Here is a 113,791-nt window from a genome sequence, read left to right as displayed (position 1 = left end):
CCCGAAGCTGCTCATCCTCGGCGCCGCGGCGGCGTTCGCCCTCGGGAGCGTCCTGACGCGCCGCGTCGGCTCCGACCTCCCGATCGCGACGATGGAAGCGTGGTCGATGATCGGCGGCGCGGCGATCATGCACGCCGTCTCGCTCGCGCTCGGCGAGTCGCTCGGGAGCGTGGTCCTCAATCGGGAGTCGATTGCCGCGCTCGCGTACCTCTCGCTGGCCGCCAGCGCCGTCGGCTTCCTCATCTACTTTGAGCTGCTTGACCGGCTCGGGCCAGTCGAGATCAACCTCGTGAGCTACGTCGCGCCGGTGTTCGCGGCGCTGGCGGGGTGGGCGCTCCTCGACGAGGTCCCGACGGCCCCAACGGGCGTCGGCTTCCTGCTCATCTTCCTCGGCTTCCTCCTGCTCAAGCGGCACGCGATCCGCGCCGAGGTCGCGGGCCTGGTCGAACGGGATGCCCCGACCACCGACTGAACAGTTCGGGCCGAGAGGGGCCGGAAGCGCGCCGCTCCCGTCGTCTCCGGCGGACTTATCGGGGGCGGCGGAAACCACTCGACACCATGGATCTGCGACTCGGCGACTACATAGACGACTTCGCACGCCGTGACTGGCAGACGCTCGACCCGGCCGCGGTCGACGACCCGATCCGCATCGCGCTGGTCGGCCTCGGCTGGTTCACGAGGGAGTGGGCGCTCCCCGGCATCGAGCGCTCGGCGTTCACCGAGGCGACCGTCGTCACCGACATCGACCCGGACGCGATCGAGTCGGTCGCGTCCGGAACCGACCTGACCGGCGTCGACCCCGAGGCGTTCTGCGCGGGCGAGGTCGCCGACGAGTACGACGCGGCGTACGTCGCGACGCCGAACGCGACGCACCTGCCGTACGTGGAGGCGGCGGCCGAGCAGGGGACGGCGGTGCTGTGCGAGAAGCCTGTGGAAGCGTCGACCGACCGTGCCGAGCGCCTAATCGAGGCGTGCGAGGACGCGGGTGTTCCCCTGATGGTCGGCTACCGGATGCAGACGGACCCCGTCGTCAGGCGGTTGCGGGACCTCCTCGACGCGGGCTTCGTCGGCGACCCGGCCCACGTGCACGCGACGATGTCCCAGACGATGCTCGGCGAACTCACCGGAGACCCGGATCAGTGGCGCCTCGACCCGGAGCTCTCGGGTGGCTGTGCCCTCATGGACATCGGCATCTACCCGCTCAACACGACGCGATTTGTCCTCGACGACGACCCGGTCGCGGTCTCAGGCACCACTCGCACCGAGCACGAAGCGTTCGCAGGCGTCGACGAGCACGCCGACTTCCGGCTGGAGTTCCCCGACGGCGTCGCGGCGATGTGCACCGTCAGCCAGAACGCGGCCCACGCGAGCCGCCTAGAGATCACGGGGACGGAGGGGCGGCTGGTCCTCGACCCGGCGTTCTACGAGCGCGAGGAGCGCGAACTGGCGGTCGAACGCGGCGGCGTCCGGATGGACGTGGAAGTCGACCCCGTCCACCAACTGGAGGAGGAGTTCGCGTACTTCGGCCACCACCTGCTGACGGACACGCCCGTGCACCCCGACGGGCGTCACGCGCTGACCGACTCGCGCGCGCTGGAGGCGATCTACGAGTCGGCCGAGACCGGAGAGGTCGTTCGACTCCCTGCGTAGCCGGCTCCGACCCGCGGGGAGGCCGGCCGTCGGGCCGACCTACGGTCGGTCCCTATCGGACTCCCACTCGCTGGCGGTGGCGTCCAGTCGGTGGGCCTCCTTGACGAAGTCGCTGTAGTGGGCGACGATGTCGCCGTGAGTCACGATCCCGACGAGTTCGGTGTCCTCGACGACGGGGAGCTTCTTGATCCCGCCGTCGTTCATCTGTTCGACCGCCGACCTGACCGTGGCGTCGGCGCCGATCGTCTTCAGCGGATGGCTCGCGGCCTTGTCGACCGGAACGTCGCCGAGCGGCCGGCCGGTGATGACGCCCGCACGGAGGACGTCCGTCTCGGTGAGGATCGCCAGCGGGGTGCCGTCCTTCGTGATCAGCACGCTCCCGATGTCGGCGTCGAGCATGCGCGCTGCGGCCGTGTGAACGGTCGCGCCGGCGTCGCAGGTGACGACCTCCCGCGTCATGAGGTCCCGAACGAGCATACGCGATCGTCGCGGCGGGGGGACTCAGTTGTGTCGCTCGATCGGTTCCCGGTGCCCGTCGGCGGTCGCGGTCAGGCCACGTACCCGCCGTCGACGACGAGCGGGTGGCCCGTGACGAACGACGACTCCTCCGAACAGAGCCACACGACGGCGGCGGCCACCTCGTCGGGGTCGCCCATCCGACGCAGCGGCTTCGCTCGGACGATCTGGTCGATCCCCTCCTCGCCCATCTCCTCGCTCGCCCGGTCGATCATCTCGGTGTCGATGACGCCCGGACAGACCGCGTTGACGCGAACGCCCGCGGGGCCGTACTCGGCGGCGGCGACGCGCGTGAGGCCGACGACCCCGTGTTTGCTCGCGACGTAGGGACCGCCGCCGGCCGCGCTGAGCCCAGCGATCGAGGACATGTTGACGATCGCGCCCCCGCCGTTGTCCGCCATCACGGCGAGTTCCTCGGTCAGGCAGTTCCACACGCCGGTCTGATTCACGTCGATCACCCGCTTGTAGTCGTCGAGCGACTGGTCGGAAAGCGGCGCGCTGCTGCCCTCGATCCCGGCGTTGTTGCACGCGAAGTCGGGTACGCCGTAGGTGTCGATCGTCGACTCGACGAGCGCCGCGACGTCGTCGTCGTCGCTCACGTCCGTCTCGACGGCGGTGGCCTCGCCCCCGTCCGCTTCGATCAGGTCCACGGTCTCCGCGAGGTCGTCCGCGTCGATGTCCGCGACGACCACGCTCGCGCCCTCCGACGCGAACCGACGCGCGCTCGCCCGCCCGATCCCCGCTGCCGCACCCGTGACAACCGCGACCCCGCCGTCGATCCCGTTCATTGTTCCGTCGGTCACATCGCCTCTGATTGACAAATAGGCTCCGCCGCGCTATCCCGCGGCGGACGGTCGGACGGTCAGGACGGCGACCGAGAGGACGTACGCGACCGTGGCGATCAGGTACGTTCCGCCCGCGGCGGCCGGCGCCGCCCCGAGGCCGACGCCGGCGCCGCCGACGGCGCTGGCGACCGCGGCGACGACCGGGAGCGCGCAACTGGCGCAGGACCCGAGCGCGATCACCCCCCCAACGCCCGCGGAGGCGCCGTACGCGGCGACGTCGCGGACGGCCAGCGAGACCAGGTACGCCAGCGCCGCGTAGCCGACCACCCGGTAGGGAAACAGGAACAGCGAGACGACGGCGCCGTCGAAGCGCACCATCGGCCCCCACCACGGCGGGAGCAACACGACATCGAGCCCCGCGGCCGCGCCCGAGGAGAGCCCGACCGTTCCGGTGAACCACCCGAGGACGATCGCGTAGCCGGCGCCGACGAGGCCGGCCAGCGCGAGAACGCTTCGGCTGGAGGCCGGTCGGTCGGCGTGGCGGACGCCCACGGCGGCGACGGTGATCCAGACGAACGGGATCGCGAGCGTCCGCGGCGCCGCGAGCCCCGCGTCCGTCGCGACGAGGTACGCGAGCGCGAGCGCCGACTGCGCGCCCAGGGCGAACACCGCGGTCCTGGCGTACGCCGCGGGCGGATCGACCGTGAACCGCGTCGGGAGCCGGTTCACGCTCGCGCCCCTCCCTCGCGGGCGTCGCCGTCGCCCGGGTCGCTCGGACCGCCGTCGGCGACGGACGCTCGCCGCCGGCCGGCGTCTCGCGCGTCGGGGTCCGAGTCGCCGATCCTCGGCGGGGTGTCCCCGTCGCCCGACGAACTGGTCTCGTCGGGTTCGCCCGCGTCAGGTCTGCGTTCGGGGTCCGGCCCGATCGAGCGCGCGGAGTTCCCGACGACAAGCAGGCTGGAGGCGGCCATCGCCACGGCCGCCAGAAGCGGGGTGACCACGCCAAGCACCGCCGCCGGGACGGCGATCGCGTTGTAGAGGAACGCCCACGCGAGGTTCTCTCGGACGCGCCGCCGGGTCGCCGCGAGCGTGTCGAGCGCGCGGTCGACCGCGGCGAGGTCCCGGCCCACGAGCACGGCGTCCGCGGCGTCGGCCGCCAGCTCGGTCCCCGACGCCACCGCGACCCCGAGGTCGGCGGCCGCGAGCGCGGGCGCGTCGTTGCTCCCGTCGCCGACCATGGCGACCGTGCCAGATTCGCGGAGCCGGCGGACCGTCTCGGTCTTCGCCTCGGGCGGGAGCCCGGCGTACACCTCGTCGACGCCGTCGGCGTCGCGGAGGCGGTCGGCCGCCGGCCCCTCGTCGCCGGTGAGGACGACGACGCGGCGGTCCTCGCCGAGCGCCGCGACCGCCGCGCGCCAGCCGGGGCGTGGGTCGTCGCGCGCGACGAGCACGCCGCGGACCGCGCCGCCCCAGCCGACGCACGCGGCGAGGTGGCCGGCCGCCTCGGCGGCGGCGTATCGCTCCCGCATAGCCGCCGGCACGTCGATGCCATCGTTCGTGAACAGCGACTCCCCGCCGACGGTGACGCGGGCGCCGCCGTCAACGCGGCCGGAGACGCCGCGGCCGGGGTGCGTCTCGAACCCCTCGACCGAGGAGTCCGGTCCGAACTCGGGGGGATCCGACCGACGGGTCGCAGCGTCGACGATCGCGGCGGCGACCGGGTGGTCCGAGCGCGCCTCGACGGCCGCGGCGCGCCCGAGCAGCTCGTCGCGGCTCGTCTCCTGGGCGGGGAGCGCCTCCCTGAGCGCCATCTCACCGGTCGTCAGGGTCCCCGTCTTGTCCAGCGCGACGACGTCCACGTCGTCGGCCGTCTCGACGGCGCTCCCGTCGGTCAACACGACGCCGTCGGCGAGCAGCGAGCGCGTCCCGGCGGCGATCGCGAGCGGCGTCGCCAGCCCGAGCGCGCACGGGCACGAGACGACAAGCACCGCCAGCCCGGTGAGCAGCGCCGCCGTGGGCGGCGTCCCGAGCGCGAGGTGGACGGCGAACGCGAGCGTCCCGAGCACGAGCACGACCGGAACGAAGACCGTCGCCAGCGCGTCGGCCAACCGCTGGGGGGCGCCCTCGCCGCGCACGTCCCACAGCAGCGAGACGACGCGGTCGAGGGTCCGCGCTCCGCCGTCGTCGGCCTCGACGGCGAGGCGGCCGTCAGAGACGACCGTCCCGCCGCGGACGGTCGCGCCCGGACCCCTGCGGACGGGCAGCGACTCACCGGTGACGAGCGACTCGTCGACGGCTGCGGTCCCCTCCCGGACCGTCCCGTCGACGGGGACGCGCTCGCCGGAGCGGACGACCACCCTGTCGCCCCCCTCGACCGCCTCGACGGGCACGATCTCGGTGCCGTCCGGGGTGACGAGGCGGGCCTCGGCGACGCGGTCGCGGGTGAGGTCCGTCAGTTCGCCGACGGCGCGGCGCTTGACGCGCTCCTCGTAGTAGGTGCCGACGGTGACGGCCACGACCACGACGATAGTCACGTCGAAGTACACCTCGACGCGCCCGAGCAGGATCCCCAGCGTGCTGTAGAGGTACGCGGTGGTCGCCGCGAGCGCGACGAGCAGGTCCATGTTCGGCTGGCGGGTCCGGACGGCGACGTACGCCCCCCGGAGCAGCGGCGCGCCGGTGTAGCCCAGCACGACCGTCGCCGACACCCAGACGTTCGCGAGGAGGAACGAGCCGGCGCCGCCCCGCAGGCCGAACAGCAGCGCCTCCGGCGGCAGCCCGAAGTACGTCGGGTACAGGAACAGGACGTACCACAGCATCGCCATCATCCCGAAGAAGCCGCCGACGAGCAGTCGTCCGATCGTCTCGTCGTCGTCGCCAACGCCCTCGCCGTCGGTCGTCGGCGCCGCCGCGTAGCCGACGCCCGCGACCGCGTCGGCGACGGCGCCGGGGTCGGTCCGTTCCGGGTCGTACCGGACGCGCATCGCGTCCGCGGGGAAGTTCGCGTCAGCCGCGGCGACGCCGTCGACGCCGCCGGCCCGACCCTCCAAGAACGCCTCGCAGCTCGCACAGTGCATGCCGTCGACGTGGAGGTACGCCGTCTCAGCGTCCTCTGGAACGGCCGCGTCGGCGCCGCCGAGAGCGTCACCGCCATCGCCGCCGGCTCCGTCCCGAACCGCCGCCCGCACGTCACCCGCGTCGACGGCGGCCGGGTCGTCGAGCGTGCGCGCGACCTCGAGACATCCCCGACAGCAGAACTCGCCCTTGACGCCGTCGTCGGTGACGGCCGGCTCCGGCGTCGACAGGCCGCACAGCGTGCAGCCGCCCCGTCCCCCCGGCTCGTCGCTCACGGTGACGGCACCTCGGCGTAGTGCGGCAGGTGGATCATCGGGACGGGAACCCCGAGGAGGCCGAGCCCGTGGAGGAGGGGGAACAGCCCGAGCAGCAGGAACGCGGCGCCGAGCGCCCGGTGGACGCGGTCGCGGGTCGACGCCGGCACGGCCCCGAGGACGGTCGCGTACCCGACCATCGCGGGGGCCGTGCCGACGCCGAGCGCGCCGAGCGCGAGCGCGCCGGCCGTCGGCGACCCGCGCGCGAACGCGTAGAGGTACGCCGGGTACAGCAGGGGACACGGCAACAGCGCGTGGACGGCGCCGAGCAGCGCCACCTTCGGACCGTCCGCCCACGCCTCGGCTCGCTCGCCGGCGACCCGCGCGACGCGGGCGAACGCCGACGAGACGCCGGGGATCGGGATCCGACCGGGGTCGAGCGGTCGGCCGCGGAGGTAGCCGGCGCCCACCACCAGGACGACGGCTCCCGCCGCGACGCCGGCGACGCCGCGGACCACGTCAGCGCCCGCGAATAGGCTTCCGCCGGCGATCGCGGCGCCGCCGAGCGCGCCGAGGACGGCACCGACGAGCGCATACGTCCCGACGCGCCCGAGCGTGAGCAGCCCCTGCTGGCGAACGTCGCGCAGCGTCACGCGGCCGGCGCCGTCGCTCGCGTGGCCGGCGTAGGCGGTCACGAGCGGCCCGCACATCCCGAGACAGTGCGCGCCGCCGAGCAGCCCGACGAGGAAGAACGCCCCGAGTTCGACCGCGCCCAGTGCTGCGGTCATCTCACGGCATCACCGAGCGCCGGCGTCCGCTCGCTCGGTGGCCGATTCGTCGTGCGGGCCGAACACGGTGTACAGTGTCCAGGCGACGAGGAGGACGCACACGGACGAGGCGAGCGCGACGTACGCTCCCCCGTGCACGAGCATCGCGTACGCCCACACCGGGGCGAGCGCGCCGATCGTTATCGCGACCAACGTTCGTGGGGTCATATCCGTATCCAGAATGTTCCTGTCGGGAGTATATTCGGGCCAGGCGGTTCCCAGATTCTGAGAAGCAGTTGTCTTTACTAACGCCTCGTGGGGCAACCGCCGAACATGGGACGGATACGAGACAGGTCTCCCGACGCGACCCGGCGGCGGGTACTGGCCGCCGGCGCTGCAGTTGCGAGCGGAGCGTTCCTGGGCGCCGCCGCCCCCGCTGCGGCCCAGTCCGGGACTGACTTCGGCGGGTGGTTTGACGGCGTCTCGAACTACGACGGCGTCGTCGACCGGACGGGACAGTCCGAAGTGACCGTCGAGGTCGGCGTCGAGAACGGCGGCGGCCCGTACGGCTTCGGTCCGCCGGCGGTCCGGGTCGACTCCGGAACCACGGTCGTTTGGCAGTGGACCGGCCAAGGCGGGTCACACAACGTGGTCGCACAGGACGGCTCGTACGAATCGGAGTTGGTCGCGGACGCCGGCCGCACCTTCAGTCACACCTTCGAGAGTGAGGGGGTGTCCAAGTATTTTTGTCAGCCGCACAAGGCGATCGGCATGAAGGGCGCGATCGTCGTCGGCGGGAGTGGCGGTTCGGGCGGCGGGTCCGTGTCCGAACCCGACTTCGGCGGCTGGTTCGAGGGCGTCTCCAACTACTCGGGGACGGTCGACAAGCGCGGACAGTCGGAGGTGACCGTCGAGGTCGGCGTCGAGAACGGCGGCGGCCCCTACGGGTTCGGCCCCGCGTCCGTTCGCGTCGACCCCGGCACCACGGTCGTCTGGCAGTGGACCGGCCAGGGCGGGTCACACAACGTGGTCGCCCAGGACGGCTCATACAGCTCGGAACTCGTCGCCGAAGCCGGTCACTCCTTCAGTCACACCTTCGAGAGCGAGGGAGTCTCGAAGTACTTCTGTCAGCCGCACAAGGCGCTCGGCATGAAGGGCGCGATCGTCGTCGGCAACGTCGGCGGCTCGAGCGGCGGCTCGGGGTCGGGCGGCGACGGCGGGGGAGCGGCCGCCGATTCCGGCGGTGGACTCTCGCTGCTGGTCCCGGACGACTTCACCGGATGGCTCGCGGTCGTGTTCGGGGGGACGGTCGGGCTGGCCGTCACGGCCGTTCTCGGAAGCGAGGCGTACACCGCCTACCGGGACCACGCGGCCGCCGAGGAGGCGTACGTCCGAGACAGTCCGGTCGAAGCGGTCGAGGACGACGCCGAGGTGGAGCTCGGCGAGGAGTACGACCCCGTCGGGACGGCTGCGCTCGTCTTCGGCTACTTCGTGTTGATCTCGGCGCTGTGGGTCTTCATGTACTTCGTCGAGTACATCGGCGGTCCGACTATCACTGGGTGATTCAATGCACGTTCACAGATTCGAGAAGCTCTGGTTCGGCGCATCGCTTGTCCTGATCGTTGCGTTCATGGGGACCATCGTCTACGGCGCGATCGGTCCCGGCGTCGCCATGGTCGGCGACGACGGCGGCACCATCGACTCGACCGTCGTCGCGAACGGGAACTTCGAACGGGCCGACAACTTCCGCGCGCCCGGCGTCTACGCGTCGAGCGACGGCGAGGGCGTCGAGGTGTACGTCGTCGCCCGGCAGTACCTGTTCAACCCCGGGACCGCACAGCCGATTGAAGTCCCGGTCGGCGAGGAGGTTACTTTCCACGTCACCTCGGCCGACGTGACGCACGGCTTCTACCTCGCCGGGACGAACGTCAACACGATGGTCATTCCCGGTCAGATCGCACGGTTCGACGTGACGTTCGAGGAGACCGGGGAGTACGGCATCGTCTGTCACGAGTACTGCGGGAGCGGCCACCACACGATGGCCGGGCAGCTCCACGTCGTGCCGCAGTCGCAGTTCAACGCGACCGCCGGTGGTGAGAACTGATGGCAACTGGACACCCAGACGACGCGATCACGCACAGCGAGGAGGAGTACGTCGAGACCGAGGACGGCACGCGGCACCGCCGTGCGTTCGTCGACCGGTATCCCGACGCCGCGCGGATCGTCCGGATCTGCCTGGGGATCTCGTTCGTCGCCTTCGCGGGCGGCGCTCTGTTCGGACTGATCCAGGCGCTCCACCGGACGAACGTCCTGCGGATCATCCCGTCGTCGGACTACTACACGCTCCTGACCGGTCACGGCGTGCTCATGGCGCTGGTGTTCACCACGTTCGGGATCGCGGGCTTGTTCCAGTGGGCGAACACGCGGAGCCTCGGGATATCGCCGCCCAGTTCCACGCTGACCGCCGCGTGGCTCGGGACGATGACGCTCGGTACGCTGCTCGCCGCCGGAACCATCGTCGCTGGGCTGTTCGATTCGATCCCGGCGAGCGCGGACGTGCTGTTCACCTTCTACGCGCCGCTGAAGGCGCACCCGCTGTTCTACGTCGGCGCGGCGCTGCTCATCGTGGGCTCGTGGCTCGCCGGCGCGAGTTACTTCCTCCAGTTCCGCGAGTGGCGCTCGGAGCACCCCGACGCGCGCATCCCGCTGCAGTCGTTCATGGTGCTGACGACGATGCTGATGTGGTACATCTCGACGCTTGGCGTCGCCGTCGAGGTCGTCGTCTTCCTCATCCCGTGGTCGCTCGGCCTGATCCAGCAGGTCGACCCGCTGCTCACGCGGACGCTGTTCTGGTACTTCGGCCACCCAGTCGTGTACTTTTGGCTGCTGCCGGCGTACGTGATCTGGTACACCGTGTTGCCGAAGCTGTCGGGCGGCCGCCTGTTCAGCGACCCGCTCGCGCGTGTGGTGTTCGTGCTGTTCCTCATCCTCTCGACGCCGGTCGGCTTCCATCACCAGTACACCGACCCCGGGATCGCCTCGGGGTACAAGTTCGTCGCGATGACGAACACGTTCTTCCTGTTGCTGCCGTCGCTGTTGACGCTGTTCACCGTCGTCGCCAGTATGGAGCACGGCGCCCGCCAGCGCGGCGGCACCGGCTACCTCGGCTGGCTGAAGGCGCTGCCGTGGGAGAAGCCGGCGTTCGCGGGCATCGCCCTCTCAGGCATCATGTTCGCGGCGGGCGGCTTCTCGGGCATGATCAACGCCGGGATGAACATCAACTACCTCATCCACAACACGCTGTGGGTGCCCGGGCACTTCCACCTCACCGTCGGGACGGCGTTCGCGCTCACGCTGATGGCGGTCTCCTACTGGCTCGTCCCGCAGGTGACCGGCAAGCGGCTCCAGCTGTACGGCGTCGCCTCGCTGCAGCCGTACGTGTGGTTCGTCGGGATGGTGCTCATGTCGAACGCGATGCACCGCGCCGGACTCGCCGGCATTCCCCGGCGGACGGCGGAACCGCAGTACGACCAGTTCAGCTTCCAGGCGGTCGTGGGCAGCGTCGCCGAGATGCGCGTCCAGATCGCGATCGGCGGCACGCTGCTGTTCATCGGGGCCGCGATGTTCCTCGCGGTCATGCTGGCCACCTGGACGCTCGGGAGACCGAACAGCCAGCTTCGCGTCAACGGCTTCCTCCCGGAGCCGATGTCGGGAGCCGAGGACTCCCCGCAGGTGCTCGACAACCTGAAGCTGTGGGCTGCCGTCGCGATCGTGCTCGTCGCGCTGGCGTACGGCCTCCCGCTGTTCGACATGGTCGCCGACGGGCTGTTCACTCCGGGGAGCCTTCCGGTGCCGGTGTAACGCCGCATCGCATGGCTCGTGCGGCTGCGGCTTTCACGCGGATCTCTCGATTCGATGACCCCCACCGACAACACTGACACGGACGACGTGACCGCGGCCGATGACTCGGCCGCGACGGACCCGCCCGCGACGGAGTCGGCCGCGACGGATCTGGCCGACTCGGACGACGGCCTCGACCGCAGGCGGCTGATCCGGTGGATAGCCGTGCTCGCTTTCACGGTCCCCGTGATCGTCGAGGCGCTCACCTTCGGGGGACTGATCGGTGACACGCTCCTCGGCGGCGACGACGGCTCTGACGATGCCGGCGGCGGAGACGGAGACGGAACGGTGACCGAGTCGGCCACGCCCCGAGCGAGTGGAGTCGGCGTCGGCGACGAACTCCTGCAGGACGCGCCGCCGACCGAGACGATCGCGGTCTCGGAAGTGCGGGGGCAGTCGGCCGACTCGCGGACCTACGTGCTCCGGGTGACCGTCAAGAACACGACCGACGAGTCGGTCGAACTCCGCCTCACCGGCGTCACGCTCCGCGACGGAACGACCTTAGCGAGCGTCTCGGCGACGGGGTCGATCCCGGCCGGCGAAACCGGCGAGGTGACGGGCGCGTGGGATCTCCCGGCGGGCTCGATGCCCGTCGCGGTCGATATCGTGCTACTGCGGGACGGTGAGGAGGCGATCACGCGATCTGTCCCGCTCGAACGACCGCCGATCCGCGGGTAACTCGGTCAGTTCTCGGCGCCGACGCGCTCTGGCTGCTCGTACTTGGTTTCGAACTCGCCGATGAGCTGCCCCATCTTCGCGTACCAGTCGTTGAGCATGCGCTGCATGTCGTCGGCGATCTGAGAGGGGTCCGTCGGGCTGTAGACGTGGTAGTATCCGCCCTGATCGTAGTTGATCTGCTCTTTTTGGATGAACCCCGCGCTCAGGAGCCGCTGGACCGCGCGGTAGGCCGTCGAGCGCTCGCGGTCGACGCGCGCTGCGATCTCGTCGATCGTGAGCGGGGAGTCGGCCGACACCAGCGCCTGAAAGCAGTCCTTGTCGAGCTGCTTCAGGCCGTGGAAGCACTCCAGCAGCCCCTCGCACTCCATGTCCCGCTGGAGTTGCTCGGACATCGAATCGGGCATTTGTACGATGAGACGTACGATCTCCGCCGTCATAAGGATTGTGTGTGCGGCATACAATCCCGTTTGGGCGGAGTCCCGCCCCCTCGACGGGAGTAACCTGGCGGACGGCCCGGCGACTCTCTGGTGATCGCCAGCGGACAGCCGCTCCGCGTGTACCGATGCGCGTCGCGACCGAGAACAGCGAGCAACGAGCGCGTGCGGGCCGCTTCGGCAGACACAACCTCTAAAAACGCCAGCGGAGTATTGGGCGGTGTGTCACAGACCAATGGTGAACAAGTGGACGGCGGCCCGGCCGCGGCGACTGGTCGCCGACGCTCGGCCACCGCGTCGCCATCGTCGACGCGGAGCGGGAGTCGATGACGGCTGACGGCCTCGGAGACGAGCCCGCTGGTGGCGAGTCAGGCGCGGACGGCGAGTCAGTCGAGGAGGCGCCGGTGCACGTCGGCGAAGGGCTACTGGACGAGGAGATGGGGCCAAGCTCGGCGATGGCACACCTGTACCGCGGGGAGATCCACCGCATGAAACTGTGGCGCGAGCGCCTCGACCGGACCACGAACTGGGCGGTCATCGTCATCGCGGCGTTGCTCACGTGGGCGTTCACCAGCCCGGACAACCCGCATTACATCATCCTCGTCGGCGTCGCGACGCTGTCGGTGTTCCTCGTCATCGAGTCGCGTCGCTACCGGGGATACGATATCTGGCGCACGCGCGTCCGCACGATGCAGGAGAACGTCTGGGCGTACGGGCTCGACCCCGAAGGCGGGCTCGTCGACGAGCACTGGCGCGAGCGTCTCGGCGAGGACTACCGAACGCCGACGCTGAAGATCACCACCGAGGAGGCGATCGCCCACCGGCTCCACCGGGTGTACCTCCCGCTGTTCGCCGTCCTGTTGGCCGCGTGGCTCATCCGGATCACGGCGTTCTCGACGGATCCGTGGCTGGCGACGGCGGCGATCGGCATGATCCCCGGGTCGGTCGTCGTCGCGGTCGTCGGCGTTTTCTACGCCGTCGCGATCGCGATCGCCTGCCGACCCCGCACCTGGCACGCGAAAGGGGAGCTCCGGTCGGAGGACCTCCGAAGGAAACGGTGACGCACGCCGACTCGATCAGCGCGGCCGCCGGCCGCCGGCCGAGCCGTTCGAGACGTGCTCGGCGCTGCCGTCGACCGCGTCCGTCTCCCACGACGGCTCCGTCGGGTCAGTCGTCGGCGGGCGCCCCTCCGGGGGCCCCGGGCGACGGCTCGGTCACCTGCGTCACGACCAGGGCCAGCCCGACGACTCCGCCGGCGGTGGCGACGACGAACGGGACAGCGAAGCCGAACCCGACGAGGAACCCCGACAGGAGCGTTCCGAACGCGACGCCCAGCCCGAACCCCATCGTCAAAAGCGACAGCGTCGACCCCGAGGTGCCCTCCTTCGCCAAATCGCCCGCGAGCGCGAGCGACGGGGCGAACACGGCCGCGACGGCGACCCCCTGCAGGAACCTGGCGGCGATCATCGGCGTCGAGGAGGTGAGGAACCCCTGTACCAGCGTCGTCGGGATCAGGAGGACGAAGCCGGCGACCAGGAACGGTCGCCGTCCGTATCGGTCGCTGAGGCGACCCAGCGGCAGCTGAAAGACGACGTTCGCGAGGACGGTCGCGCCGAACTGCACCGAGAACAGGAAGCTCCCCTGGCCCAGCCGCTCGTTGATCACGTTCCCCAGCGGCGCGTAGATGGCGATACTGAGCGCCATCACGACCGTCGCGACCCCGAGGGCGAACACCGGATCGAGGCCGCCGCGCTCGCCGCGCACCCGGATCGAGATGTCCTCGGCGGCGGTGCCCTCCGCCCGCTCCGGGTCCTCGATGAGGACGCCGATCAGCGCGAACGCGATCACGGCGCCCGCGACGGCGCTCAGAAACGCCGCCTCGAACCCGGAGACGAGTTCGCCTGCGAGCCGGTAGGGGCCGCCGGCGACGACGACGCCGGCGACGATCGGGCCGGTCCCGAACCCGAGCAGCCGGAAGGTGTTGAACAGCCCGAAGTTGCTCCCCCGCTCGTCGGACGGGGAGAGCTCGTTGACGAGCGCGACCGTCACCGGGACGGTGAACGCCGCGCCGACACCCTGGAGCGCCCGCATCGCCAGCACCGCGACGTAGTCGGTGAGGAACACGTACCCCGCGCTGCCGACGGCGACGAGCGCGAGGCCGAAGAGGAGAAACGCCCGCCGCCGGCCGGTCCGGTCCGAGAGCGCGCCGGTGAACGGCTGTCCCAGGCTGTTGAGGAACCCGAACAGCGAGAGGACGATCCCGATCAGCAGCTCGGTCGACACCGAGACCGGGACGCCGACGACCGACACGGTCGAGCCGACGAACGCGGGGAGCGCGACCGCCTGGCTCCCGATGTACAGCGGAAGCACCACCACGAGAAACGAGTTCGCGATCGCGTCGACCATCCGCGCCAGCGCGAGCGAGAGGATCCGCGGGTCGAGGTCGGGTAGATATCCCATCCACCGACCGAAGGGACGCGATCGGTATCAATCCGGCTCCGTCGACCGTTCCCGCCGGTAGTCGGCGATGCGGTCAGCCCTGCTGTGGCCGCTCCTCGAACGGCTGTACGACGACGAATCCGGCGTCGCCGGCGAACTCCATCTGGTACGTCTCGCCGGAGGACTGACCGATCGCGTCGCTCAGGCTCCGGTTCGTCTTGATGCTCGGCGAGAGGCCCGCCGACCACGCGACCGTGGCGTCGGGGTCGGTCTTCACCGGCGGTTCGAGCACGAGCGGGTCGCCGTGGGTGGTGATCGCGACCATCCCTGGACCGGTGAGGTACACGTTCGTCAAGCCAGCCGCGGAGGCCCCACCGAGGCTCCCGATCGTCGATATCTCGTAGTCGACGGACGCCTCGAACGCGAGGACGTCGTTTCCGTTCACCGAGATGGACTCGCCGTCGTCGAGCGAGAGGATCTGGATCCGCTTCTCCTGGTCGGCCACATACAGGTGGCCCGTCCCAGTCACCTCCATCACGGGCGTCCCCTCACTGGACACCTGCGATTTGATGAAGCCGCTCAGGCCGCCTTCGGCGGAGGACTTCCCCGTGAACGAGAGGTCGCCCTGATAGGCGATCATCGATCCGGCCTTGGTCAAGACCGTGCCGTCGACATCGATGTCGAGAAGCTTGTTGTTCTCCAGTTCGAAGCGATCGTCGCTTTCTCCGGGCGCGTGGTGGGAGACGAAGTTGTCGAGTTCCATCGTGTATCGTGGTCTCGGGGACCTGGGTTCCAGTCGGTCCCCATCGAACAAAAAGCTACGCCGGTTTCGCCGTTGATAGCCGGGAACGAACCGTTTTCCGTCGCCGCCGGCACCGGCGCGCATGGACCCGGTCGAGGACAGATCGCCGATCGTCGCACGCGAGCGGTCGCCGCTGTCGACCGCCCGAAAACGGGAGATCGCCCGGACGCTCGACCGGGCGTTCACGCACGGGGTCGACGGGCTCCGTACGGACGAGTGGGCCACGGTTCCGGGCTGTCGCGTCTCGTTCGTCGTCGGCGACGACCGGATCGAGATCCGCCTGCGGTACGACGCCGCCGAGCTTCCCGGCCCGGTCGTCGTCCCCGACGCCGGGGACGCGGACGCCTCGCGTGTCGACGGGGGCGGCCCGGCGAGCGCGTTCGTCGACCTGTCCGCGGCCCACGCAGCCGCATACGAAGATCTGACGGACGCCGCCGGCCGCGCGGTCGACCCCTTCGCGGTCACCGTACCGGACTCGCCGTTCGCACGGTCGGCCGTCGACGGCGAAGTGACGTTCACCGCGGCGCTGTCGGTCCTCACCGGGAACGGGGACTCCTCCCGGCAGACGTACGACTGGTGAGCGCCGAGCCGCGGGCGGCCGACCGCCGCCAGCCCCCGAGGGGAACCGGCGTGCCAATCACAGCCGGTACTGTTACCAAACGCATATATTTCGGTATCCGAATGGCAACGTACTATCATGGCTGATCGGATCCGCGTGCTCCTCGTCGCTGGCGACGAGGAGCACGCGGCGCTGGTCTCGACGCGGCTCGAACGCGTTGACGCCGGCCTGGCAGTCGAGACCGCAGTCGGCGCCGACGAGGCGCTCGATCGGCTCGAATCGGACAGTCTCAACTGCGTGGTGTCCGACTACGCGCTCCCCGACCGGACCGGGATCGACCTGCTCGAAGCCGTCCGCGAGGAGCGGCCGGATCTCCCGTTCATCCTGTACACGGCCGACGGCAGCGAGGCGATCGCGAGCGAGGCGATCTCGGCGGGTGTCACCGAGTACCTCCGGAAACGGTCGGGGACCGAACAGTTCGACCGGCTCGCGGATCGGATCCGTGACTCGGTCGATCGGTACCGCGCCGACCGCCGGGCGGCCGCGGCCGACCGAAACACGGCGATCGCGAGCGACGTTACCGAGGCGCTCGTCCGCGCGACGACCGCGGAGGACGCCGAACGGCAGGTCTGTGCGGTACTCGCCGAGTCCGGAGCGTACGGCTCCGTCGGGATCGGCGGCGTCGACGACGAGGGGGGCTTGAATTTCAGGGCGACGGCGACCAGCGACGACACCGGCCCGAACGGCGGCAACGACACCAGTCCGAACGGCGGCGGCGACTTCACCGCTGCCGGGAGCGCGATAGACGAACGCCAGTCCGCGGCCGCAGCCGTCGCGACCCGCGCCGTCGAGAGCGGACAGATCGTCGTGGAGCGCGTCGACGGTCCTACCGGTTCCGAAGCGGGCGGAGAGACGGCCGCGGTCCCGCTTGTCGCCGGCGACGGCGGTCGTGGCGTGCTCGTCGCCCGGGCCGCGGGCGGGGGGACGCTCGACCGCTGCGACCGCGAACTGCTCGAAACGGTCGGGGACAGCGTCGCACACTCCCTCCGGTCGTTCGACACCCGCCGGCGGCTCAACGCCGAGCGCGACCGCCGGCGGGCCCTGTTCGCGAACGCGCCGATGCCGGTCGTCGAAGCCGAGATGAGCGACGATGGGTCACACCGTGTCATCGACGCGAACGCGGCCTTCGAGCGGCGATTCGGCCGCGAGGCGGACGAGGTCGTCGGCCGCGACATCGCCGACGTGATCGACTTTCCCGACTGGACGGACGCGAACCGAGATGGCGAGCGTCGCCTCGCCTCCGGTGGCCTGGTCGTCGAAGAGGTGGTCCGCGAAACGGTCGACGGCCCGTGGGAGTTCCTGTTGACCGCGATCCCCCGCGGTGGCAACGTCGCGGAGATCGCCGGGGACGACCGCGACATCGACGCCGGCGCCGATCCCGGTGACCCCGACGACGATACCGATGACCCCGACGCCACCCCCGGTGACGACGGGGTCGCCGACGGGTGGTACGTGTGGTACCTCGACATCGCCGAGCAGAAGCGGCGCGAGCGAGCCATCGAGGGGCTTCACGCGACGGTCGGCGCGCTCGTCGAGGCGCGAACGCCCGAGTCAGTCGCCGAGATCACCGCCGACGCGCTGCACGACATCCTCGATCTCCCGTACAACGGGGTACACCTCTACGACGAACAGACGGGCGGGCTGGTCCCGGTCGCGTGGACCGACGAGACCGAGGCGATCGTCGGCGAACCGCCCACGTTCGCGCCGGGCGAGGGACTGGCCGGCCGGACGTACGAATCTGGCGAGCCGCAGGTGTACGAGGACCTCGAGTCGGCGTCAGAGCGCTACAACTCCGAGACACCGGTCGGGAGCGAGATCGTCCTCCCGCTGGGCGACCACGGCGTGCTCCTCGTCGGCGCACCCGAGCGAGCGGCGTTCGACGATATCGACGTCTCGATGGCGAAGACGCTCGCGGAACACGCCACGGCCGTGCTCCACCGGATCGAGCGCGAGCGCATCCTCGAAGCGTTGCAACACCGCACGCAGCGGTTGATGAAGGCAACGACACGGGACGCGATCTCCGAGGTCGCCGTCGAGACAGCCAACGGCGTGCTCGGCGCACAACTGAGCGGGGTCCACCTCCTTTGCGACGGCGGTCGGCGCTTGGCGTTGGCGGCAGGCGCCGACTCCGTCGAGACGCAGTTCGACCAGCCCCCGGAGTACGTTCGCAGCGACGATGACCCCGCAAACGAGGTCGTCTGGAACGCGTTCGACAGCGGGGAACCGCGGTACATCGACGACATCCGCACCCACGAACGCCTAGCCGAGCAGACGCCGAGTCGGAGCGTGATCGTGTATCCGCTGGCCGACCACGGCGTGTTCATCGTCTCGTCCACGGAGCCGAACGCGTTCGACGAGACCGACAAGACGTTCACCGAGATCCTGGCGACCGGCGTGGCCGCGGCGCTCGACCGGGTCGAGCGCGAGCGCGAACTCCGGCGGCGGAACGAACACCTCGACGAGTTCGCAGGGCTGATCTCTCACGACCTCCGTAACCCGCTCAACGTCGCCCAGGGACGCGTCGAGCTGGCGCGCGAAGAGACCGACAGCGACCACCTCGACCCGGCCGCGAGGTCGATCAATCGGGCGCTGTCGCTGCTCGAGGAGTCGCTCGCGTTCGCGCGGGAGGGCCGCGACGAGGCCGATTTTGAACCGGTCAACCTGGCGACCGCCGCGGTAGAGTCGTGGTCTCACCTCGACACCGGCGACGCGGAGCTGGCCGTCGAAACCACGCGCACGGTGACCGCGGACGCGAGCCGGCTGAAACAGGTGCTCGAGAACCTGATCGGAAACGCGGTGAAACACGGCGGGGACGGGGTGACGGTGACCGTCGGCGACCTCCCGACCGGGTTCTACGTGGCCGACGACGGGCCGGGGATCCCCCCGGACTCGCGAGGCGACGTGTTCGAGGTCGGGTACTCCAGCGACGACGGCAGTACCGGGTACGGTCTGTACATCGTCAGTCGGATCGTCGACGCCCACGGGTGGGAGATCGCGGTCGTCGACGCCGACGCTGCCGATGGCACCGACGGCGGCGTTCGATTCGAGATCACCGGCGTCGATCCGGTGGCGTGATCGGCGATCGCCCGCGGCGGTCCGCTATGGCCGAAGCCCCATGTCGCGCAGTTCGAACCGGGCCCCCGCCGGGTCGGCGTCGGTGACGGCGACCTCCCACCCGTGTCCGGAGGCGATCTGCTCGACGATCGAGAGCCCGAACCCGGTTCCCCGCTCGCGCGTCGAGTAGCCCCGATCGAAGATCGCTCCCCGGCGCTCTGTCGGAACGCCCGGACGGTCGTCGGCGACGAATATCCCGTCGCCGTCATCGAGTCGGCCGACGTGGACGGTGACGGACTCGCCGCCGTGCGTGTGCTCGCGGAGGCTGATCAGCGTCGACACCTCCGTGCCGTCCTTGTGGAGGGCCGGGAGTTCCATCCCGTCCCAGTCGATGTTCCGATCGCCGGACTCGACGTACGCCGCGAGCGCCTCGGCGTGGGCCGCCCGCAGCCGCTCGGGGATGATCACCATCTTCGACCTGCCGACGAGTTCGTCGGGCGAGTACCCGAGGATCTCCTCGACTGCGGGGTTCGCGTACCAAATCGTGCTCTCCTCGTCGATCGTCAACATCCCCTCCGCGGCGTTCTCGACGAGGGTCTGGTAGAAATCCTGGGGCGCGGTCGGAAGGTCGGGATCTGTGACGGTTTGATTGAATCGAGCCCCGACGATCAAAAAGCACGCAAAGTCGGGCCGTTCGATCCAACCGCCTCTCGACCGGCTATCGGCCCTCGAATGACGACCCCCGCCAGTGAGACACCAGACCGGTGGCGCGGATGAAACATCATCGATCCGATCGTTGCAGGATAACTATATTCGTATAATGGGGTAGATATATGTTCAGATTATGTATTTCAAACAGTATGAATCGTCGGTTGGGAAGGCGAACGTTTCTCGGCCTCGGGGCCGCAGCGTCCGTCGCCGTCGTCGGAACGACGGCCGGCAGCGCGGCGTTCTCGGGGATCGATCAGGACTTCGAGTCCGTCTCGGTCGGCGGATACCCGTCGGGGTGGGTGAAAGACGGCGCCACGGACCAGGCGGTCGTCGACGACCGAGCACACAGTGGGAGCCGCTCGCTGCGTCTCACGGGGAGCCACGGCGGCTGCTGGCAGGCAATCGCGAACGCGCCGATCGGCGGTCACCCCGGCGAGACCGAGGTGCGGTTCTCGGGGAGTGTCCTCCCCGGGGCGGCCGGTTCCTTCGGCTGTCACGACAAGTACTACGCGCGAGTCCAGTTGCGAACCGACGCCGGAGGAGGGTGGTCAGACGGGTCGAGCCGATCGATCCTCACAATGCGTCGCGACGGCACGCTGTCGGCCCCCGGCGGCGTCACCGTCGGGACGTTCTCGCCGGGCGACTGGGTCAGCTACGACATCACCTACCAGTACGACGCCGGCGCCGACGAGATAACCCTCGAGTACGAGATCGACGGCGGGTCAAGCGGGGGAACGACCACCGTCTCCGCGGCGAGTTGGGAGACGGATATCTCGTATCTCACGCTCCGAAGCGGCGACTTCACGACGTACTGGGACTCGGTCACGGCCAAGCCCGTCGGCGGCGGGAACCAAGTGCCGAACGCGGCGTTTCAGTACGCTCCCGAATCGCCGACGGTCCGCGACGAGGTCGTGTTCGACGCGAGCGACGCGAGCGATGCCGACGGCTCGATCGTCGGCTACGCGTGGGACCTCGACGGCGACGGCGACTACGACGCCACCGGCGAGACGGTCGTTCATTCGTACGACAACAGCGGCGAGTACCCGGTTTCGCTGCGCGTGACGGACGACGACGGGGCCACCGCCGTGGCGTCGACGACCGTCGCGGTCGGGAGCGGGAACACCGCGCCGTCGGCCTCGTTCCAGGTCGCGCCGCAGTCTCCCATCGTGGGCGACAGCCTCACGCTCGACGCGAGCGACGCGAGCGATGCCGACGGCTCGATCGTTGGCTACGCGTGGGACCTCGACGGCGACGGCGACTACGACGCGACGGGGCGCGTCGTCGAGCACACCTACGAGAGCTCCGGTACGTACGAGATCGGGCTCAGAGTGACCGACGACGACGGGGCGACCGATCGCGTGAGCCGGTCGGTGTCGATCGGAGAACCCGAGAATCGGGGTCCGACCGCGGGGTTCGAGGTCAGCCCGTCCCCGCCGGTGGCGGGGACAGCGACGACGTTCGACGCGTCGGCGGCGACCGATCCGGACGGCTCGATCGCGGCCTACGAGTGGGACTTCGGCGGCGACGGGAGCGTCGACGCCACGGGACAGACTGTCGAACACACCTTCGAGGAGGCGGGCGACGCGACGGTCGCCCTCCGGGTCTCCGACGACGACGGCGCCGTCGGCAGGGTCGAGCGGACGTTCTCCGTTGCCAAACCCGAAAACAAGCCGCCCTCGGCTGTGTTCGACAGTTCGACAGCAGAGCCTCAGGCGGGTGAAACCGTCCGGTTCGACGCCTCTGCCAGCACAGACCCCGACGGGGAGATCAAGGGGTACCGGTGGGACCTGACCGGGGACGGAACCCGCGACGCCACCGGACGGACCGTCGAGTACACCTACGAGTCGCCGGGAGAGTACACCGTGACGCTCACCGTCGTCGACGCCGCCGGCGCGACGGCCACGAGTAGGGGGACCGTGACGGTGACCGAGAGTCCGCTCTCCTCGGTCAAGGCGGCCCACCTGAAGACGGCAAAGCGGGTCGACGAGATCTCGGTCGCGAACCTCGGCGCGACCGCGAAGGCGCAGCGGGCGAACCGAGCGTTCACCGACGCCGTCGACCGCGGCGACCTCGACATCGGGACGGCGATCGACGCGATACGCCGGCTGGATTCGGGACTGAGCGTCACGGAGCACACGCTCGAACACATCGGCGGGGCCACAGAACTGAGCAGCAACCGAGTCGACCTCGCACAGGAGATGGCGATGCCGACGATCAACACGTCGATGGAACTGCTGTTGACGGTCGTCTCGATCGCGAAGAAGATCTCAAAGGGCGTCGGTCTCGGGACGAAGGCGGTACTCGCGACGGCGAAGTCGAAGGCGAAGGACGCGGTGAAGACGATCCTGACGAGCATGCTCGGCCGCGGGATCGACGCGATGTCGAAGATCGACTACGAGGCCAACACGATCGTCGGCGAGATCGTCTCGGGCAGCCTGGACACGGTCGCGGCCGTCAACGACGCCGTCGAAGCCGCCGCCCAACGCGTGGTCGATTCGGTATCGACATCGATCCAGTACTACGCCGAGGCGCGGATGGGGGCGGGAGTGGCCCCACTCGTGGGGTCGTTCATCGGGGCGACGACGGCGTCGCTCGCGGCCGGACTGGAGTTCTTCTACGGCTACCTCTCGCCCGAACGCGTGGTCGAGAACGGGCTCCGGGGGGACACGAACGCAGCCACGTCGGCGACGATCGACGCGTCCCACTCGATCGCGAACGAGGCGGAGGACACGCAGGCGCTCATCAGGGACGCCAAGGAGTTCGGTGAGTCGTTCTCGCTGACGGAGTCGGTGTATCGCCTCTGGAACGATCCCAGCCTCTGGGAGGTCGCAAAGACGATCGGGTCGGTCGTCCTGTTCGTCGCCGGCGGCATCGTCAACGCGTTCGCGACCGGCGGCGGGATCGGCGCGCTCGTGAAGATCAACGTGACGCATCACCTCGGCCTGTTCAACGCTATCAGGGGGTAATCCATGGAGGACACAGACACACCGATCCCGCGACTGTTCGAGCAGTACTGCAGCGCGCTGACAGAGGGAGACCTCCCGGCGGCCGTCGAGTACGCCGTGCAGATCGACGACACCGAGTCGCGCATCGACTCGCTGTTGTCCGACTTCACGACGGCCGTCGAGAACGACCGGCGGGTGCTCGCGCGAACTATCCTCGGACAGATCGCCGACGCCTACGAGCGCAACGCTGCGGACTTTCAGGCGCGCACGCAGCGGGCAATGGCCGCCGTCGAGGAGGGGTCACTCACCGAGTCCGAACGGGAAGAACTGCTCGCGTTCGCGAGGAACGCTGCCCAGACGGACCTGACCCGATCGGGCTTTCTCGTCGACGCGGTGAACTTCTTCGAGGGGACGCAAGGGGGGTCCAACCTGGTCGAGACCGCCAGCCAGGTCCGCCGCACGGAACGCGACATCGACGAGGCGTCCGAGACGGTCTCGTCGGTCACCTCGGAGGCGTCGCTGACCGCCACCCCGAGCATTCTGGGGAGCACGGCGCCCGAGGAACTGACGCGGGGGGCGACCGTCGAGGTGGTCGCGACCGTCGGCAACGTCGGCGACGCCGAGTCGGCGACCCTCGCGGTCACCGTCGAGGCCGAGGACGGCCTCGAGCCGAGCCGGTCCTCGGTCGAGGTCGGACGCCTCGCGGGCGGCGACCGGACGGAAGTGACGGTCGAACTCACCGCTCGCCGGGCCGGGTCCCACTCGGCCACGCTCGCGCTGGAGGCCGACGGGTCGGTTGTGGAGACGGTGAACAAGACATTCGAGGTCAGCGAGCGCGCCCAATCCGTTCGCGAGGCGATCGCCGGCGACGACTCGGGGGAGCTCGACGCGACCGACATCCGGACTGCGATCACCCACTGGTCGAACGACGCGCAGGTGCCAGGAACGGGCGGCAAGACCGTGGACACCGAGACGCTCCAGAGACTCGTCACGGAGTGGGTCGCGGCAAACGGGGGCGATACCGATGCGTGAGCGACGATCGGGCCGCGACGACGCCACCCGGTGGCTCGGTGCCGCGATCGTCGCGTTGGCCGTCGTCGTCGCGGCGACCACCGGAGCGGCGGCGACGCAGTCGGATGAGGCTCTCGGGCTCTCACTGAATCCGGTCCGCGACACCGTCGCGCCCGGTGAGACCGTCCAGATCGGCGTGACCGTCGAGAACGCCGGCGAGACGGTCGCGCCGGGTACCGTGTTGGCGTTCGGATCGTTGCCCGACGGCTGGAGGCTCGCGTCGTGGTCAGGAACCGACGCCGCGTTCCGGAACTCCACGAACGAGTGGTTCTGGACGACGGTCGGTCCGGGTGAGACGCTGAAGTTCACCGTGGTCGTCGCTATCCCTCCCGACGCTGCGGGTGAGGGGACGGTGACAGGCACGCTGAGTGACGGCCGGGACCGCGAGGCGTCGGCGAACACCACGATCAGCGTACGCAGAGCGGACGTGAAGACGACGAGGGGTTCTCAGACCACGGCGAGCGCCTCCGGATCGACGGCGAACGCCGCGGACGACTCCGACGGTGTCGACACTCGGTCCAGACTCGGCCGACTTCGGACCGCGGTGGAGACGCCGGGCTTCGGCCCGGTTCAGGCGCTCGCCGGGGTTCTACTGGCCGTTGCAGCGCTGGCGGCTCGACGACGGGGAGGATAACGTCCGCGCGCCCGACGGCGGCGGTTCGAATACCGGATGGGCGATGACTGTTCGTCCGTCCGGTGGTGGTGTCAGCCGGGCCGAGCCTGACTGTGTTGGCCAGACCGGAAGTACGCGACAGAACCGGTGAATGCTGTCGATCGCATCGCGTCGACGACGGCTCCTCGCTCGGTCCATCTCGCACGCCGACAGCGCCGCCGCAGGCCGCACCGTCACGGCCAGTACTGCCACCCGGCCCGTGCTCTGGACGCTCGCCGCAGCGGTTCTCCCGCGTTCCGCGGTCGCGCCGTTGAAATCCCGCGAGCCCCGTCTGTAATGTGTGTCCAGCCACGACCACGAATGGGACGAATCGGCCGTCCGCGACCTGCACGCGGAGCTGGTCGACCTGTACGGGCCCGTCGGCGCCAGCGACGCCCACGGCGCGGACAGCGACGCAGACCCGGGCGAGGGCGTCAGACAGCTCCTCACTACGATCCTCTCGCAGAACGTCGCCGACACGAACACCGAACGCGCCGCAGAGCGCCTCTTTGCGACGTACGAGGACCTCGCCGCCATCGAATCGGCGCCGCTCGACGAACTCGCGGAGACGATCCGCGTCGCCGGGCTGGCGGACACGAAGGCGGCGCGGATCCAGCGCGCGCTCGCGGCGATCCGCGAGGAAACCGGCGGCGCGTACTCGCTGGCGTTCCTCGACGCGATGGCGACCGACGAGGCGAAGGCGTGGCTCACCGATATCAAGGGCGTCGGGCCGAAGACCGCAAGCGTCGTCCTCAACTTCCACTTCGGCAAGCCGACGATGGCCGTCGACACCCACGTCGAGCGCGTCTCGAAGCGGTTCGGGCTCGTCCCCGAGTCGGCGTCGAACGCCCGCGCGCACGACGTGCTGGACGCGGTGATCCCTGACGAACTCACCTACCCGATGCACGTGTTGCTCATCGAGCACGGGCGGACCCACTGCGCGGCGCGAACCGCCGACTGCGACAACCCAGTGTGCGAGCGCTACTGCGACTGCGAGTGGTGCTGACGACAGCGGGACGCGGGGGGACGCCGCTCAGGACTCGTCCGGGTCGCCCGGCTCCTCTCGCTGTGATACGGTGAGCACCGGAACGTGCGACGAGCGGACGACCTTCTCGGTTACGCTCCCCATCAGATACCGGTCGAGACCGCTGCGTCCGTGCGTGGCCATGACGATTGCATCGACTCCGGCCTCCTCGGCGTAGGCGGTGATCTCCGAGACGGGCGTCCCGTCCCGGATCGCTCGTTCGGTGTCGATGTCGGCGGGTATGGCGTCCGCGACGCGCGAGACGGCTTCCTCGGCGCGCTCGCGCTCGGCGTCGACCCACGCCTCCGCGGCGATGCCCGCAGAGGGGCTCTCGAACCGATTGCGCGTGTCGACCACCGAGAGCACGTGGACCGCGGCGTCGAACGCCCGCGCGAGGGCGTTCGCGTGCTCGATCGCGGCGTCGGTGCCGTCGCTGCCGTCGGTGGGCACGAGCAGGTCGTCGTACATCAGGGCAGCTGTTTTCGCGCCGGAGTGAAAAGCGGCAGTGACTCGGCGGTCGGCAGAGCGCGGCGCCGGGAGAGCGGTCGGAGTTGTCGTCGATCAGGCGATTCCCGCGGCCATGCCGAACAACGCCAACGAGATGGCCGCGAACAGGAGGCCGACGCCCGTCTTGATCGTCCCGGTGTCGACAGCGGTGGAGACGTACGGGGCGATCTGCCCGCCGACCACGGTCGCGGGCACGGTGAACACGACCATGTTCCACGGGACGTTCCGCAGGTCGAGCGCGTGCCCCACGTCGACGAACGCGCCGCCGAACACGTGGACCAGCGACGCGATGATCGCCGTCACGGCGACGACGATGTGGTTCGTCCCGATGGCGATCCGGACCGGAACGTTCGTGCGCAGCATCGAGATGATCCCCAACTCGCCGATGCCGAAGCCGGCCAGCCCTTGGAAGGCGCCGCCGACGCTGTAGTTGCCAAACCGTTCGAGGTAGCCCGCGCGGTCGTAGGTGTACTCGTTTCCATCGTTGTCGACACGTGTGACGATCCCGTCGGCATCCGTCTCGACGCCCGCGGGGCCGGGTTTGTCGTCGTCATCGGGGAGGTCGCGGTCGCCCCCATCAGCGGCCGCTTCGGCGTCGATCTCGTCTTCGATCTCGTCTTCGGCGTCGTCGGCGTGGTCGTCGTGTCCGAGGTCGGCGTTGAACAGCAGGTACGACGCCGCGAGCAGGGCGAGCCCCAACAGCCCGTAGAACATGCGCTCGGGGATGACGAACGACGCCAGCGCGCCCCCGACAACGAACGGGAGCCCCCCGATCACGAGCGAGACCGCGAGCCGGCGGTCGACGAGCCCGTAGCGGACGAACGCAAGCGCGGAACTGGAGAGGCCGAACGACTCGCTGACCAGCCCCACGAGCACGATCTCGGAGGGCGATAGCGGCCGTGCGACGATCGGGAACAGGAAGATGAGGAACGGGACGAACAGCGCCGAGCCGCTGATCCCGACCGTGTTCACGATGGTCGCCCCCAGCATGAACACCGGCAGGAGCCACCAGTACTCGAGCCAGTAGTTCGCGTCGGCGTCCGCGGGCGTCGGCGCTCCGACGTACACCCCGAGAACGAACAGCACGGGCGCGGTCAGTACGAACAGGTGTTGATACCTGAGAAACGTCTCGACGAGCTCGTCGGTCGTGGACGAAGTCATTGTGTGAGTCGAGGAACAGCGATACCGTCACTCGGGCGGACCGCCTGGGTGACGTGACTGATCGTACACCTCGTCCGGGTGGGGTGATATTTAACCGCTGAGGTTTCCGTCGGCACCGATCCGCGTGATCACGTCTCACGCCCCCTCCGACGGTGGCGATCGGAAACGATCGAGCGTGACAGATCCGCCGGCAGCGCGGTCGTGCGTGGGGTTCGATGGCCATCAGTCAGTGACAACGGCGGGCAGGTTCTTGTGCGGCGACCGCGAACGCACGGACGGTGACGATGTGTACAAGACGAGTCCCGACGCAGTCGGTCGACCGACGCCGTCAACTCGGGAGCGGGCCAGGGGAGCGACCCCGGTCGTCGACGAAGCGGGGTGAACCATGAGAGACGAGGCGCCCGGCCCGGGTGATGGCGACCCGAGCGGCCCGGACGGCGCAGGTGCTACGGCCGATGCCGGAAGCGATGCTGCGGCGCTGGCCGGCCTGTTCGCGCCCGAGCGCGTCGCCGTCGTCGGCGCGACCGACCGCGAGGGGTCGGTCGGCCGGGCGGTGACGGAGAACCTCCTCGCCGAGTTCGACGGCACGGTCGTGCCGGTGAACCCGAGCCGCGAGGAGGTGCTGGGCCTGTCGTGCGTCGACTCTGTCGCCGAGGCGGACGCTGACATGGCCGTCGTCGCGGTCCCGCCGGGGGACGTCGTCGACGTGGTCCGCGAGTGCGGCGACTCTGAGGTCCGGAACGTCGTCGTGCTCACGGCCGGCTTCGGCGAGACCGGCGCGGAGGGCGCCAACCGCGAGCAACAGCTTCGGTCAGTCGCCGACGAGTACGGCCTGAACCTCGTCGGGCCGAACAGCCTCGGCGTGATGTCGAGCCCGCGGGGGCTCAACGCCACCTTCGGCCCCGACGCGCCGCCAGCGGGCGGCGTCTCGTTCATGAGCCAGTCGGGGGCGTTCGTCACGGCCGTCGTCGACTGGGCGAAAGGCGAGGGCATCGGCTTCAAGGACGTGGTCTCGCTGGGCAACAAGGCCGTCCTCGACGAGACGGACTTCGTGCGCGCGTGGGGAGACGACCCCGACACCGACGTGGTCGTCGGCTACCTCGAGAGCATCGACGACGGCCGGGCGTTCGTCGACGTCGCCCGCGAGGCGACCGACGACACGCCCGTCACGGTCGTCAAGTCCGGCCGCACCGACGCCGGCGCGCAGGCCGCCTCCAGCCACACCGGTGCGATCGCCGGCTCCGACCGCGCCTACGAGGCCGGGCTCGACGCTGCGGGAGTGCTCCGGGCGGAGTCCGTTCAGGAGCTGTTCGACTCCGCTCGCGCGCTCGCCGGCGGCGACGTGCCCGACTCCGACGGCGTCGCGGTCGTGACGAACGCCGGCGGGCCGGGCGTGATGGCGACCGACGCGGTCGGCGACGCCGAGCGCCTCCGACTGGCCAGTTTCGGCGACGAGACGGTCGACCGCCTCGGCGAGGCGCTGCCCGACGAAGCGAACGTGTACAACCCCGTCGACGTGATCGGCGACGCGAGCGTCGACCGGTTCCGCGAGGCGCTCGACATCACCCTGGAGGACCCGGACGTGGGATCGGTCGTGGTGATCACCGCGCCGACGGCGACGCTCGACTTCGGCGAGTTGGGCGAGATGATCGCCGACGCCGCCGACGAGCACGGCGTCCCGATGGCCGCCTGCCTGATGGGGGGGAAGCGGCTCGCCGACGCCGCCGACGTGCTGCGCGAACGGGGCGTCCCCTCGTACTTCGATCCGGCACGCGCGGTCGGCGGGCTCAAGTCGCTCGCCGAGTACCGCGAGGTGCGGGGCCGCTCGTACCCCGAGCCCGAGCCGGTCGACGCCGACCGCGAGCGGGTCCGCGAGATCCTCTCGTCGGTGACGGGGCGCTCGGACAACCGCCTCGGCGTCGAGGCGATGGAGATCTTCGACGCCTACGGGGTTCCGACGCCCGAAGGCGCGGTCGTCGACGACCCGGTCGAGGCCGAGCGGGTCGCCGAAGGGATCGGCGAGGAGGTCGTGATGAAGATCGTCTCGCCGGATATCCTTCACAAGTCCGACATCGGCGGCGTCAAGGTGGGCGTCCCGGTCGCGGAGGTTGCCGACGCCTACGAGGATCTGGTGTCGCGTGCGCGCAACTACCAGCCCGACGCGACGATCCTCGGCGTGCAGGTACAGGAACTGATCGACCTGGACGACGGCGTCGAGACGATCGTCGGCAGCCACACCGACCCGCAGTTCGGCCCGCTGGTCATGTTCGGCCTCGGCGGCGTGTTCGTCGAGATCATGGAGGACACCACCTTCCGGCTCGCGCCCGTCGGGCGCGACGAGGCCGCCGAGATGACCGAGGAGATCGACGCCGCGCCGCTGCTGCGGGGCGCTCGCGGCCGCGAGGCAGTCGACATCGACGCCGTCGTCGACGCCGTCCGCCGCGTCTCGCAGCTGGTCGCCGACTTCCCGAGCATCGTCGAACTGGACGTGAACCCCCTGGTCGCGACGCCCGACGGGGTCCGGGCCGTCGACCTGCGACTCACCGTCGACCCCGAGAAGCTGGAGACCCAGTCATGAACCCGTTACTCGTCACATCGACCGCCGAGAGCACCGGCAAGACGGCCGTCACGCTCGCGCTCGCGCGCATCGCCGCCGATCGCGGGCGCGAGGTCGGCTACATGAAACCGAAGGGCACGCGCCTCCAGAGCGTCGTCGGCAAGACGCTCGACGAGGACCCCATGCTCGCGCGAGAGCTGCTGGGGACCGACGCCGAGATGCACGAGATGGAACCTATCGTCTACTCCCCCACGTTCATTGAGGGGGCCATCCGCGGCCGCGAGGACCCCGACGAACTCCGCGAGCGCATCGCAGAGGCGTACGAGGATCTGGCCGCGGACGCGGACGCAATGTTCCTCGAAGGCGGTGGCGACATCCGCACCGGCGGCGTCGTCGACCTGACGGACCCAGAGGTCGCGGCGGCGCTCGACGCCGAGGTGCTGCTGGTGGCCGACTACGAGGGGCCCGGCGACGTGGACGACCTGCTCGCCGCCGTCGACGATGTGGGCGACCGCCTCGCGGCCGTCCTCTTCAACCGCGTCGACGACGCCGTCTACGACGACGTAGACCAGGACGTCATCCCGTTCCTCACGAGCCGCGGCGTCGATACGATCGGCGCGCTTCCGCGGAGCCCGGAGCTGGCCGGCGTGACCGTCTCGGCGCTGGCGGACGAACTCGGCGCGGAGGTGCTCGTCGAGGGCGACGGCGACGCGCTCGTTCAGCGGTTCACCGTCGGCGCGATGGGCGCCGAGGAGGCGCTGCGGCACTTCCGGCGCGCCCGCGACGCCGCGGTCATCACCGGGGGCGACCGTTCGGACATCGCCACGGCGGCCGTCGAGGCCAACAGTGTTCGCTGTCTGGTGCTCACCGGCGGTCACCGACCCTCCGGCTCCGTCATCGGGAAGGCGACGGAGGCCGGCCTGCCGGTGCTGTCGGTGCCGTCGGACACGCTCACTACAGTCGACCGCGCGGAGGACGTGATCCGGAGCGGCCGGACGCGCGACGCCCGCACCGTCGAGGTGATGCGGGAGCTGCTGGAGACGCACGCGGACGTGGAGGCGCTGATCGGGGCGAACGGCGACTGACGCCGACCACGCCGCGCACGCCGATCTCGATCGCCGGCGTACGTCGACCGGCCGTCACTCCGTTCCCGGCTCCGAGTCCGCGGCGGACGGCTCGTCGTCGGCGGACGGACTGGAGAACAGATCCGGTCGCTCGGCCGGGTCCGAGGAGAGCAACGAGTCGGCGAGGCGCTCGGCGACCTCGGGCCCGAGCGTCCCTGCGATTTCCAGCGCTTGTCGCTCGTGGTCGTCCAGATCGAGGACGCCCCGAAAGAACCACGACAGCGCGGCGTACGTCTCGTGGAGCTCCTCGGCGCGCTCGCGCCCCGATTCGGTCAGGGTCGCCCCCTCGTACGGCTCGTACTCCACGTAGCCCTCGTCGGCGAGGTCCTTCATCATCTCCGTCGCCGACGCGGGCGTCCGGTCGAGACGGTCGGCGACCGTCCCTGTCTGTATCGGCGGGTTCTGTCGGTGTTGGCAGATGAACAGCGCGAGCAGGTACTGGGCCGAGCTACTCATTCGGTCCCCCGCTCCGCCGGTTCGCGGCGTCCCTCCGTGATCGCGGGCACTCCGGTGGCGGGGCCCGACACGGGTCCGTCGCACATGCTTTTTCGGTCTACCTAAAAATAAAAAGGTCTACCGGTGTGGCCGGTCTCGAACCCCCGTCGGCCCGCCGCGCTGAAGCTCCCGGACAGCACCTTGCCCAGCCCGCTCTGGAAGAACGCGAGGCCGATCATTACCCTGAGCGCGAGGATGAACCAGACGCTCAGCGTGTGCAGTTTCTCCTCGGCGGTGAAGCCGGCGAGCGTGCTCCGGAGTCGGACCTCTTGTGTGGACATCAGGTTGCAGATTCTGAGAAAAATAAAATAAATTCATCCACCAAACATATTTGGTTCTCCCGTGGTCTCGGTACGCGTCCGTGGGGGCCGTCGCGCTCGTGCTCGCGGCGACGTTCTGCGCCGCGGGCGCCCTCGTCGTCCAGATCGCCTTCGAGCAGGGGGCTAACGCCGCCGCCGACGATGTCGTCTCGCAAGACCGGTACTCGTCGCTAGAACTCGTCTCCGTCTCCGTGGCGTTCGGGATACCCGGTCCCGTCTCCGTCGTCGACGAGCGCGAGGTCACCGTCGTCGTCTCTCGTCCAGCCGATCGGCCGTATCCGAACCTCGCGCGGACGCTCTCGGCCCACATCGAGCGGGAGACTGGTCGCTCCGTTACGGTGACCGTGGAGTATCTCGAACGAAGGCGGTACGACCCGGACGCGAGCCGATCGGTGCCCCCACCCGATACCTAGTGATTTATTACGATGTATCGCATAGATGAGCCCATGGGAGTGCATGACACACACGGGAGCGATGCGGAGCGCCGCGTGGAACCTGCCGAGGAACCGCCGGCGGGGCTCCGTCGAGTGTTCGGTCACGTGCGACGACGGCTGGCTGAGTGGTCCGAGGTGCACGCCAAACAGCAGGTCGAGATGCTCGCGGGCGAACCGCCAGAGCGGTAGCCGTTCGGGAGCCGTTCGGGAGCCGTTCTCGACTCCGCGTTCAGACGACGGTGTCGGTTTCGCGGTCACTCGAAGGCATCGAGGCTCGACTCGGACCCGACGTTCGTCCGGACCCGTGAACGACTGAGCGGAGCGAAAAAGACTCGGAGGTGCCCTTGAGTCATGACGCATGGGACTCGATGACGACGCGCGTGACTACCACCGCCGGGACCCGCCCGGCAAGCTCGAGGTATCGACGACCAAGCCGACGAACACCCAGCGCGACCTCTCGCTGGCGTACTCTCCAGGCGTCGCGGCACCCTGCCGCGACATCGACGCCGACGCGGGACGCGGGTACGAGTACACCGCGAAGGGGAACATCGTCGGCGTCGTCTCCGACGGCTCGGCCGTGCTCGGCCTCGGCGACATCGGCCCGCTGGCCTCGAAGCCGGTGATGGAGGGGAAGGGCGTCCTGTTCAAGCGCTTCGCCGACATCGACGTGTTTGATCTGGAACTCGACACCGAGTCGCTCGACTCGTTCGTCGACCGGGTCGCCGCGATGGAGCCCACCTTCGGGGGGGTGAACCTGGAGGACATCGCCGCGCCGGCGTGTTTCGAGGCCGAGGAGCGCCTGCGCGAGCGGATGAACGTGCCCGTCTTCCACGACGACCAGCACGGCACCGCGATCATCACCGGCGCGGCGCTGCTCAACGCCGTCGACGTCGTCGACAAGGACCTCGCTGACCTCGAGATCGTCTTCTCGGGCGCGGGCGCGGCCGCAACCGCGACCGCGACGTTCTACACCTCGCTCGGCGTGCCGACCGACCAGATCACGATGTGCGACATCGACGGCGTCGTCACCGACGAGCGCGCTGCCGCGGGCGACCCCCACGAGCACGTCTCGCAGTTCGCCGCGGACGCCGACGCCGTCGGCGGCACCGATCTCGCCGACGCGATGGCCGGCGCGGACGTGTTCGTCGGCCTCTCGGCGGGCGGGATCGTCAGCCGGGAGATGGTGCGGTCGATGGCCGACGACCCGATCGTGTTCGCGATGGCGAACCCGGACCCCGAGATCGCCTACGACGACGCGAAAGCGGCCCGCGAGGACACCGTGATCGTCGCGACTGGTCGCTCCGATTACCCGAATCAGGTGAACAACGTCCTGTGTTTCCTGTTCGTGTTCCGCGGGGCGCTCGACGCTCGCGCACGCGAGATCACTGAGGGGATGAAGGTCGCCGCCGCGGAGGCGTTGGCCGACCTAACGCGCGAGGACGTGCCCGACAGCGTCCGGCGCGCCTACGGGGACCAGCCGCTGGAGTTCGGCCCCGAGTACGTCATCCCGAAGCCGCTCGACGAGCGCGTGCTCTTCGGCGTCGCCCCGGCGGTCGCGGCCGCGGCCGTCGACGACGGCGTCGCTCGGCGCGACCTCGACCCGGCGTCGTACGTCGAGGAACTGGAGGACCGCCTCGGCGGCAGTCGCGAGGCCATGCGCGCAGTGTTGACCGAGGCGAAGCGCGACCCGAAGCGCCTCGTCCTCGCGGAGGGGACCGACGAGACGGTCGTTCGTGCGGCCTACCAGATCGCAGATCGCGGCATCGCCGACCCGGTGCTCGTGGGCGCTCGCGCGGAGGTCGAGGCGGCGCTGTCGACGCTCGGGTTCGACTTCGCGCCGGAGGTCGTCGACCCCGACGAGATCGACCTGGAGCCGTACGCCGATCTGGTCTACGAGCGCCGAAGGCGCAAGGGCGTCACCCGGCGGGAGGCGCGCGACCTCGTCCGCGAGCACGACGCGCTCGCGAGCGCGCTGGTCGCCGCCGGCGACGCCGACGCGATGCTCACCGGCCGAACGCATCACTACCCGAGCGCGCTCCGGCGCCCGCTCCAGATCATCGGCACTGCCGAAGACGCGACGTACGCCGCCGGCGTCTACCTGCTCGCGTTCGACGACCGCGTCGTGTTCTGCGCGGACGCAACGGTGAATCAGGACCCCGACGCGGACGTGCTCGCGGAGGTGACGCGCCACACTGCGGCGCTTGCGCGCCGGTTCAACGTCGAGCCCCGAGCGGCGCTGCTGTCGTACTCCGACTTCGGCTCGGTCGACACCGCCGGGACGGCCAAACCGCGGACAGCCGCCCGTCGCCTCCGCGAGGACGCCGCGGTCGGCTTCCCCGTCGACGGGGAGATGCAGGCCGACACGGCCGTCGTGGACGACTTCCTCGGAGGCGACTACGAGTTCGCCGCGCTCGACGACCCCGCGAACGTCCTCGTGTTCCCGAACCTCGAGGCCGGCAACATCGCCTACAAACTGCTCCACTGCCTCGGTGGCGCCGACGTGGTCGGTCCGATGCTCGTCGGGATGGACGCGCCCATCCACGTGCTCCAGCGCGGCGACGACGTGGCCGACATCGTCAACCTCGCCGGCGTCGCCGTCGCGACGGCCGACGACTGACCCGGGAGCGACTCCGCCGGTGTGCGTCCGTCCGCCGGAGTGGCCGGAAATCACCAGATCGTCCGTTCCGGCAGAACATACGCGACCGATCGTCTCGGCTGTCTTCCGAGAACAGGACGAACCAAACGTATATGAACGCCGGCGGCGACCACCCGATAGACGCAGATGGACCTGACCAGCAGCCAGCGTGAGATCCTGAACGCCCTCGTCAACGGGTACGAGGCCGCCGAGTCACCGATGCCGGCGACGGAGATCGCGGAGGTGTGCGACCGGCACGTCGGGACGATCCGGAACCTCATGCAGATGATGAAGTCGCTCGGACTGGTCGAGGGCGTCCCGGGATCGGAGGGGGGCTACGTCCCGACCGATGCCGCCTTCGAGGCGCTTGGCCGCGACCCCGACGCCGAGAGCGACACCGAGACCCTCGGGCTCGCACACGACTACGACCGCATCGACGTGGCAGTCGAGTCGATCGACTTCGTCAACGTTCACCACCCAGACAAGTGCCGCGCGAGCGTCACGTTCAGGGAGTCGGTCACGAGATTCAGCGCGGGCGACCCGGTGATCGTCGGTCCCACGCCGAACTCGGGGCTGGTCATGACGGGGCAAGTCGAGGCGGTCGACGAGGCCCGAAACGCGCTTCACCTGAACGTCGCTCGATTGGAGGCCCCCATGGAGCCGTAGTCACCGCTCGGCGGTCGAGTCGAGCGAGCCTCCGGCGGCCGGTCGGGTGTCGGACTCGAACTGCAGTTCGATCTCGTGGAAGTAGCGCCGGCGGTCCCGCTCGCCGGGCGCCGTCGGCGGCGCGGTCCCGGTCCGTTCAGCACGGACGTGTCGCTCAGCGCATCGACGGACAGTCTCGCGGTCGACGCCGAGCGTCGCCGCCGTCCGCTCGATGCCGAGGTCGCGGTCGACGAGGTGCGCGAGGATCGAATCAGTCCGCGCGTGGTCGTCCGGAGAGCCCCAGTCCTCGCGATCCGCGGGAGCGACCGCGCCGGGGGTCAGATCGGCGGACCCGAGAGGCAGACTGTCGACGGCGAGGGCCGGGTCGTCGGAACCCATGTCCGTGAGGCCGACCTGCTGGCAGAGACGGCCGAGCTCGCTCGCGTACGAGCCGCCGAGCGGGCGCAGGTCCGCGGCGCCGTCGCCGTACGGCGTCGCGCGGCCGAGAAGCGCGTCCGTCCGGGTGGTCGTCCCCGCGACGAGCAGCGACTCGGCGTTCGCGACGTAGTACCTGCACGCCATCCGCACGCGCGAGACGAACTCGGCGAGGCCGCTCGCGTCCGCCTCCTCGGCGATCCGAGCCGGCAGCGCCGCCTCCAACTCGGCGACGAGCGGTCTGATCGTGACCCGGTCGCAGTCGATCCCCACACGGTCCGCGATCGACTCGGGCGTCGGCGTCGCGAACCCGGCGGCCTTGTGGCAGGGCAGGTGAACCCCACGGACCCGCTCGGGGCCGAGCGCGTCTGCGGCGATCGCCGCCGTCACCGCGGCGTCGACGCCGGCGCCGAGATCGACGACCACCCCGTCGGCGTCGGCGGACTCGGCGCGGGCGCAGACGAGATCCCGGGCGTCGGCGACGGCCGCGGCGGCCCGGTCACCGCCATCGACGAGCCCGCCGCCGAGCGCGTCCGCCACGCCAAGTTCGGTCTCGGCCGGCCGGGGCGGGGCGGGAGGATATTCACGTTTGTGGGCGCTGCCGGCGACGCGCTCGACCACGCGCTCGACCGTCTCGCGGTCGACGCTGGCCGCCTCGTCGACCGGCTCCGGGGGGGTCGCGTCGTCGGCGGCGGCGAGCAGCGCCGCCAGCACGCGGTCGAGCGCCGCGTAGGGGGCGCCCAACTCCGACTCGTCGGTCTGCTCGGGCCAGAAGTCCGCCGACGGCGGTTTCGAGACGATCTCCGGCGGGACATCGAGCCGCGTCGCGAGCGCGCGCACTGCGGTCTTGTCGTGCTCGGCCAGCGGGAACACGTCCGCGGCCCCGTCGCCGTACTTCGTGAAGTACCCGAGCAGCCGCTCCGAGCGGTTGCTGGTCCCGACGACGAGCGCGTTCGTCGCGTCCGCGACGAGATACGCGCAGGCCATCCGGAGACGAGCAGCCAAGTTCCCCGCCGCGTACACGTCGCCGGCGGGCGCGATCCGCGGTGCGACGTACCGCTTGAACACGTCCACGGCGGGGGCCAGCGCCACCGTCTCGCGGTCGACGCCGAGCGAGTCCGCGAACGCCCTGGCGTCGGCGACGGCCGCCTCCGCGGTCGTATCGGTCGGCATGATCAGCGCGGTTACCGCGGACGCGCCCAGCGCGTCGACCGCGAGCGCCGCCGCGGTGGCGGAGTCGATGCCGCCGGAGAGGCACACCACGACGCCGTCCGCGTCGACCGCCTCGACGGCGTCCAGGATGCACTCCGTCGATCGCGATCGTCCGGCTTCGGGGGAGTCGCGACCGAGCGATCCGTCGGCGGCCGGCGGGTTGTCAGTGTGACCCGTCGCCACGATCACTCACCCTCCGAGCCGGCGGCGTCTGCGTCCGTTCCGTCGGGCGGCTCGTGGACCCCGGTCGGCCGCCGAAGCGGGAGCGTGTACGCCACGTCGGACTGGACCCACGCGTCGGTCCGTTCGCGGTCGTACACGACCACGCTGTCGTCGTCGAGCGAGATCCGGCCGTATCTGTCGGTCATGGCCGGGGCCGTGGGGCCGCCGTCCGCGAGCGTGTCCTCGGTCATCGTCCGACCTCGCGGATCAAAGATCCGTTCACACGGCGCGAGAGTGTGATTGTAACAAACATATCGGTTTGTCCGAGAAAAGTACGTCTTATTTCGGTTTTAATTGTTTCTAGTGAAGTAGTTCCGTCTACCGTAGCCAGATACTCTACCATTCGGGCATCGATCATATCTCAGTTGGGAGCGCCGGCGGACTAAGGTGTTTCGTCCGATCCATCTAAATAAGTGCGATCTGATGAATCGCATGAAAGAGTTCTAGAAGTCTTATACTACGTTCGATCTTGAATACAGAGTGAAATTGAGTAAATACGAATCAGCCAGTGTGCTGGGTTCGAACCACCCGACAAAGCTCGGCCGGAAGGTCCCGCGTACCGCCGTCTCGGCGCGGTGGCCGTGGACGCGATGGGGGGCAGTTCCGGACGGTGATACTAGTGGGATAACACTTAGTACACGTCAGTCTGGAATACCTGTCAATGCCGCTTCGTCCCGTCGATCGCGACGTTCTGGAAGACATCTCGCAGGACATCTCACAGTCCAACTACGGGTTCCTGTACGTCGACCGCGTCCGCGACGACCTGAAAGACCAGTACCAGAGCCGGGAGAAGGGGCGATTGAAGGCCCCGAAGCTGTCGACCTCCGACGTGAAGGAGTCGCTTCGCGACCTCGCGGAGGACGAGAACTACAGCCTCGAGCGGATCCGGCCGGGCGTGTTCTACTGGGACCCGTTCGGCAGCGGCACGCGAACGGGGATCACCGAGCGCCTCAAGGGCGTGTTCCGCGACCAGATGGTCGTCACGACCGAAGACCTCAGGAAGGCGTTCGACCTGGCCCACGAGGACGCTGACTTCTTCGCCAAGCAACTCCGCCGGCAGAACCTCGTGATGCGCATCGCCGCGGGGTCCCGCGACTACTACTCCGTCGGCTCGCGCCTGAAGGAGGAGACCGGCGAGGACGACCTCAACGGGAAGCTCAAGCGCCGTGCGACACACGGAAAACTCTCGCACGGTCAACTGGAGGAGGCCATCTCGGTGGCGGCTACCTCCGACGTGATCGGCTATCTGCAGGGCGAGGGGCTCATCATCGACATGGACGGGGAGTACCTCGTCCGGAGCGCGCTCGACGAGTTCGCCGAGAAGCTCGCCGACGACCTCGGCGACGACGTGGAGCGCGCGTTCGACGACGCGGGCAACGTGATGCCGACCGGCGAGTACGACTCGCTGGTCGAATCGGAGATCGAGGTCAGGTCGAACGTGCTCGCGCACGTCCGGTCGAGCGGCGCCGACCTCGGTCGACGAGACGTCATCGACGCGGTGCAGGCCGAGTACGAGGACGGCGACGATCCCCACATCGAGGTGCTCGACGCGCGCAGCCTCGCGGTGTCGGTTGAGCCGTTCGACCGCATGGTCGAGACGCGCGCGGAGGAGCTCACCCGTCCGCTGTTGGAGGATCTGACCGCGGCGACGGCCGACTCCCTCAAGCAGGAGCTCCGCGACGAGGTGGACGACCTCCACCTCACGACCAGCGACGCCGGTAACGCCTACGCCCGGACCCAGGTCCGCGAGCGCGGCGAGGAACTGATCGACGAGCGATTCTGACCACACACGAGCCACACCCCTACTACCCCACTTCAATGCGCTACACCACCTTCGAGGAAGACGAGGAATCCGGAACAGTCGTCGCGAGACCGCACAGCCAGACCGACTCGGCGGTCAGGTTCGAGCTCGGATTCGCGGAATGGGCCGACGAGGACAGCGGCAACTGGGAGGAACTGCTCGCGCACCTCATGGAGGAAGTGCTCGGCGGTGAGGAGCTCTCCATCGACCAGGACGGAAACGCAGTGATCGGCGTCGAAGACGCCGCGGAGACGCTCGCCGAGAGCGAGCACGCCCGCAGCGAGGACTCCGCGCGCGCCATCATCGACTACCTCGCTGACAACGACATCGTCACCGTCGAACAGTCGACGGTGACCGTGTTGCGCCCGCCCCACACGTACGACGAAGACGAGATGGACCGCGCGGTGAAGATGTACAGCAACTGGGCGGCTGCATTCGACACGCTCACCGAGCGGATCGAGACGGCCGTCGGGCGGGTCGAGGAGGCCCAAGAGCGGCTCACCTCGCGCGCGGAGGAGACGACCGACGTGACCGAACACCTCCAGAACCTCCGCGAGAAGCGCGAGGAGTACAAACAGGAGATGCTCTCGATCGCGGGCGACCGCGACATCTCGGAGCTGGACGAGGAGGAACGCCGGAAGTTCGACCACGCTCGCGAGCAGTACTACCACTACGACAACCTCGTCGAGCAGGAGGAGAAGCAAGGCGAGACGATCCCGAACCCGAATCCCGACCAGATGGACCTCGGGGAGATTATCGATCAGCTCGAATCGACGAAAGACCAGTTCTCAATCGAACAGGAGCGGCTCCGCGACCGGATCCGGACGCAGCAGCTGTGGCCGACCGAGGCCGTCGCCGCCTCCGAACAGTTCACGAACGTGCTCTCCGCGATGGGCAACGTCGTCCCGAAACAAGAGCGGATGGAAGACGAGGACCCCCAGAACTTCCTCGACGACCTCCGCGGCAACTCCGACGAGATGGCCGAGTTGAACGAGTCCTCCCAGGCGATCACCCAGGAGGACACCGGGACGGAGACGATTCAGGAGCAGTGAGGATGTCGGCCCTGAGCTCCGCGGGAGCCGCTGCCGACCCCGCCCGCCCCCGAGAGTCCCGGGCACCCCACTCTTCGACCGTCCCCCCGCGGGGCGGGAGGTAACGCCGTGGCGCGTCCATCGAGCGCCGCCCCGTGGATCGACCGGGTCGCCACCATCGAGGCGACGAGCGACCAGGTCCTCTCGTGGTCGGAGCCTCCCGCACCGCGGCGGATCTGGGCGGAGGTCGCGGCGTTCGACGGCGCGCTTCGTGGACTCGGCACCCTCTTTGCCGACGCGCTCCCGCTGCCCGTGCCCGCGACGGCGGACGACCCCGAGGTCGCCGAGGCGGTCGAGCGAGTGCTCGTTTCGACGTTCGAGGACGCCGAGCCGCCGGCCGCGGCCGTCGACACCGCGCGCGAGGCGGGACGTCTCGGTGGCGACACGGCCGACGGTCGCGACATCCCGCTTGCGACGGTCGGCGAACCGGTCGCGAACTGGTTCGTGGTCGTGCCCGTCGTCGCCGAACGGATAGAGGAGGCCGCCGCGCGCGTCGAGCGGTGTGCGGGTCGGTTGGAACTCCACGGTCGCGACGACTCGGCGGCCGCGCTCCGGGACGTGTCGGGTGCCCTCCGGGACACCGCCACGACGGTTCGAAACGTCGCGACGCGGACGCTGTGGCTCAACCCTCCCGATGGCTTGGTCGACGCGAACGAGCGGCAGGTGCGCGAGTACGTGACCCGAACGATGAACGCCTACAACCCAGTCGCATGACGAGTGTCAATCTCACGCCGATCACGAAAGACGAGCAGCCGACCTCCCACGTCACCGTGGGAAAGAGCAAAGTCGGGCCGGGCGCGGAGATCGCGCGCGTCCGCCACGCGGGCAGCGAGGCGTTCTTCCGGGTCGACACCGAGGAGGACGGCTTCGCCAGCACGATCAAGAACAAAGTCTACCTCAACAGCAACGTCGCCACGCTGTTCGGGGGGATCAACCGAACGAACGACTTCTACGTCGACACCGACGTATCGCTCGGGGCGGTCAGGGCGTGCAAGCGCGCGACCATCTACGCCGAGGGCGTCAACGAGGAGGCGCTGTCGTCCGCGCTCGCCGAGCATCAGTTCCTGTTGCATCCGATCCGCGAGGTGGCCGATATCGGCGGCGAGCGCGTCGAGTTCGTCGTCGGCGAACTGGAGCCGCGCGGAACGTCGCTGCGGGTCACCGAGGACACTGACTTCGAGTTCCTCGACGAGCCGCCGGCGAGCATGGGACCGCCCGCGGGCGCGGGCGGCGCGGCCGGTGGCGGCGCGGACGGAGCGCCCAGCGGCGATGGTGACGCCGGCGGCGCCGGCGGTCGGGACGACGGGGAAGAGGCCAACATCGACATCACCCCACAGAACCCGACGACAAGCTTCGAGGAGGACGTCGCCGGGTTGGAGGGGGTGAAGCGCACCGCCGTAATGATGCTGTCGCTGTTCGAGCCGGCTGTTCGCGACGAGGTCGTCGAGCGCTACGGCGAGGAGTTCGCCGACCGCGGCGGCGGGATGATGCTGTACGGGCCGCCCGGCTGCGGGAAGACGCTCGTCTCGGAGGCGATCGCCTACGAGGCGAAACACAACACCGACATCGAGGACAGCTACGGCGAGGTCGTCTTCCTCGAGGTCCGCGGCAGCGACGTGGTCTCGAAGTACTCCGGCGAGTCCGAGAAGAACATCCGGGCGGCGTTCGAGCAGGCCCACGAGGCCGCCGGCGACGGCTTCGCCGTCCTCTTTTTCGACGAGGTGGAGACGCTCATTCCCGACCGCTCGGACGACAACCTCCAGCGCCACGAGCGCGCGCTCACCAACGCCTTCCTCCAGGAGATGAACGACGTGGAGGACAACCTCCTCGTCATCGGCGCGACGAACATGCCCTTCAGCATCGACCCGGCAGCGACCCGGCGGTTCCCGATCCAGCAGTTCATCCCCCAACCCGACGCAGACGTGATGGCGGAGGTGTGGCGCACGTCGCTGGGTCGCATCGGCGAGGACCTCGACGAGGAGGCGCTACAGGAGCTGGGCGAGGCGTCGGTCGGCTACACCCCCGCGGAGATCGCCGACCGCGTGCTCGGCTCGGAGCTACAGCGCGAGCTCATCGAGAGCGTCATCGACGGCGACGCGATCACGCCCGACAAACAGTACCTCCTGCGGAAGCTGGACGAATCAGAGCCGAAGACGGTCAGACAGTACGTCTCCTCGACGATGAAGCAGGCCTCGGAGCTCGAGGGGTACCCCGACATGAAGCGGTACATCGAGGAGCAGGCCCAACAGATCCGCGAGGAGAACGCCGCCAACGCGGCTGCCCCCGCGTCGGCGCCCGACACCGACACGTCAACCTCGACGGACGCCGACGGGGACGGTACCGAGGGCGACGCGGAGGCGGAGTAGCCGTGGACGGCACCGACCCCGAGCCGGACGGAGAGAAGCCGAACGATGATGGGCCGGAGGCCGGTCGCGTCAACGGCGGCCCGAACGCGGGGTCGGACTCCGTCGACGACGGGACGGACGAGGACGGTCGCGACCGGAGCCCCGCGGTCGAGGGCGAGGGTAGCGACGACTGGGGCGACGGGACGGCCGGAGGCGAATCCGGGGCGTGGAGCGGTGACGAGCCCGCCGCCGCGGCCGGAGGCCACTCAGACGGCGGGGACGGGGGCGAATCCGACTGCGAAGTTGATCCCGGGGAGTCAGGAGCCGACGCCACGGGGACGGCAGACGGGCCCGCCGGTTCCGACGGACCGCAGGTCCCCCGACAGTACGTGCAGGTCGACGCGTTCGACATGCCGGCGGTCGCGGCCGCGGACGCCGGTCCCGGCGTGATCGCCGTCGCCACCGGCGACGGGCGGGTCGACCTGATCACCTCGGGCGACCGACGGCGCGTCGCCCGCAGGGACGACGTGCTCGACGTGGCCGTCGCAGACAGGGTGTACGCGCTGAGCGGGACCGAGCTGGAGGCGTTCTCCCACTCCGGAAGCCGCGTGTGGGGCGTCGACGTGGCCGACGGCCGCTCGGTGGACGCGGACCCCGACAACGACCGGGTGTACGTCCGGACCGGCGACGGGGAGTTCGTCGTCGTCGAGGGTCGAACCGGCATCGAGGCGGGGCGGTTCGATCAGCCGCACGCCGAGGTGGCGGAGTCGCCTGCGGTCGCGGCCGCCGACGGCCGACTCGCGGTCGCCTCGTGGTCGTTCCTCACGGTGCTCGACGCCGACGGCGAGCAGCTCGATGAACGGACGCTCTCGGGCGCGGTGACCGACGTTGGCCTGCTCTCCGGACGGGCGGTCGTCTCGCTCAAAGGGGGACAGCTCGTCGGGTACGAGGGCGAACGACGAGAGTGGGAGATCGACGGCGACGTGTCTTGGCTGGCCGACGCGGGCGAGAGCGCCCTGGCGGCCCGCGTCTCCGGCAGCGACCTGGCGGTCGACGCCGACGGCAACCGCCACCCGCTCGACGGGGTGAGCGGCACGCCGATCGCGACGACGCCGTCGCTCGATCTCGTCTGCACCGTCGGCAGCGGCACGGCGACCGTGTACGCCGCGGTCGGCCAGGCCGACGACGCCGTCGGCGTGGAGATCGAGGGCGACTCGCTGCGCCCGCGTGACCCGACGGTGGTGATCGCGCTCGCGAACGAGAGCGACGGCGCAGTCGAGGTCGACGCGACCGTCGAGGCCGAGGGCGCCCGCGTCGCCTCCTCGAACGTCTCCGCGACCATCGACACCGGCGCGACGCAGCGCCGCCGCGTCTCGCTTCACTCGGTGGACGGCGATGCGGTCGATGTGACCGCGACGGTCGGCGAGGAATCAGTCACGAAGACCCTCGAGGTCCAAGAAGAGACGACCGCGCTCCGTGTCGAGACCGACCTCGAGGCGGTCGAAGACGGCACGCTCACGGCGACGATACGCGTCGAGAACGTCGGGAAGGCGACGGTCTCCGGCGTCACCGTCGGCGAGACGACGGTCGGCACGCTTGACCCCGGGGCCGCAGAGGCGGTGCCGTTCGAACAGAACCTACCGAGCGGCGACGTGGAGGTGCGCGCGGACGGCGTCGACCCGCTGGAAGCCGAGACGGCCGTGCCGGTAACGCCGACGGCGATCGACCTAGAGGCGGAGTCGGACGGCTTCCTGCTGGTGACGCTGCACAACGAGACTCCCGTCGCCGTCGACGACGACGTGAGCGTCGACGGCGTTCCGGACGAGGACGGCTCGTTCTCGATGCCGGTGTCGATCCCCGCAGACGGGGCCTATCGGATTGCGCTCCCGGTCACGGTGCCCGGGGATCGATCGGTCACCGTCGAGACGAGCGGGGGCCACGTCTCAGAGCGGCTCGGGCTCGCACGGTGCTCGCTGCTTCCCGCCGGGGGAACCGGCGTGGCCGGCGGCGGCGATGCCGGCCGCACCGGCGGTACCGCCGGTTCGAGCCGACGCCGGGGCGGCTCGCCGGGGAGAGCCCAGTCGGGTGTCGAAGGAGGTGACGGATCGATACCGATCTCGATCGATCGGCGGTTCCCGTCGGAGACGCCTCGACGAGGGGCGGTGTTCGAAGAGCGGTTGGTCGTCTCCAACGACGACCCGGAACCCGTCGAGTTCCACCTCCGAACCGACGACGGCGCCTACGCCCAGCGCCTGAAGGTTCGGGGCGGCGGCGAGGCGGTCGGCACTCGGTACCACGTGCCGCTTCGGTCGTCGCTGTCGCTCCCGCGCGTGGAGGTGGAACACGAGGGGAAGACCGCATCGGTGCCGGCGACCGAGCGGGCCGTCGAGGACGGCGAGTTGGTGGCGATGATCACCTGGCAGCCCGACGGACCGGACGACGGCGTTCTCTCGGTCACGCTCGAGAGCGACGAGGGCGAGTGGGCGGTCGAGGAGGCGGTCGTCGGCGGCGAGCGGTCGGCGCCGATCGACGCCACGGTTTCCCCCGACTCGCCAGCACACGTGACGGTGACGACTCCGTACACGCTGCAGGGTGATGTCGCGAAGGCGTTCGTGCGCGCGCGTCGGACCGACCGACACACCGGAGACGGGCCGCAGCAGGTGAACACGCTCGTTGTCCGGGAGTCGGTCGTCGGAACCGACAGCGACCGCGTCGACGACCTCTCGATCGACGTGGGTCCGCAGTCGCGCGTCGAGCGGGGCTTCGGTTCGGTGTTCCTCTCGGTCGCAAACGACGGGTCGCGTCCCGTCGAGTCGGTGTCCGTCGACGCCGAGGGGACCAACGTCGAGAAGACGATGTACGCCGAGGGTTCCGACGGCGACGACCTCGCGTCCGGCGAGTCGGTCCGATACCTCGTCGACCTGGAGGGGGTCGACGCCGGCGAGCGGATCGCGATCGACGCGGAGGTGTCGGCCGGCGACGCCGCGACGAGCGCCACGGTCACCGCGACCGCCGACGACGAGGGCGCGGTCGCCTCGGACGCGTGGGATCTCGACGTCGAGTCGGACGAGTCCGGGCTCCCGCAGCGGCTCTCGACGCAGTACGAGTAACCGTCGCTCCGCCGGTCGCCGGCGGCGCGTCGAAAAATGCGTTCGGTGAAACTGTCAGCTGGCGGTCCGACTCAGGTCGACATCTGCGTGAGGAACTCCCCGGTCGTGGCCGCTTCGGCGTCCTGAACGTACGCGTACGTGCGGAACCCGACCCGGGCGAGGACGAGGAGTACGGCGAGCGCGTACGCCCCGATCGCACCGAAGAGTCCGTACCGGCTGACCGCGAGCCGTCCTCCGACAGTCGCGGCCCGCTCGGCCGTGGCGTCCGCCTCGTCGGTCGCGCCGGCACGTCGGAAGCCGGCGGCCGAGTCGCTGTAGAGATCGGTGATCCGGTTGATCTGTTCCAGCGCGGCGTCGGCGCGTGCGGGGTTGAAGACGAGCGGGTACCCCGCGAGCACGACCGTCGCGTTCGCTCGGTACGCCGCGTACGCGGACTCGGCGCTCGCCCGGCGAGTCGCGGCAGTGTCGACGAGCCGTCGGTAGCGTGCCGACGCGTCCTCGTACGCAGCCCGGTGTCGCTGCGCGGCCTCGTCGTTGCCGGTGTACTGGGCGAGCCGCATCAGCGCCCTGTGGGCCTCGGCGTTCGCGATAGCCGATTTGTTCGCCTCCACGACGCCGCGGTAGTGGTCGCGCTGGTCGGCGACGGTCGCAGCGAACGCCTCGTCGGCAGCGCTGATCCCCTGGCGCGCCGTCGAACGCAGGTCTGGCTGTTCGAGGGAACCGGCGTACTGTTTCATCAGGTCCCGGGCGACGGCCGCGCGGGCCAGCGATCGCTGTGCCTGCGCGTAGCTCCCGTTCTCCTGGGCCGCGCGGGCGGCGTCGAGGGAGTCGACGAACAGCAGCGTCGCGCGCCCCACCGCGAGCCCCCGCGAGAGGTCCGCGCCGGGGACCTTCTCGTCGCCGCGGAGCCGCTGTTCCATTGTGAGCAGCATCTCGTTCATCGGGACCGCGGTGTCGCGTTTCCACTGGACTGCGGACTCGTACTGTCCGAGCGGCTCGGTGATCCGGTCGAAGCTGTACGGCTTGGCGCGTGCGGTCACCGTGATCGTCTGGGTTTCGACGCCGTCGCCGGAGACGCGGAACCGCCAGCGGTACTGCTGGTACAGCTCGGCTTGCGTGTCGAACTGCAAGGCGACGACCAGTGGCTTCGTCTCTCCGGCGGCGACCGTGCCCCTCGGTTCGCTCACGACCGTGAGCCAGCGGTTCGGGCCGTCGACCCGCTTGACTTGGACGTTCTCGATCGACTCGAACCCGAGGCGCTCGGCCACGTCGATCGTCTGCGTCCGGTTCTCCGTGATCGTCACCTCGCCGTATGAGACCGAGTTCGACACCGACAGCTCCGGTTGCTGGGAGACGGTGACGGTCCGCGTGATCGTCTTCGTGCCAGCACTCTCAGTCTGGACGGTGATCTCGACTTCGTACTCCCCCTCGGGGGTGTCGTCGTCGGCCGTGAGCGACAGCGTCGCCGTTCCGGTCGAGAGCCCGCTCACGGCGTTCGGGAGGTCGGAGATGCCGGCCGTGATGTACTGGCCGCCGGTCACCATCGACGCGTCGGCGCTGACGACGGTCATCTCCAGGTCGCCGGAGTTGACGATGCCGACCTCTGTCGTCTGCTGGAACGTCGACGTGGACGACTTCGGTTCGTCGAACGGGATCGTCGGGTCCGACGACTCCACGCGCTCCAGCTTCGCCGGGTAGATCACCCGTCCGGTGACCGTGAAGGTGTAGCTGGGCGCGTTTGCGGCGTCCGGCGTCACCTTTAGGTCCCACGTCAACTCCTCGTGTTGGTCGGCCGAGTCGAACCCGGACATCGTCACCGAAGCGGTGTCGCTCCCGCCGGGCGAGGTTGAGACGGACCGGAGGCCATTGAAGGAGACACTGCCGTCGGTCTCCGCGCCGATTATCTCGACGGTGAGCCCGTCGATGCCGTCGTTTCCGGCGATCTCTTCGACCTGGAAGTCGACGGTGCTCGAGGAGCCGACGAGCACGTCGCCGACGTTCACCTCGTCGCCCGGCACCGAAACGATCGGCGGCTTCACCACGTCGACGGAGACGCTCACGTCACGCGTGTTGCCGAGGTTGTCCTCGAGCGTCATCGTGAAGCTGTACGTCCCCGCGCTGACGCTGTCGTCGGCCGTCACCTCCAGCCCCACGTCGCCCTCGTCGTTCGCGCCGATCGTGTCTGGGATCGACACCGCGTCGACCGTGAAGTCGGCCGGCACGCTGGAGAACGACACGTCCGAGAGCACCATCGCCCCGTTTCCGGTGTTCGGCACCGTCACGTCGAAGGTGGTCGTTTGCGACTGGCTGTTCGGGTTGTCGAACACCAGCTTCGGATCGCCGGTGTCGACGACGCCGAACTCGGGGTAGAGCACGTCGACGTACACCTCGAGCTGCTCGGACGCGGAGGTCGCACCCGAGATCTGCGCCGTCCCCGAGTAGGTCTGTTCTGAGACGCTGCCGGTGACAGTCACCTCGTAGGTCACGCGGTACTCCTCACCGGCGACGACCTCCCACGAGGAGGAGGTCCCGCTGGCCCCCCCGCCGACCCGCTCCCACGAGTCGAACGCGAAGGTGACGTTCCCGTTCGCGCGGGAGATCTCCTGCGTCGCGTCGACGGTCCCGTTCGAATCGGCGGTGAAGGTGAACGAGAGCTCGTCGGTCACCGTCTGGTCGGTCAGCGCCGCATCCGTCTCGACGGTCGTTTGGACGCCGATCGCCGGCGTCGCCGCGCCGAGCACCACGACGACGGCGAACGCGAGTGCGAGCAGCCGCGCGACGCTGCTCGTGCGGGTCATTGAGACACCTCCACGGGGGCGCGCGGGACGATCTGTCCCACCTTCGAGCCGTCGACATCCTCGGCCCACGTCGCGACCCGCCAGCCGAACGCGGCGGCGACGAGGCCGACAAGCACCGCGTACGCGAGCGCGAGGACGGTCGCCGCCAGCGAGAGCGCGAACAGCGCGTCGCTCGTCGACGACGCGAGCGTGTTCGCGCGCTCACTGGCGCGTTCGAGCCCGTGTTTCTCTGCCAGCCGAGCCGCGACAGCCGCCTGTGCGGCTGCCGACCGGGCGTCGACGTACGTGCCGAACACGCCGGGCCCGAGCGTCGTGATCGCCGCGACCGGCGAGGCGCACGCCTCGCCGCAGGCGTCGACGAACGACCCGGCGGCGCTCAGTGCGGAGTTCATCCGCTCGCGGTCGGACTCGAAGATGGCGCGGACGCGGCTCGCCTCCGCGCTCACCGCGGAGTACCGCCCGCTCGCGCCCGCGGCTTTGAACGCCGCAGCCGCGCTCTCGAGGTAGTCCAGCTGGGCCGAGGTGTTCGTCGCACCGCGAGCGCGCTCGTACAGCGTCTCGCCGCGCTGGCGGTAGAACCGTTCGAGCCCGAGTCGGGCGAGCGTGGCGTAGTTGTCGCCGCCGGCGGCCTCAAGTCGGTCGATCGCCTGCGCGGTCGCGTCGGCGAGCCGGAGCCCCTGACCGGTGCTGTTGTTTTGTGCGGTCCGATAGGCCGCCGTGAAGTTCTCGAGGACGGCGACGACGGCGGTCATCCGTTCGCGGTCCGCGTCGGTGAACTCGCCCGTCTGGACGGCGGTGACGGCCTGGCCGCGCATCACCTCGAACTCGCTGTACGTCGACAGCGCTTCTGAGTCCTCGTACTGCCGTAGCGCGGTCAGGAACTCGTCTGCCGTCTCGGCGTCCGTCTGGGTCGCCCCGACGGGGACCGATCCGACGACGAGCAACAGGCACACGGCGATCGTTGCGATCCGTGGGGTCGTGGTTGGGATTGGAGTCATTATCAGTACATCGTCCGGTTGAGCCGGTCGAGCAGCCGCGGGTGGTCGAACAGTTCGGTCACGGCCGCGGCGAAGCCGGCGACAGCGAAGACGAACGCCGCGTTTCGCACCTCGTCCGACTCCCTCGTGTCTCGTTCGTACGCCTCTAGCTCTTCGACGACATCGCTGGCCGGTGAAACGACGTTCACGTCGCCGCGGTGGTCCTCGACGGTCGAGCCGGCCTCCGACAGCCGCGATTTGAGCTCTGCGCGCTGTCCCACTCGGTCCTCGTCGATCAACGCGAAGCAGTCGTCGAGATCGTAGCCGGCCCGCCACTCGACGGTGGCCTCGCGCATGTCCGCGCACGCGCTGAAGAGGTCGACGTTGTGTTTCGTGTTCATCGCGTTGTCGACGGCCTCGACGCAACCGTTGCCGGCGTCCAGCATCGCGTCGACCACCGGTTCGGGGTCGACCCCGGTTTCCGCGAAGCGAACCCCCGAGTCGGGGACCCGCTCGACGGCGTCCGCCAGCGACCGCGCGACGCTCGCGTAGTAGCCGTGGATCGCCGAGTCGAGCCGGCCGCCCGGGACCAGGTCGTCCGCGTCGCTGCGGAGCGACGCGAGCGACTCGCGGTGGTCCGCGGACAGTTCGTACTCGAACGGCACGTCGAGCGTGACGGCAGTCGTCTTGTTCTCGCGAACGGTGACGCGCGCTCTGTCGTCCTCGAACGGCGCGGCGTCGACCGAGCCGACGAGCGTGTACTCGCCGGCGGGGAGGCCGACGGCGTCGTCTCCCTCGTCGGTCGGACTCGACTCTCGGAGCCGGGTTCGGAGCCACTCGTCGTCGGTGTCGAGGCTGACCTCGACCGCGTCCGCCGGTTGGCCGTCGATGGCCGTCTCGACCCGAAGTGTTCCGGTCTTTCCGACGACGCGGAGCTGCGACGGGATGTCGTTGGGATCGGACACCCGCTTCGTGTCGGGCTCGTACCGATCGTGCTCGGCCGTCACCTCCACTGCGGAAGCGGTCACCGGCAGCGTCAGCGAGGCGCGCCCGTTCGCGTCGGTCGGCTCGGTGACGGTCTCGCCGTCGAACGTCGCGGTGACCCTGGCGTCGGACACGGGCTCGCCCGTCTCGTCGGTGACGGTGACGGACTTGGAGACCGGCCGGAAGCGGAGGACGAGGTCGTCCTCGAGCATGTCCGCGGTCTCGGTGACGGTGGTGCCGTTGTAGGAGGCGGTGAACTCGTACGGCTCGGCGTCGAGCGTCCACGTAACGACGCCTCCCTCGACGGAGTCCTCGCGGCCGCCGCCGGTGCGGTTCACGTCGCTCGTCGCCGACTGGTTCGCCGGACGTGCCGTGAGGTACACCTCGTCGGTGAGCCGCTCGTCGGCGTATCCGTCGGCGATCCGGACGCGCACGTCGCGCGTTTGTCGGCCGGCCGCCGCCCCCCCGCCGCCGGAGCCACCGACCAGCGACTGGCCGACGACGTAGCCGCCGCCGCCGACGAGCAGGATGAGCAGGCCGCCGACGAGACCGAGCGTGAACTGACCGCCGGGGACGCGATCGAACAGGCCGGCCGACGCGTTCCCCGTTGAGCCGTTCATTTCCGCCGGCGTTCCGGCATCCGTTTTTTTGTCCGCGGCAGCACTCAGTGAGACGAGTCCGGCGCTCTTGGCGTCGCCATCGACGGCGACGGTTTTCGACGGCGCGTCCGCGAAGGCGACGACGAGCCGGTAGGAGCCGTTCCGAGCGAGTCCCATCCCAGCGGGTAACCCCCCGAGCGAGACGGTCGTGTCGTTGGCCGTCGCCTCGGTCACCACGCGAACGCGGTCACCGATCGACAGCAGCACGAACTCGACATCGCTGTCCGCGAACGTCCCGTCCGAGAGCGTCACGCTGCGCTGGTTACTGCCGAGGGTTCCGACCGCGGGGGTCCCGACCTCCGTTCGGTACCGGAGCACCGACCCGCCGTCGGTCGACACCGAGATCTCGACGCTGTCGACCCCGGCGATGTACTCGTTCTCGATCGACAGGGTGTACACGCCGTCGGTCTCCCGTGCGGGCGCTGTGGTCGCGAACTCCCCGGCCGGACCGCTCGTCGCGACGTGGACGCCGTAGGTCGTCCCGGCGACCAGCAGCGGCGATTCGACCGTGACACCGCCGGCCGAGACGATGACCGTCGGGTCGGGCGCGGCGGACCCGAGCGCCACGCTCGTGTCACCGGTGACCGACGGCCCGCCGCCGGCGGCAGCCAGCGTCACGTTCGCCGGCGGCACGAGCAGCCCGGTGAACGCGTCGTTCCGGTCGACCCTGACGGTGCCGTTTTCGAGCGTCGCCGAGAGCGTCGCGCGCCGGTCGTCGCCGTCGGCGGTCGCGAGCAGATCGAACGACGACCCGGCGAGTCCCGCCGTGTCGTTCGTCGCCGTCAGGGTGAGCTGCCCGCCCTCGAACTCCGCCGAGTCGCGGGCGATATCCAGATGGCGGAGGTCGACGCCCTGTTCCGTGAGGTAGTCGGTTCTGTTCTCCCCGGACCCGCGGTAGACCGTGACCGTCGCCTTCGCCGCCGGGAAGTCCGGAAGCCTGTTCGAGGCAACCGTGTAGGTGTAGACGCCGTCTGACTCGGAGTCGGCGGCGACGCCCGCGATCGTCGCCGACTGCCCGCCGGATTCGATCAGCACGTCCACGGTCGACTCGTTGCCGACGCGTTCGGCGTCGAGTTCGAACCGCAACGCCCCCAAGTCCGTCTGGTTCAGATCGCGGGCGGCCATCACCGACCCCGGTGGCGTCAGCGACTCGCCGGACGAGGAGTCGGTCGCGCCGACGGTGACGCCCCCCGTCCCCGCTGCGGGTCCGGTGACGAGCGCGAGCGCGAGGAGCGCGACGACCACCGACCGGTGTGTACTAAGTCCCATCTCGGTCACCTCGCGTTGATCGACACGTAGCGTTCGAGGTTCTCTGAGAGGTCGGCCACGTGCGCCTCGGAGATTGAGTCCTCGGGCGTGTTCCCGAGCTGTCGCGCGGCCTCGACGTTCTGCTTGTGCGTCTCGAAGGCGTCTCGCGAGTGGTCGAGCAGGGGGTTCAGGTCGAATCCGCCGAGCAACACCAACACGTCCACGTCGTTGCCGCGGCTCTGTTTCGGCGTGAGCGTCGTCATCCCGACGGCGCCGCCGATGTCGTTGTCCCGCTTCCACTCGCCAAAGGCCGACTGGACGCCCGTCTCGGTGATGTCGCCCGACTCGATAAGCTGCTCCGGGGCGCGCACCACCGCGTAGGCCGCCCGCGAGGTCGTCACGTCCATCGGCACGAACGTCTGTTCGGCCGCGCGGTCGAACATCAGCTCGTACTCGAGCATCCGGCCGTTGAGCCCCGTCGCCACCGCGGGCGTGAAGTGGTACGCGCCGATGTTCGACGGCTGCGCGACGTAGTCCTCCACGTCGATGACGCCGCGCGCCTCGCGGCCAGCGCTGATGAACAGGTCGATCGCGGTGACGATCCGTTCGTTCACCTCGTCGTAGCTCCCCTGCGTCCCGTCGTCGTTGAGGTGAGAGTTGCTCGCCAAAAGCACCATGTCGGCGTTCTGCTGACCGTCGCGGCGCATCAGCAGCCGCGACAGACCCATCACGGCGTTGAACTGCCGCTGTGCGGGCTCGTCGTAGTAGGGCCACGCAGCCAGTGCGACGTGGACGACGCTGTCCATCCACGGCCGGAGGTTCGACGCGTCCGAGCCGCCCGCGAGCTGCTCGATCAGGTACGGGATCGACCCGTTGCCGGTCCCGCCGCCGAGCGTCGTCATGTGCATGAACGCGTCGGCTCCGGTCATCCGCTCTTGGATGTCGCCGACGATGACGTCGAGGTCTTCGCGGGCGCACTCCTCGCCCGCGATGAAGTTGTTGCCGACGCCGCGCTTGGACCCGAACACCGTCGTGTACTCGGAGGTGTCATCGAGCGACGCTCGCTCGATCGTATTCAGGATGTCCGCGCGGTTCGTGTTCAACAGCGCGATCCGGTCGTCAATCCCGGGGTTGTCCTCGCGCGCGAGCAGTTCGGCCGCGATCCGGCCGCCCCCCTCGCCCGAGGAGATGACGCCCCAGCGCGTGAACGTGTCCGCCCGGGACATCAGGCGCTCACCCCCGTGTCACCGACATCGACGCCGGCATCGAGTTCTCCCAGCGTCGTGCGAATGAGGTCGTCGGAGGCCGGTACCGAGAGGAATTTCCGCCGCATGTCGTCGTATGTCATTGTCTCGCCGTCGCTCAGGTTGTGGGTCGTGATCGTGTCCAGGCGCGACCTGAACTGGTCGTGGTCGTACACGAGGACGCGTCCGTCGTCGAGCGTCGCCTCGTGTCCCTCCTCCTCGGCCCACAACACGAGCAGGCAGGGGACGTATTCGTCCGCGACCGGGATGTCCGACTCCGGCGTGAGGTACTCGTCGGCAGCGAAGCCGGCCTCCAGCTTCGGCGCGACCGTCGAAAGCTGGCTCCGCACGTCGTCGGCGTCGTCGCCGCAGACGCGCTCGCGGAGGCCGACCTCCTCGAGCACGAGCTCGACCGATTCGTCGGCCGCGACCTGCAGCGTCGCCTCCGCATCGGCGAAGCCCTCCGTCGGCGTGCTCGCTGTCGCAGTGTACTCCCCGTACGGGATCTCGTCGAACGTCGCCTCCGCGGCGACGAACGTGCTCGCGGTCTCGCGCTCGGAGACCCCCTCCCCCTCGAGCTCGACCGTCAGATCGTGTTCCTCGCCCGTCGAGGTCGCCAACTGGGCCGTGACGGTCACGTCGTAGGACTCGCCGCCGCCGTCGGCGACGACCGCGGGCACCGCGGGGTCGAACTCGACGCCCTCGATCCCTTGTGCGTACAGTTCGAGGAACGGCTCCGCGTCGCGTACGGGCAGGTCCTCGCCGGTCACGCGCCCCTCCGTGCGGACACCGTCCGCGATACGCTCTTCGACCATCTCGTAGGAGTCGGCCACCGACGCCTTCGTCTCCGCGTCGTCGACGGCCTCCGTCAGGTCCGCCGCGGCCGCAAGCCACTCCTCGCGGAAGGCGTCGAGGTCGTCCGCCTCCCGGAGTCGCGCCTCGTAGTCGGTCGCGACCGCCGGCGGCGCCGTGTAGAAGCCGACCGGAACGTCGGCTTCGCGAATGACGTTCACGTCCGTTTCGAGCGCCGTTTCGAGCGTCGCGACGATGTTCGTCGCCGCCCGGCGGACGTCCTCACCGACGGCGTCCAGCTCGTCGCTCGCGAGCGCCGAGTCGATCGCCGAGAGGCGCTCGCGGGCCTCCTCGACGGTGCGGCGGTCGTCGTCCTCGGCGTAGCGGTCGACATCGACCGAGTCGATCGTCGAGAGGAGCTTGTCGATGCTCTCCCGGTCGGCGGTGAACGCCGCGTCGACCTCCGACTCGGCGTCCCCCTGCGCGTCGCCGATCGCGGCGCTGGCGGCGTCCCAATCGCCGTCGTCGATGGCGGTGCGCGCGGCCTCGAGGTGCGAGTCGATCCGCGCGGCGTCGCCGTCGTACTCGTCGACAGTGGCTTTGATACGGTCGACGGCGTCTTCGAACACGCCGGCGGCCTCCTCGCGCGCCGTCGAGAGAACGCGCTCGGTCTCGGCGGGGGAGGCGCAGTCGGGGATCTCGTCGGGCGTCGTCGAGAGCGGGGCGCCCTCGCCGTCGAGCACGGACTCGCTCACTGATCGCGCGCCCTGGCGTGCGCGTTCGATCTGCGAGCGCCCGAACTCTGCGAACGACTGGTCGCGGTCGTCGGCGAACGCGCTCACGTCCGCCTGCAGCTTGTCGAACTCCTGGACGCGGCCGGGGGAATCGACGGAGATCGTCGCCGCGGCCACGTCGACGGTGACGCCGGCGTCAGCGAAGTCGTCGGCGATCTGGCGCGCTCGCGTCTCGAGTTCGCCGGGATCCCACCGGTCGTATTCAGCGTCGAGTCGGTTGTACGTGGTCAGTTCATCGCGGAACGACTCCGCGGCCGCCCGGGCGGCTTCCTGCACGAAGTCGCCCTGACTGGTGGTGTCGCGCGCGAGGACGCCCCGAACGTACAGCCCGATGGCGGCCACCACGACCAGCGGCGCGCCGACGCCGATGACGTAGACGCCGACCTGTGAGCCGAAGTAGAGGAACGAGACCAGGCCCACGATCGCCGTCGCCAGAACGATACCACCGATTCCGAGTGCCGCCTTGTACTGTCGCTTCATAGGATCACCGTCAGAAGGTCGCCGCCGCCGATCACCGCGCCGACCGCCGCCGCGAGTAGCGCGACGGCGCCGATCGCCAGCGGCACCGCGATCTGTTTCGGGCTGTACTGGGTCGCCGTCGAGACGCCGCGGTCGATCTCGACTTTCGCGAGCGTCCGGCGCGCGAGCAGGTAGCCGACGCCGCCGCCCACGACGAGGCCGCCGACGAGCGCGCCCCCGAGGACGAGCCGAACGGTCGTCGCCGCGCCCTGGCCGCGCGCTTCGAGCGCTTCGAGGTACGTCTCTAGGTCCGAGCGTGCGGCGGACCGAGCGGCCGATCGCTCGTTCTCGACGCCCTCGATCACTGTCCGCGCGTCGCCGGCGTCGCCCGCCGCGGCGGCCGCGAACGCCGCCCGTTCGAGCCGCCTACCCGCGGTCGTCAGGTTCGTCTCGTTGAGCACCGCAACCTGTGCCCCCGGGTCGGTCGCCAGGACGGTGCCGTTGGCTGCGGCCGCCGCGAGCGTTCCGGTCGCGGTCGCGATGCGCGTCCGCTGGCTCGCGAAGGCGTCGTTCGCGGTCCGGTAGGCGTCCAGATCCGCCTGCGAACCGAACTGGAGCGTCACCGACGTGCCGTCGACCGTCGTCGCGATCGAATACCCGCGCTGGACGGCGATCGTCGGTCCACCGAGGTCCGCCTTCTGCGTGACCGCCTCCGCGGGCGCAACCGAGTCGGCGGCGGCGGTGACACGGACGACAACGCTCGCCTCGCGCTCCGCCCGAATCTCGAGTCCCTGCACCGCGCCCGCGTCGAAGCCCCACGCCACGTCGTACGGCTCGGGCTCGCCGCTGGAGCAGACGTACAGCGTCAGCGTCGTCTCGGCGTACACCGTCGCGTCGCCGACGCGGTCGTCGGTGTCGTAGTAGGCGACGAGCCGGTTGCCGTCGACGCCGGCACACGGTGCGTCGGGGGTCGCGGCCGCCGCTGCGCCGCCGGGTCCAACGGCGAGCGCGGCCGCGACGAGGATCGCAGTGAGCGCGAGGGTGGTTCGCGTTCTCGCCATCTCAGCGCATCCCCCGGTTCTGGTAGGCGAACACGGCTCCGCCGATGGCGCCGATACCCAGTCCGAGCCCGCCACCGAGCAGGGCCGGCGCCACGGGCGAAGATGCCATCGAAACCGCGGTGTTCGTCTCCTCGTACTGGTCGACGACCTCGTCCGCGAGCGCGTCAATCGACCGAGCGTCGTCGCCGGACTCCTGTGCGAGGCCGGCCGGCGCGAACGCCCCGACGAGCAGCACGACGCCGACCGCGACGAGGAGGGCCGCCCCGCGGGTGCGACCGCCGCCGGTCACACCGTCACCCCCGCCGCGTGCTCGGCCGCGAGGTCCTCGATGTCCGTCAACCGAGTGATATCCTCGCGCGCGAACGTCAGCAGCGTCGTGAACGACGCCAGATTGCGTTCGGTGAGCGTCATCCCGATGTTGACCTCCGAGCAGTAGGAGTCGAGCAGCCCGCGGATCACCGACACCTGGATCCGGTAGTCGTCGTCCACGAGGTACGGCGCCGGCGCGCGCACCTGCCCGATCGCCTTGACCGCGTCCGTCGGGTTCACGTCCTCGACGCTGCGCTTCGAGACGGCCAACCGCGAGAGCGTCGCCCCGTCGACGGACTTGCGCCCAACGAACGGAAGCAGATAGCCCGGAAGCGAGCGCGTCATCGTGACCGACCGACCCAGCGTCGCGTAGCCGACGCCACCGTCGTCGAGCGTGAGCGACGTGACCACGTCCTGCAGGTCGATGACCGGCGCGTCGAGGTCGTCGTACTCGCCGGGGTTGATCCGTTCGAGGATCGGCCCGGAGATGAGGTCGACGATGGCGGAGGCGGCGTAGTCGTTGTACTCGTTGAAGCGGCCCTCCGCGGCGTCCTCGTAGGCGAGCCGTTGGTTGTCGACGAGGATGATCCCGTCGACGTGTTCCTCCAGCCGGTCGAGTCCGTAGATGGCGTTCGTCGCCTGTCGCGTGGCGCTCGGGCCGTCGTCGCCCGTCACCGTGCCCGCGGTGTTGGGGAGCACGGCGACGGCGATGATGTCCGTCGAGGAGCCGCCGTACTCGCGGATCGCCTCCGCGAGGTGCGGGGCGATCCCGCAGCCGGTGCCGCCGCCTAAGCCGAGAAACAAGAACGCGAACGGCGGCGACCCGTCGCCGAACCGCTCCTGATAGGCGTCGATCACCTGCGGCTGCTGTCCCGCGATCGCGGCGTCGGCCTTCTCGGGGTCGCGACCGAACCCCCCGGTCACTTCCTCTTCGAACCCCGCCGTCGTCCCCGGTACCAGTCCGCTTCCCTCCGATACCCCGTACCACGCTTCCCGTTCGATGTTCGAGAGGTTCTGTAAGTCCCGTATCGTCGAGTTGAACGCGACGGGCGTTGCCAGCTGAGCAACACGTTGGTGGTCGAACACCGAGTCGACCAGGGAACACCCGGCCTGCCCGGCGCCTACAAAGAGATATGGCATTGTCTACCTGCTCCGGATTTTTGGTAAGTCCGACATAACTCTACCGTCACATGTACAGATTGCAATAACTGGCACCGCGGATGCGACTACCCCCGGAGTCGCCTGAGCATGACGCTGTACTCGTTTCGCTCGTACAGCCCTTCAACTCGGTCGAGCAGGTCGTCGGCCGCCGCGGCGATCCCTCGCGCGCGCTCGCGTTCGCCGGCCGCGAGCGCCTCGCGCGCCTGCGCTTCCAGCGACTCTGTCAGCGACAGGAAGAACATCGGGATGCTGTGGTTGTGATCAGTCCGTGAGTCGACGTATCGCGTTCGGATCTCGCTCCTGCGCTCGTCGAGGGCGTCGACGGCAGCGCCGGCCCCGGCGTCCATCGCGTCTCCCGCGGCCGAGTCGTCGCCGACCGTCGCGTCCGCGCCGGCGCCGGCCGACCCGGATTCGAGCACCGGGAGCAGATCGCGCTCGTAGAAGGCGACCTCCTCGCGGACCGCGTACGGGACGACGGCGTTGCTCGCGTCGGCCCGATCGAGCATCGCTCCGAGGCGGTCGACGCGCTCGGCGAGCGCGTCGGCGACCTGTCCGTCGACCCCTGAGAGGCCCTCCCCGAGCGATCGAACGCGCGCGGCCACGGATTCGGCGTCCACGTCGGCGGTGAGGTTCCGCACGGTCGCCGCCTCGTTGAGCGCGTCAACGCCCGCGCGGAGCGCGTCGGCGACCTCCTCGGGGTCGTCGCTGGCGACGCCGTCGAGCAGATCGCGGGCCGGCTCGCACTCGGCGCGGTTGCTTGCGCGGACGCGTCGCGCGGCCTCCGCCCCCGGCGCAGCGTCGCCCGGCGTCGAGTCGGTGCCGGCGGCGGCCTCGCCGAGAAGCTCGATCCGTTCGACCAGCGTCGCGTCCTGACGCGGCCGGACACCGTCGATCCGACCGAGCGCGCGGTCAACAGCGATCCGCGCGTCCTCGACCTGCGTCGCCGTCGTGTCACCGGCGTCGCCGGGGCGGTCGGCGGCGGTCTCCGCGAGCCGCGCCACGTCCGCGGCGAGGTCGTCGTCGACCCCCGTCAGTCGGCCCGCAGTCCGCTCGGGGTCGTCGAGGTCGAGCGCCCGGTCGATATCGTCGGCCGCTTCGAGGCGGTCGACGGCCGCCGCGAGCGCCTCCCGGAGGTCGCTCTCGCCGGCGGTCTGTGCGCTCGCCAGTGTATCGAGCAGCGTCGCCGCGCGGTGGCCGGCCGGTCGCCGCGAGCGTGAGATGTCCTCGGCAACCGACGAGATCACGCCGTCGCCCGCCGTCTCGGTCGCGGCGGCGGACCGACCCGAATCGCTTGCCCGACCGATGCTGAGCCGGCCTCGCTCCACCAGCGTCGCGAGTTCGCGGGCCTTCTCGGCCGGCGGGGCGTCGTTCTCGACGCGCCCCTCCGGGCCGGCGATGTCGGCGGCCGATGCGAGCCGGTCCATCGACTCGGCCAACTCGTCGAGCGTCCGCTTCACGTCGCCTCCAGTCGGTCGCGAGCCGAGACGGTCGGCGATCGCCTCGATGTCGGGCTCCTCGGAGCCGCCGAACAGGCCCATGAAGACGGCGGCGATGGGTGGTCCAGACATGGTTCACAACATGTTGGACCGGCCGAGGCAGTCGAACAGCGGCTGGACCTCGTTCCACACGTCGCGGATGTCCTCCGCCTGCACGCTCTGGCCTTCGTCCTTGAGGCGCTTGGCGTGCTCGTACATCGACTCCAGCGACGGCATCCGTGGGTTCCACAGCGTCCCCCACATGAACACGTCGTCGAGATACGGAATGACGAGCTGATTCACCTGCACGTCGACGGTCTCAACGCCCGAGCGCGAGCCGGCGTCGAGGAACTCCTCGCCGTTGAGCACCTCCTGGAGCGTCCCGTCGGTGACGAACTCCGACACGTCGGCCATCTGCTCTTCCGGGCCGTAGATCATGAAGTTGCCGCCCCACGCAGTCGAGGGGTCGAAGTCGGCGAGCCGGTTCTGTAACAGCGTGTTCCGCGTGAGCAGTTCGAGGCTCGACCGCGAGATGTCGTCCGAGCGAAGCCGGCCCAGCGCCGGCGCGAGCACGACCGCTGGGCGCTCTTCGGGCGCCATGTCGTGGGGGTACTTGTCCTCCACGAGCCGGAAGCTGTCGGCCACGTCGAAGACGCTCCCGCGGATGCTCATCGTCGCGTCGCGGTCGGTGAGCTGCGGCGTCGACGACATCGTGAACGCCTCGAGAAACGCCACCAGCGGCTTGTTGAGGTCCGCGAACTCCGGCGGGTTGTAGCGGTCGATCCCCTCGATCCGCGGCTCGATGTCCGTGCTCGCGCGCCGGAGGTGATCGTTGTTGAACGGGATGATCGCGTCCGCCGACCGGGAGATGCGCGACAGGCCGATCACCCCGTTGGTCTTCGCCCGCCCGCCGACCGCGGACTGCTGCCCGCCCTCGGAGGGGATGACGACCGAGCTGAGGATCGCCTGGTCGATGACGAGTCCCGACTCTTGGACCTCTTCGCGGAGCTTCTCGGCGATGACGGGGGTGGCCCCGCAGCCCGTTCCCTTCGTGACGCTGTGGACGAGCATCACCGCCTGCGCGTCGCGGATGTCCTGGCTCGTCATGTCCCAGCGGTCGCGGAAGGGGTTCCCGCCGTCCGCGAAGTCCGCGGCCGCGACCTTCGCGCCGTTGCTCCAGCGGTATCCCATCCCGCTGTAGCCGTGCTTCCCGAACCCGATGATCGAGTTCGAGAGCAGGTCGTTGCGCGAGTACCCCTTCAGCTCTTTCGCGTAGTACGTCTGCTCCAGTTCGGCGATGTTGGTGTTGAGCAGCCCGTAGCCCGCGAGGCCGCCCTGCCAGATTCGGGCGCGGTCCTCGTGGTTGCGAGCGAGCGTGTCGCGACGCATCAACACGGCGTCGACGATGTTGTTGCCGGCGCCGCCGATGCCGATGAGGAACCACTTACGGCCGTACATCTCGCCGTCGTCGTCCATCGACACCGGTCCCATGTCCTCGGCACCGCCCAGATCCGTCGGAGCGTCGCCGCCGGCTGGGTCGGGTTCGCCCGCGGCGTCGGCGGCGGCTGCGCCCTCCTCGAACAGGTGTTCGAACCGGTCGCCGTAGATGGCCCGGACGGACGGCTGCGCGTCGCCGTGGGCGTTCAGGACGTGTTCTTCGATGCTGTCCGCCTCCCAGTCGCCGGGAGCGGTGAAACAGATCTCACAGGATTCGGTCATTTGGGTATCTGTATGAGTCGGGTTACGTGTACTTTTCGCGGAAGCGCCGGTGCGCCTCAGACAGCGATCGCTCGATCGATGCGCCCTCGGCCGGCGTGAACTCGATGAATCCCGGCGGTTCGGGGCTCTGGAGGTCGACCGACTCGAACAGGTCCGACTGGCGCCCGGCGAACCGCTCGACGTTCACGAGGACGTCCCGCGTCGCGACGGCGTCCGGGAGGTCTTCGAGGCGGAACTGAACGATCCGGTCGTCGCCAGTCCCACCGGTCTCGAACTCGCGGAAGGCGTACAACACGCCGTCGACCACTTCCTCGGGGGAGGCGACGCGGACGGACTCGCGGCCCGACCCCGTCCCGACAGATCCCGAGGGAGCGTCGTCGACCGCCTGCCCGGAGTCGCGCTCGGCGCCGCCGGCGTCGTCGCGGTCGGCTGTCGCGGCTGGGTTGTCCGTCGCGGCAGGATCGGCCGATGCGTCGTCGTACGTGAACGCGATGCGACCGCGACCGGCGTCGAACGCGGCGTCGACGCCGTCGTAGCCCGCTCTGATGGCCGGCACGATCGCCTCGATGTACCCCGCCGGCACCTCGCTCGGGACAGAGACGGTCGAGTGACGGGCGTCGAGACTCGCCTCGAGCGTCGACAGCAGCTCCGCGGTCGTCACGAGCGTCGCCGCCCGGTCGGCGGCGTCCTCGGCGGTGGACAGGGCGTCGTCGAACCGGCAGTCGTGCAGCGCCTCGCGCGCCCGGTCGAGCTGCGACCGCACGTCGCGCGCGCCGACCAGATCCGGGTCGCGACCGGCCAACAGCACCTCGTCGACCCGCTCGCCGAACGGAACGTCCATGGCGTCAATCTGGGTCTCGAGCGTGTCGAGGCGGTTTTCGGCCGTCGAGACGGCGTCGACGACCGACGCCTCCCGCTCGCGGATGTGCGCGCGGACGCGCTGGCGGTGGGCGTCCACCGCCTCGACGGCGGCGGCGACGGCGCCGTAGGAGTCGGCCGACCGCGTCAGCGCCTCAAGTTCCTCGTCGACGTGGTCGAGGTGGACCGCGTCGGCGCCGCCGGGGATCGACACCTCCCGGTGGTTCGTGGGGAGGTTGACTGCGCGGTAGCGCTCGCCGTACTCCGAGCGAACGACGAACTCGCCGTATTCGGTCCGGATGCCGCTCGCGAGCGCCTGTTGGAACCGCTCGTCGAGTTCGTCGACGCGGGCCTGCGGGTCGACCGTCTCCAGCTCCGACTCCACGCTCGCGCGGGCCGCCTGTGCGGCCTCGCCGTCGGACATCGACCGGATCGCCGCGATGTCCTCGTCGATGTCGTCCAGTCTCGCGCGGAACTCCTCGGCGCCCTCGCGGGCGTCCCGAACGCCGCTCGGAGCGACATCGGCCAGTGTCTCCAGCCCCTCGAACTGGGCGTCGAAGGCGTCGTCGAACGCCGCCCTTCGGTTCGCCAGCTCCGCCTCGAGTCGCCCGAGGTCGCCGCTGGTCTCCTCGAGCACCACGTCGTTCCACGGATACGTCGCGACCGCAAACAGTTGGAGCGCGGCCGCGCACACGGGAACGAGGTAGAACGCCGCGAGCTGGGCGACCGGAACGTCCGCCGAGATCAACGGGGCGTACACGCCGAAGAACAGCGCGAAAAACAGCACCGCAGACAGCGTCGCCGCGCCGAAGGCCGCCTCGCGGTGTTCGACGACCAGCATCGCCGCCCCTTGCGCAGCCCACGCGAGCGCGATGAGGAGAAACAGCCCCATCACGACCGCCGAACTGTCCTTGAACACCACCGCCGCCTCGAACAGCACCGGGATCGACAACACCGGCTCCGCGATGGGCGTGAGCCCCGCGGAGCCCGACGTGTAGCCGAACAGCGCCAACAACGTCTGCACGAGCGCGACCACGAGGGGGACCCCAGCGGCGCCCCACGCGATCGTTTGCCCGTGCGCGGTTCTAGACATGTATTACCAGCCACACACGGGCACATGTATAAAACAGTTGACTGCATTTTTCGGATCTGAGAGTCGAGAGGAAATGACCCCGTTCGTTCCGTCGAGTGGCTCCGGGTGAGAATTGGGCCGGCGAGTACGCACTGGCTACCCCGAATACCGGACAACAGGAGCAGTCCAGCGCAGGTGCTCGCAGCCAGAAAGTAACGCGGGAACTCGGACCCGACGCCGGAGAACCCCGACCCGACGCCGATTGGGCCGGGCGTGCAGTGTCGGCGCCACCGAGCCATCCGTAGCTAAGGCGACGGCTTACCGTCGACACAGTGACAGCCGAACTAACCGCTTGGATCGCCTTGATCCGCGGCGTACGAAGGTAGACTGGTACGCAGTGCTGACAGGGTTCGCGGTCGCGCTGGGGTTGAGCATCGTGCTGTCGTTCGTGACGCCGCTGACCGGGAGTTCGCTGCTGTTGCTCGCAGTCCCGAGCCTGATCGGCGGCTTCGTCGCCGGGTACATGGTCTCCGGCGCGACCGACGGCGCCATCCACGGCGGCTTGGCGACCATCATCGGCGCGGTCGTGGTGCTGGCACTGGTGCTGCTCGTCCAAGCGCTCGCCGAGGGACTCATCCAGATGGCCGTCACGCTCGTCGCCACCGTGGCCACGCTGATCGTTCAGGCCGTTCCCGGCGCCGCAGCGGGCGCAGCGGGCGGATGGACGAAAGCGCGCCGTGAGCCCGAAGCGACCGCCACTACGACCACGCGCTGACGGCTTACGCTGCCGCCAGCCGTCCAGTTCCGCCGAGATGATTGCGGCAGTACGGAGTTCTGTGCGGGATGCACAGGCCCATCGAGCGCGTCGTGTCGCGATGGGGATCGAGCGAGATCGGGCAACACAGTGGGTTCGGTCTCAACAGTTGAGAGTCGCCCGGTTCCGTTGTTCCCGTCGTCCCCGCGGCGACGGACGTTCCGCGACGAGTCGGTGCGGCGTGCCTCCGAGTGATCGACGAAATCGCCGGTAGAGGCGCCAAAGGCGTCGTCCTCGGCCGTACTGTGATCGGACACTTCGTCGATCAGACCGACCGCCCGGAGTTCTCCCTGTTCGATACGACCGCACTCCACGTCGAACGCGCCGTCGAGTACAGCTTGAACGGCGTCCACTGACGGTCCTACGGGAGCTTGAGACCGAAACCTCGGCTACTCGAACGGGCTCAAACGAGCAGTTGGACGTCAGACTCGGTCATGTGTTGGAGCGCGGTGGCCGCGCCGACGCCGGTGACGACGTCGTCGTAGAAGTCGTCGTCGTCGTAGTCCATCAGCTCGATGGTCATCTGACACGCCTGAAGCTCAACGCCCTGATCGAGCGAGACATCGATGAGTTCCTCGACGGTGGCGGTGCCGTTGTCGTCGATGCGCTTCTCCATCATCCTCGTCGCCATCCGGTCCATTCCGGGCAGCGCCGCCAGCGCGTTCGGCATCGGCATGTTCGGGTTGCCGACGGCCGACAGCTGGAGGTTCTTGGACTTCTCCTCGTGGAGGATGTCCAGCCCCCAGAAGGTGTGGAACACGACGACTTCCCAGCCGAAGGCGGCCGCAGTCGACGCCGGGATGAGCGGCGGGTACGCCATGTCGAAGGTGCCCTTGGTGGCGATGATGGTCATCTTCTTCTGGCCGGCGGCGGCGTCGGCCTTGAGCTGCGCGACCGAGTCCTCGAGTTCTTCGACGCGATCGCGAAGCTCTGTCTCGGTCATCGCCTCGGCGTCGCCGTCGGACGGATTTGTGGGAGTATCGGCGCTCATCTTACGCGGTCTTTTGGATGTAGTGCTTGAATTCGTCGCCGTCCTCGGCCTGATCGAGCAGGTCGACGCCGTCGGTGCCGGACGCCCACCCGTCGATGTCGCTCACGCTGCCGGGGTCGGTCGCGACGACCTCGAGGACCGCCTCCTCGCTGAGGCTGTCGACGGCGGACTTCGTCTTCACGACCGGCATCGGGCACGGTTCGCCGTTCACGTCGAGCGTCTCGGTGATATCGAATGTGTCGCTTATTGGTTGATCACTCTGGTTATGTATTGGAATTATTACGCAATACTAATGAGCAATATAAAATCATATCGGTTCCTTATCTTGGCGTGTGTCAGTCCCGCTTACTGCTTATCGTCGTGCGAATATGGCGATAAAATGCGAATGAAGGATCGCGACAGGTTCCGCCGCTTCCGTCGATTTAGTATTGTGTATTATGGGAACTTCTATCCGAACGCTTATGTGCGAGCCGCGGATACGAAGCGGTGCACATAATGAACCCCGACGATTTCCCGACGCCCGACGCGGACGCCGGCACCATCTCTCCGGAGTCGCTTAAGCGGCGGATCGACGCCGGCGAGGCGGTCACGCTGCTGGACACGCGGATGGCCTCAGACTACGAGGAGTGGAAGATCGACGGCGAGACCGTCGAGTCGATCAACGTCCCGTACTTCGAGTTCCTCGAGGACGACATCGACGAGGATGTCCTCAACCGGATCCCCGACGACCGTGAGGTGACTGTCCTCTGTGCGAAAGGCGGCGCCAGCGAGTACGTCGCCGGGACGCTCCTCGACCTCGGGTACGACGTGAACCACCTGGAGGACGGGATGAACGGCTGGGCGCGCATCTACGAGCGCGAGGCGATCACGAACTACGACGGCGAGGGAACGCTGTATCAGTACCAGCGGCCCTCTTCCGGCTGTCTCGGCTACCTGCTCGTCGACGGGGACGAGGCGGCCGTTGTCGACCCCCTCCGTGCGTTCACCGACCGCTACCTCGACGACGCCGAGAAGTTCGGCGCCGACCTCACCTACGCCCTCGACACCCACATCCACGCCGACCACATCTCCGGCGTCCGCGCGCTCGACGAGGAGGGCGTCGAGGGCGTCATCCCCGCGCCCGCGGTCGACCGCGGGGTCACCTACGCGGACGACCTGACGCAGGCCGCGGACGGCGACGAGTTCGCGGTCGGCGACGCCACGATCGAGACCGTGTACACGCCCGGGCACACCAGCGGCATGACCTCTTACCTCCTCGGCGGCAGCCTGCTCGCGACCGGCGACGGCCTGTTCGTCGAGAGCGTCGCCCGACCCGACCTCGAGGAGGGCGATGACGGCGCTCCCGAGGCCGCCGAACAGCTGTACGACACGCTGCAAAACCGCGTGCTGACGCTGCCGGACGACACGCTCATCGGCGGCGCGCACTTCAGCGACGCCGCGGTTCCCGCGGAGGACGGCACCTACACGGCGCCCATCGGCGACCTGAGGCAGCGCATGGACGCGCTCAGCTACGACAAGGACGACTTCGTCGAGACGGTGCTGGCTGACATGCCGCCTCGTCCGGCGAACTACGAGGACATCATCGCGACGAACCTCGGCCAGCAGAGCGCCGACGACGAGGAGGCATTCACCCTCGAACTCGGCCCCAACAACTGCGCCGCAAGCCAGGAGTCCCTGGCCGACGACTAACGACCATACACAATGGTACTCGATCCAGTTCTCCTACAAGTGTTCGCCGAGTACTTCCCGAACGGGATCAGCCGATACGCCATCGGCGGCCTGTTCGTCGGGCTTGGCGCCAGCATCATCTACCTCGGCACGGGGATCAGCGCCGGTGCGAGCACGTTCCTCGAGTCGACGCTGTCGTACGTCTCGGGACGGTTGCGGTTCCAGCAGTACGTCTCCTCGCGTGACTGGCGGCTGGTGTTCACCGCGAGCATCATCGCGGGGGCGGCGATATACTCAGCGACCCTCGGCGACGCCTTCCAGTACTCCACCGACGTGCAGGTGTGGCGCCTGTTCGTCGGCGGGATTTTGGTCGGCGTCGGAACCCGCGTCGGAAAGGGCTGTACCTCTGGGCACGGGATCTGCGGCGTCGGATCGGCCTCGCGAACGTCGCTCGTCGGCGTCGCGACGTTCCTGCTGGTCGCGATCGGCACCGCACAGCTCGTCGCCGCCCTGGGGGTGAGCCCGTAATGGCCGGCTCCGACCGCCACCCGCTGTTCATGCCGCTGATCGCTGTCGGCGGCCTGATCTTCGGGTTCGGGCTCGGGTACAGCCACATGGCGCGGCCGGAGGTCGTGCTGGACTTCCTCCAGTTCGACGACCTCGGCCTCCCGTTCGTCATGTTCGGCGGCGCGCTCGTCACCGGCGTGGTGTACTTCCTCGCGCCGAAACTGCTCGAGCGGCCGCCGCTGACGAACCGGAACTTCGAACGGCGGCTGAAGCCGTTCGACAATCAGGTGCTCGTCGGCGGCGGCGTCTTCGGCGTCGGGTGGGGGTTATCCGGGATCTGCCCGGGGGCCGCGTACGCCAGCCTCGGCGTCGGCAATCTCACGATCCTGTGGGCGATCGCCGGGATGTTCATCGGGGCGTACGCCCAGGGGCTGTGGCGCAGCCGCGCCGACGCGAGCGACGCGTCGCCCGCCGGTGCGGACTGAAACCGCTCGCTTACCCCGCGGCAGCGAACGCTCGCCGAAGCGCCTCGTCCACATCCACGAACTGGTCCGCAAAACCAGTCCGTTTGCGGCCTCCAGTCGCTCGATCACTGCCGCGTGTCCCGGACCGTCTCGGCTCCCGCTGGTCCGGCGAACGGCCGGACTCGGCGCTGTTCGGTACACCGGCGCGAACGACTCGGTCGCGGCCTGTGACCGTAAACAGCCGGACCGTCGCCCTACGGGACGACGACACCTACTCGAAGAGACGGAGGTCTCGGACCTCTGAAGCGTAGTGCACCGTCGCTCTCACTTCGTCGACGAACCGCCGGTCGAGCGCGCGGCTTCGCGGTCCAACAGCGGCGAGTCGGGATTCGCACAGCCCTCTCGACCGCACACGCCCGCGTCGGCGGCTGCCCGCTCGACGCCGCCCGAGAGCCCGCCGATGTACCAGTCGAGGCCGTGAGCCGTCGCACGCTCGTGGTCGTCCACCGCCATCCGCGCGGCCCGAAGCGAGTCGAACGTCTCCTCGTAGGAACAGTCTTCACAGTGGACGAGGACGGCTGTCGGCATGACCACTGCTTCGTCCTCGAACCTCCTAAGTCACTCCATCGCGGAGCGGCACGGACCGGACACCCGCAGTCTTCGGTGGGTGGGGTGAGATAGGGTAGAGTAGTGTGGTGTGACGTGACTCTATATATTGTACACTATTTACAAAACTATTATGTCCGAGCCACTCGTAGCAGGGGGTGATGAGCGAACGAGATCAGATCCGAGAGCAGAACGCGGAGGAACTCAAGAACAAGCTCAGCGGCGAGGGCGCCGAGGAGGAGACCGCCTCCGACCGCAGCGAGCCGGTCCACGTCGAGAGCGCCGAGCACCTCCAGGATCTCGTCGACGAGGGCGGCGTCGTCCTCACGGACTTCTACGCCGACTGGTGTGGTCCCTGCAAGATGCTCGAACCCATCGTGAACGAGATCGCCGCCGAGACCGACGCGACGGTCGCGAAGGTCGACGTCGACGCCCAGCAGCGCCTCGCACAGCAGTACCGCGTGCAGGGCGTCCCGACGATGTACCTGTTTGCGGACGGTGAACAGGTCGAGCAGATGGTGGGTGTCCGCCAGAAGGACCAGCTCGTCTCGCTGGTCCAGCAGTACGCGTAAGCGCGAGACTCGCCATTCCCCCCGGTCGGGTGACAGACTGCCCCAACAGAGGTCGCCATGGATCTCCTCCCGAGCGACGGCGCCCGCGCAATAGTCTTGGGATATATGAGCAAGATTAAAGAGTGGCCACACAGTATTGGGTAATGCATACAAGCGATATTGCCCATGAGCACTGAAATCGACATCACCGAGACGCTCGACGTGAAAGGACTGAGCTGCCCGATGCCCATCGTGAAGACGAAGGGCGCGATAGACGACCTCGCCGCCGGCGAGGTACTGGAGGTCGTCGCGACCGACCCCGGCAGCGTGAGCGACATCGACGGGTGGGCGTCCGGCACCGACGGCGTCAACCTGCTCGAACAGGAGGAGGGCGACGACGTGTTCACGCACTACGTCCGCAAGGAGAAGTGAGTATGAGCATGGACGAGATCGGGATCATCGTCTCCAGCGACGACCCCAAGAGCCTCGCGATGGCCACCAACCTCGGCCACGTCGCGCTCACGATGGACACCGACGTGTTCCTGTACTTCACCTTCGACGGGCTGACTCACCTGACCGAGGGGGAAACGGACCTCTCGTCCATCCGGCCGCTTCTGGACGAGGGGATGCCGAACCCCTACGACATGCTGGACCAGCTGATCGCTGACGGCGGCGACGCGGTCACGTCGGTCGCGTGTACGACCACGCTGGACATGCTCCAGTGGGACCGCGAGGCGATCGACGACGACGTGACGACGAAGTTCGCCGGCGCTGTCACCTTCCTCGAAGCGGCTGAGGACGCGGACCAGGTCTTCACGTTCTGAGCCGTCACTCGGCCCTTTCTCTCGCTGACTCCGTTCCCCGCGTCCCTCATCAGTACGGGCGCGTGTGCCGCTGACCGCCGGCCGGGCTCTCGACGTGTGACGGCGTTCGTACCGGATGACGGAGCCCGTGACCGGGCGCGGCGTTTCAGCGCGTGCTGACGCCGAGCACAGAGTACAGCGCGCACTTGCTCGTGAACGCGGTCCCGAGCATGAGGGCTGCGACGATCCCGAGCACGAGCGACACGACGCCCTGCACCTCCAGCGCGCCGGCGAGTCCCGCCAGCGAGACGGCGCCCGCGAGCGCGCCGACGACGATCCGCACGAGCGTGTCAGTGGAGCCGACGTTCGTTTCCATGGCTCGTTGTACGTACTCCGTATATAAGAAAGCAATTGTCTGATCGTGGGAGAACCGCACCAGATAGATCGGCCTCCTCGGAGTGGGACTACCGGTGCCCGCTCGCGTCGTCGCTCGTTCGGTACCCTTCCGAACAACCGGAGGAAGCCAGGTCGTCCGGACCCGGCCGCGAGTTAGACGATCGCACCCGGTCACATGCCTTCGCCAGCGCTTCCGACGAGGGTCTCCTCGACCGCCCCTCCCGACCGGACGGGGGTGCGTTCCGACCCCGATCCGTCGCTCCAGATCGGTCGTTCGTTCCGCGGGGCGCTCGCGCTCGACCTCGGTCGATCCGTCCCGGTCTGCTGCCCGTGGTCTCTGATGTGGAGGAGCATCACTCGACCCATCGCACGCCGCGGGCGCGACAGGAATTCGGCGGCGCGGTGAGTTGAACGCCGTCGGTCGCCGCCGAGCGATCCGGTTCGCGACCGGTTCGACGGTTCGGTAGCGACCCCTCCGCCACGTGGCGGTCGGGCTACCGGCACCGCACGGGTTGATCGATCGCCGCGATGTCGAGGAAATTGTCGAACACCGTCTTCGCCGCGCGCGCCCGCTCGACCGCGTCGTCGGTGATCTCGTCAAGGACGGTGCGGATACGTTCGTCCGGCAGGTCCTTAGCCTCGGTGACCCACTCGGCGGTCGCCCGGTCGTACTCCGGGTGGAACTGGACGCCGTACGCGCGGCCGACCCGGAACGCCTGCACGCCGATGTCGTTTCGCGCGATGGTGGTCGCCCCCGGCGGCACTTCGGCCACGCGGTCCGAATGCGTCTCGAAGCTCACGAACTCATCGGGGACGCCGTCGAACAGCGGGTCGTCGCCGATGCGCGCGATCGACTCGTAGCCGAGTTCGTACTCGCCCATGTCGACGACGCGGCCGCCGAGCACCTGTGCGATGAACTGATGCCCCCAGCAGATTCCCAAGATCGGCACGTCCGCCTCGTGCACGCGGCGGACCCATTCGGTCGCCTCGTGGATCCAGTCGAGGTCATCGTACACGGAGGTCTGCGACCCGCTAATCACGACGCCGTCGAACCGCCACCGTGAGGAGGAGACGGACGGCGGAAACACCCCATCGCTGATCTTGTACACCTCCACGTCGGCGTCGAGTTCGCGCCGTAGGTTCTCCTCAGCGGGCGTCTCTCCGATCGACGCGTCCAGCACGGCGAGTGTCGTTCCCATACCGAGAGCTACGTCGAACGGACACATATAGTATTGGTAGAAATCCACAAAACAGACACGACCGTTCCCCCACTGGGATCGTGACACCCCCACAGCTCGGTCACCATGGGGTCGTCAGAACTCGCACGTGAATCACGATCCGTGACCGACGCGGCTCAGTGCGGCCGCTGATCGGTCGTCGTTGTCGGTCCAGAAAATCGCCGCCTCGGTGTGTGTCGAGCGTTCAGTCGGCGGTCGACGGATCCGTCGTCGACGACGAGAACGCACGGATTTCACGGATGCTGCTCACGACCACCGTCGCGCTCACGAGGAGTGCGGCGCCGAGGCTGACGGTGTCGAGCGACGGGATCCCGAGGAAGTTGCCCGCCTCGCGGACGGCGACGGCGATGGCGCCCAACAGCAGCATCACGCCGAAGTACACCTTGATGTCGTCCTCGTCGACCAGGTTGGTCGTGCCGGCGCCGATCCGTGCGCCGAGGGCGCTCCCCGCCAGCAGCGGGAGGACGATCGAGAGGTCGACCGCCCCGGACTGCGCGTAGAAGAACGACCCGATGCCGCCCGAGAAGACGATCTCGAACAGGTCGGTCCCGACCGCGACCGGGACAGGCACGCCGACCAGGTAGAACAGCGCGGGCATGCGGATGAAGCCGCCGCCGACGCCGAGGAACCCGGACAGCAGCCCCGTGGCGAACGCGACCGCCAGCACCATCCACAGCGAGACAGTGAAGCCGCCGCGGATGGAAATCATCGGGGGGACGTTGTACGACTGGATCTTCTGGGCAATCGGGGGGATGTCGTCGGCGCCCTCGTCGCCCTCCTCGACGTCGTGGGAGATACCGCCGTCACCGCCCTTCATCGCGGTGTAGGTGACGAACGCACCGATGGCACCGAGCAGGCCGATGTACGCGATGCTGACAACGGTCCCAGCGAGCCCGATGTGTTGGAGGTACTCCAGGCCGATCTTCCCGACTTCGATACCGCCGGTCGTTCCGGCGATCATCAACACGCCGAGTTTATAGTCGACCTGTCCGAGGTCACGGTGTTTCAGCGTCGCGATGACGGAGGTACCGAACACGAACGCCAGACCGGACGCGACCGCGACGTCCGGCTCGTATCCCATCACCAACAGCGCGGGCGTGACGAGGAAGGATCCCCCCATCCCGAAGAACCCGAACAGGATCCCGATCAGGAGACCGAACGAGGTGAACATCGCCAGGAGCTGGATACCGACACCGAGTATCTCCATCTCAGAGCCCCCGCAGGAAGTCCGTCACGCGCTTCCCGAGCACCGACTCGAGCAGCCCGTAGCCGAAATACAGTACGATCGCTTCCAACAGAACCAGCCCGATGATGGGTGACACACAGCCTGGTGCCGGAGTGAACGGCCGGAACGCAGCGAAGACGTAACGCACCGGACGAAATGAGCGGGGGAGGGTAACCGTGTTCCGACGGGTCGTCGGCGAGTTCTCGAAGCGTACGCGCAGTATTACATATATTATGCATATATAATATGGCCGTAGAAACGGTAGTGGAGAGTATCTTATGCGCGGTTCGTTGTCCGACCGACTACGAGAGGAGATGGAGTGCGAGGGACTGCTCGCGTGCGTTCACGGACTCACTCAGCTCGACAGTGAGTGGTACTGAGCGCTCGTCGCCGCGGACGACGAGTTGCCAGTCGACGAGGTCGCCGAACGGGTCGACACAGAACGGATCGCGCCGTCCGGCGCCGAACCGCCGCGATCGGTCGTCCGATCGCCGTTGCTCGAAGGATAACATGACACCGAGTGGTAGCATAAGTTATCCGCCGCACGTCGAATGGAGGATTCGTGACGGGCGACAACTCCGATCTGAACGGGGAGAGTTCCGGCAACACGACGCCCGCCTCGGCGCTACTGGCGCTCAGGTCGGTGTGTCCGGAGTATGTGTTCGACGCGCTGGCGGTCCGGCGGCGACGCATACTGCGTCGCGTCCTCGACGAAGGGAGGGCCCGCGGTCTGAAGCGCCTCGCCATGAACATCGCGGTGGGAGCGGGCGCCGGTTCGGGGCACGAGGTGACCGACTCCGAGTGGGAGACCGTGTACACGTCGCTGTCCAACCAACACGGTCCCAAGCTGGCGTCGTTGAACATCGTCGCGTTCGACCGGGACGCCGACAGAGTGGTACCCGCCGAGGGGTTCGCCCCCGTCGACGCAGCGCTCGAGGCCGTCGATATCACCCTTGGTGGCGCGGTTCACGCCGGTGGAATCGATGGCTGAACGAGACGGTCCGACCGAGCGGTCCCCGATACGCTGGCACGGACGCGAACGGCACAGCGGCGATTCGACCCGAAGACCGACGGCGACCTCACGAGTGTCATCGTGCTGGCGGTCGCGGACGCGAAGGACGTGTCGCCCCACGCGATCACCGATCCGACGCTGTTCGACTGCATCGACGTCGAGTCGGTGTCTCGGCTCGTCGAGGACGGTCCGACCGGCGCTGCGGGGACCGAGTCCGTCCGGTTCGACTACGACGACTCGCTGATCGAGGTCCGCGCCGATGGCCTCGTCGGCGTGTTCGAACCGGTCGGCGACGCCCGATGACCGACCCGTCAGCGTCAGGACTCCGCGCTCGCGCACGGAACCGAGTCGAGCCCGAGCGTCGCCGGGTACAACGGCGGTGTCGAACACGCGACGGCGGGCTTTTATTGGGCGACCACCTTCGATCGGTCGATGGACGTAGCCATCGTCACCGTCGGCGACGAGGTGCTCGCCGGGGAGACGACGAACACGAACGCCTCGTGGCTGGCGGGCGAGATCGCCGGTAGCGGCGCGCGCGTCCGGCGGATCCTCACGATGCCGGACGACCGGCCCGCGATCACGGCGCGGATCCGAGCCTGGAGCGACGCCTACGACGCAGTGGTGGTGACCGGCGGGCTCGGCGGTACGCACGACGACGTGACCGCCGACGCGCTGGCGGACGCGTTCGACCGCGAGCTGGCCGTCCGCGAGGACGTGCGCTCGGCGGTCGTCGAAACCGTCGCCGCCTACCGCGATGCGAACCCCGAAGTGGTCGAGGAACACGACCTCGAGATCGACGTGGCGGCGTGGGCGTCGCTCCCCGAGGGAGCGCGGTACGTCCCGAACGACGCGGGGCTGTGTCCGGGGTTCGTGCTGGAGAACGTGTACGCGATGCCGGGGGTGCCCGACGAGGTCGAGGCCGTCTTCGGGCGCGTCGCCGACGAGTTCGCCGGCGACGAGGTCGCCCGGACGCTGTACACCCCGCAGCCCGAGGGCTCGATGGTCGAGACGCTCGGCGACGCCCGCGACCGCTTCGACGTTGCGATCGGGAGCTATCCCGAGACCGCGGGCCATAACCGGCTGACCGTCCGCGGCGACGATCCGGAGGCAACCGACGAGGCGGTGGAGTGGCTCGCCGAGCGCGTCGAGACCGTCGATGAGTGAGCGCCGCCCGGTTACACTCACGTCAGCGCGTACTCAAGTCGGTCCGGCCCGTAGGGGTCGCTAATGGCATCCGTCACGCCCACGCCGGGCATCCACCACGTGACCTGTATCGCTGGCAACCCGCAGCGGAACATGGACTTCTGGGTCAAGACGCTGGGGCTCCGGCTCGTGAAGCGGTCGATCAACCAGGACGACCCCGGGACGTACCACTTCTTCTTCGCAGACGCGGAGGGGACGCCCGGGACCAGCATGACGTTCTTCCCGTGGGAGGACCTCTCACAGGGGACGGTCGGCTCCGGCCAGGTGTCGCGGACCGCGTTCCGCGTTCCGGAGGGCAGCCTCGACTACTGGGAGGACCGCCTCGACGAGTACGGCGTCGAGTACGACGAGCGCGTCGACCGCTTCGGCGAGTCCGTGCTCCCGCTTTGCGACCCCGACGGGCTCCCGATCGAGTTGGTCGAAGTGGAGGTACCGGACGACGATCCGACGGTCCCGTGGACCGAGTTCGTCCCCGCCGAGCACGCGATCCGCGGGTTCCACTCGGTGACGCTGTGGCTCGCGAACCCGGACGCGACGATGGACCTATTGGAGACGATGGGCCTGGAGAAGGCCGCGACCGAGGAGTCGCCCGGCGACACCCCCGGCGACGAGCGGACGCGCTTCGCGGCGGCCGGACCCGTCGGAAGTTACGTGGACGTGCTCCCGACGGTCAAGGGCGGCCGGCCCGGCCACGGGACTGTCCACCACGTCGCGTTCCAGACGCCGACGGACGAGGACCAGTCTGCGATGCGCTCGGCCGTCCAGCGGGAGGGGCTGCGGCCGACCACCCAGATCGACCGCCACTGGTTCCGCTCGGTGTACTTCCGCGAGCACAACGGCGTCCTCTTCGAACTCGCGACGAGCGAGCCGGGGTACGACAGCGACGAGCCGCTCGATGACCTCGGCGGTCGCCTGGTGTTGCCCGGCGACTTCGAGGACCGCCGCGAGCAGATCGAAGCGCAGTTACCGGACGTGACGGTGCCGCGGGCCGAGGCGGCCGAGTCGGTCGAGCCGGCCGAAAGCGAGGCTGACGACTAAACCGAGACGCCGCCTCAGAAGCCGCCGTACCGGAGGTACACCATGTCCGCGATGAGCAGCAGCTGAAACAGCCCCTGCACCAGGCCGAGTTTCGCGTTCTGCTGCCCAATCGACGAGATGACCGCCGGGTCCGGATCGGCCGAGATCATCTGCTTGTACATCCGGATCTCGCCGGGGAGGAGGAAGCCGAACCCCTGCACCGAGAGGACCGTGACGATCACAAGCGCGACCGCGATCGCCGGCGTCGTCAGCTCGAACCTGCCGACCGTGGTCGCGACCCAGGCGAGCGAGCCGACCGTCCCGACCGCGAACACGGCCTGCCAGCGCCGATCCCCGAACGCGTTCATCCGGTGACCGAACAGCAGCAGGATCGGGATCACGTTCGCAGCCGTGAACAGCGGCAGCCAGACGGCCGCGTGCGGGAACACGCTGAGGCGCTGCGCGAGCGTGATCCCGCCCGCGATCGTCGTGAACGCCAGCGCCGGCAGGAGGAAGGCGGTCTTCGGGGTCAGCCGCTCGAACACGGCCGCGCTCTGTTCCTCGTCGAGGCCGCCGATCACCGGCCCGAGCACGGCGCCGATGAAGATGTCGGTGCCCGTCCACAGCAGCCCCGCCATGACGTGGACGTACGTGTGGATCTGCACCGACGCCGCGGTGACCGCGTAGCCGAGCGCGAGCAGCGGGACCGCCACGACGGCGACCGCAAAGGCAGGGTTGCCGCGGCGGGCCATCCCGCCGACCGTCCCCGTGACTGATGTCGTTGACATGTCGTACGATGGACGTGCCAATAGTGTAATAAAATCATCCATTCGGCACCCGTGGAATTCCGGGGCGGTCCGTCGGGGGTGGTCGACTGCGACGCCGCTCAGTCCACGATCGCCTACCTGTACCGCTCGACATCGACAGTTCCGTCGTCGCCGACGGTCACGGTGTAGCCGTCGTAGTCGAAGGTGACGTAGCCGCTGGTGTTTTTGAACACGGTGGTGAGCGAGTCGGGGTCGACGACCTCCCCTAAACGGGGGTCCAACTGCTCTGGGGGCACGCCTTTTTTGTCGGCTACCGCCGACACGATTCGATGGATAGTATTGGGAGACAACGTATCAGCGAAAGTAGAAACTACGCAAGTATGAGTCTTGCCCAGGATGGTTTGGATGGTGTCATCTCGCGGCCGACGATCCGGACCGCGTGCGTGGAATTATTGTCTCCGGCGCCCGACGGTCCCGGTAGATGCGACCAGAGGGGAACCGGTCGGGCCCACCCGCGACCATCGGCCCGGCGACCGAGCCCGACGACGCGCTCGCGGCGTTCGTCGCCCACGTGAGCAAGGGCGACTCCGGGCGCCACCGCGGGGAGGTCGCCCGCGTGGTGGGCGAGTTCGTGCGGCGTGCGACAGACCGCGGCGCCGAGACCGTCGCAGAGCTCTCGGTGCGACAGGTGGAGGGGTACGCCTCACATCTCGCGCGTCGAGCGTGGGCGAGGGAGGAGGACCCCGCGGCGGGGATCACCGGTCGAACCGCCCAGCAGTACTTCGCGCTCGTCCGGTCGTTTTGCTCGTACCTCGTCGAGCGGGACGCCCTGGAGTCGAACCCCGCGAAGTCCGCCGTCGCGACCGACGCGCTCCCCGACCGGTCGGTCGGCGTCCGCGGCGACGACCGCGAGCAGTTCTGGAGCGCCGACACCCGCGAGGCGATCGTCCGCTGGACGGACTGGCGGGCCGAGGACGCCCTCGATCACGGCTGGCTCGACCCGGCGCGCGCGACGCGCGATCGTCGCCGTGCTCGCGTACTCGGGCGCCCGCGGCGCGGAGCTGTTTCGCGACCCGCAGAACGACCGACGCAGCGGGCTCCGCTGGCGCCACGTCGACCTCGACGAGGGGACGCTCCGAGTGTACGGCAAGACCCAGGAGTGGCAGCGGACGCCGCTGCTGGAGCCGGGCGTCGAACGGCTCCGCGCCCACCACCGCCGACAGGACCCGCCCAGCCATGAGTGGCCGGTCTTCCCGACGAACCACCTGCCGAGCCTCTATCGCCTCGTTCGAGCGGCTGACGGCGTCGACGCCGACCCGACGAACGACACCGTGTGAGACCTGCTGCGCGAACACGACCTCGTCCCGCCGGCGGTCTCGACAGCCGGCGCGCGAACGCTCTTGAAGCGACTGTCGGCCGAGAGCGGCGTCACCGAGGAGGGCGAGGCGCTGCTCCCTCACGGCGCGCGGCGCGGCCTCGGCGACGAGCTGTACGACACGAGCGCCGAGCTCGCACAGGAGGTGCTGCGCCATCAGTCGGTGGAAACGACTCACGCGAGCTATCGCGACGACGACGTGGAACGGCTTCGCGAGGCCGCCGAGGACGCGCTCGACACGTAGCGATCGCGTCGGCGGAGCGACCCCGTGGGAACAACGACGCGACGGGTCGCCTCCGCCGAGACGTTCCGGATGCTGAACCCTTTTCACTCGAAGCGGCGAATTCACGACCGATGGCAGACCTCTCGGAGATCGACCTCGAGTTCGTGCAGCTCGGCGGCACCGGCATCCAGACGAGCGAGCTACAGTTCGGCACCTGGCGCTTCGGCAAGGAGACCGAGGAAGGAAACGTCGAGATCGGCGAGCAGCGCGCCCACCAACTGCTCGACGCGTACGCCGAGGCTGGCGGTCGCTACATCGACACCGCCGACGTGTACGGCGGGGGCGAGAGCGAGCGTTGGATCGGGGACTGGCTCGCCGACCGCGACCGCGAGCGATACACGATCGCCTCGAAGATCTTCTGGCAGATCCGCGACGGTGACCCGAACAGCCGCGGCACGAACCGCAAGAACATCCGCAACCGGATTGACGCGCTGCTTGACCGCCTCGGCACCGACTACGTGGACGTGCTGTACATCCACCGCTGGGACGACCAAACCGACGCCCGCGAGCTGATGAAGACGCTCGACGGCCTCGTCGAGGACGGGAAGGTCCACTACCTGGGCGCCTCGACGCTGCGACCCGACGCGTGGAAGGTGGCGCGGGCGAACGAGATCGCCCGCAGCGAGGGCTGGGAGCCGTTCTCGGTGCTTCAGCCGCGCTACAACCTCGTCGACCGCGAGATCGAGGGAGACTACCTCAAGATGGCCCGCCACGAGGACCTCGCGGTGTGTCCCTGGAGCCCGCTTGGACAGGGCTTCCTCACCGGGAAGTACGACCGTGAGGACGGACTGACCGGCGAGTCGCGCGTCGCCGAGTCGAGCCGCTTCGCGGACGCGTACCTCACCGAGGAGAACTTCGACGTGCACGACGAACTCGACGCCGTCGCCGACGAGGTCGACGCCTCGCCCGCCCAGGTCGCGCTCGCGTGGCTCGTGCACCGCGACGGCGTCACCGCGCCGATCGTCGGCGCTCGCACCGTCGAGCAGTTAGAGGAGAACCTCGCGGCCGCGACGATCGACCTCTCCGACGAGCAGGTCGACCGCCTCACCCAGTCGAAGGGCGGCCCGTACGCGCATCTGTAAGCCGACTCGCCTTGTCGGGTTCGGGTGACCGAGGCGTCACTCGCGGCGCTTCCCTCTGTTTCCTGCGGTGCGATAGCAGCCGACTCCCCCGTTGTTCGAGGTCTCAGACCCTCGTCGATCAACTGGCGTCGGCGTGACAGCTCACAACTCGACGGCGGCCAGATCGGCCTCCAACGCCGCGACCGCCTCGTTGTACGCCTCGACGAAGCCGCAGAACTGCGGCGCGTACTGGCGCACGTCGGCCGCCGAGGGCGCCTCGTACTGCGAGAGGAGGTAGACGCCGCCGCTGCCGCCCGCGCGGAGGTACGAGACGCCGTCGCGGTCCCACTTCAGCTCCCAGCGGGTGCCGTCGACGCGGGCGGCGTAGGTGCCGTAGTCGCCGCCCTCGTACCGGTGCAGCTCGCCGGCCATCCGATCGCAGGCGTCCCGGACGGCGTCGAGCACGCGGTCGCGCTCGGCGACGACCGCCTCGGTGGTCGCCGCCTCGGGGAACTCCGTCGACACGTCGTCGAGGACGCCCTCCAGCGAGTCGACGTGGGCGTTGAACCCGCGAACGAACGCGTCGTAATCGAGCAGCGCCTCCGCCAGCGGTTCCGGCTCCGGGTCGCGCTTCGTCGAGATCACGTACACGTCCGACCCGCTCTTGGGCGAGAAGCGCAGGTACTCCAAGTCGCCGCCCTCGTACTTCACGGTCCAGGTGCCGCGGTCGGTGTCGACGTCCCGGCTGCCGTAGTCGCCGCCCTGCAGCAGCGCTAGTTGGTAGGCGATCCGGCCGGCGTGGTCGCGGACGGCCTCGACGATCTCGTCGCGTCGGTCGGCGACCGCGTCCGCGTCGGCGGGGTCGACCGGGGGCCAATCAGTCACGGTGGTTAGTGAGGCCGCCGGGGCATAACCGCCCCGATGTGACTCCGTCGAGTTGCCGACGCGACCGGGATCAGTGCGCGTTGCCCGCCCGTCACCCGCCCGTCGACCGGCTAGCTGTGGGTGAAGATGTACGCCTGCCCGTCGTCGACGCCGACGCACAGGTCCAACTGTTTCGAGAGGTCGAGGCTCGTGGGGTTCTGCTTGCAGACCACGAGGTCGTCGAACGGATCGCCGCAGGCCGGACACGCGACGGAGACGGTGTTCTGGTAGGACTTGATCGCGGCGTTGTCCTCGCGCTTGGTCAACGACGTGAGCAGCTCTTCGGTGTCGATGTCCATGCACCCAGATACGAGTCCCGCCATATCAATCATTAGGAACCGACAGCGGGGATGCACCGTCCGGGGTCAGACCCGATCGATCACCGTCTCGGCGAACCGCGTCAGCGACGCTTCGGGGTCGTCGCCGTCCGCGGGCGAGACGAGGACGTGGTCGACCCCGAGGTCGTCGAGCCGCCGGAAGTAGTCAACGAACCACTCGGCGCCGGCGCGGTAGCCGAGATGGCGGTGCTCGGGGTCGGCTTCGGGGTCGTCGTCGAGTTCCGTCCGGACGGCCATCGCGTAGGGCTTCTCCCCCGCGGCGTCGCGCCAGTCATCGAGGGACGACTCCAGGGTGGACTCGGGGAGGTGATAGAAGAACCACCCGTCGCCGTGGTCGGCGATCCACTCGATCGACTGCCGGGCGAACCCGGTCGGCAGCAGCGGGACCGTCCCCTCGACGGGCTTCGGAACCACGTCGAGGTCGCCGTCGAGTTCCCCCCACGAGCCGTCGACTTCGGGGAACTCCTCACGCCACACCGTTCGCAGGAGGTCGACCGACTCGCGGAACCGCGCGCCGCGGTCGTCGCTGTCGACGCCGAACGCCGGGAACTCCGGGTCGCGGTCGCCGGTGGCGACGCCCATCACCAGCCGCCCATCCGAGAGGCGGTCGACGGTCGCGGCGCTCTTCGCGACGTGCAGGGGGTGGCGAAGCGGGAGGACGACGCTCGCGGTGCCGATCGCGACCTCGTCGGTGTGGGCGGCGACGTGGCCGAGCCACGGCCAGGTGTCGTACGTCTGGCCGGCGTCGCCGAAACGCGGCCAGTACAGCGGCACGTCTCGGGCCCACAGGCCGTCGAAGCCGACCGCCTCGGCGTGCGTCGCGAGCGCTAGTTCCTCGTCGACCGGGGGGCGCGACTCGCGGGTGTCCGTCAGCGGGAACCCGGCGCCGAACGTCAAATCGTCGCCGCCGAAGAGGCGCCGAAACCCGCGGGTGTCGGTGGCATCGCTCACGCGATCCGGTCGGGCGCGAACGCGTATGTCGGCTCCGATGCACAGCGGCGATAGCTGTAAGAGACCCCCGCACCGACTGCCGGTGTGACAGATCCGGTCGTAATCGTCGGCGGCGACGCGGCGGGGTTGAGCGCGGCGAGCAAGCTCTCCCGCGAGGACCCGGACCGCGAGGTGATTGTGTTCGAACGGGGGCGGTGGGTGTCGTACGCCCACTGCGGCGAGCCGTACTTCATCAAGGGCGAGGTCGAGGAGCTGACCGACCTGCTCTCGCTGTCGCCCGCCGAGATCGACGACCGCGGGATCGATCTCCGGCGCGAGCACGAGGTCGTCGGCGTCGACACCGACGCCAGGACGGTCGCCGTCGACGGTCCCGGGGGGAGCTTCGAGCAGCCGTACGGCGACCTCGTCGTCGCGACTGGCGCGCGAGCGCGCTCGGAGCCGATCCGAGGCAGCGACCTCGACGCCGCGTTCACCATCCACGGGCTCGACTCGGCGGCGGCGGTCCGCGCGCTGCTCACGCCGCCCGCGGAGTTCGCCGTCGACGACCTCGGCGACAACGGCTATGTCGACCGCGAGGCCGTCGCCCGCTACGGGGCGATGGAGCCGCCCGAGACCGCCGCCATCGTCGGCGGCGGCTACGTCGGCGTCGAGATGGCCGAGGCGCTGGACGCGTGGGACGTGGACGTGCACCTGTTCCAGCGGTCGGAGCGACCGCTCCCGATGTTCGGCGAGGCCGTCGGGGAACCCGTCGTCGAGCACCTTCGCGAGCGGGGCGTCGACCTCCACCTCGGCGCGGAGGTGGACCGGTTGGTCGGCGACGACGGCCGCGTGAGCGGCCTACGATGCACGGGCGGAGCGACCCTCGACGCCGACCTCGCGATCGTCGGCGTCGGCGTCGCGCCGAACGTCGAGATCGTGCGCGACACGCCGGTCGAACTGGGCGACTCGGGCGCCATCGCGGTCGACGAGTACGGCGAAACGTCAGTCGACGGCGTGTACGCCGCCGGCGACTGCGCCGAGGACCGCCACGTCGTCACCGGCGACCCGTCGTGGGTCCCGCTCGGCCTCACGGCGAACCGCGCCGGGCGCGCGATCGGGAAGACGATCGCCGGAACGCAGACCGATACCGGCGGTATCGCCGGCACCGCGGTCGTGAAGGCGTTCGACCTGGAGTGCGGCAGGGCCGGCCTCGTCGACGCTGCAGAGGCAGAAGACGCCGGCTTCGACCCGGTATCGCGGACGATCACCGCCGGGTCGCGATCGGGCTACTATCCGGGAGCCGCGGAGACGACCGTCACGCTCGTCGCCGACCGCGACAGCGGCCGGCTCATCGGCGGGTCCATCGTCGGGACGGACCGCGCTGCCGTCCGGATCGACACGATCGCGACCGCCCTCGAGGGCGGGATGACCGTCGGCGAGGTCGAGCGGCTGGATCTCGCCTACGCCCCGCCGTTCAGTCCCGTCTGGGACCCGGTACTCGTCGCGGCGAAGGTGTTGAACGGCGCGCTCGCGGAGTGATGCGCCCGGTCGGGGTGCTCACGCCTCGACCACGAGCACCCTGAGGTCGTTGACGTTCGTCCCCGTGGCGCCGGTCCGGAGCGTGGCGTCCGCGCGCCGCAGGGCCGACAGCGCGTCGTTGTCGCACAGCGCCGCCCGAGCGGCCGCGGCGTCGTCGACCGTCGCCGGCGTCGCTACCGCCCCCGCGGCGTCCGTGCTCCCGTCCCGGCCGTCGGTGTCGGCCGCGAGCAGGGCGCAGTCGCGACCCCGGACCGGCGAGCCCGCGTCGGCGAACTCGATGGCGGCCGCGAGCGCGCACTCGAGGTTCGGCCCGCCGACGCCGTCGCCCTCCACGGAGACCGTCGTCTCCCCGCCCGAGAGCACGACCGCCGGCGGTTCGACCGGACGGCCCGCGTCGGCGATCTCCTCGGCGATCGCGGCGTGGGTGACTCCCGTCTCCCGGGCCTCCCCGCGGAGGCGGCTCGACAGGATCAGGGGGTCGTATCCCCGCTCGTCGGCGACGGCGGCCGCGGCGTCGAGAGCGGTGGACGCATTCGCGAGGATGTGGTTGTCGACCCTGTCGAACGCCGCGGCCGCCGCGCCCGGCGTCTCGGGTTCGCCCCCGCGCTCGCCGCGCGCGAGGTGATCGCGAACGGCAGACGGAACCGTGACATCGTAGCGCTCCAGCACGCCCAGCGCGTCCGCGTACGTCGAGGCGTCGGGTGCGGTCGGGCCGCTGCCGATCACCGCCAGGTCGTCGCCGACCACGTCGCTGAAGACGAGCCCGACGACCGTCGCCGGCGCGGCCGCCGCGGCGAGGCGGCCGCCTTTCACCCGCGAGAGGTGCTTGCGGACGGCGTTAATCTCGTCGATATCGGCGCCCGCACGCAGGAGTGCGTCGGTCGTCTCCCGGAGCGCGTCCAGCCCGACGGCCCCGACCGGCGCCGAGAACAGCGCGCTGGCGCCGCCGGTGACGAGCGCGAGCACGAGCGTGTCCTCGTCGGCCGCCCGGACGAGGTCCAGAGCCCTCGCCGTCCCCTCCACGCCCGCGGTCGTCGGGACGGGGTGTCCCCCGACGATCCGATCGATCCGCGAATCGACTGCGCCGCGGTCTGACCGCTCGCCCTCGCCGCCGTCGGTCTCATCGACCACCACCGCGCCGGCGTCGATTTGATCGCCGAGGATCGCTTCGAGCGCGGTCGCGGCGCCGTCGGCCGCCTTCCCGCCGCCGCCGCCGACGACCCGCTCGTAGGCGCCGAGGTCGTAGGCGGCGTCCGCGACCCGGAGGATACCGCCGTCGACCGAGACCGTCTCGGCGACGACGCGCTCCGGGAGGGCGGCCGCGACGCCGGCGCGGAAACACGCGATCGCGGTCCGCTCGGCGGCCGAAGCGTTCCGCCCGGCTCGGGACACCTCGACGGGGAACGGCGTCGACTCGTCGTTCGACATACCGGATCGAGTCGGCGACCCGAACATAATTGCACCGGCGGTCGGCCCAGTATTGCGGCGTGGCAGCGTCCGCGAACACGCCACCCCGCACCTGCTGCGCGACACACAGGTGCTCCCGATCTGGTGGGGGGGATCGAATCTACAGCTGGCGCGAACGACTGCCCGGCCGCGCTCCCGATGGGCCCAGTCGCACTCCCGATGGCCCGCTCACGGACTGCCGCTCCGGTCGAGGGGGTCGACGCGGAGGTCGAACCCCCACGAGGCGCTCGGCGGGTTCTCGCCGCCGGTTCGGCCGTCGGACATGTCGGTGTCGGTCGCGTCGAACCGGAACTCGCCCGTCAGGAAACAGCCGTCGGGGACCGCCGCCTCGTGGGACGCGTACAGGCCGACGAACGCGGTGAGGGTTCCGCCGGCGAGGATCTCGACCGTGCCGTACTCCATCGTCTGTGCAATCCCGGAGGTGAGCTTCCAGCAGCCGTCTTCCGCCAGTTCGAGGTCCGGCGTCGCGCGGTCGGGCTGGCCCGTCATCGACCGCTCGGAAGTGGATACCAGACGAACGTCCCGTCGGCGCTGCGGACGTACTGGAACACCACCGGGCGGTACTCGCCGATTACGACCACCTCGTCGGTGCCGTTGTCGACATCGACGCGGAGGACTATCGGCGAGCCGCTCGTCACGGACGGGTCCGCCAGCGAGACCCGCGGCCGAACGGGGACTGCTTCCGGCGGGGCGTCCTGGCCGGTGACCGTCGCTTCGTGGGTCGCGTCCGGCGGGGACTCGCGGTCGAAGGGGCACGTGTCGTCGCCCCCGGAGTCGTCGCCTCCAAAGTCGTCTCCTCCGTCGGGCAGGGATCGTTCGGTCGTCCCGTTCGCGAGACCCGCGCAGCCGGCCAGTCCCGCGAGGCCGATCGCGCCGGCGCCGCGGAGGAGGGCTCGTCTGTCGGACACAGTCAGAGATCGTCGGCTGAAACCATAAGCCGTCCGTACGGTCAAATCGGCCTTTGACTCATGCGATCGGGCAGACGGGCCGATGCGGTTTGGCAAACGGTCCGATCCGATCGTCCGGCACCGACACTGCGATACCCGTCCGTCCCAACACCCGGTCGTGACGGACACGATCACGGTCGAGGTGCTCCACACGGTCGAGCCGAATGCGCTCGACGATGCGGAGCTGCAGCCGGCGCTTCGCGAGATCGCCGAGTCGCGCTACGTCGTCGTCGGTCGAACGGGCGGACGGCAGTCGTGGGTCGATCGGATCCGCGCGTTTCTCGCCCGAGATCCGGTCGAAGCAGTCACCCTCGTGGCCGACGAGCCCGCGAGCGAGGGCGAGGAGTGGACCGTCGCCGTCGAGGAGACCGACGTTCCCGGGGTCTACGAGGTCGAATCGTCGCTGTGAGTGACGGCCGAACGCGTCTGTACGGACGGCCGAACGCGACTGCACGGACGGTGGGCCGTCCGCTCGCGCGAACCCGGTAACACCGGTGTAACTGGGTGACGTGTACGCCCGCAAACGGGTAAGTCACTCTGACCCGTACGGATCGATGAGACCACCAGTGTTCCGACGCCCGTCGGACACCGGACGACGGTCCTCGTTTACCATGACCGGTACCCATCAGACGCACGCGACGACGGAGGCGACAGAGACCAGAACGACCGAACCGGAAGCGGCGACAGGCGCGACCGACCCAGAGTCCGACGTGTTCGCCGATCTGCCGCCGAGCGCGAAGCTCGTCCACTTCGTCCTCGACCGCGACGGCGACCTGACGCAGACCGGCCTCGTCGAGGAGACGGCGCTGTCGGCCCGGACCGTTCGGACGGCGCTGGGGCGTCTCGAGGATGCCGGACTCGTCACGGAGTCGATCTGTCTCCGTGACGCGCGAAAGCGCGTCTACTCGCTTACCGACGACGGCGCCGACGCCGGGGAGTCACTCGACGTCGAAGCGGAAGCGTAGCCGGCGGTCGTCGTAGTCGACGCGTGGGCAGACCCGATGATCGGCGTTCCGACGAGCAGTTCCACTGACCTGCGTTCCGACGGATGTTCTCTCGGGGGACGTTCAGACGAGAGCGGTCAGCGTTCGAGCCGCTCTTCGGCGTCGGCGAGCACCTCGCGAGCGTGTCCGGAGGGGTCTGAAAGCTCCGGATCGTACGTCGCGACGACCTCGCCGTCAGCAAACAGGAACGTCCGTCGGTCGGTGTACCCCTCGTCGGTGTCGAGTCCGAATGACCGCGCGACCTCGCCGTCTGGGTCCGCGAGCAGGTCGAACGAGAGGCCCTCCTCGTCGGCGAAGCCGGCGTGGCTCTCGGCGTCGTCCATCGACACGCCGTACACGTCGACCCCCGCGTCCCGATACGCGGGAAGCGCGTCTTCGAACTCGTTGGCCTCGATCGTACAGCCTCCGGTGAAGTCCTTCGGGTAGAAGTAGACGACCGTCGGGGCTTCGAATTCGACATCTATCTCGGTGCCGTTCTGATTGCGAGCCGTGACCGCTGGCGCGGTATCGCCGGTGTCGAGCACGTGCGTGCTTGCGCCGGCTCGTACATGACCGCTTCGGCGGGCGTGGCGACGGCCGGGCAGAACCGAGGGCGGCGTTACTCGGCGTCGGCCATCCCGCCGAAGACCTCGTCGGCGTCCGCCGGGACGTTGAAGTCGTGGTAGTTCTCCCCCTTCGTCTTCGAGAGGATGTTCAGCGCCGCGGCGGCGCCGTCGCCGGCGGAGATGACCGCCTGCCACTCCTCGGCGCGGACCATCGCACCCGTGGCGTACGCGTCCTCGACGCTGGTCTCCATGGTCACGCCGACATCGACGATGTCGCCGTCGAACGCGCAGCCGAGGTCCTCGGCGAGATCGCGGTTCGCCCCCGTCGCGAGCACGAGATACGTGCTCTCGACGGCCTCCTCGCTGTCGGTCGCGACGCGAAATCCCTCGTCGGTCTCGTCGACCCCGGTCGCCTTGACGCCCTGTCGGCGGTCCACACCGAAGCTGTCCACCTGCTCCCTGAGGCTCTCCATGAAGGCCGAGCCGTCCTGCGATCCGATCCCTGGGTAATTGAATAGGTGGGCCTTGTGCATCCACGTTCCGTCGGTATCGAGGACGGTCGCCTCCAGGCCGTTCTTTTGAACGAACAGTGCCGCAGACAAGCCGGCGGGCCCGCCGCCGACGATCACAACATCGGTCACACGAACAGCATGTCCGGCCGCGATAATAACCATGTGGTCCGCGGAAGCGAGGAACTGTCCGGCCGAAGCGGCGAGGACTCCCTACCCGCGCGGCGTCAGTCGTTGCCGTCCTTGCGGGCGGCAGCGCGGTCGCTGTCGCCGTACGGGTCCGGGAGCGATTCGCGATGGAGGTGGTACCACTCAGCGAGCGTTCCCCTAGTTCCCTCCGTCTCGACGGTCACCGATCCGTCGAACCCCCACTCCGCGCGGTCGGCATCGTCGCCGAACGCGAGCGGTACCTCGACGCGAAGGTCCTCCGCCGAGAGGGTGACCCCGCCCTCGCGTTCGATTCCTTCGTCGAGAACGAGTTCCAAGACATCGAGCCAGCGCTTGGGAACCCGCTGTGAAGTTCGCGTGTCGTCTTCCATACGACCCCCTACGCGTTCCGGGTACCTGTTGGTTTCCGTGCCGATGGGTCCCGCCCGGCGCCGATGAGTCCACCCATCATCGACGACGAATCCGGACAGCGAACGCGAGCTCCAGTCTACCGCTTCGGAGTGGATAGCTCCGAGTCCTCACTGGGAGGAGAGGAGTAACAGCTGTGTGACATCGCTCTCGGTACCCTTGTTCGATTCAAAGAGTGGGGTGTTCGCCCCGAGAGAACAGGTCGTGTCGTAGACCGGCAGAATCCCAACTGCGGTACGGGTAGCCCCGATGTGAACGGCGGGGAGGATGTCACCCGCCGTACTATTCGATTGGACCTTCGATTGGAACACCACCGTGTCCGCAGTTCACCAACGGTCGCGAATCAGCGTAGGGCCACGCGTTGGACCGATCGGCAAGCCAGTCCGAACTCGCCGAATCCGGTATCGACACCACCGTGTCCGGAGCTGTTACACCATCATGTCCGCTGTTCAAATGGGCGTCCGCGCTCGGATTCGAACACCACCGCGTCCGCTGTTCCTCCGCTGGATCTCGAAACTCGGGGACGATACCGGTCGTATTCTTGTAGTGACACAGTCGAACGATGTGGTGACCTGATTGGACACGGAAGTACACCACCGTGTCCGCTGTAATCGCCGATGCAAGGAACTTCACTACCCACTCCGGGTGCCTACACCACGTTGTCCGCCGTATCTCTGCTCGTTGGAACCGCAAATGCGGGAATATCGACGTGGGATGATCCGTGAACTACCACTTGATCCAGTGTACATCGCAACTCTCCACACCATCTCGTCCGCTGTAACTCACTGAATGGGACTGTTCCACAGCTACTACTGCGGACATCATGGTGTGTTGAACGGCTGAATGTGTCGCCCAACAGGATCATGGTACTGGGGCGATCCGTCTCGAATCCCGGAATAGCCGCCCGGATCTGCGTGTCGCTGACGTGATCGTCCGCGTGCGGAACTCACGGTGGCACCTCGAATCGCGGCGTTTTCACGTTGATTATCCAAACAGTTGCACGGTCCGGAACTCGTAGGGTTAACATAACTGCGCTGAGTACGCTATACAAATGGAGATATCAGAGGATTTACGGTGTGTCTTCAGCGCCGAGGTGGAGGAGCGAGACGGTTCGTACGTCATTGAGGTGCCCGAACGAGAGCTCCAATTGGACTCGATTCACGCCGATGAGGTGTACCGCGTTGCGCTGCTCGCACGCCACGCGGGCGGTTCGGAGGGCGCGGACACCGCCGCAAACCGCGATGGATCAGCGGACGACCGCGACGCACGAGGCGAGAGGGTTGCGACCGCCGAGTCGGACGGGCAAGACGATACAGACGGAACCGGGTCAGGCGACGGCTCCTCCCACGAGCGCAGATCCCGCGACGAGGGCATCGACTCCGCAACGGAAACCGCATCCGGCGGTGAACCGGAACCGCCGGTCGACCGCGGCGACGAGGTGACCGTCGACATTGAGGGGATCGGCGACCAGGGCGACGGGATCGCGCGCGTGGACCGCGGCTACGTGATCATCGTCCCCGACACCGAGAAAGGCGAGCGGGTGACGATCCGAGTCACCAGCGTGAAACAGAACGTCGCGTTCGCCGAAGTCGTCGAACGGGTCGAGCGTCACCACTACGAGTGAGGCGGCGACACGGACGAACCCCCCGCATCGGGGCGGGGAGTCTCCCCGCCCGCTCGCGGCTGTCGGACGACCCCGTGACCGGTGTATCCTCACTCCCGGCCCCGTCGCTGCCTCGCTGACGGCCGGTCTCCTCCGCTCGTCAGCCACCGCCACGCCGGATCGATGCCGATCGGCTCCGCGCTGACTCGCCACGGCCGCCCGCGAACGCCGGGATCGCTCGCCTCCACAGGCATCGTGACTGTCGTCGGCAGCCTCGGATCGTGACCGTCGTCGTCGGCCTCGGATCGTGACCGTCGTCGGCGGTCGTCGGTGGCCCGCGAGAGACGAGACCGTCTCGGTTCGCTCGACGCCGCACCGACGACAGCCGTGTGACCGATACGCGAGTCACGCGGCGGACGCAGACGTGGTGAACGATCCCGCGTCCACCGGACGGTCGCGCGTCCCTCCGACGGCGACAGCGGCATTGCTCTGGCGGTGGAACCGTTCGGGTGTCCGATGACGTCACGGAACCTGCTCGCCGATCTCATCCGGCTCGATCACGATCGGTTTCGCGCTCGCGTCCCGGACGCGCTCGCCGCCGCCGAGTACGACGGCGACCGCCTCGACCGCCTCGGTGACTCCGTCGACGCCGACGACATCGCTTCGGCCGCCTCCGGGCCGGCCGTGTCACTCACCGACCGGGAAGCGGCGTACGTCGAGCGTATCCGGGTGCTCGACGATGCCTCGGTCGGAATCACCTTCACGGGCCCCGCGTACGCCGACAACCCCGTCCTGTACGCGACTCGGCGCGCCCGCGTGCTGACCGGCTACGGGTTGACCGAGCTGCAGGGACGGAATCTGAGACTGCTTCAGGGTCCCGATACCGAACGGGGTCCGGTCGCGGACCTCCGTGAAGCGCTGTCGACGTGGACCCGCACGACCGTCGAACTCCGCAACTACCGCGCGGACGGAACCCCGTTCGACAACCGCGTGACGATCGTGCCGATCGCGGATCGATCCGGGTCGGTGGTGAACTGGCTCGGCTTTCAGGCGGCAGTCGACGAGTGACCATCGACCGCCGTGGATACCTGCTGTGATCGACCGTGGATACCTGTCGTGACGGTCGACGCTCCCTTCGCAAGCGGCGAAACGAACGGTGTTACCCCTCCATCCCGGAGAAGGAGAGCCCGCCCTCGATGTACCGCTGTGCGAAGAGGTACACGAGCATGACCGGCGAGGCGAACGTGAGCGCGAACGCCGAGAAGCGCGCCCACGGGATGGAGTACTCCTCGACGAGGCTGAACAGTCCGACGGGAAGCGTGTAGTTTCCCGAGGACAACAGCAGTTGGGCGACGACGAACTCCATCCAGCCCGCGAGGAACGTGAAGATGGTGACCGTCGCCAGGCCCGCAGCGGACAGCGGCAGGATCACCTCGACGACCACCCGCCATGGCGGGGCACCGTCCACGAGGGCCGCCTCCTCGTAGCTCACCGGGATGCCGTCCATGTACGTTTTCAACAGCCAGGTGTTGAACGGGACCGCCGTGGCGGCGTAGTAGGCTGCCAGGGCGATCTTGTTGTTCAGCAGTCCGGCCTGCACGAAGATGGCGTACAGCGCGATCAGCGCGGCGATCCCGAGGCCCCCGCCGACCTGCGTAAACAGGACGTAGCCGAAGAGGATCTTGCGCCGCATGATGAACTCTCGCCGCGAGAGCGCGTACGCCGCCGGGACGATCACACTCAGGCCGAGTGCGACCGTCACCGTGGCGACGACGACGCTGTTCACGAAGTACCGTTTGAATTCCGAGGGAGACTCGACGCCGTAGTCGCTGGCGTCGAGAAAGACGATCCGCGGGTGGTCGAACACGACCGACAGGTCGGTGAACGGGACCGCGATCGTCGTGTCCGGCTGGATCATCAGGTCGCCGAGGACCCATACGAACGGTTTGATCGACGTCCGCTTCGGCACGAACCGGAAGCCGTCGGCCGCGTAGATCGACCCGCCCGAGGCGGAGATGGCCGACATGGCGATCCAGTAGATCGGAAACAGCATTACCGCCACCACGAGCACGGCGAACGTGGTCGCGACGGCGGTCCTGAGCAGTTGTGTGGCCGAGATGTCGCCGCGCCGGTAGGCGGCGACGGTGTAGCGAGCCTCGCGCGCCGCCTCCACCGGCGTCGTCGCGAGCGTCCACGCGTCCTCTGCGAGCTTCGACGCGATCCGGGCGAACACGCTCACGCCTCGTCCACCCCGTCGGCGAGCTTCCCCTTCTTGACGTTGAGCCACATGAACGCGCCGATGAACGCGATCGCGATCAGCATGATCGCGGCCCCCTGTCCGTACTGGGAGAACTGGAACGCCTCGCGGTAGCCGTACACGATGATCAGCTCGTTGAGACGGGCCGGTCCCCCCTCGTTGAACACGTAGGGGATGAGGAACTGCTGGAACGACGCCGCGGCGGTAAGGATCGACGCGAACAACACCGGGCGCTTCACGCTCGGCAGCGTCACGTGGAAGAACCGCGAAAGATAGCTCGCGCCATCCACCATCGCTGCTTCGTGCAGTTCGTCCGGCACGTCTTGGAGCGCGCTCACGGTGATAATCACCATGAACGGGTACGCGAGCCACATCTCGGTGACGTTGTACGCGAAGAACGCAGCCCACCGCTCGTTGAGCCACGCGACGGTACCGACGCCGAGCCAGGCCAGCAGTTGGTTCGCCAGCCCGAACCGGGCCGAGCTGAAGATCCCTCGCCAGACGGTGATCGTGAAGATGGCCGGCAGCCCCATCGGCACGATGAGCAGCGACCGGAGGAACCGGGCGCCACGGACGCGGTCGTTCGTGACGACGAGCGCGATGGACAGCCCGAGCACTACCTTTCCCACGAGGCTGGTCGCGACGAACAGCCACGTCACGCCGACCGAGTTCCAGAACGTCGCGTCGGTCAGGACGGCGACGTAGTTGCGCAGACCCACGAACGTCGCCTCCCCGAACGTGAGGAAGCTCCCGCCGCCGAACAGGTTCGCCGGCCGCGCGTTGGTGAAGGAGATCCCGATGAGATAGAGCATCGGGAAGAACATGAACGCCGCGAACAGGAACAGGCCGGGCAGGACCAACAGCAGCGAGACATCCTCACGCTCGACCGCCGGGATCTCGGCCGCGCGGTCCGCGATTCGGCTTGCGGTGCTCATGCCCCCGTCTCACTTCCAGTTGCTGCGGATGTCCTTTTCGGCCTGGACCATCGCGTCCTTAACCGACTGCTTGCTGTTGAGGGCCTTGCCGAAGGCGGTTCCGAGCGGCCCCCACACCTGGTTCATCTTGGGGTGGGTCGGCATCGGGACTCCTTGCTTCACGGCCTGCGAGAAGCCCCTGACGGCCGGCGGCAGGTCGGCGTCGCCCGTGAGTCCGGTATGTACCGGGATGAACCCGTGGGTCTCGGCGTTGGCCATCAGTTGCTCCTTGTTCGTGACGTACCACTCGGCGAACGAGCGGCCGGCGGCGGCCGCCGACTCCGACCGCTCCATGCCCTTCGCGAAGTACCACAGCGAGATGCCGGTGTACGGACGCGGCGACCCCCCATCGGGCGTCGGGAGTTCCGCGACTCCGACGTCGATCCCCTTCTCGCGGGCGGTGCCGAGGTACCACGGCCCGTTGATCGTGAACGGGGCGTTCCCCTCCGAGAACGCGGCCGCCTGCGGGCCATACTTGGTGTCCTTCGGCATGTACGGGACGAACGTGTCGATGATGTAGTTGAACCCCTCGACCGTCGGCGCGTTGGCGAGCCCGAGCATGTCGTCCTTGCTCGGGTCGAAGTAGTAGCCGCCGAACGCCTGTGCCCAGGCGCTCATGAAGTACGGATTGAGGGGGTAGCCGAGCCCGTACTTGCCGTTAGCGGGGTCGTGGTGTCGCTCCATCACGTCCACCATCTCCCCGACCGTCTTCGGGGGCGAGTCGACAAGCTCCTTGTTGTACAGCAGCGAGACGGTCTCGGCCGCGAACGGGAGTCCCACCGTCGCGCCGTCGAACTGGACGGCTTCGGCGGCCGCGTCGGTGAACGTGTCCATGCTCACCGAGAGCTTCCCGCTCTGGTCGGAGAGGAACCCGCGCTGGTAGTAGTCGCCGACCCAGTCGTGGGCCCACTCGAAGATCTGCGGTCCCTGCTTGGCGGGGATCGCAGACTGCGTCTTCTTCGCCAGGTCCGAGAGGTCCGAGCCCTTCAGCGTGTGACGCGACAGGCTGTTGAAGTCCTCGATGACGGACTCCAGGGTCTCGCCCTCCGCCGAGGAACGTGCGTACCACGCCGCGGCGGTCCCGGGGTCGACGGACGGTTCGGTCGTCGCCTCGGTGTCGCCCCCGGAGTCACCGGAGCCGCCCGACCCGTCGGAGTTGCCCGACGAGGTGGGAGTGCTCTGCTCTTCCACGCCGACACAACCCGACAGCGCCGCGGCTGCCGCCAGCCCGCCCATTTTCAGGAGGTTCCTGCGATCAGTTGTCATGGTGTGAACACTGGATGAATAAGTAGTTCACATCTTAAAACTTGGGATACGACCATGGAGGATCGGTCGGGGGCGGCTGCGAGCGGGCCGACCCCGCCGCGGGGTGAGAATCGCCTCTCAGACGGACGAGACGACGGTTCGCTCGCCGGTGACCGGGGCCGTCGCCGCCGGCTCCTCGGGGTCGCCGGCGGCGACGACGAGCGTGTTGCGGCCGCTCGACAGCTCGACGGTCGCCTCGAACCGCCCGTCTTCGACCGACACGAGCCGCGCGTCGCCGCCGACGGCGACGGCGACGGCCGGGGCGTCCGTCTTCCCGGCGACGGTGACGGCGTCGGCCTCGACGGTCGGGTCGGGCATCGCCACGTCGAGCGACGGCGACGACGGCGGGCCACCGTCGTACCGCTCCCCGACGACGGCGGGAGTCCCGACCGGCCGGCTGGCGTCGATTCCGTGGGCCAAGCGGACGAAGGCGGCGTGGCTCCACGACAGCGGGGTCGCGCTGCCCGTTCCCTCCCCGAACCGCCACCCGTACGCCGTCGGTTCCGCCCGGTCCCACACCTGTTCCGGCAGCAGCCGGCCCTCGTTGGCGAAGCCCGCGAGGGTCGCCAGTAGGTCGGCAGGCGCTGTCGGCCCGTCTGTCGTCCCGGCGGCGAGTTCATACTCGGCGCGCTCGCCGGTGAGCAGCGGCCACAGCCGACCGCGGCTCTCGGTCGCGACGGGGAACGGGGCGCCGTCCTCGTCCTCGCCGTAGCCGTCGCCGGTGTAGCGGTGGAACGCCGGGCCGTGAGGCGTCTCGACGCGGATGTCGTCGTCGACGACTCCCACCGACGACTCGATCACGGGATCGTCGGCCGGCAGGACGCCCAGGCGGACCAGCTCCAAGAAGCCGGCGTCGATGACGTTGCGCTCGTCGAACGTCCGGCCGCCGTTGGCGAGCGTCCGCTCGGTGCCGTCGTCCGGGTCGCGGTTGCCGTTGATCCGGAAGTAGTACGGCGGGTCGTGGTGGTCGGTCCCCTCTCGGGTGACACACCATTCCCGGACGCCCGCCCGGAAGCGGTCGGCGGTCGCCAGCCACACGAGCGCGTCGGCAGCGGGCTCGCGTCCGTCGCCCGCGGCGTCGTCCCGTCCCGCGTCGCCGGCGACGGCGGCCGCGGAGACGAGCCCAGCCACCTCGGCGGCGATGGTCGACGGGGACAACCCGCTCTCCTCCTCCCAGCGCTCCTGGCCGGTGCCGGGGCCGCTGCGGAGCACGTAGTCCGCGGAGGCGGCCACGTCGGCGTAGCCGAACGCCAGGTCCGCGAGCCGCCGGCCGTGCTCGGCGGTCGCGCGCCGCGCGAGGACTAGGGGGAATGCGATCTCGTCCAGTTGCTCGCCGCCCCATCTGGTCCGCCCGTCGACGTACGTGTTCTGCGGGAGGAACCCGCCCTCGCGCTGCTGGACGGCAAACAGGTACTCGGCAGCCGCGACGGCCGACTCGGTCCGACCCATCGCCTCCAGCGCGGTGAACGACTGGTACAGGTCGCGCGCCCAGACGTAATGGTAGCCCACGTCCGCGGGCTCGCCCGCACCGATGACTCCGCCCCAGGGAACGCAGGGGCTCGCAACGCCCGCGCCGGCGACGGTCGCGTCCTCGGCCGCCCGGATCACCATCGCGCTGGTCCGGTACAGCGCCGCGAGGGCCTCGTCGCCGGCGACGCTGTCGGGCACGTCGACGCCGGCGAGCCACGCGCGCCACCCGGCGCGGTACGTCGTCCGCGCGGCTGAGAACCCCGTCGAGAGCGACTGGTGCGCGGTCGCGGCGGCCGCGGAGGGATCGCTCCCCTCGGCGAACCCGAGCGCGAGCGTCGTCTCCGCCGGTCCGGTCGCGAGGCGGCCGACCAGCGCCGCGTTCCCCTTGGCCTCCCGTGACCGGTCGCCCTCGACGCCGCGGGTGAGCAGGCGCGCGGTCGACTCGTCGGGGACGCCCGCGGCGGTCGCCCACTCGAACCCCGGATCGGCCGCCAGCGCGAGCGAGATGTCGTAGTCGCCGCCGTCGGCGTCGCGGATCACTCCGCCGTCTCCTCCGTCCGTCGCTGTGAGGACGGGGTCGCCGCCGGCGGTCGCGCGGGCGTGAGCGTCGCCCTCAGTGCCGGTCGTCACGGCGGGCCGACACACCGCGTACACCGAGAGCTCGCCGGGGTCGGGGCCGTCGTCGCTCCCCTCGCCCGAGCCGCCTCCGGCGCCACCGTCGCCCCCGGAGGGGTCGAACGACACGTCCGCGAGCACGGCGTCGCGCTTCGGGTCGGCGACGTACTCCACCGAGAGCGTCCACCCCCGGGAGGCAGACGAGAACTCGTGGCGGTAACAGAGCGCGTCGCCGGCGGTCGGCTCGACGGTCCGCTCCACGTCGTCGTCGTCGCGCCGGTCCAGGTCCGCGGTGCGCGCGGCGTACCCTTGGCCGTCGGCGACGAGGAAGTCAAACCGGCGGACGTTCAGCAGGTCGACGCGGGGGAACCGGACGCCGGTGAGCGCGCCGCGCGTGAGGGTGTACCAGACCCGACCGTCGCCTTCGCGGGCGCTCCGGGCGTCTCCGGACCCGTCGCCGACGGCGGTCCCGATGCCGACCTTCTCCCCGGTCGTCCAGAACGGCGCCAGTTCTACCTCGCCGGGGTCAGCCGGCGTCGCGGCAGTCGTGTCCGGGGACTCGTCCGCTTCCGTCCCGGTCCCGTCGGCGGACCCGCCGCCGGCGTCCGCGTCGTCACCCGTCCCGCCGCAGCCGGCGAGCCCGACCAGCCCGGTGCCGGCGGCGGCCGCGAGGTACCGTCGCCGCCCGGAATCGGGGCCGTCCTCACCCTCCGTATTCGTGTCACGTCTCGACATCCCATTCCACTCGCCCCGCCACGCACAAAAGAACGACGAAATACCACTTCACAAATCGTCGATCGAGGGAAAGAGCTAAACCGTGGTATCCGATCACATCGGACTATGGCTACCGTCCGATTGGAGAACCTACGGAAGACCTTCGACAGCGGTCGGCTCGTCGCAGTCGACGACCTCTCGCTGTCGGTGGACCACGGCGAGTTCCTCACGGTCGTCGGACCGTCGGGGTGCGGGAAGTCGACTACGCTCCGGATGATCGCGGGGCTAGAGCGGCCGACCAGCGGGAGCGTCGCCATCGGCGGCGACGATGTGACCGACACCCACGCCAGGAAGCGCGATGTGGCGATGGTGTTCCAAAACTACGCGCTGTATCCCCACAAGACGGTCATGGGAAACATGGAGTTCGGCCTGCGCATGAGTACGGACCTCTCGAAGGAGGAGCGCCGTGAGCGCGTGCGCGAGACGGCCGAGATGATGGACATCGAGGAACTGCTGGAGGACAAACCGAGCGAGCTCTCCGGCGGGCAAAAGCAGCGCGTCGCGCTCGGGCGCGCCATCGTCCGTGAGCCCGACGTGTTCCTGTTCGACGAGCCGCTGTCGAACCTCGACGCGAAGCTACGCACCACGATGCGCACCGAGATCCAGCGCCTGCAGGACGAACTGGACATCACGGCGATCTACGTCACCCACGATCAAGAAGAGGCGATGACGATGGGCGACAAGATCGCGATCCTCGATGACGGCGAACTCCAGCAGACGGGCCGCCCGACCGACGTGTACGACGACCCGGCCAACGAGTTCGTCGGCGGCTTCGTCGGCTCTCCCTCGATGAACGTGCTCGACGCCGTCGTCGACAACGCCGCAGACGGCGTCACGCTGCGCGGGGCGACCGCCGACTTCACGTACGACCTCTCCTCGGCGTACGCGGACGTGTTCGAGGGCGTCGAGGAGGTCCGCATGGGTATCCGCCCGGAGGACGTCCGCGTCGCCGGCGACGGGTCGACCGGCATCACGACGACCGTCGACGTGATCGAGCCGATCGGCTCGGACAACTACCTCTATCTCGACCTCGGGCCGGAGTTCATTGCCCGCGTCGACAGCGGGATCACGCCCGCCGTGGGCGAGGGGATCGAGATCACGTTCGACGAGATGGCCGTTCACGTCTTCGACCCGCGAACCGGCGAGTCGCTCACCTACGGGATCGACGCCGCGGAGTCGGCCGCGCACCCCGCCGCTGAAGCCGAGCCGACGGCGGACTGACGAGGCGGCCTGACCCGGTCCGGCTCGCCCCGGTCTGGCCCGCTCTGGCCCGCCCCGCCCGCCTCGCTTTGGCCCGTCCCGAGCGCGACTCCCACGGTCCGGGGCCGCGGTGCGTCCGTCAGGCTGGACCGCGTTCTTCTCCGACCGCCCTCGGTGGCAGATCGGGGTCACATCCGAATGATCGAGGCGACATCCAAATCGTCGGCTCAAACGGGCGTCCGTGGTCAGTTCGGATTCCGTTCGCTCGGTCTGTCACCTCGATCTGTCCGTTATCATCCCCGGCCCAGTCGCACGGCGTCCGCTCCGAGCGCGTCGGCCGGCGTCGATCCCAAGGGCCCGCCATGCCCACGACGGACGGCCTAGTCGTCCGCCGGAACCGGCGTTTCGTCGCGGTCGACGGGCGCGTCGAGGTCGTCCAGCAGCGCCGTCGTCGCCAGACGGATGGCGTGGGGCCACCCCAACGGCGTCGCGCTGTCGGGGGAGCCGTCGTCGAAGAACTGCTCGGGGAGGTAGCCGCCCGGCACGGTGAGCGGTCCCTCGGGGCCGACGAGGTCGAGCAACTCGCGCGAGCGACGGGCAAACGCCTCGCTGCGGGCGTCGTCGGCGTTGGCGAGCAACGCGGCGACCTCGCCGGCGGCGTTGGCGCCCCAGGCCGTCGAGACGGTCCAGATCTTCTCGTGGCCCTGCCCGCGCTGGCGCCAGCCGTCGCCCTCGTAGCGGACCAATCCGGTCACCTCGCTGTCGTCGGGATCGTGATACAGCGCCTCGATCGTCGTGTCGACGTGGGAGGCGAGTCGGTCGAGTCGGGCGTCGTCCACCTCGCCGATCGCGGCGTACGCACGGTGGGCGTCCGCGAGCGCGAACGTGGCCGAGTCGTGGCGGGCGTCGAGCGTCCCGTCGTCGCGCTCGCCCACCGCGAACGCGTCGCGCTCGGGCACCCACAGGTCGTCGAGCGCGTCGTACAGCATCGCCGCGTGGTCGGTCGCCTCGACGGCTCGCTCGAACCGGTCTGCCCCCACCGCCCCGACGGCCGCGAAGGCGTCGAGGAAGCGTGCGGCGGTGTGAGCGAACCGCCCCCCGGCGTCCTCCCACGCGTTCTGACATGCGACCGGGCGACCGTCGTCGGAAAGCGACGCGATCATCCCGTCGAGACCGGCGTCGATCGCGGCGGCGACCTCGTCGGCCAACGAGTCGTCGTCGGGCAGACGGTCGAACAGCCGCGCGAGGAACGCGACGACGCTCGCGGTCTGGTCCGCTTGGTACTCCATGTCGTCGCCCGCCTCCATCCGTGCGTTTGCCCACCCCGGGGCGAGCGCGCCGCTTCTGGGCCACACGCGGTGGGGCCAGGTGCCGTCGGGGAGCTGCGTGTCGATGTACGCCCGCGCGCTCCGCCGGTGCCACGCCGAGAGGCCGAGGTCGAACGCCTCGTCCGAGCGGAGGAGAAAGCCGGCGATCTCGGCATCGTCGCGGAACCAGGTGTAGCCGTACCCGCCGGAGTGGACGTAGTGGGGGTCGAAGTCGGGTCCCGCGATACGCATCCCGGTCGGCGCCGACAGCAGCGACAGCACGCGCAGGTCGTCGACGGCCGCGTCCGCCTGCGGCACGTCCGCCGGGACCGACACCGCGGCGTCGCCGTCGGCCGCGAGGCTGCGAAGCGCGGGAGCGCCCGTCGCCGCCGCGAGCAGGTCGTCGAGGGCGCCCAGCGCGGCCTCGCGGTCGGTCTCCTCGCGGTCGGACAGCAGCGTCGCCACCGTCGCGGCGCCGGCGCCGGCGTCGGCGTCGAACCCCACGGCGGCGACGACGCTCCCGCCGAGGTGGTCCTCCTCGCGGCGGTCACCGAGCGGGCCGGCATCGCGTTCGTGGGGCTCGGGCGAGAGGACGGCGTCGGGGTCGGCCGGGAGCCCGCCGCCGAGCACGTCGAGGTCGGCCGCCGCAAGGAAGTCGCGCTCGCGGTCGTGAAACACCTCGACGGCGTTGGCGTGGCGGAGCTGTCCCAGCCGCGCGTCTCGCCCGTCGGGCGCGAACGTGCAGCCGGCGAGCAGCGACGCCCCCAGGGCAGCACCGCGGTCGGGCTCCGCGAACGCGACGCGCGTCACGTGCGCCGCGCCGGTGTCGCTGTCGACCGCGAGGTCGAACCGGCGAAGACGGCCGACGGGCGTCTCGTAGACGGTCTCCACGAGCGCCGTCGAGTCGTGGTACGACTGCTCGCCGTCGCCGAGGTCGACCACGGCGGTGCCGCCGTCGGCGGCGCTGACCGCGTCGTCGTCCCAGTCGAGATCGGCGGGCGGGTCGTCGAGCCGCAGTGCGAACCGCGACTCCGCGAGCCCGGAGTAGCCTGAAAGCGGGTAGCCGAAGTCCCGCAGCGTGCCGTCGGGCCCGACGTGCAGGAGGCGGCCGCCGGCACCCGAAAAGAGGCCGGCGGTGGTCCGCCGCTCGCCGGGGAATCGGGTCGGGTGATCCCGGTTCCGCTTGTGGTCGTCGAGTGCGTCACGTAGTCGCATGTTCCAATCGGAACGGTCACGGGTGATAATTCTTGTTGTAATCGTATTTCACATGTTCACCGATCCGGAACGCTCAAGCACCACGGGGAAACGAACTCGCGCATGACCGAACCAGCCGACGCCTCCACCAACGAGGGAGATCACCCGCACGCCGACCCCGGAGACCCGACGCACCACCCGGGTCCGCCGCGGACGACGAGCGTCGGCGAGGCGATCGAACTCGCACCCAGGAACCTGGACGCCGTCGTCCAAGTCGGTCCCGACGGTGCGGCGACCGAGCGCGACGGTCGCGGGCGGTTCTCGTGGTGGGTCGTCGACGCGCCCGCTGGCAGCGACGGGTCGTCGCTCCTGAGCGGGGACGCGGGCGCCGACAGCGCGGTCGTCCACGTCGCCCCCGACGCGCCCGGAACGTACCGACTCGAACTGGCCGCCCCCGATGGCGTCCACGAGCAGACGGTCCGCGCATACCCCGACGAGCGCGCGGAGACGACCCTTCGGGTCGCGAAGGCGGACTTCGATGCGCCGACGGCGCGGGTGACCCCCGACCGCGTCTCCGTCGCCGGGCCGTTCAACGACTGGGGCGTCGCCGAGCTCCGGCCGTCCGACGAGGGCGAGTTCCTCGCGCTCGACGTGCCCCTCCCGCCGGGGGAACACGTCTACTCGTTCGCGCTCGACGACAACCTCAGCAACGGCGTGATGGGCGAGCAGACCGTCGCCGGGCCGGGTCGCCCGCGAGTTCACCTCGATGCGGCGGTCGAGGGCGAGGAAGGGGGCGATGAGGTCGTCGTCCTCGCGGAGGCCGAGTCGGCGCCCGCCGGCACCGATCCCGAGTCGACCCCGGCGGGAGGGGAGCCGACGGTCGAGTGGCTCTTCGACGGGCGCGACGACCTCTCGGCGGACGATGACGCGGTCCGCATCGACGGCGACACGCTCTGCGTGGACCGCGCGGCGCTCCCGGCCGACGGCGTCGCGCGCGTCCACGCGGTGCCCGTGGCCGACCGGTACGGGGTGATGGACACCGTCGAACTCTCGCGCGACGGGGCGACATCCGCGGGCGAGGACGGCCATTCGGGAGCCGGCGTCTCCGACGCACCGACCGTGGTCCGGCCGAACGACCCCCCGGCGTGGGCGGAATCGCCGACGATCTACGAGGTGTTCGTCCGGTCGTTCGCGGGCGAGACGCCGGCGACGACGTTCCGCGAGATCGAGCGGCGCGTACCGTACATCGACTCGTTGCACGTCGACGTGCTGTGGCTGACGCCGGTGCTCCAGAGCCCGACGGGCCACGGCTACCACATCACCGACTTCACTCGGACGGCCGACGACCTCGGCACGCGCGAGGAGTTCGAGTCGCTCGTGGAGACGTGTCACGAGCGCGGCATCCGGGTCGTCTTCGATCTGGTGATCAACCACACCTCTCGCGACCACCCGGCGTTCCAGCTCCACTCCGCGGGCGTCGACGCCTTCGCGGACCACTACCCGCGGCGACCGGCCGCCGAGAACCCCTCCGACGTGGAGTGGGCGGGCGACGGGGCTCCGTCGTTCCGGTTCAACTGGGTTCAGATCCCGGACCTGAATTACGACTCGCCGACCGTGCGCTCGTGGGTGCTGTCGGTGATCGACGAGTGGGCCGACGTGGTCGACGGCTTCCGCTGCGACGTGGCGTGGGGCGTCCCGCACGGCTTCTGGAAGGAGGCCGCCGAGCGCCTGCGTCGCGCCGATCCGGAGTTCCTCCTGCTCGACGAGACGATCCCGCGGGACCCGTTCATGCACGAGGCGGCGTTCGACATGCACTACGACACGACCCTGTACGACACGCTCCGGGGCGTCGGCTCGGGCGACCTCGACGCGGACGCCGTGCTCGACGCCGTCGACGCCTCGGCCGTACAGGGGTTCCCCCGTGCGGCGGTGCAGATGCGGTACGTCGAGAACCACGACGAGGACCGCTACCGCGAGGAGTGCGGGCCCGCGGCGCTGCGAGCCGCGACCGCCGCGACGTTTACGCTTCCTGGCGCGCCGATGGTGTACTACGGACAGGAGCGCGGCATGACCGCCTACCGCGGCGAGATGGCGTGGCACGACGGCGACACCGAACTCACCGACTACCACCGCCGGCTGGCGGCCGCCCGCCGCGAGCACGACGCGCTGCGCGAGGGAACCGTCGCACGTCTGGACTACGAGGTCACGACGGCGGAGGGTGCCGTCGGCCCCGGCAGTGGCGGCGGCCTCGGAATCGTCGGCGGCGCCGACGCCGCGGCCGGCGGAGCCGCGGGCTCGGGCGCCGTCACGGCGTACGTCCGCGAGGCGGACGACGAGCGGCTCGCGGTCGTGCTCAACTTCGGCGCCGATCCCGTGGCCGTCGACCTCGCGGAGCCGGTCGATCCCACCGACCTGCTCGACGGAAGGGACGTGGGCGTCGACGCCGACGACGCAGGCGGGATCGGCGCCGATCCGGACGGGGCGGACGCGACACACGCCGTCCGCGTCACCGACGCTGTCGTGTGTCGAGTCCGGTGATCTTGTGGCGACTCCGGCGATCCTGTCGAGGGCGCTGTCGCGGCGCCGACGGTGACCGGTCGGGGACCGTCGACCGCGACCCGGAGTGCAGCCGGTATAATTATGCCACCAAATCTGTCCCGTTAGGAGGATGATTGGGTCGTTCCGGCTGTTACACGTCGACGACGACCCCGAGTTTGCGGACCTCACGGCGACGTTTCTCGAGCGTGAGAGCGATCTCTTGGAGGTGATGACCGAGACGAGCGTCACGGACGCACTCGGGACGCTCGGTGAGTCGGCGTTCGACTGCGTCGTCTCCGACTACGACATGCCGGAACTGAACGGGATCGAATTCCTCGAACGGGTCCGCGTTGCGTACCCCGATATCCCGTTTATTTTGTTCACGGGCAAGGGCAGCGAGACGGTCGCGAGCGAGGCGATCTCATCAGGCGCGAGCGATTACCTCCAGAAGCGGCCCGGGATCGAACGCTACCAGTTGCTCGCCAACCGGGCGCTGACGCTCGCCGAGAAGTACCGCGCCGACCAGCGCGCGCAGCGTCGCCGCGAGCGGCGACGCGAGCAGCGTGCCGTCCTCGGCGACCTCGCCACCGACGAGGCGGTCATCGACGGCGACTTCGAGGCGGCCGTCGAGCGGATCACCGAACTCGCCGCCGACGTGCTCGACGTTTCCCGGATCAACGTCTGGCTCCGCGAGGACGACGACCGACTCGTGTGCGTGGACAACTACGATCCAAGCGCGGACGACCACAGCGACGGGATGGTGCTCGATCGCGAGGCGTACCCGGCGTACTTCGACGCCCTGGAGCGACACCGACTGACTGACACGACTGACCCGGCCAACGATCCGCGGACGTTCGACTTCGCGGACGACTACCTCGGCGAGAACGGCATCACCGCGCTGCTGGACGCCACCTTGCGGTCACGGGGGGAAGTGATCGGCGTCCTCTGTCATGAGTCGACCGCCGAAGGCCGCGAGTGGGCCGACGACGAGATTCAGTTCGCTGGGAACCTCGCCGACCAGATCCATCGCGCGCACCGGAACCGCGAGCGCAGACTGAACAGAGAGGAGATCGAGTTCCAGTGGTCGCTGTTGGCGGCTAACCTCGATGTAATCCCGTACGGCATCGTCGTGGTCGACCCCGACGACACCGTCATCTCCTACAACAGCCGCTTTCTCGATATCTGGGGGATCGACGAGGCCGCCGTCGACGGGGCGGATGCCGAGTCGGTGCTTCGCCGGATACGGGCGCGGATGGCGACCAGCGGCGGCTGGAATCTGGGGGAGCTGCTCGTGGACGACGACGGCACGACCACACGCGCACGGATCACGACGAAGGACGGCAGACGGCTCGACTGCTACACTGCGCCCGTCGTCGGGGACGATGGCACCCGGTTCGGTCGGGTATGGACGTGTCGGGTGATCGCCACGGATGAGCCGTCAGCCGACCGGCCGTAGCCGATCGAACCCGCTTTTCCACGTCGGTGCGTACACCGACACATGCACGACGGGGACGAAGGCGGCGATCCGGCGAATCGGGGCGAGGAGGACGATCAGACGGTTCGCGAACTCGTCGAGTACTGCCGGGTCCAGGCGGGGCTGCTCGCGGGCCGCGTCGAGACCATGGCCGAGGAGGCAACCGACCGGATCGACGAGATCGACGAGGGAATCGCCGCCCTCCGTAACGATCTCGATGTGACCGACGAGGACGACGGCGACGCGGGTCCGGCGGACGCAACCGGACCGGCGGATGCGGACGGATCGACCGACGGTAACGTCGCCGCACTCGTCGACGCCGAGGAGGACCTCCAGCGCAAACAGACGATGGTCGAAGCGACCGAGTCACGGATGCGACTGTTTCAGGAGCTCGCGACCGACTACCTCGAACTCGCCGACGACCTGGTCGCGGAGCTCGACGCCGACCGGGCCGACTCGGACGAGGCGGTCGCACGGGTCGTCTCGTTCGAACGCGAGCGGGACGCGCACGCGTACTTCGAGGAGCGGGAGACGCTCGTGGAGGTCGCCGCCGGCGGCGAGGAGGCGGGCGATTCCACCGCGGGCAGAGACGGCGAGGATTCCGGCTCGTGAGCCGCCGGTCGGGCACCGGGTCCCCGGCGTTCGCCGTCGCGGGAGTTCGGAGACCGGGAGCTATACGGTCCCCCGCCCGCCTGTGTCAGCCATGAGCACGGGCCCCGGTGATATCCCCGACGACGCCGCGACCGGCGACGTCGACGTGGAGGCGCTGCTGAACCGCTTCGGACTCTCGGACAAGGAGGTCGACACGTACCTCACCCTCCTCGAGCACGGCGAGGCGAAAGCCAGCACCGTCGCGGAGGCGGCGGGCGTCTCCAAGCGCTACGTGTACAGCGCGAGCGAGGAACTGGAAGCCCGGGGATTCGTCACCGTCAACGACCACGTTACGCCCACGACGATCCGCGCGAACCCGCCCGGCGAGGTCGTCGACCGCCTCGCAGACGACGCCCAGTCGATGCTCCCGGCGCTGGAGGCCCGGTTCTCGCGGGCCGAGACGGCGACCGAGCCGTTCGAGGTGGTGAAATCCCGCGTGACCGTCGTCAAGCGGATCCGCCGCGCGATCGAGGAGGCGGGACAGGAGGTGACGCTGTCGTTCCCGCTGGACCGCCTCGACGAGGTCGCCGACGAGCTTCGCGACGCCGCCGATCGCGGCGTGTTGGTGCTACTGCTGCTCACGGGCGTCAACGAGCCCGACTCCGGCCTCGCCGACCGGTTCCCCGGTGTCGCCACCGCCGCGCGGACCTGGGGGCAGCCGATGCCGTCGATGCTCACGGTGGACGGTCGGACGGGCGTCGTCGCGCCGGCGGAGATGGTCGCGCGCACCAACAGCGGGACGCAGGCGATCGTCTTCTCCCAACAGCAGCTCGGCCCGGTCATCGTCGGCTCGTTCCTCGGAAACTACTGGCCGGCGGCCGCCGAGGCGGTCGTGGCGGACCCGGCCCCGCTGCCGGCCGCGTACACGAACTTCCGACACGCCGTGTTACAGGCGGAGCTGCACCGCCGCTCGTCGGACGCCGTCGTCGGTCACGTTTCCGGCCGCTGGACTGACTCCGGAGAGGCAGTCGAGGCGACCGGCGAAGTCGTCGAGGTCAGCCAGGGGCTCGTGGCGCCCGCGAACAACGAGTTCCCGGTCCAGCACTCGCTGACGATCGAGGTGGACGGCGAGCGCGTCACCATCGGCGGGAAGGGCGCCTTCGTCGAGGACATCGAGGCCGATCGGGTGGAGTTGGCCCCACCCGACGGCCCGGAAGTCGGGGGAAGCCGGGACGTTGCCGCGTCCAACGCCGATGCCTGAGACGGGAGAGGCTATTCCGATCCGACGCATCAACGCCGAGCGGGTCGACGTAATCCCCGACGACGACGTGTACGTGATCGAACCCGCCGACCGCGAGCCAACAGCCGCGGTCGTGTTCTACCTCGCCGGCCACGTCACGGCCGACGCCTCCCTCGAACCGCTCGCGTCCCTTGTCACCCGGTCGAACGAGGCCGTGCACGTCGTCGAGATACCCCTCCGGTTCGCCGTGCTCGACCCCGACGACGCCCGCTCCGAGCGCGACGGAATCACCATCCCGAGTCAACTACCCCACCCTACTTCGCTCACCCTGACGGGTTCGCTCGTGGAGGGTGGGGCTTGTCCATGAACTCGGCCTCGAACCCTTTCGGGTGGGCGGTGAATCCGCCACTCGGCGTCACGGCTCCAGACTTTAGGGCAAGCTGACTGTTGCCCGTCCGCCGAGACGACTGTTGGCCCCGACGGACGTACCGCATCCCGATGTTCTTCGCCGCGTTGTAGTCCGCGTTCGCTTCCGACCCACACTTCACACACCGAAAACCGTTGCGAGTCTGACGATTCTCGTCTGCCGTGAACCCACACTCGGCGCACCGCTTCGATGTGTACGCCGACCCGACTTGCTTCACCGCGATACCCTCTGCCTCGGCTTTGTACTCCACTTGCTCGTATAGCGTTCGGAATGCCCACTTGTGCCCCCACGACGCACCCGTGCGGTCGCGTATCTGGGTCAGATTTTCGAACGCTATCACGTCGCACGCGTATCGGAGTGCTTCGTCCACGATTGCGTTCGACGCACGGTGAAGTACGTCGCGGACGTATCGAAGTTCCCGGTCACTCGACTGTTCGAGCGTCCGGTGGGCGCTTCGCGTCCCAATTTGTTGGAGTCCGGCGCGTACCTTCTCGAACTCGCGAAGGTTGTGGGTCAACTCTCGGCCGCTGAAGAAGTAGGCGGTGCTGGTGACGGCGAGGTTTTCGATACCGAGGTCAACCCCGAGGACCGTTCCGTCCTCGGCGGTGTTCCGTTCGGTATCGTTCTTGGGTCGGCGGAAGCCAATGTGCAAGAAGTAGTCGCCGTCGCGGGCGGTAAGCGTGCTTTCCGTCACGCTCCAATCGCCTGAGTCGATGTACTGCCGTTGGTAGCCGTCGTCGGCGTCGGGTAGTGCAAGGTCACATCGGACGCGACTCTCCGTAGTGGAAAGAGACACCGTATCATCGTCAAACAACGTCATGGTCCGGGTGTCGTACTTCACCGTGGGTGCGGTGAAGGTGGGCTTGCTCACCTTCTTGGCTTTGGACCGGCGTTCAATGCAGTCGGTGATGGCTTGTGCGGCTTGGTGAGTGGCGAGAATCGTGTGCTGACTACCGAGGTCGGTGTGTTCGCGCACGTCGTCGTAGGCGAGGGGCTGTACGTCGCTCTTGGCGTTGCACTTGCCCCACGCCATGTCGGTGGCGAGTTGGCAACCACGCTTCGATTCGGAGATAGTATCTTCAAGGAGGTCGCGTTGCTCGTCTGTGACTTCGAGACGAGTGATTGCCGTCCGACGCACGTAGTCGTCTGCCACAGTTTCAATGTAAAACGGCGGCTACTTACAGGCTGGTGTTTGTATAGCCGATGCGAACGCGCTCCTCCCTCCCTACTCGCTCCCTTCGCTACGCTTCGGTCGCTCCTTGAGGAAGGGGACTCCGCGCTACCGCTTCAGTTGAAGTCCGCTCGCTGCGTCAGATCAGCCGGCGAACCCCGATGGACATAACTGACCGAGTGTACACCGCTGGGATGACCGACGAGGAGGTGGACGACCGTCTCCGGGAGCACGAGACGGGCGTGCTCTCGCTCGCGCGCGACGGCGACGCGTACGCGATTCCGGTGGCGTACGGCTACGACGGCGGCAGCTTGCGGTTCCGGCTCGGAGACGACGGCGACAGCCAGAAGATCGCGTACGCCGACGCGACCGAGGAGGCGTGCTTCCTTGCGTACGACTACACCGCATCGGACGACTCCTGGAGCGTCATCGCCCGGGGGACGCTCCGCCGGGTTCCGGACGGAGTGTGGGAGTCGACTCCGGCCGACCTCGACGAGTGGTACGCGCCGCTGCGGGTGTTCGACGAGGCGATCGAGGAGACGGAACTGGTCGGGTACGAACTCGATATCGACGCGATCACCGGGCGGCGAACGGCACGCTAGCGGACGGGACCACGCGACTTGGGGTCGCCAGACTCACTCCCGGTACAGCGAGTAAGTGATGACTCCGAAACCGAGCATCGTGAGCACGCTCTGGATCAACACCCCGTAGAGGAGCGCCTGCGAGGAACCGAACGGCAACAGGTCGCCCACGAGGTCGACGCTCCCGCCCAGCATGCTCCCGGCGGTGACGACGCCGAAGCCGAGCGCGAGGGACCGAAGCTCGGTCGCGTTCGTCCGGCGATAGGCCGCCCACGAGAGGTACGTGATCGTCGCGCCGAACACGAACGTCAGCGTCTTCGTCGCCGCGATGGCGATGGTGAGGTGACTCATCGGTCGGCCCCCTTGCGGACCTCGCCCCACATGCTCGCGAGACGGTCGGCCGCGTCCTCGGCGGGGCGTTCGATCTCCACGTCGAGTGACCGGTCCGCGCTGAGCGCGAGGATCACCTCCTCGAAGTCCGTCCGGTAGCGGGTCGCGTGGTGGCCGTCTTGGCGGACCTCCACCCCTTCGGCCAACAGTTGCGCCTCAGAGAGCAGGTCCAGCTTGCGGTATGTCGTCGACATTGGGATATCACACTCCTCGGACACTTCCCCCGCGGTCAGGGGCTCCTCCAGCTGCTTGATGATGGTCCGGCAGTCCTCGTCGTCGAGCGCGTCGAGGACCCGCTGGAGGCTCGGCCCGGGATCGGCGCCGGGCCGGGAATCGCGCACCATACGCGAGTCCACTGGGCACCGCGGTAAATGTTCCCCGGTTCCGGCGTGTGATCTCGATCGATGGGAACGGCCGCTCACCCCTTTCAAGCGAGCCATACCGGCCGCCGGTGTCGCTGCCGGCGATCCGGCCTGAGACGGACGTGGCTGCGCAGCGCCACGGTCAATCCACGGTGCGGTCCGCGGTGTCGCCGCCGTCGGTCGCCAGCCGGTCGGGTACCGGTCCGTCGTACCCAACCGGGACGTGCGGACACAGCGGGTCGGCCGCGAGCGGGTCGCCCGTGACCGCGTACGCTCGCGACCTGGACCCGCCGCAGACGCGCCGGAACTCGCAGGCGCCGCATTTCCCGCCGAGCGCGTCGCGGTCGCGGAGGCGTTCGAACAGGTCGCTCTCGCGGTAGACCTCGACGAGGTCGTCCTCGCGGACGTTCCCGGCCGGTTCGGGGAGGAACCCCGAAGGCGTCACGTCGCCGACGTGGTTCACGAACGCGAAGCCGTCGCCTGCCCGCACGCTCGGCCGCGTCGCCGGCGGGCCACGCTCGGGATCGACATCGGCGGGGCCGACCCCCTCGTTCTCAAGCCCGACGCGACGGTACTGCGGCGCCTCGGTCGTCTTGACTGCGAACGACGACTCGTCGTCGACGCGGTGAAGCCAGTCCATCACCGCGTCGGCGCGCTCGGGCGAGACCGAATCGAGGGTCGCGCCCCGCCCGACCGGCACGAGGAAGAAGACGCTCCAGCGCACTGCGTCGAGCTCCGCGACCAGCTCGCGGACGGCGGGGAGCTCGTCGACGGTCCGCTCGCAGACGGTCGTATTGATCTGCAGGCCGGGATCGGACTCGCAGATCCACCGCGCCGCCCACAGCGTTTCCTCGAAGACGCCGCGTTCGCCCCGGTAGCCGTCGTGGACCGCGGGGTCGCCGGCGTCGAGGCTGAGCGCGACGCGGCGGAGTCCGGCGTCGGCGAGCGCCTCGATGCGCTCGCGCGTCAGCGACGCGTGCCGCTGGGCGTGAGCGCCATTCGAAGGCCGATATCGTCGCCGTACGCGACCAGCTCCGCGAGGTCGTCGCGCTTGAGCGGGTCGCCGCCCGAGAGGACGACCACCTGTCCCTCGCAGAACTCCCGGGCGGACTCCAGCAGGCGCTTGCCCTCCGCGGTCGTGAGTTCGTCGGGATGGCGTCCCGGCGTCGCCTCCGCCCGGCAGTGATCGCACGCGCGGGAGGCTTCCCAGACGAGGGCGATCGGTCGGCGGCTCGTATCGAACATGGATTGTCTGGCCCGTCGATCACTCCACGACGACGACGCCTTTCATCCCGAGCGCCTTGTGGGGCATGCAGTAGTACTTCGACGTACCGGTCGACTCGAACGTGTGCGTGAAGGTGTGCCCGGCCTCGGCGACGAGCTCGGACTCGTAGGTGCCGTCCTGTGCGACGACGTTGTGGCTCGCCCCTTGACCGGTCCACTCCCAGGTGACGGTCGTTCCGGAGGAGACCCGGACGGCCGCCGGACCGAAGCCGTAGTAGCCGCCGTTCGCCTGCACGCCGACCTCGACGGTGACCTCCGATCGGCCGGTTCGGTCGACGACGCCGTCGTAATTGGACACGCCCTCCAACCAGCCGTCGAACGAGGCGCTTCCCGAGGAGCCACCGGTATCGGTGGGCTCGGTGGGGCTTGCGGTCTCAGTCGGCGTCGACTCCGCGGTCGCGGTGTCGTCGCCCCCGCCGCCACCGCCGCCCGAACAGCCGGCCAACGCCGTGAGGCCGCCGACGGCCGCCAGTCCGGACGCGCGCAGTACCGTTCGCCGGTCGAGAGATCGGTCGGACATCACCTCTGCGTTGCGGGGGAACGGATAAGCGGTTCTCTCCGGTTCTCACTCGTTGGGAGTCGTCGTAAACGCCGAAAGTACTGGCCACCAGATGGCGAGGTGCTGACAGACTCCGACCAGCGAACGCGGGTCGACGCGGCGCGCGCGGACGGGTCTCCGGAGTGGGAGGCGTTCCTCCGCGAGTCGGCGAGCGACCCGCTCCGGCACGCGGGGAGCGTCACCGCGCCCTCGATCGAGGTGGCGCACGACCAGGCGAGCACGCTGTGTCCGGACGCGTTGACGCTGTGGCTCGTCTGCAGCGACCGGGTGGCGCGCTTCGCCGAGCGCGACCTCGGCGCCGAGTACGAGGTTCCGGGGGAGCCGACCGAATCCGCTGAGTCCGCCGACTCCGCTGCGGCGGCCGCCGACTCCTCCGCCGAACAGATCCGCGAGCGGAAACAGCAGCGGCAGAAGTTGAGACTGGCTGTCTCAATGCATACGGCTATGACTACCTCTTTTGGTGGAACATTTGCGAGTGACTGAGTGTAGCTTCAACCGTGGATTTGCGAGTCCGCTATCCACTCACCAAACTGACAAATTAAATATGGTTCTCTGATACGGTGCAAGATACGCACTGTGTATCTCACACGTGCCAGAAGGATCTGCCTGAGAGATGTCAGAACAGGTGGCAAGGTAGAGATATTCTACTGCCCTCTCGGCACTGGTGGCTAATTAGATCGGGATCGCTCTCGGGTAAGCGATTGTTGGTGAAGTCATAGAGCAGTTTCGAGGATAATTTTGAGTGCTTCCTTGCGGGATTTCCAGCGGACACGTTGGTGAAGCTGAAACGCTCTGAAGTAGGGTGTAAGCCTGTCTTTGAGACGCCTTGATGCGAGAGAGCCACCGTCGCGCCAGCGACGCGTGGCTCTTGCAGGTGTTCACGTGAACATCTCCATCAGCGTATTCCCCGTCGCCGTGGACGACGTACTGCCGGTCGAATACGTCGTCCTCGTCAAGAGTTTCACGATCAGTCGAGTCCGAGACTCAATTTGAGCGCGTTGTCGATCTCGCCCATTGTCGAATCGTCGAGACTGCCAGCCACCGAATGGATTCGCTTCTCGACAGCGACAACTCGAATTTGATCAAGCCGCACGGAGGAGTCCTTTTCGAACGGTGAGTCCGCCGCTTCCACGAGTACCTCAAAGGGATAACCTCGGTACGTTCCCGTCGCAGGTGCGACGATTGTGGTAGTAGAGTTCCTGTTCCCGACATCGTTCTGGACTACCACCGCAGGCCGTGTTTTCCGCATTTCGTGCCCCTCGGCGGGATCGAGTCGAACGATAACGACATCACCGCGCCGAATATCGGTGTCGTCGCTCATTCATCAAGTCTCGACCACGCCTCGCCCGAAGCCCCGCTCCACTCGTCGACAACATCACTGGCACTTTCCGACGCTTCACGATACGCGGCGGCTAGTTCTTCCTCGTCGGGGGTCTCGGACTCAACCTCGACGACAGCCACTGTGACGCGCTTGTTCGCGTACTCAGTGCCGAGATACACCCGCCCCCGGTCATCGGTCTCGTTCGTCTGGAGTTTGTCGGCGTCAACTTTCATGCCGTAACCCACTATTGCCCACACCCATATCAGTCTTGCCCACCATTACCCATTCTTACTAGCACTCAGATCACACTGTTGAAACAGCGGTCAAGAATCGGCTATTCAAGCTCTCTATTGGTCGATCATCGAATTCATGAGTAGCAGCACTATGTCGGTCTGCGGTCAAGCTGTGGTATCTGGATCAGGCTCGCAACGAGTCGGTGAAATGGACAAAAGATTCCTGATTTAGCTGAAAATAGGCGCTAAGCCCCCTCCCTCAGCGAGCGCCGACCGGATGGGAGGCGCGAGCAGGGAGGGGATACAGCGTTCACGAGAGCGAAGCTCTCGTGTGCGAACGAGACGCTCCGCGTCTCGTCAACGCCGCACAGTTCTCATACACAATTCGGTAGAAGGCTCACAGGCCCACGCTGTCACAACGTCTTTGCAGTAGGGTAGCACAGTATTAATCGAATCCAATGGAGTACGACCTCGACTCGGGAGCGCACTCGACGTATTCCCTGCACTACCACCTGATACTCACCACGAAGTATCGGCACGGAGTGCTAACCGAGGAGCGAACCCAATTCATTCATGAGGTCATCAGCGGGTTCACGGACAACTACGGCGTCGAACTGACGAACCTCGACGGCGAGGACGACCACGTACACATCCTCTTCCGAGCGAAACCAACCACAGACCTCGTGAAGTTCATCAACACGGTCAAAGGCGCGACCGCCCGCCGTATCCGCAACGAGTACGCGGACGAACTGAAGACCGAACTGTGGGGAGATTCGTTCTGGAACGATTCGTACTGCCTCATCTCGACGGAGCAAGTGTCGCTGGATGTGCTGAAACAGTACGTCGAGAACCAACGCGAGTAGAGAGCCATGTACTACGCCTACAAGTACCGTCTCAAGCCATCCGACGCCCACCGCGAGGAGTTGGACCGCCACCGAGACATTTGTAGGCAACTCTACAACCACACGCGCTATCGTCTCAACGAGTACCAAGACGAACACGGTGAACTGCCGTCCATGACCACTCTACGGTCGGAGCTACCCGACCTCAAGAAGTGGTGGGACGGCCTCTCTGACGTGTA

At 69.0% G+C, this 113,791-nt stretch carries 111 protein-coding genes and 3 pseudogenes (1 of these 114 cut by a window edge); 54 read left to right on the top strand and 60 right to left on the bottom strand.

Features of this window, described 5'->3' with window-relative positions; translation table 11 throughout:
* Window positions 1-472, top strand: partial view of a DMT family transporter gene (locus tag BUE16_RS06745; RefSeq protein ID WP_073307893.1) — the 3' portion only. It extends 464 nt beyond the left edge of the window; the window shows 472 of its 936 coding nt (coding positions 465-936); its start codon lies beyond the left edge, outside the window; it ends in the stop codon at window positions 470-472.
* A gap of 86 nt (window positions 473-558) precedes the next feature.
* Entirely contained in the window at window positions 559-1,650 is a 1,092-nt protein-coding gene (gene gfo6 / locus BUE16_RS06740) for a D-xylose 1-dehydrogenase Gfo6 (protein WP_073307891.1), read from the top strand.
* Between the two features lie 39 nt (window positions 1,651-1,689).
* Here the strand turns inward: gfo6 and BUE16_RS06735 are convergent, their stop codons facing one another.
* The 6 genes from BUE16_RS06735 to BUE16_RS06710 form a co-directional block, all read right to left on the bottom strand.
* Window positions 1,690-2,127 carry a CBS domain-containing protein gene (locus tag BUE16_RS06735; protein WP_073307889.1) on the bottom strand — a complete coding sequence of 146 codons (438 nt, stop codon included), beginning with the start codon at window positions 2,125-2,127 and terminating at the stop codon, window positions 1,690-1,692.
* Window positions 2,128-2,198: 71 nt separating this feature from the next.
* A complete protein-coding gene (locus BUE16_RS06730) occupies window positions 2,199-2,954 on the bottom strand; it encodes a glucose 1-dehydrogenase (protein WP_073307887.1) in 756 nt (251 codons plus the stop codon).
* Between the two features lie 48 nt (window positions 2,955-3,002).
* Window positions 3,003-3,680 carry a DUF7546 family protein gene (locus BUE16_RS06725; protein ID WP_073307885.1) on the bottom strand — a complete coding sequence of 226 codons (678 nt, stop codon included), beginning with the start codon at window positions 3,678-3,680 and terminating at the stop codon, window positions 3,003-3,005.
* Window positions 3,677-6,301 carry a heavy metal translocating P-type ATPase gene (locus tag BUE16_RS06720; RefSeq protein WP_073307883.1) on the bottom strand — a complete coding sequence of 875 codons (2,625 nt, stop codon included), beginning with the start codon at window positions 6,299-6,301 and terminating at the stop codon, window positions 3,677-3,679. Before BUE16_RS06720 ends, BUE16_RS06725 begins: the two co-directional genes overlap by 4 nt.
* Entirely contained in the window at window positions 6,298-7,068 is a 771-nt protein-coding gene (locus BUE16_RS06715) for a sulfite exporter TauE/SafE family protein (RefSeq protein WP_073307881.1), read from the bottom strand. Before BUE16_RS06715 ends, BUE16_RS06720 begins: the two co-directional genes overlap by 4 nt.
* Before the next feature lie 9 nt (window positions 7,069-7,077).
* Entirely contained in the window at window positions 7,078-7,275 is a 198-nt protein-coding gene (locus tag BUE16_RS06710) for a hypothetical protein (RefSeq protein WP_073307879.1), read from the bottom strand.
* A 105-nt stretch (window positions 7,276-7,380) separates the two neighbouring features.
* Here BUE16_RS06710 and BUE16_RS06705 point away from each other — a divergent pair, with 105 nt between their 5' ends.
* From BUE16_RS06705 to BUE16_RS06690, 4 genes are read left to right on the top strand one after another with little or no spacing between them, the layout of a single operon-like run.
* Window positions 7,381-8,610 carry a halocyanin domain-containing protein gene (locus BUE16_RS06705; protein ID WP_073307877.1) on the top strand — a complete coding sequence of 410 codons (1,230 nt, stop codon included), beginning with the start codon at window positions 7,381-7,383 and terminating at the stop codon, window positions 8,608-8,610.
* A gap of 4 nt (window positions 8,611-8,614) precedes the next feature.
* Entirely contained in the window at window positions 8,615-9,151 is a 537-nt protein-coding gene (locus BUE16_RS06700; protein WP_073307875.1) for a cytochrome c oxidase subunit II, read from the top strand.
* A complete protein-coding gene (locus BUE16_RS06695; protein WP_079991534.1) occupies window positions 9,151-10,908 on the top strand; it encodes a b(o/a)3-type cytochrome-c oxidase subunit 1 in 1,758 nt (585 codons plus the stop codon). The genes BUE16_RS06700 and BUE16_RS06695 overlap by 1 nt, the downstream gene beginning before the upstream one ends.
* Before the next feature lie 54 nt (window positions 10,909-10,962).
* On the top strand, window positions 10,963-11,625 hold the full coding sequence (locus BUE16_RS06690) for a hypothetical protein (protein WP_073307873.1): 663 nt from the start codon (window positions 10,963-10,965) through the stop codon (window positions 11,623-11,625).
* Window positions 11,626-11,630: 5 nt separating this feature from the next.
* On the opposite strand, the gene BUE16_RS06685 is transcribed toward BUE16_RS06690, so the two are convergent.
* Window positions 11,631-12,029: a helix-turn-helix domain-containing protein gene (locus BUE16_RS06685; protein WP_073307871.1), complete on the bottom strand. Its 399-nt coding sequence runs from the start codon at window positions 12,027-12,029 to the stop codon at window positions 11,631-11,633.
* Window positions 12,030-12,385: 356 nt separating this feature from the next.
* Between BUE16_RS06685 and BUE16_RS06680 the strand changes: the two genes are divergently transcribed.
* Window positions 12,386-13,120 carry a DUF2270 domain-containing protein gene (locus BUE16_RS06680; protein ID WP_079991533.1) on the top strand — a complete coding sequence of 245 codons (735 nt, stop codon included), beginning with the start codon at window positions 12,386-12,388 and terminating at the stop codon, window positions 13,118-13,120.
* Between the two features lie 106 nt (window positions 13,121-13,226).
* Here BUE16_RS06680 and BUE16_RS06675 read toward each other — a convergent pair whose 3' ends face one another.
* Together BUE16_RS06675 and BUE16_RS06670 are read right to left on the bottom strand one after the other, a co-directional pair.
* Window positions 13,227-14,519, bottom strand: a complete 1,293-nt coding sequence (locus BUE16_RS06675; RefSeq protein ID WP_073307869.1) for an MFS transporter — start codon at window positions 14,517-14,519, stop codon at window positions 13,227-13,229.
* A 73-nt stretch (window positions 14,520-14,592) separates the two neighbouring features.
* A complete protein-coding gene (locus tag BUE16_RS06670) occupies window positions 14,593-15,261 on the bottom strand; it encodes an AIM24 family protein (protein ID WP_073307867.1) in 669 nt (222 codons plus the stop codon).
* Between the two features lie 121 nt (window positions 15,262-15,382).
* On the opposite strand from BUE16_RS06670, the gene BUE16_RS06665 reads away from it, so the two are divergent.
* Entirely contained in the window at window positions 15,383-15,880 is a 498-nt protein-coding gene (locus tag BUE16_RS06665) for a hypothetical protein (RefSeq protein ID WP_073307865.1), read from the top strand.
* Between the two features lie 117 nt (window positions 15,881-15,997).
* Window positions 15,998-18,994, top strand: coding sequence for a GAF domain-containing protein (locus BUE16_RS06660; RefSeq protein WP_073307863.1), 2,997 nt, complete (start codon window positions 15,998-16,000; stop codon window positions 18,992-18,994).
* Window positions 18,995-19,018: 24 nt separating this feature from the next.
* Here the strand turns inward: BUE16_RS06660 and BUE16_RS06655 are convergent, their stop codons facing one another.
* On the bottom strand, window positions 19,019-19,645 hold the full coding sequence (locus BUE16_RS06655) for a sensor histidine kinase (protein ID WP_073307861.1): 627 nt from the start codon (window positions 19,643-19,645) through the stop codon (window positions 19,019-19,021).
* A 188-nt stretch (window positions 19,646-19,833) separates the two neighbouring features.
* Between BUE16_RS06655 and BUE16_RS06650 the strand changes: the two genes are divergently transcribed.
* From BUE16_RS06650 to BUE16_RS06635, 4 genes are all read left to right on the top strand, one after another.
* Window positions 19,834-22,650, top strand: a complete 2,817-nt coding sequence (locus BUE16_RS06650; protein ID WP_073307859.1) for a PKD domain-containing protein — start codon at window positions 19,834-19,836, stop codon at window positions 22,648-22,650.
* 3 nt (window positions 22,651-22,653) lie between these two features.
* The gene (locus BUE16_RS06645; RefSeq protein ID WP_073307857.1) at window positions 22,654-23,661 is read left to right on the top strand and encodes a CARDB domain-containing protein; all 1,008 of its coding nucleotides are present in this window, start codon (window positions 22,654-22,656) and stop codon (window positions 23,659-23,661) included.
* A gap of 55 nt (window positions 23,662-23,716) precedes the next feature.
* The gene (locus BUE16_RS06640) at window positions 23,717-24,334 is read left to right on the top strand and encodes a COG1361 family protein (RefSeq protein ID WP_159435742.1); all 618 of its coding nucleotides are present in this window, start codon (window positions 23,717-23,719) and stop codon (window positions 24,332-24,334) included.
* 319 nt (window positions 24,335-24,653) lie between these two features.
* On the top strand, window positions 24,654-25,358 hold the full coding sequence (locus BUE16_RS06635) for an endonuclease III domain-containing protein (protein ID WP_073307853.1): 705 nt from the start codon (window positions 24,654-24,656) through the stop codon (window positions 25,356-25,358).
* Between the two features lie 27 nt (window positions 25,359-25,385).
* On the opposite strand, the gene BUE16_RS06630 is transcribed toward BUE16_RS06635, so the two are convergent.
* The gene (locus BUE16_RS06630) at window positions 25,386-25,844 is read right to left on the bottom strand and encodes a universal stress protein (RefSeq protein ID WP_073307851.1); all 459 of its coding nucleotides are present in this window, start codon (window positions 25,842-25,844) and stop codon (window positions 25,386-25,388) included.
* 93 nt (window positions 25,845-25,937) lie between these two features.
* Window positions 25,938-27,044: a sulfite exporter TauE/SafE family protein gene (locus BUE16_RS06625; protein WP_073307849.1), complete on the bottom strand. Its 1,107-nt coding sequence runs from the start codon at window positions 27,042-27,044 to the stop codon at window positions 25,938-25,940.
* 385 nt (window positions 27,045-27,429) lie between these two features.
* Here BUE16_RS06625 and BUE16_RS06620 point away from each other — a divergent pair, with 385 nt between their 5' ends.
* Both BUE16_RS06620 and BUE16_RS06615 read left to right on the top strand, forming a co-directional pair.
* Window positions 27,430-29,622, top strand: a complete 2,193-nt coding sequence (locus BUE16_RS06620) for an acetate--CoA ligase family protein (protein WP_079991531.1) — start codon at window positions 27,430-27,432, stop codon at window positions 29,620-29,622.
* Window positions 29,619-30,686, top strand: coding sequence for a phosphotransacetylase family protein (locus tag BUE16_RS06615; RefSeq protein WP_073307848.1), 1,068 nt, complete (start codon window positions 29,619-29,621; stop codon window positions 30,684-30,686). Before BUE16_RS06620 ends, BUE16_RS06615 begins: the two co-directional genes overlap by 4 nt.
* Before the next feature lie 54 nt (window positions 30,687-30,740).
* On the opposite strand, the gene BUE16_RS06610 is transcribed toward BUE16_RS06615, so the two are convergent.
* Complete coding sequence (locus BUE16_RS06610) at window positions 30,741-31,181, bottom strand: metal-dependent transcriptional regulator (RefSeq protein ID WP_073307846.1); 441 nt, start codon at window positions 31,179-31,181, stop codon at window positions 30,741-30,743.
* Window positions 31,182-31,330: 149 nt separating this feature from the next.
* Window positions 31,331-31,501 (bottom strand): annotated as a pseudogene (locus BUE16_RS06605) (DoxX family protein); the annotation flags it as partial.
* A gap of 80 nt (window positions 31,502-31,581) precedes the next feature.
* On the opposite strand from BUE16_RS06605, the gene BUE16_RS06600 reads away from it, so the two are divergent.
* The 4 genes from BUE16_RS06600 to BUE16_RS06590 all read left to right on the top strand — a co-directional run bounded on the left by BUE16_RS06600 (window position 31,582) and on the right by BUE16_RS06590 (window position 35,275).
* Window positions 31,582-31,953: a hypothetical protein gene (locus tag BUE16_RS06600; protein WP_073307844.1), complete on the top strand. Its 372-nt coding sequence runs from the start codon at window positions 31,582-31,584 to the stop codon at window positions 31,951-31,953.
* Between the two features lie 33 nt (window positions 31,954-31,986).
* Window positions 31,987-32,163, top strand: coding sequence for a hypothetical protein (locus BUE16_RS16650; protein ID WP_159435741.1), 177 nt, complete (start codon window positions 31,987-31,989; stop codon window positions 32,161-32,163).
* A 169-nt stretch (window positions 32,164-32,332) separates the two neighbouring features.
* Window positions 32,333-34,591, top strand: a complete 2,259-nt coding sequence (locus BUE16_RS06595) for an NADP-dependent malic enzyme (protein ID WP_073307842.1) — start codon at window positions 32,333-32,335, stop codon at window positions 34,589-34,591.
* Window positions 34,592-34,756: 165 nt separating this feature from the next.
* Complete coding sequence (locus BUE16_RS06590) at window positions 34,757-35,275, top strand: Rrf2 family transcriptional regulator (protein WP_073307840.1); 519 nt, start codon at window positions 34,757-34,759, stop codon at window positions 35,273-35,275.
* Here the strand turns inward: BUE16_RS06590 and BUE16_RS06585 are convergent, their stop codons facing one another.
* Window positions 35,276-37,084 carry an NAD+ synthase gene (locus tag BUE16_RS06585; protein ID WP_159435740.1) on the bottom strand — a complete coding sequence of 603 codons (1,809 nt, stop codon included), beginning with the start codon at window positions 37,082-37,084 and terminating at the stop codon, window positions 35,276-35,278.
* Between the two features lie 2 nt (window positions 37,085-37,086).
* Window positions 37,087-37,314, bottom strand: a complete 228-nt coding sequence (locus BUE16_RS06580; protein WP_073307836.1) for a DUF7331 family protein — start codon at window positions 37,312-37,314, stop codon at window positions 37,087-37,089.
* Between the two features lie 470 nt (window positions 37,315-37,784).
* Between BUE16_RS06580 and BUE16_RS06575 the strand changes: the two genes are divergently transcribed.
* From BUE16_RS06575 to BUE16_RS16325, 5 genes are all read left to right on the top strand, one after another.
* A complete protein-coding gene (locus BUE16_RS06575) occupies window positions 37,785-38,906 on the top strand; it encodes a hypothetical protein (protein WP_073307834.1) in 1,122 nt (373 codons plus the stop codon).
* A gap of 35 nt (window positions 38,907-38,941) precedes the next feature.
* Complete coding sequence (locus BUE16_RS06570; protein WP_073307832.1) at window positions 38,942-39,976, top strand: hypothetical protein; 1,035 nt, start codon at window positions 38,942-38,944, stop codon at window positions 39,974-39,976.
* Window positions 39,977-40,084: 108 nt separating this feature from the next.
* Window positions 40,085-40,729 carry a hypothetical protein gene (locus tag BUE16_RS06565; protein WP_073307830.1) on the top strand — a complete coding sequence of 215 codons (645 nt, stop codon included), beginning with the start codon at window positions 40,085-40,087 and terminating at the stop codon, window positions 40,727-40,729.
* Complete coding sequence (locus tag BUE16_RS06560) at window positions 40,726-42,381, top strand: ATP-binding protein (protein ID WP_073307828.1); 1,656 nt, start codon at window positions 40,726-40,728, stop codon at window positions 42,379-42,381. Before BUE16_RS06565 ends, BUE16_RS06560 begins: the two co-directional genes overlap by 4 nt.
* Before the next feature lie 2 nt (window positions 42,382-42,383).
* The gene (locus BUE16_RS16325; protein WP_073307826.1) at window positions 42,384-45,470 is read left to right on the top strand and encodes a hypothetical protein; all 3,087 of its coding nucleotides are present in this window, start codon (window positions 42,384-42,386) and stop codon (window positions 45,468-45,470) included.
* 71 nt (window positions 45,471-45,541) lie between these two features.
* On the opposite strand, the gene BUE16_RS06550 is transcribed toward BUE16_RS16325, so the two are convergent.
* The 11 genes from BUE16_RS06550 to BUE16_RS06500 all read right to left on the bottom strand — a co-directional run bounded on the left by BUE16_RS06550 (window position 45,542) and on the right by BUE16_RS06500 (window position 63,101).
* On the bottom strand, window positions 45,542-48,268 hold the full coding sequence (locus tag BUE16_RS06550; RefSeq protein WP_073307824.1) for a hypothetical protein: 2,727 nt from the start codon (window positions 48,266-48,268) through the stop codon (window positions 45,542-45,544).
* The gene (locus BUE16_RS06545) at window positions 48,265-49,266 is read right to left on the bottom strand and encodes a hypothetical protein (protein ID WP_073307822.1); all 1,002 of its coding nucleotides are present in this window, start codon (window positions 49,264-49,266) and stop codon (window positions 48,265-48,267) included. Before BUE16_RS06545 ends, BUE16_RS06550 begins: the two co-directional genes overlap by 4 nt.
* Window positions 49,267-49,268: 2 nt before the next feature.
* A complete protein-coding gene (locus BUE16_RS06540) occupies window positions 49,269-52,157 on the bottom strand; it encodes a carboxypeptidase-like regulatory domain-containing protein (RefSeq protein ID WP_143165387.1) in 2,889 nt (962 codons plus the stop codon).
* A 5-nt stretch (window positions 52,158-52,162) separates the two neighbouring features.
* Window positions 52,163-53,362: an FtsZ/tubulin family protein gene (locus BUE16_RS06535; protein WP_073307818.1), complete on the bottom strand. Its 1,200-nt coding sequence runs from the start codon at window positions 53,360-53,362 to the stop codon at window positions 52,163-52,165.
* Window positions 53,362-55,446 carry a hypothetical protein gene (locus tag BUE16_RS06530; protein ID WP_073307816.1) on the bottom strand — a complete coding sequence of 695 codons (2,085 nt, stop codon included), beginning with the start codon at window positions 55,444-55,446 and terminating at the stop codon, window positions 53,362-53,364. Before BUE16_RS06530 ends, BUE16_RS06535 begins: the two co-directional genes overlap by 1 nt.
* Window positions 55,443-56,486 carry a hypothetical protein gene (locus BUE16_RS06525; protein ID WP_073307814.1) on the bottom strand — a complete coding sequence of 348 codons (1,044 nt, stop codon included), beginning with the start codon at window positions 56,484-56,486 and terminating at the stop codon, window positions 55,443-55,445. The genes BUE16_RS06530 and BUE16_RS06525 overlap by 4 nt, the downstream gene beginning before the upstream one ends.
* Window position 56,487: 1 nt before the next feature.
* Window positions 56,488-56,775 (bottom strand): hypothetical protein, encoded by a 288-nt coding sequence (locus BUE16_RS06520; RefSeq protein WP_073307812.1) that lies wholly within the window; start codon window positions 56,773-56,775, stop codon window positions 56,488-56,490.
* Window positions 56,772-57,935, bottom strand: a complete 1,164-nt coding sequence (locus BUE16_RS06515; RefSeq protein WP_073307810.1) for an FtsZ/tubulin family protein — start codon at window positions 57,933-57,935, stop codon at window positions 56,772-56,774. Before BUE16_RS06515 ends, BUE16_RS06520 begins: the two co-directional genes overlap by 4 nt.
* An 86-nt stretch (window positions 57,936-58,021) precedes the next feature.
* Window positions 58,022-59,524, bottom strand: coding sequence for a coiled-coil domain-containing protein (locus BUE16_RS06510; RefSeq protein WP_143165386.1), 1,503 nt, complete (start codon window positions 59,522-59,524; stop codon window positions 58,022-58,024).
* A gap of 3 nt (window positions 59,525-59,527) precedes the next feature.
* The gene (locus BUE16_RS06505) at window positions 59,528-61,150 is read right to left on the bottom strand and encodes a cell division protein FtsZ (protein ID WP_073307807.1); all 1,623 of its coding nucleotides are present in this window, start codon (window positions 61,148-61,150) and stop codon (window positions 59,528-59,530) included.
* A 22-nt stretch (window positions 61,151-61,172) separates the two neighbouring features.
* A complete protein-coding gene (locus BUE16_RS06500; RefSeq protein WP_143165385.1) occupies window positions 61,173-63,101 on the bottom strand; it encodes a hypothetical protein in 1,929 nt (642 codons plus the stop codon).
* Window positions 63,102-63,477: 376 nt separating this feature from the next.
* Between BUE16_RS06500 and BUE16_RS06495 the strand changes: the two genes are divergently transcribed.
* Window positions 63,478-63,855 carry a DUF5518 domain-containing protein gene (locus BUE16_RS06495; protein ID WP_079991530.1) on the top strand — a complete coding sequence of 126 codons (378 nt, stop codon included), beginning with the start codon at window positions 63,478-63,480 and terminating at the stop codon, window positions 63,853-63,855.
* Between the two features lie 230 nt (window positions 63,856-64,085).
* The gene (locus tag BUE16_RS16320) at window positions 64,086-64,250 is read left to right on the top strand and encodes an aspartate/glutamate racemase family protein (RefSeq protein ID WP_200778388.1); all 165 of its coding nucleotides are present in this window, start codon (window positions 64,086-64,088) and stop codon (window positions 64,248-64,250) included.
* 47 nt (window positions 64,251-64,297) lie between these two features.
* On the opposite strand, the gene BUE16_RS06490 is transcribed toward BUE16_RS16320, so the two are convergent.
* On the bottom strand, window positions 64,298-64,885 hold the full coding sequence (locus BUE16_RS06490) for a DsrE/DsrF/DrsH-like family protein (protein WP_073307801.1): 588 nt from the start codon (window positions 64,883-64,885) through the stop codon (window positions 64,298-64,300).
* Window position 64,886: 1 nt separating this feature from the next.
* Complete coding sequence (locus BUE16_RS06485) at window positions 64,887-65,132, bottom strand: sulfurtransferase TusA family protein (RefSeq protein WP_073307799.1); 246 nt, start codon at window positions 65,130-65,132, stop codon at window positions 64,887-64,889.
* A 248-nt stretch (window positions 65,133-65,380) separates the two neighbouring features.
* Between BUE16_RS06485 and BUE16_RS06480 the strand changes: the two genes are divergently transcribed.
* Genes BUE16_RS06480 through BUE16_RS06470 form a run of 3 tightly spaced genes read left to right on the top strand, consistent with a single transcriptional unit; the run spans window position 65,381 to window position 67,545 of the window.
* Window positions 65,381-66,574 (top strand): MBL fold metallo-hydrolase, encoded by a 1,194-nt coding sequence (locus BUE16_RS06480; RefSeq protein WP_073307797.1) that lies wholly within the window; start codon window positions 65,381-65,383, stop codon window positions 66,572-66,574.
* A 12-nt stretch (window positions 66,575-66,586) separates the two neighbouring features.
* On the top strand, window positions 66,587-67,081 hold the full coding sequence (locus BUE16_RS06475) for a YeeE/YedE family protein (RefSeq protein ID WP_073307795.1): 495 nt from the start codon (window positions 66,587-66,589) through the stop codon (window positions 67,079-67,081).
* Complete coding sequence (locus BUE16_RS06470; RefSeq protein WP_073307793.1) at window positions 67,081-67,545, top strand: DUF6691 family protein; 465 nt, start codon at window positions 67,081-67,083, stop codon at window positions 67,543-67,545. The genes BUE16_RS06475 and BUE16_RS06470 overlap by 1 nt, the downstream gene beginning before the upstream one ends.
* Window positions 67,546-67,848: 303 nt before the next feature.
* Here the strand turns inward: BUE16_RS06470 and BUE16_RS06465 are convergent, their stop codons facing one another.
* A complete protein-coding gene (locus BUE16_RS06465; RefSeq protein ID WP_073307791.1) occupies window positions 67,849-68,112 on the bottom strand; it encodes a DUF7542 family protein in 264 nt (87 codons plus the stop codon).
* A gap of 179 nt (window positions 68,113-68,291) precedes the next feature.
* Between BUE16_RS06465 and trxA the strand changes: the two genes are divergently transcribed.
* The 3 genes from trxA to BUE16_RS06450 all read left to right on the top strand — a co-directional run bounded on the left by trxA (window position 68,292) and on the right by BUE16_RS06450 (window position 69,505).
* Window positions 68,292-68,702 carry a thioredoxin gene (gene trxA / locus BUE16_RS06460; protein ID WP_073307789.1) on the top strand — a complete coding sequence of 137 codons (411 nt, stop codon included), beginning with the start codon at window positions 68,292-68,294 and terminating at the stop codon, window positions 68,700-68,702.
* Window positions 68,703-68,867: 165 nt separating this feature from the next.
* Complete coding sequence (locus tag BUE16_RS06455) at window positions 68,868-69,113, top strand: sulfurtransferase TusA family protein (RefSeq protein ID WP_073307787.1); 246 nt, start codon at window positions 68,868-68,870, stop codon at window positions 69,111-69,113.
* Window positions 69,114-69,115: 2 nt separating this feature from the next.
* Entirely contained in the window at window positions 69,116-69,505 is a 390-nt protein-coding gene (locus BUE16_RS06450) for a DsrE family protein (RefSeq protein WP_234972338.1), read from the top strand.
* A 145-nt stretch (window positions 69,506-69,650) separates the two neighbouring features.
* On the opposite strand, the gene BUE16_RS06445 is transcribed toward BUE16_RS06450, so the two are convergent.
* The 5 genes from BUE16_RS06445 to BUE16_RS06425 form a co-directional block, all read right to left on the bottom strand.
* A complete protein-coding gene (locus BUE16_RS06445) occupies window positions 69,651-69,860 on the bottom strand; it encodes a YgaP family membrane protein (protein WP_073307785.1) in 210 nt (69 codons plus the stop codon).
* 514 nt (window positions 69,861-70,374) lie between these two features.
* Entirely contained in the window at window positions 70,375-71,079 is a 705-nt protein-coding gene (locus BUE16_RS06435) for a type 1 glutamine amidotransferase (protein ID WP_073307781.1), read from the bottom strand.
* Window positions 71,080-71,302: 223 nt separating this feature from the next.
* On the bottom strand, window positions 71,303-72,325 hold the full coding sequence (locus BUE16_RS06430) for a sulfite exporter TauE/SafE family protein (protein ID WP_073307779.1): 1,023 nt from the start codon (window positions 72,323-72,325) through the stop codon (window positions 71,303-71,305).
* A 1-nt stretch (window position 72,326) separates the two neighbouring features.
* The gene (locus BUE16_RS17555) at window positions 72,327-72,440 is read right to left on the bottom strand and encodes a DUF7512 family protein (protein WP_449404989.1); all 114 of its coding nucleotides are present in this window, start codon (window positions 72,438-72,440) and stop codon (window positions 72,327-72,329) included.
* 205 nt (window positions 72,441-72,645) lie between these two features.
* The gene (locus BUE16_RS06425; protein WP_143165384.1) at window positions 72,646-72,855 is read right to left on the bottom strand and encodes a hypothetical protein; all 210 of its coding nucleotides are present in this window, start codon (window positions 72,853-72,855) and stop codon (window positions 72,646-72,648) included.
* A 50-nt stretch (window positions 72,856-72,905) separates the two neighbouring features.
* On the opposite strand from BUE16_RS06425, the gene BUE16_RS06420 reads away from it, so the two are divergent.
* From BUE16_RS06420 to BUE16_RS06405, 4 genes are all read left to right on the top strand, one after another.
* A complete protein-coding gene (locus tag BUE16_RS06420; protein ID WP_073307775.1) occupies window positions 72,906-73,334 on the top strand; it encodes a DUF7344 domain-containing protein in 429 nt (142 codons plus the stop codon).
* A 33-nt stretch (window positions 73,335-73,367) separates the two neighbouring features.
* Window positions 73,368-73,658 (top strand): HalOD1 output domain-containing protein, encoded by a 291-nt coding sequence (locus BUE16_RS06415; RefSeq protein ID WP_268762486.1) that lies wholly within the window; start codon window positions 73,368-73,370, stop codon window positions 73,656-73,658.
* A 129-nt stretch (window positions 73,659-73,787) separates the two neighbouring features.
* Entirely contained in the window at window positions 73,788-74,519 is a 732-nt protein-coding gene (locus tag BUE16_RS06410; RefSeq protein ID WP_073307771.1) for a competence/damage-inducible protein A, read from the top strand.
* 63 nt (window positions 74,520-74,582) lie between these two features.
* Entirely contained in the window at window positions 74,583-75,596 is a 1,014-nt protein-coding gene (locus BUE16_RS06405) for a ring-cleaving dioxygenase (protein WP_073307770.1), read from the top strand.
* A gap of 14 nt (window positions 75,597-75,610) precedes the next feature.
* On the opposite strand, the gene BUE16_RS06400 is transcribed toward BUE16_RS06405, so the two are convergent.
* From BUE16_RS06400 to BUE16_RS06390, 3 genes are all read right to left on the bottom strand, one after another.
* Entirely contained in the window at window positions 75,611-76,327 is a 717-nt protein-coding gene (locus BUE16_RS06400) for a hypothetical protein (protein WP_073308440.1), read from the bottom strand.
* A gap of 149 nt (window positions 76,328-76,476) precedes the next feature.
* On the bottom strand, window positions 76,477-76,665 hold the full coding sequence (locus tag BUE16_RS06395) for a HalOD1 output domain-containing protein (protein ID WP_200778387.1): 189 nt from the start codon (window positions 76,663-76,665) through the stop codon (window positions 76,477-76,479).
* A 380-nt stretch (window positions 76,666-77,045) separates the two neighbouring features.
* On the bottom strand, window positions 77,046-77,330 hold the full coding sequence (locus tag BUE16_RS06390; RefSeq protein WP_073307766.1) for a hypothetical protein: 285 nt from the start codon (window positions 77,328-77,330) through the stop codon (window positions 77,046-77,048).
* A gap of 40 nt (window positions 77,331-77,370) precedes the next feature.
* Here BUE16_RS06390 and BUE16_RS06385 point away from each other — a divergent pair, with 40 nt between their 5' ends.
* The 3 genes from BUE16_RS06385 (at window position 77,371) to BUE16_RS06375 (ending at window position 79,082) form a co-directional block, all read left to right on the top strand.
* Window positions 77,371-77,679, top strand: a complete 309-nt coding sequence (locus tag BUE16_RS06385) for a site-specific integrase (protein ID WP_073307764.1) — start codon at window positions 77,371-77,373, stop codon at window positions 77,677-77,679.
* Window positions 77,680-77,742: 63 nt separating this feature from the next.
* Window positions 77,743-77,961 (top strand): site-specific integrase, encoded by a 219-nt coding sequence (locus BUE16_RS06380; RefSeq protein ID WP_073307761.1) that lies wholly within the window; start codon window positions 77,743-77,745, stop codon window positions 77,959-77,961.
* A 110-nt stretch (window positions 77,962-78,071) separates the two neighbouring features.
* Window positions 78,072-79,082 carry an aldo/keto reductase gene (locus tag BUE16_RS06375; protein WP_073307759.1) on the top strand — a complete coding sequence of 337 codons (1,011 nt, stop codon included), beginning with the start codon at window positions 78,072-78,074 and terminating at the stop codon, window positions 79,080-79,082.
* 141 nt (window positions 79,083-79,223) lie between these two features.
* Here the strand turns inward: BUE16_RS06375 and BUE16_RS06370 are convergent, their stop codons facing one another.
* From BUE16_RS06370 to BUE16_RS06360, 3 genes are all read right to left on the bottom strand, one after another.
* Window positions 79,224-79,946: a hypothetical protein gene (locus tag BUE16_RS06370; RefSeq protein ID WP_073307757.1), complete on the bottom strand. Its 723-nt coding sequence runs from the start codon at window positions 79,944-79,946 to the stop codon at window positions 79,224-79,226.
* 110 nt (window positions 79,947-80,056) lie between these two features.
* Window positions 80,057-80,284 (bottom strand): DUF7385 family protein, encoded by a 228-nt coding sequence (locus BUE16_RS06365; RefSeq protein WP_073307754.1) that lies wholly within the window; start codon window positions 80,282-80,284, stop codon window positions 80,057-80,059.
* A gap of 66 nt (window positions 80,285-80,350) precedes the next feature.
* Window positions 80,351-81,274, bottom strand: a complete 924-nt coding sequence (locus BUE16_RS06360; RefSeq protein ID WP_073307752.1) for an LLM class oxidoreductase — start codon at window positions 81,272-81,274, stop codon at window positions 80,351-80,353.
* A gap of 84 nt (window positions 81,275-81,358) precedes the next feature.
* On the opposite strand from BUE16_RS06360, the gene BUE16_RS06355 reads away from it, so the two are divergent.
* Window positions 81,359-82,792, top strand: a complete 1,434-nt coding sequence (locus BUE16_RS06355; RefSeq protein ID WP_073307749.1) for an FAD-dependent oxidoreductase — start codon at window positions 81,359-81,361, stop codon at window positions 82,790-82,792.
* Between the two features lie 18 nt (window positions 82,793-82,810).
* Here the strand turns inward: BUE16_RS06355 and BUE16_RS06350 are convergent, their stop codons facing one another.
* The 3 genes from BUE16_RS06350 to BUE16_RS06340 form a co-directional block, all read right to left on the bottom strand.
* Window positions 82,811-84,220, bottom strand: a complete 1,410-nt coding sequence (locus BUE16_RS06350; protein ID WP_073307747.1) for a glycerate kinase type-2 family protein — start codon at window positions 84,218-84,220, stop codon at window positions 82,811-82,813.
* A gap of 207 nt (window positions 84,221-84,427) precedes the next feature.
* A complete protein-coding gene (locus tag BUE16_RS06345; protein WP_073307745.1) occupies window positions 84,428-84,748 on the bottom strand; it encodes a hypothetical protein in 321 nt (106 codons plus the stop codon).
* A complete protein-coding gene (locus BUE16_RS06340) occupies window positions 84,745-85,167 on the bottom strand; it encodes a hypothetical protein (protein ID WP_073307743.1) in 423 nt (140 codons plus the stop codon). Before BUE16_RS06340 ends, BUE16_RS06345 begins: the two co-directional genes overlap by 4 nt.
* Before the next feature lie 157 nt (window positions 85,168-85,324).
* On the opposite strand from BUE16_RS06340, the gene BUE16_RS06335 reads away from it, so the two are divergent.
* A complete protein-coding gene (locus BUE16_RS06335; protein ID WP_073308438.1) occupies window positions 85,325-85,615 on the top strand; it encodes a DUF7526 family protein in 291 nt (96 codons plus the stop codon).
* Between the two features lie 202 nt (window positions 85,616-85,817).
* Window positions 85,818-86,171: a helix-turn-helix transcriptional regulator gene (locus BUE16_RS06330; RefSeq protein ID WP_079991529.1), complete on the top strand. Its 354-nt coding sequence runs from the start codon at window positions 85,818-85,820 to the stop codon at window positions 86,169-86,171.
* A 116-nt stretch (window positions 86,172-86,287) separates the two neighbouring features.
* Here the strand turns inward: BUE16_RS06330 and BUE16_RS06325 are convergent, their stop codons facing one another.
* The 3 genes from BUE16_RS06325 to BUE16_RS06315 all read right to left on the bottom strand — a co-directional run bounded on the left by BUE16_RS06325 (window position 86,288) and on the right by BUE16_RS06315 (window position 87,803).
* On the bottom strand, window positions 86,288-86,734 hold the full coding sequence (locus BUE16_RS06325; protein WP_073307741.1) for a peroxiredoxin: 447 nt from the start codon (window positions 86,732-86,734) through the stop codon (window positions 86,288-86,290).
* A 74-nt stretch (window positions 86,735-86,808) separates the two neighbouring features.
* On the bottom strand, window positions 86,809-87,396 hold the full coding sequence (locus BUE16_RS06320) for an NAD(P)/FAD-dependent oxidoreductase (protein ID WP_073307740.1): 588 nt from the start codon (window positions 87,394-87,396) through the stop codon (window positions 86,809-86,811).
* A gap of 95 nt (window positions 87,397-87,491) precedes the next feature.
* Window positions 87,492-87,803: a hypothetical protein gene (locus tag BUE16_RS06315; RefSeq protein WP_073307738.1), complete on the bottom strand. Its 312-nt coding sequence runs from the start codon at window positions 87,801-87,803 to the stop codon at window positions 87,492-87,494.
* A 1,088-nt stretch (window positions 87,804-88,891) separates the two neighbouring features.
* On the opposite strand from BUE16_RS06315, the gene BUE16_RS17395 reads away from it, so the two are divergent.
* Both BUE16_RS17395 and BUE16_RS06305 read left to right on the top strand, forming a co-directional pair.
* A complete protein-coding gene (locus BUE16_RS17395) occupies window positions 88,892-89,464 on the top strand; it encodes a TRAM domain-containing protein (RefSeq protein WP_073307736.1) in 573 nt (190 codons plus the stop codon).
* Window positions 89,465-89,959: 495 nt separating this feature from the next.
* Window positions 89,960-90,511, top strand: a complete 552-nt coding sequence (locus BUE16_RS06305) for a PAS domain-containing protein (protein WP_073307734.1) — start codon at window positions 89,960-89,962, stop codon at window positions 90,509-90,511.
* Window positions 90,512-90,602: 91 nt separating this feature from the next.
* Here the strand turns inward: BUE16_RS06305 and BUE16_RS06300 are convergent, their stop codons facing one another.
* The 4 genes from BUE16_RS06300 to BUE16_RS06285 all read right to left on the bottom strand — a co-directional run bounded on the left by BUE16_RS06300 (window position 90,603) and on the right by BUE16_RS06285 (window position 96,799).
* A complete protein-coding gene (locus BUE16_RS06300; RefSeq protein ID WP_073307732.1) occupies window positions 90,603-91,682 on the bottom strand; it encodes an ABC transporter permease subunit in 1,080 nt (359 codons plus the stop codon).
* Entirely contained in the window at window positions 91,679-92,635 is a 957-nt protein-coding gene (locus tag BUE16_RS06295) for a carbohydrate ABC transporter permease (RefSeq protein WP_073307730.1), read from the bottom strand. The genes BUE16_RS06300 and BUE16_RS06295 overlap by 4 nt, the downstream gene beginning before the upstream one ends.
* Window positions 92,636-92,644: 9 nt before the next feature.
* Entirely contained in the window at window positions 92,645-93,940 is a 1,296-nt protein-coding gene (locus BUE16_RS06290) for an extracellular solute-binding protein (RefSeq protein WP_073307728.1), read from the bottom strand.
* A 117-nt stretch (window positions 93,941-94,057) separates the two neighbouring features.
* Complete coding sequence (locus BUE16_RS06285) at window positions 94,058-96,799, bottom strand: glycoside hydrolase family 15 protein (RefSeq protein ID WP_073307726.1); 2,742 nt, start codon at window positions 96,797-96,799, stop codon at window positions 94,058-94,060.
* Window positions 96,800-96,904: 105 nt separating this feature from the next.
* On the opposite strand from BUE16_RS06285, the gene BUE16_RS06280 reads away from it, so the two are divergent.
* The gene (locus BUE16_RS06280; RefSeq protein WP_073307725.1) at window positions 96,905-98,059 is read left to right on the top strand and encodes an ABC transporter ATP-binding protein; all 1,155 of its coding nucleotides are present in this window, start codon (window positions 96,905-96,907) and stop codon (window positions 98,057-98,059) included.
* 359 nt (window positions 98,060-98,418) lie between these two features.
* Here BUE16_RS06280 and BUE16_RS06275 read toward each other — a convergent pair whose 3' ends face one another.
* Complete coding sequence (locus BUE16_RS06275) at window positions 98,419-100,560, bottom strand: hypothetical protein (RefSeq protein WP_073307723.1); 2,142 nt, start codon at window positions 100,558-100,560, stop codon at window positions 98,419-98,421.
* Window positions 100,561-100,662: 102 nt separating this feature from the next.
* On the opposite strand from BUE16_RS06275, the gene BUE16_RS06270 reads away from it, so the two are divergent.
* The 5 genes from BUE16_RS06270 to BUE16_RS06250 all read left to right on the top strand — a co-directional run bounded on the left by BUE16_RS06270 (window position 100,663) and on the right by BUE16_RS06250 (window position 106,749).
* Window positions 100,663-103,077, top strand: a complete 2,415-nt coding sequence (locus tag BUE16_RS06270) for an alpha-amylase family glycosyl hydrolase (protein WP_079991528.1) — start codon at window positions 100,663-100,665, stop codon at window positions 103,075-103,077.
* A gap of 130 nt (window positions 103,078-103,207) precedes the next feature.
* On the top strand, window positions 103,208-104,533 hold the full coding sequence (locus BUE16_RS06265; RefSeq protein WP_073307721.1) for a response regulator: 1,326 nt from the start codon (window positions 103,208-103,210) through the stop codon (window positions 104,531-104,533).
* A gap of 42 nt (window positions 104,534-104,575) precedes the next feature.
* Window positions 104,576-105,163, top strand: coding sequence for a hypothetical protein (locus BUE16_RS06260; RefSeq protein ID WP_073307719.1), 588 nt, complete (start codon window positions 104,576-104,578; stop codon window positions 105,161-105,163).
* Window positions 105,164-105,254: 91 nt separating this feature from the next.
* Complete coding sequence (locus BUE16_RS06255; RefSeq protein ID WP_079991527.1) at window positions 105,255-106,403, top strand: TrmB family transcriptional regulator; 1,149 nt, start codon at window positions 105,255-105,257, stop codon at window positions 106,401-106,403.
* Window positions 106,396-106,749, top strand: a complete 354-nt coding sequence (locus BUE16_RS06250; RefSeq protein WP_073307717.1) for a hypothetical protein — start codon at window positions 106,396-106,398, stop codon at window positions 106,747-106,749. The genes BUE16_RS06255 and BUE16_RS06250 overlap by 8 nt, the downstream gene beginning before the upstream one ends.
* Here BUE16_RS06250 and BUE16_RS06245 read toward each other — a convergent pair.
* Window positions 106,706-107,962 (bottom strand): RNA-guided endonuclease InsQ/TnpB family protein, encoded by a 1,257-nt coding sequence (locus tag BUE16_RS06245; RefSeq protein ID WP_073307715.1) that lies wholly within the window; start codon window positions 107,960-107,962, stop codon window positions 106,706-106,708. The two genes, BUE16_RS06250 and BUE16_RS06245, sit on opposite strands and share 44 nt — an antisense overlap.
* A 179-nt stretch (window positions 107,963-108,141) precedes the next feature.
* On the opposite strand from BUE16_RS06245, the gene BUE16_RS06240 reads away from it, so the two are divergent.
* Window positions 108,142-108,582 carry a pyridoxamine 5'-phosphate oxidase family protein gene (locus BUE16_RS06240; RefSeq protein ID WP_073307713.1) on the top strand — a complete coding sequence of 147 codons (441 nt, stop codon included), beginning with the start codon at window positions 108,142-108,144 and terminating at the stop codon, window positions 108,580-108,582.
* A gap of 33 nt (window positions 108,583-108,615) precedes the next feature.
* Here the strand turns inward: BUE16_RS06240 and BUE16_RS06235 are convergent, their stop codons facing one another.
* The 4 genes and pseudogenes from BUE16_RS06235 to BUE16_RS06220 form a co-directional block, all read right to left on the bottom strand.
* Complete coding sequence (locus BUE16_RS06235) at window positions 108,616-108,912, bottom strand: DUF7521 family protein (RefSeq protein ID WP_073307712.1); 297 nt, start codon at window positions 108,910-108,912, stop codon at window positions 108,616-108,618.
* Window positions 108,909-109,295, bottom strand: coding sequence for a helix-turn-helix domain-containing protein (locus BUE16_RS06230; protein ID WP_073307709.1), 387 nt, complete (start codon window positions 109,293-109,295; stop codon window positions 108,909-108,911). The genes BUE16_RS06235 and BUE16_RS06230 overlap by 4 nt, the downstream gene beginning before the upstream one ends.
* Before the next feature lie 160 nt (window positions 109,296-109,455).
* A pseudogene (locus BUE16_RS06225) lies at window positions 109,456-110,558 on the bottom strand (TIGR04053 family radical SAM/SPASM domain-containing protein).
* Between the two features lie 19 nt (window positions 110,559-110,577).
* On the bottom strand, window positions 110,578-111,120 hold the full coding sequence (locus tag BUE16_RS06220) for a halocyanin domain-containing protein (protein WP_394327417.1): 543 nt from the start codon (window positions 111,118-111,120) through the stop codon (window positions 110,578-110,580).
* A gap of 96 nt (window positions 111,121-111,216) precedes the next feature.
* Between BUE16_RS06220 and BUE16_RS06215 the strand changes: the two genes are divergently transcribed.
* Window positions 111,217-111,639, top strand: a complete 423-nt coding sequence (locus tag BUE16_RS06215; protein ID WP_073307705.1) for an Htur_1727 family rSAM-partnered candidate RiPP — start codon at window positions 111,217-111,219, stop codon at window positions 111,637-111,639.
* Between the two features lie 230 nt (window positions 111,640-111,869).
* On the opposite strand, the pseudogene BUE16_RS06210 reads toward BUE16_RS06215, so the two are convergent.
* The 3 genes and pseudogenes from BUE16_RS06210 to BUE16_RS06200 all read right to left on the bottom strand — a co-directional run.
* Window positions 111,870-112,119, bottom strand: a pseudogene (locus BUE16_RS06210) (IS1595 family transposase); the annotation flags it as partial.
* 4 nt (window positions 112,120-112,123) lie between these two features.
* A complete protein-coding gene (locus BUE16_RS06205) occupies window positions 112,124-112,477 on the bottom strand; it encodes a type II toxin-antitoxin system PemK/MazF family toxin (protein ID WP_073307703.1) in 354 nt (117 codons plus the stop codon).
* The gene (locus BUE16_RS06200) at window positions 112,474-112,710 is read right to left on the bottom strand and encodes a hypothetical protein (RefSeq protein ID WP_073307701.1); all 237 of its coding nucleotides are present in this window, start codon (window positions 112,708-112,710) and stop codon (window positions 112,474-112,476) included. The genes BUE16_RS06205 and BUE16_RS06200 overlap by 4 nt, the downstream gene beginning before the upstream one ends.
* A 458-nt stretch (window positions 112,711-113,168) precedes the next feature.
* Between BUE16_RS06200 and tnpA the strand changes: the two genes are divergently transcribed.
* On the top strand, window positions 113,169-113,573 hold the full coding sequence (gene tnpA, locus BUE16_RS06195; protein ID WP_073307699.1) for an IS200/IS605 family transposase: 405 nt from the start codon (window positions 113,169-113,171) through the stop codon (window positions 113,571-113,573).
* A 6-nt stretch (window positions 113,574-113,579) separates the two neighbouring features.
* Window positions 113,580-113,791, top strand: a 212-nt coding sequence (locus tag BUE16_RS06190; protein ID WP_159435739.1) for a helix-turn-helix domain-containing protein, incomplete at its 3' end; no start/stop codon positions are given.

It is taken from the genome of Halobaculum gomorrense, from assembly GCF_900129775.1.
Taxonomy (GTDB): domain Archaea; phylum Halobacteriota; class Halobacteria; order Halobacteriales; family Haloferacaceae; genus Halobaculum; species Halobaculum gomorrense.
Note: the sequence above shows the minus strand (reverse complement) of the source record. Positions and strands in the feature narration are given on the sequence as shown.

Coding starts and splice junctions, on each gene's coding strand:
- gfo6 (WP_073307891.1), top strand. CDS start 559: ATGGATCTGCGACTCGGCGACTACATAGACGACTTCGCACGCCGTGAC.
- BUE16_RS06735 (WP_073307889.1), bottom strand. CDS start 2,127: ATGCTCGTTCGGGACCTCATGACGCGGGAGGTCGTCACCTGCGACGCC.
- BUE16_RS06730 (WP_073307887.1), bottom strand. CDS start 2,954: ATGAACGGGATCGACGGCGGGGTCGCGGTTGTCACGGGTGCGGCAGCG.
- BUE16_RS06715 (WP_073307881.1), bottom strand. CDS start 7,068: ATGACCGCAGCACTGGGCGCGGTCGAACTCGGGGCGTTCTTCCTCGTC.
- BUE16_RS06710 (WP_073307879.1), bottom strand. CDS start 7,275: ATGACCCCACGAACGTTGGTCGCGATAACGATCGGCGCGCTCGCCCCG.
- BUE16_RS06705 (WP_073307877.1), top strand. CDS start 7,381: ATGGGACGGATACGAGACAGGTCTCCCGACGCGACCCGGCGGCGGGTA.
- BUE16_RS06700 (WP_073307875.1), top strand. CDS start 8,615: ATGCACGTTCACAGATTCGAGAAGCTCTGGTTCGGCGCATCGCTTGTC.
- BUE16_RS06695 (WP_079991534.1), top strand. CDS start 9,151: ATGGCAACTGGACACCCAGACGACGCGATCACGCACAGCGAGGAGGAG.
- BUE16_RS06690 (WP_073307873.1), top strand. CDS start 10,963: ATGACCCCCACCGACAACACTGACACGGACGACGTGACCGCGGCCGAT.
- BUE16_RS06685 (WP_073307871.1), bottom strand. CDS start 12,029: ATGCCCGATTCGATGTCCGAGCAACTCCAGCGGGACATGGAGTGCGAG.
- BUE16_RS06680 (WP_079991533.1), top strand. CDS start 12,386: ATGACGGCTGACGGCCTCGGAGACGAGCCCGCTGGTGGCGAGTCAGGC.
- BUE16_RS06675 (WP_073307869.1), bottom strand. CDS start 14,519: ATGGGATATCTACCCGACCTCGACCCGCGGATCCTCTCGCTCGCGCTG.
- BUE16_RS06670 (WP_073307867.1), bottom strand. CDS start 15,261: ATGGAACTCGACAACTTCGTCTCCCACCACGCGCCCGGAGAAAGCGAC.
- BUE16_RS06665 (WP_073307865.1), top strand. CDS start 15,383: ATGGACCCGGTCGAGGACAGATCGCCGATCGTCGCACGCGAGCGGTCG.
- BUE16_RS06660 (WP_073307863.1), top strand. CDS start 15,998: ATGGCTGATCGGATCCGCGTGCTCCTCGTCGCTGGCGACGAGGAGCAC.
- BUE16_RS06650 (WP_073307859.1), top strand. CDS start 19,834: ATGAATCGTCGGTTGGGAAGGCGAACGTTTCTCGGCCTCGGGGCCGCA.
- BUE16_RS06645 (WP_073307857.1), top strand. CDS start 22,654: ATGGAGGACACAGACACACCGATCCCGCGACTGTTCGAGCAGTACTGC.
- BUE16_RS06630 (WP_073307851.1), bottom strand. CDS start 25,844: ATGTACGACGACCTGCTCGTGCCCACCGACGGCAGCGACGGCACCGAC.
- BUE16_RS06625 (WP_073307849.1), bottom strand. CDS start 27,044: ATGACTTCGTCCACGACCGACGAGCTCGTCGAGACGTTTCTCAGGTAT.
- BUE16_RS06620 (WP_079991531.1), top strand. CDS start 27,430: ATGAGAGACGAGGCGCCCGGCCCGGGTGATGGCGACCCGAGCGGCCCG.
- BUE16_RS06615 (WP_073307848.1), top strand. CDS start 29,619: ATGAACCCGTTACTCGTCACATCGACCGCCGAGAGCACCGGCAAGACG.
- BUE16_RS06610 (WP_073307846.1), bottom strand. CDS start 31,181: ATGAGTAGCTCGGCCCAGTACCTGCTCGCGCTGTTCATCTGCCAACAC.
- BUE16_RS16650 (WP_159435741.1), top strand. CDS start 31,987: ATGGGAGTGCATGACACACACGGGAGCGATGCGGAGCGCCGCGTGGAA.
- BUE16_RS06595 (WP_073307842.1), top strand. CDS start 32,333: ATGGGACTCGATGACGACGCGCGTGACTACCACCGCCGGGACCCGCCC.
- BUE16_RS06590 (WP_073307840.1), top strand. CDS start 34,757: ATGGACCTGACCAGCAGCCAGCGTGAGATCCTGAACGCCCTCGTCAAC.
- BUE16_RS06580 (WP_073307836.1), bottom strand. CDS start 37,314: ATGACCGAGGACACGCTCGCGGACGGCGGCCCCACGGCCCCGGCCATG.
- BUE16_RS06575 (WP_073307834.1), top strand. CDS start 37,785: ATGCCGCTTCGTCCCGTCGATCGCGACGTTCTGGAAGACATCTCGCAG.
- BUE16_RS06570 (WP_073307832.1), top strand. CDS start 38,942: ATGCGCTACACCACCTTCGAGGAAGACGAGGAATCCGGAACAGTCGTC.
- BUE16_RS06560 (WP_073307828.1), top strand. CDS start 40,726: ATGACGAGTGTCAATCTCACGCCGATCACGAAAGACGAGCAGCCGACC.
- BUE16_RS06550 (WP_073307824.1), bottom strand. CDS start 48,268: ATGACCCGCACGAGCAGCGTCGCGCGGCTGCTCGCACTCGCGTTCGCC.
- BUE16_RS06545 (WP_073307822.1), bottom strand. CDS start 49,266: ATGACTCCAATCCCAACCACGACCCCACGGATCGCAACGATCGCCGTG.
- BUE16_RS06540 (WP_143165387.1), bottom strand. CDS start 52,157: ATGGGACTTAGTACACACCGGTCGGTGGTCGTCGCGCTCCTCGCGCTC.
- BUE16_RS06535 (WP_073307818.1), bottom strand. CDS start 53,362: ATGTCCCGGGCGGACACGTTCACGCGCTGGGGCGTCATCTCCTCGGGC.
- BUE16_RS06530 (WP_073307816.1), bottom strand. CDS start 55,446: ATGAAGCGACAGTACAAGGCGGCACTCGGAATCGGTGGTATCGTTCTG.
- BUE16_RS06525 (WP_073307814.1), bottom strand. CDS start 56,486: ATGGCGAGAACGCGAACCACCCTCGCGCTCACTGCGATCCTCGTCGCG.
- BUE16_RS06515 (WP_073307810.1), bottom strand. CDS start 57,935: ATGCCATATCTCTTTGTAGGCGCCGGGCAGGCCGGGTGTTCCCTGGTC.
- BUE16_RS06510 (WP_143165386.1), bottom strand. CDS start 59,524: ATGTCTGGACCACCCATCGCCGCCGTCTTCATGGGCCTGTTCGGCGGC.
- BUE16_RS06505 (WP_073307807.1), bottom strand. CDS start 61,150: ATGACCGAATCCTGTGAGATCTGTTTCACCGCTCCCGGCGACTGGGAG.
- BUE16_RS06500 (WP_143165385.1), bottom strand. CDS start 63,101: ATGTCTAGAACCGCGCACGGGCAAACGATCGCGTGGGGCGCCGCTGGG.
- BUE16_RS06490 (WP_073307801.1), bottom strand. CDS start 64,885: ATGAGCGCCGATACTCCCACAAATCCGTCCGACGGCGACGCCGAGGCG.
- BUE16_RS06480 (WP_073307797.1), top strand. CDS start 65,381: ATGAACCCCGACGATTTCCCGACGCCCGACGCGGACGCCGGCACCATC.
- BUE16_RS06475 (WP_073307795.1), top strand. CDS start 66,587: ATGGTACTCGATCCAGTTCTCCTACAAGTGTTCGCCGAGTACTTCCCG.
- BUE16_RS06470 (WP_073307793.1), top strand. CDS start 67,081: ATGGCCGGCTCCGACCGCCACCCGCTGTTCATGCCGCTGATCGCTGTC.
- BUE16_RS06465 (WP_073307791.1), bottom strand. CDS start 68,112: ATGCCGACAGCCGTCCTCGTCCACTGTGAAGACTGTTCCTACGAGGAG.
- trxA (WP_073307789.1), top strand. CDS start 68,292: ATGAGCGAACGAGATCAGATCCGAGAGCAGAACGCGGAGGAACTCAAG.
- BUE16_RS06455 (WP_073307787.1), top strand. CDS start 68,868: ATGAGCACTGAAATCGACATCACCGAGACGCTCGACGTGAAAGGACTG.
- BUE16_RS06450 (WP_234972338.1), top strand. CDS start 69,116: ATGAGCATGGACGAGATCGGGATCATCGTCTCCAGCGACGACCCCAAG.
- BUE16_RS06445 (WP_073307785.1), bottom strand. CDS start 69,860: ATGGAAACGAACGTCGGCTCCACTGACACGCTCGTGCGGATCGTCGTC.
- BUE16_RS06435 (WP_073307781.1), bottom strand. CDS start 71,079: ATGGGAACGACACTCGCCGTGCTGGACGCGTCGATCGGAGAGACGCCC.
- BUE16_RS06430 (WP_073307779.1), bottom strand. CDS start 72,325: ATGGAGATACTCGGTGTCGGTATCCAGCTCCTGGCGATGTTCACCTCG.
- BUE16_RS06425 (WP_143165384.1), bottom strand. CDS start 72,855: ATGTTATCCTTCGAGCAACGGCGATCGGACGACCGATCGCGGCGGTTC.
- BUE16_RS06410 (WP_073307771.1), top strand. CDS start 73,788: ATGGACGTAGCCATCGTCACCGTCGGCGACGAGGTGCTCGCCGGGGAG.
- BUE16_RS06405 (WP_073307770.1), top strand. CDS start 74,583: ATGGCATCCGTCACGCCCACGCCGGGCATCCACCACGTGACCTGTATC.
- BUE16_RS06400 (WP_073308440.1), bottom strand. CDS start 76,327: ATGGCCCGCCGCGGCAACCCTGCCTTTGCGGTCGCCGTCGTGGCGGTC.
- BUE16_RS06375 (WP_073307759.1), top strand. CDS start 78,072: ATGGCAGACCTCTCGGAGATCGACCTCGAGTTCGTGCAGCTCGGCGGC.
- BUE16_RS06365 (WP_073307754.1), bottom strand. CDS start 80,284: ATGGACATCGACACCGAAGAGCTGCTCACGTCGTTGACCAAGCGCGAG.
- BUE16_RS06350 (WP_073307747.1), bottom strand. CDS start 84,220: ATGTCGAACGACGAGTCGACGCCGTTCCCCGTCGAGGTGTCCCGAGCC.
- BUE16_RS06345 (WP_073307745.1), bottom strand. CDS start 84,748: ATGACGGGCCAGCCCGACCGCGCGACGCCGGACCTCGAACTGGCGGAA.
- BUE16_RS06330 (WP_079991529.1), top strand. CDS start 85,818: ATGACCGGTACCCATCAGACGCACGCGACGACGGAGGCGACAGAGACC.
- BUE16_RS06315 (WP_073307738.1), bottom strand. CDS start 87,803: ATGGAAGACGACACGCGAACTTCACAGCGGGTTCCCAAGCGCTGGCTC.
- BUE16_RS17395 (WP_073307736.1), top strand. CDS start 88,892: ATGGAGATATCAGAGGATTTACGGTGTGTCTTCAGCGCCGAGGTGGAG.
- BUE16_RS06305 (WP_073307734.1), top strand. CDS start 89,960: ATGACGTCACGGAACCTGCTCGCCGATCTCATCCGGCTCGATCACGAT.
- BUE16_RS06295 (WP_073307730.1), bottom strand. CDS start 92,635: ATGAGCACCGCAAGCCGAATCGCGGACCGCGCGGCCGAGATCCCGGCG.
- BUE16_RS06290 (WP_073307728.1), bottom strand. CDS start 93,940: ATGACAACTGATCGCAGGAACCTCCTGAAAATGGGCGGGCTGGCGGCA.
- BUE16_RS06285 (WP_073307726.1), bottom strand. CDS start 96,799: ATGTCGAGACGTGACACGAATACGGAGGGTGAGGACGGCCCCGATTCC.
- BUE16_RS06280 (WP_073307725.1), top strand. CDS start 96,905: ATGGCTACCGTCCGATTGGAGAACCTACGGAAGACCTTCGACAGCGGT.
- BUE16_RS06275 (WP_073307723.1), bottom strand. CDS start 100,560: ATGCGACTACGTGACGCACTCGACGACCACAAGCGGAACCGGGATCAC.
- BUE16_RS06270 (WP_079991528.1), top strand. CDS start 100,663: ATGACCGAACCAGCCGACGCCTCCACCAACGAGGGAGATCACCCGCAC.
- BUE16_RS06265 (WP_073307721.1), top strand. CDS start 103,208: ATGATTGGGTCGTTCCGGCTGTTACACGTCGACGACGACCCCGAGTTT.
- BUE16_RS06260 (WP_073307719.1), top strand. CDS start 104,576: ATGCACGACGGGGACGAAGGCGGCGATCCGGCGAATCGGGGCGAGGAG.
- BUE16_RS06255 (WP_079991527.1), top strand. CDS start 105,255: ATGAGCACGGGCCCCGGTGATATCCCCGACGACGCCGCGACCGGCGAC.
- BUE16_RS06250 (WP_073307717.1), top strand. CDS start 106,396: ATGCCTGAGACGGGAGAGGCTATTCCGATCCGACGCATCAACGCCGAG.
- BUE16_RS06240 (WP_073307713.1), top strand. CDS start 108,142: ATGGACATAACTGACCGAGTGTACACCGCTGGGATGACCGACGAGGAG.
- BUE16_RS06235 (WP_073307712.1), bottom strand. CDS start 108,912: ATGAGTCACCTCACCATCGCCATCGCGGCGACGAAGACGCTGACGTTC.
- BUE16_RS06230 (WP_073307709.1), bottom strand. CDS start 109,295: ATGGTGCGCGATTCCCGGCCCGGCGCCGATCCCGGGCCGAGCCTCCAG.
- BUE16_RS06205 (WP_073307703.1), bottom strand. CDS start 112,477: ATGAGCGACGACACCGATATTCGGCGCGGTGATGTCGTTATCGTTCGA.
- BUE16_RS06200 (WP_073307701.1), bottom strand. CDS start 112,710: ATGAAAGTTGACGCCGACAAACTCCAGACGAACGAGACCGATGACCGG.
- tnpA (WP_073307699.1), top strand. CDS start 113,169: ATGGAGTACGACCTCGACTCGGGAGCGCACTCGACGTATTCCCTGCAC.